Source organism: Microcoleus vaginatus PCC 9802 (genome assembly GCA_022701275.1).
In the GTDB taxonomy this organism is placed as follows: Bacteria; Cyanobacteriota; Cyanobacteriia; order Cyanobacteriales; family Microcoleaceae; genus Microcoleus; species Microcoleus vaginatus_A.
The window spans coordinates 1,057,742-1,173,084 of record CP031740.1; the positions used below are offsets into that span (position 1 = coordinate 1,057,742).

Consider the following 115,343-nt stretch of genomic DNA (forward strand, 5'->3'; position numbering starts at 1 on the left):
ACGTTCGGGAGAAATGATTGCCACCTCTACAGAGGAAAAGCCCTTTAAAAATTACCCAGAAAAGGTTGTCGAACTGCCAGAGCAACGAGTTGAACGACTCAAGGTGGTCAATAGTAGCAATGCCATCACCCAAAAAGCAAGTCAAGCTTTGCTAGAGCAGTTTCATGATTTTCAAAATATCCAAGCATCTCATCAACTGAAGTTTACCGTCGATGGTAAAAATTATTTCGTCCAAGTCGATCCTTTTCGAGATAGTAAAGGTATTGACTGGTTGGTGGTGGTGACTATTCCAGAAGCAGACTTTATGAATCAGATTAATGCCAATACTCAGACTACAATCCTGCTCTGTTTAGCCACTTTGATTATGGCAATTTTGTTGGGTATCCTGACCGCTCGCCGGATTATCCGTCCTGTGGAGCGGATCACCACTGCTTCGGAAGCGATCGCTGCGGGCAATCTCAACCAACAAGTGGAGGTTAGTTCCATCATTGAACTTGGCAAATTAGCCAACGTTTTTAACGGCATGACCAACCAACTGAAGGATTCTCTAGATGCCCTCCATTTGGCAAATGAAGAGTTGGAAGCTAGAGTGGAGCAAAGAACTGGAGAACTGCGCCAGGAAAAAGAAAAGTCTGAACAATTACTTTTGAATATCTTACCTGCAGAAATTGCCGATCGCCTCCTGCGGACTAATGAATCCCCTGCTGAACATTTTGAAGAAGCCACGATTTTGTTTGCGGATATCGTAGGTTTTACCAGTATCTCGGCACGGATAGAGCCGTTGCAATTGGTAGCAGGTTTGAACCAAATTTTCTCTGCCTTCGATCAACTCACTGAAAAGTATGGCTTAGAGAAAATTAAAACCATTGGGGATGCCTACATGGTAGTTGGTGGTTTACCCGCTTCTCGACCGGATCATTGCGAAGCGATCGCCAACATGGCGTTGGATATGCAAGCCTATATGGAAAACGTGAAGAATATTTTTGGGGAATCTCTACAAATTCGGATCGGGATTAATACGGGTCCTGTAATTGCGGGAGTAATTGGGATTAAGAAATTTATCTATGACCTCTGGGGTGATGCGGTGAATATCGCCTCAAGGATGGAATCGCACGGCAAACCGGGATACATTCAAGTCACCGATGCGACTTATCTCAAATTACAGAATAAATACTTACTAGAGCCAAGGGGTACGATCGAGGTCAAGGGAAGAGGAGAAATGATGACCTATTGGCTTTTGGGTCGGCGGGAAGGAATATTAGCCACTAGCACTGGAGAGGTGAATAACTGTTAAAATAACGTTAACTCAGGGTTATTTTAACTCAATATATCTCTCAATATTTTGGTCTAATTATCAACAATAAATATCTAAAAGTCTGGTTTTATCGTACATACGAGCTAATTTAGAATGATTACATTTACGACCTAGAGCTTAAGTACACAGAGGCTTTGATTGTTTTCGGAGATGTCTAGAGTTTTTCCCCATCGCACCTCATAAATAATTAGACTTTAAATAATTATGGCTTACAGCTAGATAGTTCTCCTAACCCACAGGCATTTTCCTGGATTCCATTCAAATTCCATAAAAAACTCTCCATGCCTTTTTCCGCTTCTGCTTCACAACCGCTAAATTCTCGCTTTTCTTTTACCTTTAACACTCAATTGCTTAGTAATTGATGTATAATAATGCAAAGCAAAAATTAGATTAATTCCAAAAAAAACCAAAGTTAAAACAAAGGTAAAAAAAGACGTAAGCGACAACCTTGAAGTCATCGTAAACATCGCCAAAATGATTGAGCAAAGCCCAAAACCGGAAGCAAAAGAACTTAAAAGCAGCAACCGCACCTTAGACATAGTTTAATTTAAAGATTATCAGTAAAATGCACTCTTGGCATCTACAGACGAGTGCCAAATGATACTTATTACTATATAGCGGAAGTGCTCAGTTCCGCCAAGGGCAAAACGACTGCTTTCCTAAAAAGGTTTGAATTATACAGAAAAATATAGCCCGCGCTCTTGTAAACTACCTGTTGGTAGACTTAATATCAATCAAAGGAATTCCCCAGCCTCCGCGAGCATTCCACCTTTAGCCGTACAGTCACCGCACCCGCAATCCCGCTGACAGCAAAGTATTCGCTTCCAAAACCGCGCTTTCCCTGGGATTCCAAACATTGCCAAAATCCACAAACGGCGTCACCTGCAAAACTCCTTTTTTGTCGTCGGTGCGCTTGCATCGGATACCGCAATTCAACTGAATCAAAAATCCCGCTATCAGCCAGCAAAGCATCCTGACGGTAGCCCCGCAATGTGTCTGAGCCTCCTATACCGAATTGTTCGATCGGCAAAAGCTCGGCCCGAGCCAATGCCACATCGGATCGCACCCGCAGCAGCGTCTCAGGAGCCAACAACCGCACGTACTGCAACCCCGCCACCTCAAAAATTAACGGTCAGCGTCGTTCCTGCTCACGGTAGCGCCAAATGCTGCCATTCCGAGACAGAAATGCGATCGCCCCACCAGGACATCTCTCTCTCCCCTCTGAGTAAAATCCTGAAACAGCCTCAGCGCCGCAACCCGAGTTCTACGCCGATTATCTGCTCCCGGCGACAGCGTGATCGCGATTTCTCTTCTCGGATTTTGCACGATCGGCTCGCGGTAAATCAACTGCCAACTACTTCCCCCATCGATCGACTTTTATCGTACCCGGAATCTTAGCAATTCTGCTGGCTGTGCCAATGGGAGAACAGCAGGCGGCAAAAGTTGTTTGCATGAAAGCAAGGGTGCTGGCGGCGCGGGTTATGGGAGGGGAGCCGGATTTGGCGGCCGCGGGTTGGGAAGGGGAAATTCTTGTCTGTTTTCTCCTCGGTTCGGCAATTGAGGGAGAGTTTCTGCTGCCTCACTTTGGGTCGATTGATCGAGCTCCGGGATGCTATTTTCTTGCTCTTTACTGCCTCTATCTAATTCTGAACCCGAGTATAAATCACGAAGCCGATCGCGATCGTCTGCTGTTTCTTGATTTAGTTTTAATTGAGAGGGTAAATTATCATGCAAAATTGGCGCTTGCACCCCTGAGTCGGTACCAACCATCGACTCGCTAACACTTAGAGCCGATAGCAGTGCGGGGCAAATAGCTGCAATTGAAAAACCAAGTGCTAATGCCTTGAAAAACTTGATTTTACAAAAGCCTCTAGAAAATTGCACGGGCATGACAGATTAGCGATATTTGATAGTTATTTACATTTACGCTCAGGCGTGGCCGGCGCAATTGCAAGGAATAAAATTACTTTATCACTTTTTAAAGGCTTAATTCCTTAAATCAATATAAAGATAGTTGACAGAATCTCTATTTTGTGTTTTTGAAAATTACTGAAAAAAACTCCGACCTCCCAAGCTAGCCCTGTAGGTCGGCGAAGCATTCTATGAAACCTGCGATCTGAGAAATAGGTAAATTTTGATAGAGATTACTACATTTTATTGAGCTGCGATCGCAATTCTTCCAACTCAGCGTCAATCACCGGACTCGACTCCGAGCTACTAGCTGCTGCCGTTTTACCCGCTGCCGGCAATTGACCTTGAGACACAGAGCCCCCGGTCAGTTGAGCTTTCATCTGAGCCAATTCGTCGTCAACATCACCGCCGCTTTCGAGCAAGCGGAACTGTTCCTCTAAATTGCTGCCCCCGGCGGCCAATTCTGCCGAAGCTCCCGCGCGAGCTTCAATCTGCAAAACTTTTTCTTCCATGCGATCGAAAGCTGCCATTGAACTGCCAGTATTCAATGTGCCAATGGTATTGTTGAGCTGTTCCTGAGCCTTAGCAGCGGATATCCTCGCTTTGAGCATATCCTTCTTGGTCTTAGCTTCGGAAATTTTGCTCTCCAAACCGATCAAGTTGCGCTTGAGACTTTCCACCTGAGCCGATTGCTGATCCAGACTTGCTTTCAGCGTAGCGGCCGTTTCAGCGTGAGACTTTTTGCGAACCAGCGCTTCCCGGGCCAAAGTCTCGTCTCCTTTTTGCAGGGCTAGCTGAGCGCGCTGCTGCCACTGGTTAGACTGAGATTCAGCTTGATTGTACTGAGTCTGGGTGCGCTTTTGAGTAGCGATCGCGCTGGCAACGGCCTGACGCAACTGCACCAAGTCTTCCTGCATATCCGTAACGGACTGTTCTAAAATCTTTTCCGGGTCTTCAGCTTTGTTGACCAGATCGTTAAGATTGGCTTTGACGACTCGGCTAATGCGGTCAAATAATCCCATAATGCTATTTTTCCTGGGTGAGGTGTACGAAGTAGGCGGAAAGCAGGCTTGATAGCCCTAGCCCGCAGTTGTGAAATTCACTCTTGTCAGATTTTTAGTGCGATTTAGTTTTTGGCAATTTTTGCAGACAGATAAATCCAGTTTAAAGCGATCGAGTAATGTGATGCAGGCAAGCTTATTCATGCACCTATCTATTGAGTTTAACTTCGATCCGGGAATTCCCCCACAGGCTTCGAGCCATCTCTAGCTAGGCTGTTGAGAAGTTTTTGCTCGTCCCGACTCTTGTTCTCTTGCCTGGGGTTCAGGATGCGGGCGGCTCGCTCGACGGCAATTTGGGTGTATTCTTGCCCGGAAGCATTTGTGCTTTCATCGCCGCCAACTCGGTATCCACATCGTCGGCACCTTCGAGAGAGAGAAACTTCTTTTCTAAATCATTAGTTCCGAGTTCTGCGATTGCTTCGGAGCGAGCTTCTAGCTGCATGACTTTCTCTTCCATCCGTTCAAACGCGCTCAAAGCGCTGCCCGTACTGAGATTGCCCATCATTTCTTGAAGCCTTTCCGACGATGCGGCCGATCGAGCTCGGGCAATGTACATATCTTTTTTAGATTTTGCCTCGGAAATTTTACTTTCGAGCGCCCGCATATTTTCTTTTAGTTTAGTCACAACAGCCGATTGCTGATCCAGACTGGCTTTCATCGCCGTTGCCGTTTCTTGATAAGATTTCTTGCGTGTCAGAGCTTCCCGCGCCAAATTTTCCTCGCCTTTTTGCAAAGCTAGCTGCGCCCGCTGATGCCATTCTGCTGCTGTAGACTCAGCTTGGGAGCACTGGCGTTCAGTGCGTTTTTGAGCTGCAATCGCCCCTGCCACAGCTTGTCTGAGCTGCACTAAATCTTCCTGCATATCCATTACAGCCTGTTCCAGAATTTTTTCTGGGTCTTCGGCAGCCCCGACCAAACTGTTAATATTGGCTCGAATCACTCGCCATAGGCGATCGAATAATCCCATTTTGCCAGTCTCCCGATTTTCAACTTTAGAATTAAGACAGAGAAATCAGAATTACAAACTAAAAATGAAAACTCCTCAATCGTCTTTTTAATTTTTAATTTTGAAATTTTAATTCACTCTAAGTTAGGTCGTCATGATTATTTTTAAGATGGGTAGGGCGCGAGCATTACCCATCAAAACTGAGCAAATGTTGGGTGAAGCGAAACGGAGGGTTCGTGCCTCCGCCCAACCTACTCCCCGATCATTAGTTTAATTGTCTTTGCCTAATTTATGGTTGATAGTATTGTGGCTTCACCCCTTTTTCTTGGAGTTCTTTGACCAAACGTTCTGCTGAGGCAGCATCGTTCAAAGCACCCATTTGGATCTTGACACCCTTTGAGAAGTTCCGCACGTAGGCATCCGGAACTGCTGTTCTGGCTCGCTGCAGCGATTTTTCGTCGGTGTAATCGGTGACAACGTAATAGAAACCGTCTGCCGCACGTGCAGGCCTTCCCAGGGGAGATGCTGCGGCTGGGGATGCTGCGGCTGGGGATGCTGTCGCCGGGGATGCTGCGGCTGGGGATGTTGTCGCCGGGGATGTGGCGGCAGGCTGGGCTGGGGATGGTGTTGGAGGCAGTGTTGGCAGTGCCGGCACAGGCTGGGCAGCGCTAGGGCTGGGAGTGGGAAGCAAAGCCGTACTCAGATTGTTGAGTCCTTGTTCCCTGCCTCTGGGGGGGTTGCCGTCTTCTGTAGGAATCGGCACAACCCCGCTGGGGCCCGGAGGCGCTGGTGGGGTTGGCGGGATTGATGCTTTTGGTGACGGGGAAGGAATCGGGCTGACTGTCGGCTTAACATTGCTGAGAGTGCTCAAATCTAGCTCCACAAATTCCTTGGATACCAGATTTGGAGCTTTCGGCAGTTCCTTGGTGCTGGTATCTGAGATGGAAGTAGAGGCGGGACTGTCGCTTGAAGAGGGTGAGGTGCGATCGAGGAAACGGCTCAGGCCTGCCATCTTAACCAGATTTGACGGGTACATGACTGCGTAGCCCAAAGCTGTGCATGACAGCAAAAACAGCAGCATCGAACTCAGTCCCAAGGGAGTTAACAAACTGGCGGCTAAACTGCGTTCTACCGTAGGCTCAGCTTTGGACTCGTCCAAACTTTCGATCAGTTTTTCGCTTGATTCGAGATACTTGTTGGGTGCCAAGGCACTGTTAGATAATTTTGTGCCACCCCTGGTAGTTGCTAGCGGGGCATCGCCCTGAGTGCCGGCAAGGGATAGGGGCAGCGATAGCGGCTGCTGGGTTTCCTCCGCAGTCTCCGGCGCCAAATTTTGGGCTAGCTGTTGCTCGGTTGTGGCTGTTTGCTTGCCGGTACGAACTGAGGGCGACACCCACTGTTCGGCGCGCCTCCTGTGCCTTCTGTATGTTGTCAATTCTGCTTCTAGGTTTACATCTAGACTCCCCAGGACTGCTTGCAAAGCAGGCTTGATTGGGGTTGAAGAGGATTGATGATTTGGGGATTCCACCGAAGAACGCTTACTCATTAGCAAAACTCCTACCGCCTCTGAATTAATTTTAATGTTTTGATTGTAGAGATAAACAAGAAGCTTGAAAACTTGCCTATTTTATGATTAGCTACTTTTGGCGTCTATGCAACAGGGGCCCGATCGCCTGCGGTTATCTTTTCATTTTCATTTTAAGACTTAATTGTTGGTATGTCCCGGGGGCAGCTTACCGAAACTCTCAGCAGCTTTTTGTATCCTGAGCTACCGCTTATTTATAACGTCTCATAGTCGTTGTACATTTGTACTTTTTCTTGATCCCTGACGGCTTTATAAAGTTTTAACCTTTGTTTTTACCTATACAATGAGCAACGACAGAGCTAATTGTTTCTATATATAACGAGATTATAAATAAATTATAAAATTTAATTATGCTCCGGGGATCGCTACAAGCCAGACAGAATAAAGGCTGGGGGGCTCTCAGGCAGGCTAGCTCTGCAAGGGAGAATTAGAGATGAAAATGATTTCCCTAAGAACTTTTATGCAAACCTCCTTAACTTCACCTTTAACTTCAGCTTGCCGTCACTGCAGGCACTATACACCTGAGGGGAGACGCGGGGGTGTTTGCGCTCTACTAGGCGGGCCGGTTCAAGGTCACTGGAAAGCTTGTGCTTTAGCGGTTTCGCCTTTTAGGTCATCTTGGGAAAACATAGAAGAAATTGGAATGTGGCAAGAATCGACTCTGATGCTGCAGGATGCCGCCGTCACTCTTTCCGAGCGTCCTGCCTGCCAGCTTACATGCACAACGTTAACCGAAAAATCCGCAGCAGCAGTCTCGGTTTAGTTAGTCGGCAGCAGGATAGATCATACCATTTTCGATTTTCGATTGGGAAATCACTGATCGTTATCATGGTTTGGATCTGACAAAGCAGTTTCATTCTTTTTGGGAACTGGTATCAATACTGACACTTTTGGACATCGGGTGCATTTGGCTTTACTAACTCATAAAAATCAGCAGCATCTACTTTAAGATGAGCGCATAAAAAAAAACTGATTTCTCCATCCAGCTATGGCAGCCAAGGATATTGACTAAAATCAGGTTGCCGTTTTTCCAAAAAGGCTTGTTTGCCTTCGGCGCCTTCCTGGGTCATATAGTACAGCAAAGTGGCATTTCCCGCCAGTTCTTGCAAACCGGCTTGACCGTCGCAGTCGGCATTAAAAGCAGATTTCAAACAGCGAATCGCGATCGGACTTTTTTCTAGAATTTCCGCCGCCCACTGAATCCCTTCTAGTTCTAGTTGTTCGACGGGCACGACGCAGTTGACTAAACCCATTTCTAGGGCTTGCTGCGCGCTGTACTGGCGACACAAAAACCAAATTTCTCTGGCTTTTTTCTGACCAACGACTCTGGCGAGATAGCTAGCTCCGAAACCACCGTCGAAACTGCCGACTTTGGGGCCGGTCTGTCCGAAAATAGCATTGTCAGCAGCGATCGTCAAGTCGCAAATTAAATGCAGAACGTGACCCCCTCCAATTGCGTAGCCTGCAACTAAAGCAATTACAACTTTGGGCATCGATCGAATCAACTTCTGCAAGTCGAGCACGTTCAACCGGGGTATGCCACCTTCGTCTACATATCCCGCCGCACCCCGCACGCTTTGGTCGCCGCCGGCGCAAAAGGCATATTTGCCGTCTGTATGAGGCCCCGCACCTGTGAAAAGGACAACGCCGATTTTTGTGTCTTCGCGGGCATCAGTAAAGGCATCGCACAGTTCCTGCACGGTTTTGGGACGGAAAGCGTTCCGTTTGTGAGGTCGATTAATGGTAATTTTGGCGGTGCCGCCGCTTTTGTGATAGAGAATGTCTTCGTAGGTTTTGGCGGTTTGCCATTCAATTTGCATAATCAATCAATTTGAGATTTGAGACCGAGCAGGGTGCATTAAGGCAGCGACAAGTCGCTTTTAGATTCTAGATTGATTCGGTTCAATGGGATACAAGGGTCGATCGACTCTTGCAAAAAAAATAATGCGGGACTGAGGCAGAAACCTGGTTTTTTACGAACATACGCCGTGCAAAGCTCTTGGTAGGGGTTAAACAACCCGGTTTTTGAGGGTAAGAGCGCCCAAGTCCCATCTCAAATGGACACAGCGTCAAATCCTCGAATTCCTCTCACTACTTTTACTGCCCCAAAATTTATATGCGCTGGATTATTTGCGGAGTAAAATACTCAGCAAGTGCTTTGCTGCTTTGCCAAATACCGGATCGCGCGACTCGAATTCGCTGGGATCGAGTAAAGCTTGAACTTCGGCAAAAGCTTGTGAGTCGAGGGTTCCTTCTTTAGTAAATAAAGTTTCTAGGACTGCAATGTGTCTGGAGTCGAGGCCGAGCCGATTTGCGATCGACTGTAAGTACATTTGCTCCCGCATATCGATGTGTCCGTCGGCCGCTGACATTTCGTAGCCGGAACCGATAAGCAACAGTTTTTCTGATTCTGAGAAGAAAGCTGTCAGGGTTAGCAATTCCGTGGGGTTGAAGTAAACCTGCTGTTTGGATACTCCTTTGACAAGGCGCTGAATTAGTTCTACCCGATCGCGGTCGCCGCTGGCAAAGGCTTTGAGAGTCTTTTGCAGCCGTTCTTCTTCTTCAACTGCGATCGTCCTGTCAATAATCATGACTCCGCGCAGGATGGAAATTAGAGCAGTCACAAACACTACCAAAGGAGTGATATCTTGTTCGCGCAGCTTTTGTCGGCTAATGCGGCACAACAGCTCAACAATTTCAGTGGTTATCCTGGTGGTGTCCATAATTAAAAATCACTTTCTATTAAGCTGTAATGTAACTTTACTTTCTCGATCTTAAGTTTTTCTGTTACGTAGGTATGACGTGAATTCTAAAACGGAGCCATTCTCTATTAGTGATACTACTTATTTTATTCACAAACGCTGGATGACTAGGGCTGTGGAATTGGCACAAGCAGCCGGTGATGCCGGTGAAGTACCCGTGGGCGCGGCAATTGTTGACGGTAGCGGCAAATTGATTGCCGAAGCGCAAAATCGGCGAGAGCGAGACTGCGATCCGACTGCTCACGCTGAAATCTTGGCTTTGCGGGCGGCCGGCCAAGTTTTGCAAGACTGGCATCTTAACCAATGCACGCTCTACGTAACGCTGGAGCCTTGTCCGATGTGCGCTGGTGCGATCGTCCAAGCTCGGATTGGCCGGCTGGTATACGGAGCAGATGACCCGAAAACTGGCACGATTCGGACTGCTGCTAATATTCCCGATAGCGCGCATTCGTGTCACCGCTTAGAGGTGCTCGGCGGTATTATGGAGTCTGTTTGCCGCGATCAGTTGATTTCCTGGTTTGAAACACGCCGGAAAAATTAACAGGTAAAATTTTTTACTCTCTTCTGGGCGATGTTTAATCGAACTTGACCCTTTAGCTGGAATAATAGATCCGTAATTGCCCGATCGAGCTTTCCAGGCGGCAGAGTGCTCTGCATGAGTGCTGTCCGGTTGGCTGAGGTTTTACCTGTTAGAGATTATCTCTTGCGGGCGCGATCGCTCGATCGGTACAAGGCCAATAGCAAAAGTGTCCCGACCCAAAAACTAAAGATTTGTCCCATCACTTACTTTAGACTTTAGATCTCGACAAAGCAGCTTAATTGCTATGCCCCACACCGCCACGATCGCCGTTGAGTCCAGTAAATCATCTCTAGTGAAGCCAATGCCTGCCAAGGTAGCATCTAATACCTCTCGCGTTTCTCCTTGGTTAACATCCTTGCTCTATCCGCTAGGTCACTATGTTGTCCTACCGTTTCATTTTGGCAAGATTGAGATAACCGGACAGGAGCACTTGCCGAAAGACGGGCCTGTCATCTTAGCCCCTACGCACCGATCCCGGTGGGATGCCCTGATGATGCCTTATTCAACTGGACAGAAGGTGACTGGACGCGATTTGCGGTTTATGGTAACTGCTGATGAAGTGAAAGGACTGCAAGGTTGGTTCATCAGAAATTTGGGAGGGTTTCCTGTGGATCTCAAGCATCCGGCAATTGGCACTCTCCGTTATGGGGTGGAACTACTCCTCGACAGGGAAATGTTGGTGATTTTTCCCGAAGGCGGCATTTTTCAGGATGGCGAAGTTCATCCGATTAAGCCGGGATTGGCGCGTTTGGCAATGCAAGCAGAGTTGAGCAAACCGGGTTTGGGGGTGAAAATTGTACCGATGAGTATCCGCTATCGCCCGCGCATTCCTCAATGGGGTTGTCAGGTAAAAATTGCGATCGGTTCTCCGATTTCCGTGGCGGATTATGCCAATGGTGGCGGTGGTAAAAAAGAAGCACGATTGTTGAGTGCCCAGCTCGAAATGGATCTTAAAAAGCTTGATGAAAGTTGAGGAGAAGAAGGAAGTTCGGCAACGAGCAATGTACGGGATGTAACGGATGTCAGGAAGAAGGAAGTTCGGCAACGAGCAATGTACGGGATGTAACGGATGTCAGGAAGAAGGAAGTCGGAAGAAGGAAGAAGGAAGAAGGAAGAAGGAAGAAGGAAGAAAGAAGGAATTATGATATAATGTTTTCGGGTGCTGTGGAGAGATGCAGCACTTATTTTGCTGCTTTGTTATGTCTGTATTAAGTGTGAGCATTAATGGATTGTGCTTTGAACTTTAAGCCGGGTCAAATTGTCAGTTTAGAATGTGGAGATGCGTGCCTGCATTCCGAGGTAATCCAAGTGGTTGAGGCACGTCAAGTTTGTTGGGTGCGCCCTTTAATGTTAGTTGTATTACTGTCGGGGAAGGATTTATCGGCGCAATGGTCGGAAGACTACACTTTATCCGATTTGCGCGATGGTGCTGATTTGCTGTGGCCGGGGAGTTTGTTTCGGGCGGCGCTGGATACCGAGGTAATTTCGCTGTTAACCGAGTTGCAGTCTCTGGACTCTGAGAAAAAGGATGGTGCGATCGCATCTCGGCAACTTAGAGATTTTGTCGATCGAGTTTGGGAAGCTTTTCCGAGTGCTTTTCATTAATCACATATCTGGCGTTTTGTCTATTAGTCCGCCAGGGGTTGAAAACCCCTGTCTAATAGCTAACAGTCCTCTGGCATAGGACTGATACCCTCTTAATTCTTCAGTCCGCGTAGGCGGACTTCGTTTGTCTAGAAGCGATTTCAATCGCCCAATTTTCTTTTCGCTTTTCGCGGACTCTTATACTAAAATACAGCGTGTGAAAGCTCTTCGGGGTTGAGATTATTGTGAATAACTTTACCGTCGCGGAACCAGACAACGCGGCGAGTTTGGCGCGCCACTTCCGGTTCGTGCGTTACCATAACAACAGTCATGCCATTTTCATTGAATTCTGTAAAAATATCCATTACTTCTTGAGTAGTTTTTGTATCCAATGCACCTGTAGGTTCATCAGCCAGCAACAACACGGGACGGTTGACAATAGCCCTGGCGATGGCTACCCGCTGCTGCTGTCCTCCTGATAGTTGATTCGGTCTGTTTTGCAGGCGACTTTCCAGGCCGACTTTCGTTAAAGCCTCTACTCCCCGTTCGCGTCTTTCTGCTGCGGGAATGCCGGCATAAACCATTGGTAGCATGACATTTTCTAATGCTGTCAATTGAGCCAAGAGGTGAAATTGTTGGAAGACAAAACCTAATTTTAAATTGCGAATTCCGGCTAATTCTCCTTCGGGCATTTGGGCGACATCTACGCCGTCTAAGTAGTAACTGCCGCTCGTAGGTCGATCGAGACAGCCGATAATATTCATAGCTGTAGATTTGCCGGAACCCGACGCGCCCATAATCGAGCAATATTCTCCTTGTCTTACGGTCAAGCTGACGCCGTTTAAGGCGCGAACTTCCAGGTCGCCAATCCCGTAAACTTTTGTTACCTCTTCCAGACCGACAACAACGGGCTTTGAGAGGACTTGCGGGTCGAGGTCTTGGTATGTATCGGTTTGTAGTTCAGGCATTTTTTTTATGTGCGATCGACACAACTAACTACTAACTTAACACTTCTTATCGGTTTTGGCGGCTGGAAGGGCGATCGTTTGGAGGCTAATTTCAGTATCAGGCGTCATTGCAAATGCAGCGGATTGGAGTCAACCAATCCCCAAGAATGGAGATTGCTTGGCGACTTTAAACAAGTCGGACAAGTTGTAATTATGGGACTTACACAAAGGTGGTGAGAAACCGGGTTTTTTCACTAAAATCATTCGCTACAGCGCGCATAAAGCATAAATAACCCGGTTTCTGTGGTCTTGATGCGTAAGCCCTAAATTAAACAATAGACCTCTTGCAAAAATGCTGAGACCCATCCCCAACCCTCCCCTTAGTAAGGGGAGGGAGCCTAATTTTTCTTGCTTCCCCCCTTAGCAAGGGGGGACTGAGGGGGGTGAGTTTTTGACTTTTGCAAGAGGTCTAATTTGTCGCTTAAATGCTCTCAGGATCGATGTTCAATTCGCGCAGTTTTGCTGCCAAACGTTCGGCCCTTTGAGCTTCTTGTTCGGCTCTTTGAGCTTCTTGTTCGGCACGCTGGCGGTTTAATTCCCCCTGTTCCTCCAATTCCGCATAGGAAAGAAACCTTTGTCCATCGGGTCGATATATTTCTAACCCATCTGTGCCCAACTCAAATCGCACTCCCAATCTCGGACTTACCCAGCCCTCCATCGGCTCAATTAATTCTAAGTTTCCTTCAATTCTTTGCCAACCGCTCAAATCGTTGTTTTCGGGATCGTAAAGGTAATATTCATCGACTCCATAGCGATTGTAAAATGAAAGTTTTTTGTACATCTTGGTTTGTCGGTCGTTGTGAGAGCGAATCTCAAACGCAACTTGGGGAGCAATATTATCTTCGTTAAATTGCAGGTAGGAACGTCGATCGCCCTTTGGTCTGCCAAATATTACCATGACATCGGGTGCTTGAGAAATGTCTGGTCTACCTTCAACTGGATACCACAGTAAATCGGCGGCTACAAACACGTTTGGGTCGTTTTTAAACAGCGATTCGCAACCTTCTTTGATTTTGACAATTAATTTGTATTGAATTGTGCTATCTGCCATTGGTTGACCGTCGCTGCATGGATAAATAATTTCTTCGGTCGTGACTTGCATAGTGGTTGTCTCCGAAAACTATTTGATATTAATTACAGCACTTTGCGTGACTAAGAGGTACAGTAACAGCAGTGAGCAAAATAATTTTCGATTTGCTTACTTGAACATAATTTCACACCCAATTCCAATAGTTTTTCCACAATCTGTACACTTCGAGGTACAAATCTCCTGAGCCATGCCTTTAATTCCCACCATAAATGTTCGATGGGGTTAAACTCAGGTGAGTACGGTGACAAATACACTACTCTTGCTCCCACTGCTTCGATCATTTTTTCCACACCTTCTACCTTGTGTGCCTTCAAATTATCCATAACTAATACCGCTCCTTTCCATAATTTGGGAACCAATTGTTCTTGCACAAATTTCTTGAACTCTTCTCCATTCATTGATTGTTTCATTGTTTTCATGGCGATGACCTTCTTGTTGGTTATTGCACCAATTACTGTCACCCTACTTCCTCTATAAAATGGCTTGATATCGTAGCTTCTTTCTCCCTTTTTACTTCTAGCTCTGGATCTCATTATCCCTAGCAATACGCCCATTTCGTCCAAAAATATCAGATCTTTTGGTGCGACATCTCGGATTTTTTTCCAATATTCTATTCGCTGATTTTGATTAATTTCTTTATGGGCTTGACTGCTGCGTAGTGTTTTTTTTTCAAAGTGAGTTGCTGCTTTTTTAGGAATCGGCACATCGCACTCTCGCTCAACCATACTCCTGTTTTTTCGTGCCAATACTCACAGTATTCCGCTAGTGTGTAATCTGGATACTGGGCTACCATCTCTTCAATCTGTTGTTCGTGACCAAACAGTAAACTCGGTTTACCGCCCTTTGCCTGACTAGGGAGTAATCTTCCTGTCTCTTTTTTTCGCTTTAGTAGGGCTTGTACGGTACTTTTACTGACTTGAAATCTTTCTGCTACTTGCCGAATAGAGGTGTTACCTGCCTCGTAAGTGTCAACAATCTTTTGACGCATATCTAGGGAGTAGGGTTTCATTTTTTTCTTTCTTACCACCTCTACTATTGTACCTAACTGTTAAGCAAAGTGCTGTATACTATTTTTTGAACTAGCATAATTTGTGGATACTTTTTTTGTTTTGATTATAGGTTCTCTAATTTTGCCAATTGTTCCCGGGCCAAATTGCGGACTTGTTCATCTGGATCGTTGGCAAATCTATGGCGAAGTATTTCTAAAGTTTTTGGGCGATCGGAGTATTGCTTGACCATGATTTCAAGTGCTGTTTGTCTGGGATTATCTTGGAACTTAGACTGACGTTCAAAAGGATGATTGATAGCTATATCGCACAACCATTCAAATATCTCTGGTTCCTCTTTCCACCCCCGTGCTAATTCTTGGACTGCTGTTTGTCGCACATCCCAATTATCGTCAGATTGAGCGCGTTGTTTGAGGAGAGGTAAGGTTTCCCGGTCATCTTTCCACCCCCGTGCTATTTGTTGGACTGCTGCACCTCGCACATACGAATCATCATCAGATTGAGCCCAGTGTTTGAGGAGAGGTAAGGTTTCCGGGTCATTTTTCCACCCCCGTGCTATTTCTTGGACTGCTGTATATCGCACAGCCGAATCATCGTCAGATTGAGCCCATTGTTTGAGGAGAGGTAAGATTTCCGGGTCATCTTTCCACCCCCGTGCTATTTCTTGGACTGCTGTTTGTCGCACATCCGAATTATCGTCAGATTGAGCGCGTTGTTTGAGGAGAGGTAAGGTTTCCGGGTCATCTTTCCACCCCCGTGCTATTTCTTGGACTGCTGTTTGTCGCACATCCGAATCATCGTCAGATTGAGCGCGTTGTTTGAGGAGAGGTAAGGCTTCCGGGTCATCTTTCCACCCCCGTGCTATTTCTTGGACTGCTGCATATTGCACAGCCGAATCATCGTCAGATTGAGCGCATTGTTTGAGGAGAGGTAAGGTTTCCGGGTCATCTTTCCACCCCCGTGCTATTTCTAGGACTGCTGTACCTCGCACAACCCAATTATCGTCAGATTGAGCGCATTGTTTGAGGAGAGGTAAGGTTTCCGGGTCATATTTCCACCCCCGTGCTATTTCTTGGACTGCTGCATATTTCAGATCCGAATTATCGTCAGATTGAGCGCGTTGTTTGAGCCAAAGTAAGGTTTCCGGGTCATATTTCCACCCCCGTGCTATTTCTTGGACTGCTGTACCTCGCACAACCCAATTATCGTCAGATTGAGCGCATTGTTTGAGGAGAGGTAAGGTTTCCGGGTCATCTTTCCACCCCCGTGCTATTTCTTGGACTGCTGCACTCCGCACAGCCGAATTATCGTCAGATTGAGCGCGTTGTTTGAGCCAAGGTAAGGTTGCGGCGCCATCTTTCCAAGTAAAGGCGATCGCACTTACTGCTTGAGTACGAATTTCCTTAACTAGATTAGCTTCTTCTCCAGAAGGCTGATAATAGTAATTGAGGTCGTACTTGGTTAACTCTTTTAAGCGTTCAAGCAATTGAGTCTCAACCGCAGCAATCACCTTTCTATCCCTCACCTCATTCAAACACTTCGCCGCCAAAAACAGATTGCGGAACTTTTGGGCTTCCCCATCCTGCAGCATCAGAAACTCAATCAATTCCCCCGTAAACCGTCCATCAATCAATCCCGCAATCAAGCATAAAACTTCCTGCCAAGATTCATCATCCCAGTGCGTGCCAAAAACCTCGGTTTTCAACTCATCTAAAGAAAGTTTTTGCGTCTTCTCAAATCTCTCCACCACCTCCGACGCACAGAAATATTCCAAAAAAGTTCGATGCACAAACCCATAAGTATCCGCACCCAAATAACATAAAATAAAGTTGCGAGTTCGCAGTTGGTTAATTATCAACTTTGCCCGCTCTTTCGGCCGATCGAAATCTTTATTCTTCAGATATGCTGTCAGGGTATTCTCCAAATCTTCCGCACTAATAATATTGCCAGCTAAGCCTTCAGGTGCTGCTTGCATCTTGTAAGCGACTCGCCGCAGCATTTCTTGCTTATCTTTAGCATCAATAGTTTTCGGATCGAGCCTGCTATCTTCTACTAAAGACCTTTCCACATCCCATTGATAAAGCAACACCCGCGAAGCTTGATTGTATAGTTCCGCCCTGTCTCTCGGCAATTCTTGCCCGCGATTTAAAATCGCCATAATCGTCAACAATAACGGATTCCCCGCTAAATCTCGAATCGTTGATGAATACGCTAATGCTCTTTCCATGCGATCGCGAATTCGCGCTTTTTCCCCAGCATCAGTAAAAGTTAATTCGTGCCAGCGGCGAACAAAATCCTGAATTTGTTCCGCATTCAAATCTTGGAGAATAAAGTGATGAAACCCTGCATCTTGCAACCGTTGAGGTTTGTAACCAATAATCCGAGACGTGACAATCACTCGCACGCGGGGATACTCATTAGTAAACCGATGAATCGCGGTAATTACATCTTCTCGTTTCCCGGGATCGAAAATTTCATCTAACCCGTCGAACATCACCACAGCCTCGCCTGCTTTAAGCTGTTCCTGCAATTGATGCTGATTCAAGTGACAAATTGAACCCGGACTTTGATGGAAAAATTCGAGGAAATTCTTGCAATGTCCTGATTCCCCGCTGCGAATGTAAGTCCGCAATTCTATTAGCAGCGGAATTGGCAGAGATGTCACGCTATTTAAGGGCGATCTCGCCCAGTTTAATGCTAAAGTTTGTAACAGACTAGACTTGCCAGAACCCGGATCGCCTAAAATAACAATGTAGGGATACTTTTGCTTGTCATTGATAACATCTAACACGGATACGATCGGCTGAGAAAAATAACCGCGCCGATATTTCTCTAAATTTTCTAGTTCGATCGCGTCTAATTGATTGCTGTCTTGCAGCCGCCGTTGATGTTCTTTAGGAATTTCGTAAGCTTGGGGCAGAAATGATTCGTAAATCGATCGCACATCTTGGAAAATAAAGATTTGCCAAACCTTCAGTTTTTCCCGATAATCGTAGGTATTGGGATCGACGCTGCTTAAATTGAGATTGCTGTAACGCTCGCACAGAGCTTCTTGATATTGCCTCAAGTCAAAATCTGGAATAATCCCCGCCGTTTCTTGAGTATTTTTCTGAATGCTATCCAGATTTTGAGCATTCAAGATATCGCGCAAGTCTTTTGAGTCAAAGAGAATTCCTTGAACTTCTTCGAGATACTGATTAGCGATTCTTTCCCACTTAAATCTTGCTGGTAAAGGAGTTAAATCTAGTTGACTCCAGGTTTGTTCCAGAAGTTCTGCATCGAGAGATTCGCGATCGCTCTCAAAAGCCTTGCCCAAAATTTCCTTAACAGACTTGTTATTGATAAATTGTTTAACATCTTGAATATACCCCTTACTTTCCTCGGGGGAAAGGCCGCCGTTTTTTAACTGCAGTTGCACCAACTCCAAAAACTTTTTGATTGCTTGGCCCGCTGCAACTTTTCGCGGGTCTTTTTCGCCTAATAAGACGTTTTTCAGGGAATCTTTAAAAAAATCTTTAGCAAAATCCTTCGCGCCGTCTTTGACTAAATCTTCTAAGATGGGTTTAACGAGAATGCCTACTGCTTCCGTTGCTCCCCAGACTACCAGCCACTCGATCATAAAGCTAGCCCGAGAATTAATTTATGTTTATAATATAGCAATTATCAAGGAGTGATGAAATTATCAAAAACTGTAGGGTAATAATCTCCCGTGATTGCCCCCATAGGTTAGGCTAGTATCAGTTTTCTGTCGCTGCGCTGCGATTAGCCCCGATCCCGCCTGATTGTTGCCCCCTACTACCCCTTAAAAATCGGGAAGAACATCAAAGTTGCGCTTTTTTACAGGGATTTACAGGAGTTCGACTCGGCTATAACGAGCGATCGACAATTAGGTCTTTCCTTCTGGTAGCGCTCTCAAAAGAGGAAAATTTTTCTATCTTTTTTGTCGTTCGCTTGTGTTATACTCTAATAATGGGAGTTTGAGCAATTTTATATTAACGCACAGATTTTTATTATTAAATAATACCAGGTCAAGCCCAAAAAGTAAAGTCGTTGACCCCAAAAAAAACCAAAAATTTTTGAGATATCATTAAGAAAAGTAAAGAACAAAAATCGTAAAATTGAGATAGGACATTCGCGACAATTATGACATACGACTACGACTTGTTTGTGATAGGTGCGGGTTCCGGCGGATTGGCGAGTTCCAAGCGAGCAGCATCCTACGGCGCAAAAGTGGCGATCGCCGAAAATGACTTAGTAGGCGGAACCTGCGTAATTCGCGGCTGTGTCCCCAAAAAACTCATGGTGTACGCCTCCACATTTTCGCACCTTTACGAAGATGCGGTGGGCTACGGTTGGAGTCCCGTAGAAAGCAGCTTCGATTGGGAAAAACTTGTCACCACGGTAGACGCAGAAGTGCGGCGACTGAGCAAACTGCACATCAGCTTTCTCGAAAAAGCCGGAGTCGAATTAATCTCAGGATACGCCAAATTTATTGATCCCCATACCGTCGAAGTTGGTGACAAAAAATTTACCGCAGCCAAAATCTTAATTGCAGTCGGCGGAGAAGCCAGAAGAGTCCCAATTCCCGGCATCGAACACGCGATTACCTCCCGCGAAATCTTCCTCCAAAAAGAGCAGCCAAAACGGTTTGCCATTTGGGGTGGCGGCTACATTGGCGTCGAATTTGCTTGCATTATGAATGGGTTGGGAAGCCAAGTAACTCAAATCATCCGCAGCGAGTTAATTTTGAACGAGTTCGACACAGAAATTCGCACCAACGTGCAAGAAGGAATGATTAAGCACGGAATAAACATTTTGACAGAAAGCTCGATCAACCACATTGAGAAAACTCCAGAAGGCTTAAAAATAACTCTGTCGGGAAAATCCGAAGGAACGCTCATAGTAGACGCGCTGTTGTGCGCTACCGGGCGCTTGCCGAACTTGGAAAAATTGGCTTTAGAAAATGCGGGAGTAGAAATCGATAATTGTGCGATCGCAGTTACCAAAGACAGCCGCACCAGTCAGCCGCACATTTTTGCGGTCGGAGATTGCACCAACCGCATCAATTTAACGCCAATTGCGATCGCCGAAGGACGCGCTTTTGCAGATACTGAATTTGGCAACAATCCGAGAGCAATCAGTTACGAAAATGTACCCTCAGCGGTATTTTCCCAGCCGGAAGCGGGTAGCGTCGGCTTAAACGAAGTGCAGGCTAGAGCAAAGTTTCCCGACTCAATTAAGTGTTACACAGCCAAGTTTCGGCCGATGTTTCACGCTTTGACAGGTGCAGACGAGAAAACTTTTGTCAAGTTAATCGTTGAGACTAATACTGACAGAGTTTTGGGCGTGCACATGGTGGGGAAAGACGCGGGCGAGATTATTCAAGGAATGGCGATCGCTGTTAATATGGGAGCTACGAAGAAAGACTTCGACGCGACTATTGGCATTCACCCATCGACTGCTGAAGAGTTTGTTACTTTGCGGTAAAGCGGGCGAAGCAGCCAGGGGTTTAAACCCCTGGCTAACAGCCTAAAGTCGGTTAAAATTTAGATATTGCATCATTTTCAAGAACAGGCAGGATGCCTGTTCCACAGAAAAATTTTATTGTGCGGTGGGCAGGATGCCCGCCCCTGAAGAAACTAATGAGTGATTCAACCAAACAAAACAAAATTTTAGCATTCTATCTCGGTCAGCAGCCTGATTCACAAGGTCGGGCGATCGAGGATATTTGGTCGTGGGATTACCACAAGCTGGAATCCGTGCACAATTACATTCAATGGCTGTTTCCGCTGAGAGAAAAGAGCCGCTTTAATTCCAGTGCTCCTACTTTAAATGATGAGGTAATTCAAGCTTTTAGAACAAGTGAAGAGTTGAGAACTCGCTTAGCCAAATCTCTAAAAGTCATGCTGGCGTTTTACGGGCTGGAATGCCGCGAAGGGGAAAACGCAGAAATAGTAATTGCCAAATCCGAGGAATATTTGTCAAGAAAAAGAGAGTGGATTGAACCATTTAATCACAACTACCTGCGGCTGACTAGGATTCTCACAAGTTTGACAAATTTGGGCTTGAAGAATTATGCTTTGGCTCTTTTCAGATGTTTGGATGAAATATATAATGAAAATAAAGAAAGTATTGGTTTAAAAACTTATACATATTGGAAAAATGCTGTAAATAGTTAAATCGGGACAAGCCAATCAGTGGGACAGTAACCGAACGCTACGAACCCAATAAATAATGGATAAAGCAATTACAGAAAATCACGCTCAGTCGGGCAGAGAAATTTATCAAAGGATTTCTAACAACATTCAAAAAGTGGTGAAAGGGCAATCAGCAGCAATCAGGAAATTGCTGTCAGCCTTTGTGAGTGGCGGGCACGTCCTCCTAGAAGATTATCCCGGTACAGGTAAAACTACCCTAGCTAAAGCCCTAGCCTTATCTGTCGATGTCAGCTTTAAACGCATTCAATTTACACCTGACCTTTTGCCATCCGATATCTTGGGCATATCCATGCTCGACCCCAATCAACGCACGTTCCATTTCCACGAAGGCCCAATTTTTGCTAATATTATCTTGGCTGACGAAATCAATCGGTCATCACCGCGAACCCAATCCGCCCTCCTAGAAGCAATGGCAGAATTTCAAGTCAGCATTGACGGAAATTTGCACAAACTTAAAGACCCATTTTTTGTCATTGCTACTCAAAATCCAGTAGAATCTCGTGGCACTTATCCACTTCCTGAAGCCCAAATGGATCGCTTTGCAGTTCAATTTAGTCTAGGATACATCTCGCCAGAAGACGAAGTTAACCTGCTCGGAGACCAAATCCATCAACATCCTATTGATACACTTCAAACCTGCGTTAATTTAGAGGATTTAATTAGCTTAAAACAGCAGGTAAAGCAAATTAGAATTAGTGAAGAATTGAAACGTTACCTCGTAGATATCGTGAATGCAACTCGCTCAGCCGAAGGCGTACAACTAGGGGCGAGTCCCAGAGCTTCCCTAGCTTTAATGAAAGTTGCTCAAGCATTAGCTTTGTTTGATGGCTATGAGTTTGTTACGCCAGAACATATTCAAGAACAGGCGGTATCAGTCATCGCTCATCGCCTAGTAATGGAACCTCAAGCGCGTTTTTCGGGTAGAATGGCCCCAGGTGTTGTTGAAGAAATTATCAAATCTATTCCTGTACCCGCCTAAAAAATGAAACGTGTTTTCTACGCTATCTTTCGCTTCGGTGCGCGTGTAAATCGAGCGCGAAAGAAGCGATTGACCAACAATGGGTTAGCAGTGCTTAGCTGCACGCTTTTAGCGGGGATTTTAGGATTAGATACTAATCAGACCCTGACCTATCAAATCTTTACTTTCCTGTTGTCAATTATAGGAATAGCCATAATTTTCAGTAGATTTTTTCGCTTCCGCTTCAACGCAGTACGGTTCTTGCCAAAGTTTGCAACTGTTGGAGTCACTTTAAAATACCGTATTCTCATTCATAACAAAACTACCCAGAGTCAAAACAACCTGAAATTGGGGGAAAATTTTGCCGACACCTGCCCAAGTTTTCAAGAATTTACAGAAACACCTGAACCAGGTGAAGAACAGCGCACTTCATTGGATAAATACTTCGGCTATCATCGTTGGCTGTGGCTGATTTCTCGAAAACAATGCGCCACAGCTAAAGCCATAGAATTGCCTCCTCTCCTACCCAATAGCAAAACCGAAGTGGTATGTGAAATTACGCCGTCCTACAGAGGTGTTATCCGCCTGACTGGTCTAACAGTTACTAGGTCAGATCCTTTTGGGATTTGGAATGCTTGTAAAACAATTTCCTTGCCCCAATCTATGTTAATTTTACCCAAACTATATCATTTACCACCAATTCAGCTTCCTGGCTCAAGAAGATATCAATCAGGTGGCGTAACATTAGCTTCATCCGTAGGAGATTCCGAGGAATTTAGGTCTCTGCGGGATTATCGACCGGGAGATTCGCTACGCCAAATTCACTGGAAAAGTTGGGCAAAAGCAGGTAAGCCAATTGTCAAAGAAGAACAGGATGAATTTTTTGTGAGGCACGCCTTAATTTTGGATACATTTCAAAGTGTAAAATATAGTGAAATTTTAGAAGAGGCAATTTCAATTGCTGCTTCATTATCCTATGAAGTTCAGACTCAAGAATCCTTATTGGATTTGATGTTCGTCGTTCAAGAAGCTTATTGTTTTACCTTTGGCAGAGGGCTGAACTCTACTGAAAAACTGCTAGAAATTCTCGCCTCTGTGGGTGCCTGTCAGGATAAAGCTTTTGACTCGCTCACCTCAGTTTTGATGGAAAAAATCTCTCTGCTAAGCGGTTGTATTTGTATATTTTTGTGTTGGGATGAACCTAGAAAAAGATTAGTAAATTATCTGAGAAGTCGCGGTATTCATACATTAGTTTTAATTTTGACAGAGGCAGAAGCTCAATTAGATAGCTTAAAATTAGAGCTGATTAAAGATGACTTAACAAGCTGCCATATTTTAAAGCTAGGTCAAATACAAGAGGAGTTAATGAAATTATGAAAATGCCAGTGTTTCTGTTGGGTGCTAGTGTAATTTTTTGGGGCTGGCAGACGGGACTATGGTTTTTTGCTTTGCCAATTGCTCTGATTTTAGAGGCAGCTAACTGGTTGCCTTATCGGTGGGATTTTTCAGCTAGTGATTTTAGGCGCATTGCTAATTTCTGCTTAATTTTTTTGTGCTGTTTGCTGGTTTATCTCCTGGTCGCCAACCGCTCTATTTACTTGATATATAATTTGTTGCAGTGGCTTCCTGGTGTATTTTTTCCACTGGTAGCTGCTCAGGTATATTCTGTTAAGGAAAGTTTGGATATACGCCAACTTTTTTTGTGGCTAAACAAGGTCACAAAAAAAGCACTACTTAACCCCTTGATGGTGAATCTAAATTATCCATATTTTATCTGTTGTCTGCTATCCGCTAGTGCGGCGAACAGTAGAGAGATCTCTTTTTATGCTGGGATATTTGCCTTAACCGCTATTGCTTTGTGGTCTGTGAGAACGAAAAATGTTTCATTTATTCTCTGGCTTAGTCTGATGTTAATTGCTGGCAGTATAGGATTTATAGGACAGATGGGCCTGCACCAACTTCACCTAGCAGTAGAACAGCAAGCAATCTCATGGCTTAGTCAGGGGAACTCTCAAGAAACAGATTTTTTGAAAAAACAAACGAACATCGGGTCAGTGGGATCATTAAAACAGTCAAATGAAATAATTTTTAGAGTTGCTCCTGAAGCTAAACAGACTCCTCCCCGACTGCTAAGAGAAGCCACTTATAATCGCTACAACTCTTCACTTTGGCTCGCCTTAAATCCTAACTTTGTTCCCGTACAACCAAAGATTAATGGCACAACTTGGGATGTAGGCGACCAACTACCCAATCCATCAACGATTACTATTTCGGCTACACTCCAAGGCAACCAAGGTTTATTAAAGCTGCCAGATGGAACTTTTAAAATTGACGCATTGCCTGTCAGTCAGATGGAAAAGAATAAATATGGCACAATAAAAGTGGTGGGAAAGGCTGATATGCTGGCTTATCGAAGCTACTTTAATAATAATTTTTCTGTAGATAGCCCGCCTACAGAAGACGACCTGGAAATACCAAAATCCGAAATAGCTGCACTGAATAAAATCCTCAGTCAAGTGGATACTCAAGGAAAGTCGCCACCAGAAATATTAGATAAAATAGAGTGGTTTTTCCTAAAAAATTTCGTTTATTCACTGAAGCTTAGGGGCAAAGATAATGATGCTACGCCTCTATCAACATTTTTACTTGACACTCGCTCTGGACATTGTGAATATTTTGCTACCGCTGCCACACTTCTCCTGAGAAAACTTGGTATTCCAGCCCGTTATGCTGTTGGATATTCTGTTCACGAATTTAGTTCTTTGGAGAACCAATTTATTGTAAGAAGTCGCCATGCTCATGCTTGGACTTTGGCTTATATCGCGGGAAAATGGCAAGCTTTTGATCCTACGCCTTCTGATTGGGAAAGCATGGAGGATGCTGCTGCTCCCCGATGGGCATTTATCTCGGATTTATGGTCGCTATTGAGTTACAAAATTGTGCTGGGGTTGCGATATTTATCAGGTAGCAATGGATTGAAGTATGGGGGAGTCATCCTGCTGGCATTACTATTTTTTAGGAGGGGTAATCCTAATTTTAAGAAAACAGTACGCCTGTTATCTAACAAACAAAAATGGCTAAAAGCTATTTCTAACAAAGATTCGTTGAGTCCGAAATCGGAATTTTATTTAATCGAACAGGCGTTAAATGAGTCTGGATTGATTCGCTCTCCTGCCGAGTCTTTTAAAAATTGGATCGAGAGGTTAAAAAAAGAAAAACCGGAATTATATTGTCTCGAAGAGTTAGCATTGTTGATTGAGATTCATTATTGCGATCGCTTCGATCCCAAAGGAATTCAAGACGCACAAAAAGCTGAATTTAAATTGGCAATTCACTCCTGGATAGAGCAATATCGCAGGCAGGCGATCGCCTCAAACTCTCAGGTTAATAAAAGCGGTAAGTCTACTATAGCTTTTCTCAGGTAGATGATGTACAGATTTAGATTTTAAATTGGGAGATTGAAGACTTTTTAATTAATTCGTAAATTCCCCAATTATTCAATTATTCAATCTAAACTTGTACCTCCCTTAACTGAGAACCGCTATATATACCTTTCCTAAATCACTTGTACAAGACCGTCGGTTATTAGACAAGTCACAATTGCTTTATGCCTACTTAAGAGAACAGCCTTATCAGGGTACTTATACAATTAATCTATCCTCCGACCAAGGCATTGGTCGAACAGCAAGAGTGGAAACTAGCTCATAATCCACTTGTGTGTACGCGGTAGCCTTAAAAAGGGGGACGGAAGAGAAGATTCTTGTCCCCCCGCAACGATTCGGGGAGCGCCGGGGCGATCGGGTCTTAATCGCGAGACAGAAGACTCGCACTACCTTTGAGGTTAAGTTGACACCAATGGGCATTGTCCTGTCCCTACCCGCTGAGCAAATTTTTACTGGTTTTACTTGTAACTAGGCGCTTAGCGAAAGTAACGCTTCTGGGGCGAGTCAGAGCGTCCATTTTCTCAACCAAGGCTCGGACTCTGGATTTGGGTTCCCAGGCTTTACACCTCGGAACCCGTTAATTACAGGAAAAATCAGGACACGCCAGTGCCGTTTCCCTACCTGCCGCCTCGTCGAAAAAAAATTTTAAATCCTTTGAACCTTTTTTAGAGCTGTCCTGTCTAAACACTTCAGATAACGAACTGGTGGGGGAGACTTCACAGGTGTTAGGTGTGCCAGCCAATGTTTTAACCGATGACTGTTCCGACTCGGACTTAGTTGCTCAATGTTTAAAGGGCGATCGCACTTGCTTTCGCTACCTTTACCAACGCTACCAACACAAAGTCAGGTCAACCCTTTACCAACTCTGCGGCCCCTCACTTCTTGACGATTTAGCACAAGAAGTATTCCTGCGAGTCTGGAAAGGATTGCCCAAACTCAAGCACCAGGAAAACTTTTCTACTTGGCTTTATCGAATCACTTGGAATGTGGCTTCCGACCAAAGACAAGCATTTGCTAAACAGCATTCTTTTGACTCCCAACTTAAAAATCAAGAAGTAATGGATGGGATTATTATTAAAGATAACACATCCGACTTGATGCAGTTGCACTATGAAGATTTAGTGCAGCGGGGACTGGATCAATTGAGCTTTGAACACCGCAGCGTTTTGGTGCTGCACGACCTAGAAGACATCCCGCAAAAAGAAGTAGCCCAAATTTTGGGACTGCCAGCAGGAACTGTCAAATCTCGCGTGTTTTATGCCCGAAATGCTGTGCGACAATTTTTGCAAAAAGAAGGTGTCAGCGAGCTATGAATAACCCAAGCAGCGACCAAGAGTTAGTAAAATTCTTGAATAAACATCGCCCAACTCTTCCTGAAGCTGCACCAGATTTAGAGCTAAAAATTTTAGCAGCAATAGAAAATAATCAGGCGAACCTTGTTAATCAGACCCACCGAGAAAAAACGCGAGTAACTGCGTCACCTAAGTCTAATGACAGGTTAAAAATATCATCGGTTTCTAAGTGGGCTGTGTCGTCTGCGATTGCTGCTGGTCTGCTAGTTCTTTGGTCTGCTGGCTACCGTCCGTTTGAGACGGCACAATTGCCAGATGAGGAAACAGCTAAGTTAGAAGCATTTTTAGTTACTAACTGGGAGGGTGTACTCCATGATTCTCCCCAAGAAAATATGACCAATCGCTCACAAACAGACTGGTTGACTTTCAGCCCAGGTGCTGACAGTGAACCGCCAACAAATAAGTAATATCAAAGAGGCAATTTTCATGTCAATTCGTCGTATATCTGCCCTAGCCGTTTTAATGCTGACTCTCGGTAGCACAGCCGCAGCAATAGCAGTTCCCAATCCCTTAGAACCGGAAACAATTGCACAAAACCAGCGTCCAAATCGACCCGCTGGCAGGGAGGGTGGGATGTTCGATAAACTTAATTTAAGCGCAGAACAAAAGCAGCAAATGCAGGCAGTGCGCGATCGCTACAAAGACCAAGTTTCCCAGCGGATGCAAGCAGTCCGCCAAGCCAGACAAGAATTGGAAACGATGATGTCCGGCACGGCAAATGCCAGTGAAATGCGCGAAAAACACCGTCAAATAATCGGATTGAGGCAGCAGTTGGAAGAGGTGCAATTTGAAAGTACACTCGCAATGCGAGAAGTGCTCACAGCCGAACAGCGCAGCCAATTAGCTCAAATGATGCAGCAGCGCCGACAAACTGCTAAAAACCGGATGCAAAACGGTCAAAAGCCGCAGTAATTGACCAGTAGTTTTGAGTGAATCGCAGGGTGCGCCTATCGCACTCTGCGATTCATTGTACGCAGGTAAATATTAATAAATTCAGGCATCGATAAAGGCAGGTTTTATGTAATCTATGCGATAGTTTGGTTTCTCCGGAAAAGCCATTTAAAAGCGCAGCAATTTCAAGCCTATGCGATGGCTTTATCTTTTTATAAACCGTCTTAAAACGGAACAATTTAAAGGGGTGGCAGTGCTTGATATCTTCCAAATATCAGTATATAGTTTCTTTGAGTTAGTGTATTATTTTTTGAAATAACTCATTTTAAGTTAAAATAATTAGTTGAAAAGTCTCATAAAAATTTCTGGATGAATCTACAGAAGGATTCGAGTTACATTTATTTACACGGATTTGCTTCAAGTCCCGATTCCCTTAAGGCAAAATATTTCCGCAATCGCTTTTCTTCCCTAGAAATTGATATAAAAATTCCCGATCTCAATCAAAACGATTTTTCGGGACTCACTCTCACCCGCCAATTAAACCAAATAGAAACAGAGTTTTTGGCAACCCCATCCTCGCAATCTCCCACAGAAAAGGTAAAAAATCTAGGGGGAGTCACCATAATAGGGTCGAGTTTTGGGGGGCTGACAGCGGCTTGGTTGGCCCAGCGACAATTGTCAGTAAAACAAATAGTTTTGTTAGCACCGGCTTTTCAATTTATCTCCCACTGGCTGCCACTGTTGGGACAGCAACAGTTAGAAAAGTGGCAGTCTGAGAAATATCTGCCCGTTTACCACTACGGCGCACAAGGTTATCTGCCGCTGAATTATCAGTTTTTGGCAGATATGGCTCAATACCCTGAAGAAAAATTAATGCGGTCAGTCCCTACGTTAATCCTTCACGGCCAGCATGATACAATAATACCGATTCAAGCGAGCAGAAATTTTGCCGCTAACCGTCCCTGGGTGCAATTAATCGAATTAGAAGATGATCATTCTTTGGGAAATGTCCTAGCGGAAATGTGGGAAGCGATTCAAAAGTTTTGCCAATTCAAAAATTAAAATTTGACCCACTTGCAAGTCTTAACAATCAAATGACTCAACAAGATCGATCGACTCGCACCTTAGCCGTTGACATTGGCGGAAGTGGCATCAAAGTTATGGTGTTGGACAATGAAGGCGAACCCCAAACGGAACGCAGCCGTTTAGAAACGCCTCAACCACCCAAACCGGAACCCGTACTAGAGGCGATCGCGTCTTTAGCCAGCGGACAAGGGGAATTTGACCGAGTATCCGTCGGTTTCCCAGGCGTCGTGCGTCTAGGCGTCATCAAAACCGCAGTGAATTTAGATCCCTCTTGGATAGATTTTGACCTAGAAACTACCCTCAAAGATCGCTTGGGAAAACCTGTGCGAGTGGCTAACGATGCCGATATTCAAGGATTGGGAGCAATTGCTGGGACGGGGGTAGAATTAGTAATTACCCTTGGCACCGGTTTCGGTTCTGGCTTATTTGTCGATGGTATCTTGGTGCCAAATCTAGAATTAGGACATCACCCGTTTCGGAAAGGGGAAACTTACGAACAGCAATTAGGGCGATCGGCATTAGATACAGTCGGTTCCAAAAGATGGAATCGCCGTCTGGAAAAAGCGCTCACGTCTCTGCAAAATCTCTTTAACTGCGATCGCATTTACATCGGCGGTGGCAATACTAAAAAGATTGTTTTTGAGTTACCGCCACAGGTTAAAATAGTACCGAATGTGAGCGGTTTATTGGGCGGGATTGCTTTGTGGCGCGATTGAATCGACTTTGTGACCCACATGCCCATAAATCAAATCAAAGAAACCGAGTTTTTTGCCTGGATTAAAGGCAATAATCCAGTTTTTTCCTAAAAAACCCGGTTTCTAAAGCGAGGACAGTTGATGTGGTTTTTGGCTGGTGCGAGATCCGTTTAAAAAATTATTCGCCCATCGGATCGCGGTAGCGTTTGGGTTCATCCTTGCGAAACAGATTCGCTAAACCGAGGATACCCAATAAACCCAAAGCACCCCAATGATTGTTGTCGTCCTTGCTTTCTTGAAAGGGAGTTCTGTCTACAACGACTCCATTAGAATCAGTATTGTTCTGTGCGGGAGCTGACTGCGTTTGAGCTGAGGCAGGCATAGCTGAAGGGAGAACAGCCAAACTCAAAGCTATGAGGGTAGCAGCGGTATTTTTAGATAGATCGGAAGGCTTGACTTTCATAACTCGGTCTCCAAATATCAGCAGTTACTTTATCAAAATAATCAATTTGCCGCAGCAGACGCATCAATCGAGCGACAGAAACTAAATCCCCTCTCTCCTCTTGCTTTCGATAGAGAAAAGGCTATATCCTAAGTTTAGACGCCTTTGATACAGCAGAAGTAAGTCGGCCTTATGCAAAAATTTCAGCAGCCAGGTAAAAAATAAAAATTTTTGCATTCGTAATTTTTCTTGACTTGTGCCTTCTGCCTTGCCTTGTAAGCTGACAATCTAAATCAAAAGTTTAAAATTATACCATGCTTCCCTTTATCCGAAAAGACTTAGCCGAACTTACCGCATACACTCCCCATCCGGGGGGCGCGTCAGGAGAATCAGCGCACTCGGAAAGTGTACTCGATCGCCTTGATACCAACGAATGCCCCTACGACTTGCCAGAGGAATTAAAAAAAAAGCTAGCTTGGACTTACCAGCAGTTAATTGAGACAAATCGCTATCCCGACGGAGGCCACGCAGCCCTCAAAGAGGATCTCGCCGAATACGTCAATGAATCCCTAAATGTCCCCGCCCTTAACAAGGCGGGACTAGGGGGGATTACACTGCCCAAAACCGCCATTACAGCCGACAATATTTCTGTGGGCAACGGTTCCGACGAACTAATTAGATCCATCTTAATAGCTACTTGTTTAGGCGGTACCGGCTCTATTTTGGTAGCAAATCCCACCTTTTCGATGTATGGAATAATCGCCCAAACCCTCGGCATTCCCGTTGTGAGTGTTCGGCGGAAAGAGGAGAATTTTGAAATCGATATCGAGGCGGCTAAAAGGGCGATCGACCAAAATCCAAATCCCCCCGTGCGCGCCGTCTTTGTTGTTCATCCCAATTCCCCTACAGCCAATGCTTTGACAACCGATGAAATAGAATGGTTGTCAACTTTACCCGAAGAGATATTAGTAGTAATTGACGAAGCCTATTTTGAATTCAGCCAAAATACTTTAGCCGACCAATTGCACAACCACCCGAATTGGATAATTTTACGCACATTTTCCAAAGCATTTCGACTGGCATCAATGAGAGTCGGATATGCGATCGCCCATCCCGAACTCACAGCCACCTTAGAAAAAATCCGTCTCCCCTACAACCTACCCAGTTTCTCGCAAACTGCAGCCGAGTTAGCCTTAGCGCAGCGACAGTTATTGCTAGCAACCATTCCCGAAACTCTATCAGAAAGATCCAAAGTAATTGCAGCGCTAACTCAGCATCAAAAATTGCAAGTTTGGCCGAGTGCGGCTAACTTCGTTTACCTGCGGGTGAAAGCTGGCGAGGGCGAATCTGCCGAACAGGAACACAGACAAATCATGCAGCAGCTAAAAGAGGGAGGTACTTTAATTAGGCATACTGGAGGAGGTTTGCGGATTACGGTGGGTAGCCCGGACGAAAATCAGCGAACAGTCGATCGAATCGCAGCGATTTTGAATTGACAAAACCCCTTAAAAATGGTATGAGTTCAAGCAAATTACCATGCCATTTTTAATTATCAATCTGTCGCGCCGCCCGAAGGGTTTGGGGAAATACGCCTACTAAAAGTGCCAAAGCTTCATCGGGAATTTGTGCGACCGTTGCCGAATCCAAATATTGTTCAAACTGAGTTAAAACCATTTGTGCGCGTTCCAAAGCTGCCGGCTTTGCCGTTAACTGTTCCATTAACCGCACCCACTGCCGTCGAATTCCAAAAGCTTTCTGTATTTCTTCGGGAGATTGAGGGCAAACCAAACAAAAATCGCCCACGGGAATCGCCTGCTGAGTTTCAACCTCAAAAGCGCCCCCAACGGCAGCCCCAGGCCCGGCAAACTCCGCGTGGAAACGTTTAATCAAAATTAGGCCGTTCCGGCGACGGCTATCTACCATCAACAGCTTACCGCTGTTGATTTCTGCGAGAATGTCAGAGGAGTGGGGGTGTTCTGTCAAATCTGTGCCAAGGTTTCGATGTCGCAAGTCCGGGTCAGCAGAAAGGCCGGCACGGGCAATATAATTAGAGGTAAGATTAGAGCTGGATGAAGTATCAATTTTTTTCTCATCCCGCTGCCGATCGAGATTATTCATTTAAAGTTATAAATTAATACTGTCACAAGGTGGTAGTTTGAGCGCGATCGAATATCAAATGCAGGTAGAACAAGCAGTAGACACCCTAAAAGCGGATCTCCCGACGCTGTTTGAGAAAGACATCTCCTACGACATCTACACAAAAGATGTTTATTTTCAAGACCCTGTTAACAAATTTAAAGGAAAAATCAACTATCGCATTATCTTTTGGACTCTGCGATTTCACGGGCAGCTATTCTTTAACGAGATTTACTTCGACCTGCACGACGTAGGTCAGACAGCCCATGATACTATTGTGGCAAATTGGACTGTTCGCGGGACACTGCGGGTTCCCTGGAAAGCTCGGATTTTTTTTAACGGCTACTCTACTTATAAACTGGATAAAGACGGCTTAATTTACAAACATATCGACACCTGGGACAGAGAGCCCGGAGAGATTTTAAAGCAGTTTTTCCGCAAGGGGGAGGAGGCGAGCCAAGTATAAGCTAAAAAGGTCGATCGCGCCGAGCCATCAGGGCCGGCAACCCAAATAACTTATAATGAGGAAAATAATCATCATCCCTCCGATTCATTTTCTGCTATTTGTAAATTGCTAAAATGATCGTCGCCCCAGATTTATTTTCTGCTATTTGCACTCCTGAAAAACATCATGCCAGATATTGTCGAGACTGCCACCAATGCCGGCTCTTTCAAAACCCTCGTGACTGTTATTGAAGCGGCTGGTTTGTTAGATTTATTGCAAAGTCCGGGCCCCTACACCGTCTTAGCACCAACTGACGAGGCATTTGCCAAAATTCCTACGAACACTATTACGTCGTGGCTCGAAGACATACCCAAGCTCAAGAAAATTCTGACTTATCACATTATGTTTGGCGAGGTTCTAACTGAGAATTTGCTTGAGTTAAGTTCGGCTGAAACAGTGGAAGGTTCTGTGGTGGGAATTGATACTTCTGACGGCATTAAAGTGAATGATGCTAAAGTTCTCACTTCAGATATTCTTGCCGACAATGGCGTCATTCATATCATTGATTCGGTGTTACTACCAGCAATGGTTGCAGGAGAATAAAACTTGTGTTTTCGCTGATAAATTTCGGGTGCGCCTAGCGCACCTGATGCCTATAATAAATTCTAATAAATTTAGAATACGCAGGGCAAATCACCGATAAATGTAGGCGCGCACCTTACTGCTATAAATGTCGGGCGCGCACCTTACTGCTATAAATGTAGGCGTACGGGGAGCAGATTACGCTACATTTTAAACTAATTATCCGAACCTAAAATCAAGCCAGAGCGTGCCGGCAGCATCAATTCTAACTGCCGAGTTTCCCCTTCACCTTTCCAAACAAACTCGCCTTTTCCATACAGCAATTTCTCGTGAGAAGATTTCAAATTAGCTGGCTCAAAGCTAATATTAGCTGCTTCGGTCGCGACATTGACAGCAACAACTATTTCCTCATCCCCCAAAATTCTGGCAAAAACGTACACCGGTCCCTCAGCAAAAAGAATTTGGTACGATCCAGTACGGAGGGCAGCGTATTTGTGCCGCAAAGCTATCAACTGCTTGTGATAATCTAAAACCTCAATTTCCCAGTCAGCTTCTAAGGGAAAACCGCGGCGGGAATCGGGGTCTAGAGCACCGGGCAAACCAACTTCATCGCCGTAGTAAATGCTGGGAGCTCCAGGAAAAGTTAACAGCAGCAAAGTAGCGAGTTCGACGCTAGCTTTATCGCCTCCAGCAATTGACAGCAACCTAGCTGTATCGTGACTGGCTAACAAGTTGAGTTGAGTTAGCTGTATTTCCCAAGGATATAATTCCAAAACGTGCTGAATTTTGTCGCCGTACTCTTTAGCCAAAAGTGCCGGATAGGGGTAATAAGAACGACCTTCCAGTTGAGCTAAATCTACCCTGTCGCCCGCTGCAAAAGCAATCGTCGGCGCAGCAAAAAGATAATTCATTACCCCGTCAAATTGAGTACCGTCGAGCCATTCTCTCGCATCTTCCCAAACTTCGCCGACAATGTAAGCTTCGGGATTAATTGCTTTCACTCGGTCTCGAAATTCCTGCCAAAAGCCCGGGGTTTTAATTTCAAAAGGAACATCGAGCCGCCAGCCGTCGATGCCGAATTTAATCCAATATTCGGCGATTTCCATGATGTATTCTCGGACTTCTGGATTGTCGTGATTGAATTCAGGAAGTGCTCGATTCCCGTCCCAACCGGCATAGTTAGCAGGAAAATTGCCGTCGTAGGCGGATAGCGGCCAGCCTTCAATTTTAAACCAATCCACCCAAGGAGAATGGGGGCCGTTTTCGAGGATGTCGTGAAAGAAGAAAAAGCCGCGGCTGGCGTGGTTGAATACGCCGTCGAGGACAACTTTGATATTGCGATCGTGGGCGGCGTCTAGAAGGTCTTTAAAAGCTGGATTGCCACCCAACATCGGATCGACTTGATAGTAGTCGTGGGTATGGTAGCGGTGATTGCTGGCCGACTGAAATATTGGGGTGAAGTAAATTGCGTTAATGCCTATGTCTTGCAAGTAATCTAGTTGTTCCATCACGCCCCACAAGTCGCCGCCTTTGTAGCCTTGCAGGGTGGGGATTGCGTGCCATTCTTCCCACTTGAAGTTTTGCAGCAGGCGTTTGCGAGGCTGTTTGCTTTTGGCGAAGCGATCGGGAAATATTTGGTAGAATACCGCGTGTTTAACCCAGTCCGGCGTTTGAATTTGCATACATTTTTTCTAGCTTTTAGGGGTTAGGCTACAGTAGCAGAGGTTTGTAGGGGATCTAGCTTTTGGTAGAGAATAGACATTTTATCCAATTTTGTCGATCGACAAATTGTAAAATATTACACAAATTTGCAGTCAATATAAGATTGAAAACTGAGTCTACCTAGAAATGTTATCGTCCCGACGGGCGACGCTTCCTGAGTGCTGTGGAGTCGGACAAACTCAGATAACAGGAACGCCGGCAAAAAAAACCGGATCAAATTCAAGCAGAACCAGAGCGCACTTTGGGGTCATACAGAGAGTCCGCGGGCGTGGCGGTGCGATCGCGACCTGCCTTGAACAACAACAACAGCGCCATGAGCCGGGAGCGATAAATTGCCAAAACGGGGAATTTACCCAAAAAACTTGTTATTAACAGCCAAAACCCAGAACCTTATTCTGTTGTTAAACTGCCCTTATTGATTGAGGGGTATTTTAACTCACAACTCCCAACTTTTATAAATATTCATTATTGATTGAGGGGTATTTTAACTCACAACTCAAAAGCCATAACTCCAGCCCCGGCAACACTCCAACTCTTCTAAACCGGGGTTTTTAACTCTTATTGAGGGTTTGAAGAAGTATTTGGATTAAACAACCCGGTTTCTGTGTAAGCGACTCAACTCAAAACTCAAAACTCAAAACTTCCTTGCTCCCCCCCCTTGTCAAGAAGCCCTCACCATCCGACACTGTACTTGGAGAGTTAATCGACCCTAGGGAGAAAGTTCCTTGAAAAAAGTTTTAGCCATCATCCTCGGTGGCGGTGTAGGCACCCGCCTTTACCCCCTAACCAAACTGCGAGCCAAACCCGCAGTTCCCCTCGCAGGCAAATATCGCCTCATCGATATTCCTGTCAGCAACTGCATCAACTCCGAAATAGTCAAAATCTACGTCCTCACCCAATTCAACTCGGCATCCCTCAACCGTCACATCTCTCGCACCTACCAGTTTTCCGGCTTCACCGAGGGATTTGTCGAGGTACTCGCCGCCCAGCAAACTCAGGAAAACCCCAACTGGTTTCAAGGGACAGCCGACGCAGTTCGCCAATATCTCTCGCTGCTAGAACAGTGGGACGTTGATGAATACTTGATTCTCTCTGGCGACCACCTCTACCGCATGGACTACCAGAAGTTTGTGCAGAGACACCGCGAAACCAACGCCGATATCACCCTCTCGGTTTTGCCAATGGACGAGAAGCGGGCCTCGGATTTTGGTTTGATGAAAATCGACGACAAGGGCCGCATTGTTTCTTTCAGTGAAAAGCCAAAAGGCGATGCGCTCAAACAAATGCAGGTGGATACTACTACACTGGGACTGACACCGCAGCAGGCTCAGGAAAGTCCTTACATTGCTTCAATGGGGATTTACGTCTTCAAAAAAGAAGTTCTGATTAAACTCCTGAAAGAATCTCCCAACCAAACTGATTTTGGTAAAGAGATTATTCCGGCTTCTGCAAAAGACCACAATGTTCAAGCTTATTTGTTTGACGATTACTGGGAAGATATCGGAACCATTGAGGCTTTTTACGATGCTAACATGGCTCTAACAAAGCAGCCTCAGCCGCCTTTCAGTTTCTACGATGAAAATGCGCCGATTTACACTCGCCCGCGTTTCTTGCCGCCGACTAAGCTTTTAGATACTCACGTGACTGAATCGATTATTGCGGAAGGCTGCATTCTCAAACAGTGCCGGATCGACCATTCTGTGCTGGGAGTTCGATCGCGCATTGAAGCTGGATGTACGATTCAAGACACTCTAGTCATGGGTGCGGACTTCTACGAACCCGACGCCGAAAGGCATTCGAGTTTGGGCACCGGCGGCGTCGCCCTCGGTATCGGTGCAGATACTACAATTCGCCGCGCGATTGTGGATAAAAATGCCCGCATCGGCCGCAACGTTCAAATAATTAATAAAGACCGAGTGGAAGAAGCCAACCGCGAAAACCAAGGTTTTTACATCCGCAGCGGCATTATCGTAGTTCTGAAAAATGCCACGATTCCTGATGGAACTATCATTTAGTTATTAGTCATTAGTCATTAGTCGTCAGTCATTAGTTTTTTAAGTTAAAATCTGTTACCTCTGAGCAAGTGACTGATGATAAATAAGTAAATTAGTGACAGATCACCAATGACCGATGACTGATGACTGATGACAAAATTAATTCTTTTTTTGTTGATTATTAATTCCCACCGCTGATGCGAGGTGGTCGAAATACTGGGCTTTATTCCAAGGCTCGCGCATTATTAATAAGCGACAGTCTCTGTTACTGTCTGCCGTGATACAGATATGTCCGCTCGCCTGCGTCTGGCGAATAGCTTCTGATTCTTGTATTTTCGATCGTAGCACGACTGACAAATGCGCTGCCCGTTTCTGAGTACAACACAACTCTCGGAACTATCTTTCCAATCGTCACAGCAGCCGCAAGGCCAACTTAGCAAATAATTCATAATGTTAGCACCCTGGTAGCGGTAAAAGCTTATTGTTCTACTATCCTATCTTAATGTTTTATAAAAGTGTGTGATGTAGCTAACAGACAGGGGAGAAATTATGTTATATTACTTTGACTTAAATCTCTTCCGAGGTTGTAAAAATAAAATTCTCTAGCACGGGTCTGGGGTGAATAAAAAATATCTAGAAATTTTGTAGAAGAATGGCGCAATTTAGGGTATTATATAGTCACAATTCAGAAACCAGATTTGACCGGACTTGCTGATAAAAACCTGCTAAGGTTGAGATTGGATGATAAAGCTCATATCGAGAAGTTCGATCGCACGGCGCCCCGGAAAAAAAGAGCAAAAAAAAATCGCTCGTCCGCGCCAGTCAACCCTCCTGGGCTCGCGCCCGCAACAGCAGCAGCTTTCCCCGCCTCACCTTAACCGGGCTGCCGCCTCCCGAACGCCCTTTGCCTCCTAAGTCCCCAAAAGTTTTCACCGCAGGAGTTTCACCGTCTCAACGCTCACAGGTATAGCAACTGCCTATAGGGTAAAGACGTTCTTAATTGATGAAAGCATTGTTTTTGCTGTCGAATGCCAAAAGCATTTCTAGAGGCGGCTGCTCCGGCGCCCTTCAGCACGAGAGAGGCGAATGCTATAAAATCTTAAACAGCAGCGGAGTGCGGAAATTGCGATCGTCCCGCAAGCAACAACCGAACTCGATCGAGTCCAAACCTTTGATAACCTATAATTTGAATGAGATGCTGCAGGCACTTCGGCTCCTGGCATTATACTAATGCGCCATCCTGCGGCTAATTTGGGATTTATTCTTTCTAACAACTAACAACTAACAAATAACAACTAATAAAGAGGGGATTGCTTAATGGCTGCAACAGATTTTAAAGACTATTACGCTATTTTGGGACTCAACAAAACTTCCAGTTCTGACGAAATTAAAAAAACTTTCCGCAAACTAGCCCGCAAATATCACCCGGACATGAACCCCGGCAACAAAGAAGCCGAAGCTCGTTTTAAAGAAGTAAACGAAGCTTACGAAGTCCTCTCAGACCCTGAAAAACGCAAAAAATACGACCAATACGGTCAATACTGGAAGCAAGCTGCCACAACTCCAGGCGGATGGCCCGGCGGGGGCAGTACGAATGTAGACTTTGGCGGGGTTGACTTCAGCGAGTACGGCAGTTTTGACGAATTTATCAATGCCTTGCTAGGCCGCGCAGGTAGTAGTCCGGGTAGTGGCCGCAACGCTAAGTGGAATTACAGTAACTACCGCACCAGCAGCGGCGGGCCCACAGGTTTTGGCGGATTTGAAGATTTCGCAGGGTACGAAAACCGCACCGCTGGAAGCTCTCTCGACACCGAGGTCGCCATTTCCCTGACTCTGGGGGAAGCATTTCGGGGAACTTCTAAGCGAGTCGCCACGGGCGAAGTTTCGATTCCAGCAGGAGTGAAAACCGGCAGCAAAATTAGGATAAAAGGCAAAGGTCAAGTTGACCCGTACACGAAGCAGCAGGGAGATTTGTACCTAAAATTAGAAGTTGTGCCTCATGCTTTCTTCCAGTTTGAGGGAGAAAATTTGGTCTGCGAAGTACCCATAACTCCAGACGAAGCGGTGTTGGGAGCTTCAATTGAAGTGCCGGTGCCTGAAGGTATGATCACTGTGAAAGTTCCAGCCGGGATTCGTTCGGGTCAGGCTTTGAGGTTGCGGGGCAAAGGATGGCCGAAACCCAAGAAAAACGAGCGGACGGATTTGTTGGTAAAAATTGCGATCGTGCCACCGAAAGAACTCACCTCTCTCGAACGCGAGTCCTACGAGAAAATCCAAGCCAATCGTACTTTTAATCCTCGCAGTAATCTCAATCAGATGCTGCTTTGAAAAAGCGTGCATTTCTCGGACGCAAATAAGATTCTTTCTTCACTATTTCCTCGGGACACAGCATTGTTGTGTCCCTACTGTATGCAAGCGCGATCTCATTTGAAAAAAACCCTGTTAATAAATCAACTTTTCTTCGCCCGTAATTGGCAGTTTCCAACCTTCTCAAGACTCTTCGCTAGCTCTTAGCTGAGTAGGTTGACTACCTTGTTTGAGGTTGATGGTAATTTTTTTAGCTCCTTTGTTCTCCAGATCTCGGATGTAGCCGGTCGATCTGTCAGAAGCTTCCTGTCTGCTGTCATAGGGCCCAAAGCAGTAGGTACGCTTTGGCGAATCTGTATCAACTTCTACCCACCATTCGTCGCGTCGAGTGCTGCTAGCAGGTTGAGCTAGCATCCAAAAAGCCGTGAAAAACATACCCAACATAGAGATTTCAAACATATTTACCTCTGGGGATACTTAAGTAGTTTTTAGTATTCTCAATTTATCAAGGCAACGGGAGCGCTCGGCTCGTCCTCAGTGCTGATTTAGCCCCGATTATTTTTGGTCGTTAATGCTGGCTAAAATCTGCATTTTGGTGGAGAAGATGCCGACTTTTAAGCCAGCACTACAAATACAAAGTCCGCCGAGTAAGGACTAAGACAAGATCGTGCTTAATATTATTGTTGAGGCTTGAGGTAATTGAAAACTCAAACAAAACTTAGGCACTCTTGACGCTCAGAAACCGGGTTATTTAACAGATACCCCTCGTGATAGACGGAGTATTTTAGTCAAAAAACCCGGTTTCTGGCGTCTGGACTATCAAAATTCTTAAGCCGCAATACCCTCTGAGAATTCACTATCGCAAATCGTGAGTTCCGAAGGCTGACACCGTTTGATGCGGATGCTAAGTCTTTTGGCTCCCTCGCTTTCGAGGTCTTCGACGTAGCCCGGAATATTGCTGGAGGCTTCTTTGTCGGTGTCGAAGGGGCCAAAATAGTAGGTACAGTGAGGCAAATCTGTGACAATTTCTACCCACCATTTCTCGGGCCTGCGGGTGCTTGGTCCAGCAAACACGGACAAGACTGCGATGTAGATACAAAATAAATAAAATCCGAACATTTTTCCTCTTTTGGGGTTATTTATTTTCTATAGGACTTACGCCCTCGCGACTCTCATCAACCGGGTTGTTCAAATCCTGGCGATCGCCCTTTACCAGAGAACTTAGTCCTTCAAACCCGGTTTCTGGGTTGAGGACAATCTAACTTTATCAAGATAATTTATGCGAGCGCATCAACCTGAGTGCTGATTTTGAGGCGAAAATAGAATCCCAGTGAATCAACTATTTTGATTTAAATTTAAGCTTGAGGGTGCGCTAGGAGTGGCCACCCCACAAGAGTTTAAGTACGCAGTAGTTGATTAATTAAATGCGCGACAACTTAGTTCTGTAAATACGCCGGAAATAGCATTTCTTGGCTAGATGAGGTATGAAATCAAACTTAAGAAGCTTGGCAACACCGATTTCGGTGTACCGAATTTTTGTCATAAAGGCTATAGCGCGACCTTACCCTAGCAGCGCGACAGCTTAACAACTGTCGCTAAAATAGCAAAACCCGCCTGGGCGGGTTTTGTTGTTAAGCTATAAAATTCCTCAAACAAGTTTCATTTGGCCACCTCAGCAGGCTGAGGTTTAGCGCTTGCCTTTGGGGAACTGTTCGATACCAGCCCAACCGTAGAAAACCAGCTCGTCGTTCTGAACTCGGCAGCGGTCTACTCGCAGTTGAGTGCCTTCTAAGGCAAATTTGTCTAAGTCTAGCAAGTTATTTACGTGGGCAATTATAGCTTGACCCAAGTCTATTGCTTGCCCGTCACCGCCGTAAGTAACGCTGACAAATTGGATTTTGCGTCGGTCTTCTACTTGCAATTGAGCTGTAATATCTATTTTGACGGGTTCGCTGGCATCGCCTACGGTAATTTCGGACTGAAGCCGAATGGATTTGTCGGCTCCGAAGCTGACTTCAGTGTTTTGAAAGTGCAGAGATTGCTCTTGGTACTTCAGCTTCTGGAGTTTTTCAACTACAAAAGGTGTATTGAATGAGGTGGTTAAATCCGATCGACTTAAGACTACTCGCATATTTGCCTGGGTAGGCTGTCGCAATTTGACTTGACCTGCAAAAATCGCCCCAAAATCAATGGAGAGTGCTTGCAGGTAGAGTTCCATCACTTCTATGCGGAGGCCGTTGTACATCAACATACCTTTGCCAACAAAGTCGAAACCGTCGATGCTTCCCTGCAAGAGTTTGGCTACTGGTTCGACTCGGATGTTGGCTTCGGCCTTTTCAGAACGCTTGAATAAGGCTGCGATCGCAGCTCCTGCTACTTTACTAACAAGGCGATCGCCACTTTGACCTTGAAAGGATGTACCGCTAAACAAAGCTGCTACCATTTATTCGTTTGCTCGTCTACAGTCGCCATTATAACCCCATATTAAGAAATGTAAAAATCGCTTGTGCTTATTCACCTCATAAGCAGATCTTGTTTTTTGTCTGTCTTCAAAACAACATTGTTGAAATTTAACGGCTCAGGGGGGTGCCTTGGAGACAGGCGCGATCGAGCAACGCTCCATCCCAAAGGGTTTGTTCGATCATGGCGCAAAGCAAATTAGCGCCCGTCAGGTTAGCGCCGCGCAGTACGGCTCCATTCAGGATCGCTTCTTCCAAGTCAGCTCCTGACAAATCAGCGCCGGACAAATTGGCATTGCTCAAATCGGCGGAGTGCAAAATTGCCCGAGCCAAAGCAGCGCCCCGCAAATCAGCGCCCCGCAAATCGACACCGCTCAAATCCAAATTGCCGATGGATGCCCCCGTCAAAAAAGCACCCCCAAAACTTGCGTCGCGGACTAAAGCGTTAGCGAAGGAAGCTCCCCGCAAATCGGCATTCCGAAAATCTGCGCCTCGCAAGTCAGCGCCGCTCAAGTCAGCGCCGCGGAGGTTGGCTCGCAATACGGCCCGCTGCAAGTTAGCGCCGGCGAGATTAGCTCCACTCAAGTTGGCTTGAGACAAGTTAGCACCGCCGAGATCGGCTCCCGCTAAGTCTTGGCCGGCTAAATCAGTACCGGCCAACATCAAAATTTTGCCTTTTCGTATGGCTTCGAGGTCATTAGTCATTAGTTTTTAGTCATCAGTCATTGGTCATTAGTCATTAGCCCACAGACAGGCTCCTGCTACAACTCCCAGTGGTAGGGTACGCTTAGCAAGCACAGGCTGATTTTTTGTAGTGTTGGAAAAGATTTTGTGCTGAGTTTTAAATGCCCAATACTTGGGCTAGGCACTTCAGCTACGCTCAGCACAAGCTCTGTACAAGTTCCCAATTACCAATTACCGATCGCCCATTACCAATCCAGTTATTTTATAATGCCGGAGCGGTCGCGGTCGTTCGATCGCCCAAATCCTCCAACCACACGTTAGGCAGTTGGCTCGGGCGAGTTGGTAACTGCATCAAACCCATTTCTGCCAGTCTGACGACGTTGCTGAGAGTTTCCACCAAAGCCGGATCGAAGCGAGTGCCAGACAGTTCGCGGCACTGTTCCAAAGCTTCGCTCAAACTCAAAGCCGGACGATCGCCACGCGGTTGAGTCAATTCTTGAAAATCAGCGACCAGCCCCAAAATCCGCGAAGCAACGGGTATGGTTTCGGCTCGCAAACCCTCTGGCCTGCCGCTGCCGTCCCAATATTCGAGTTGGTGCTTGACAATTTCCGCCACAGGTGATAGTTCCGGCATTGCTTGCAGCAGTTGCGAACCAATGAAACTGCGATCGCGCCAAAATGAGAAAGTTGCTTGGTCAAAAGCATCGGGAGTGCGATCGAACACCTCATTCGGGGCAGAAACTAAGCCGACTCGAAATAGCAATCCAGCCAGCCGCAGCCTCCGCAACTGCAAAGCCGGCAAATCCAGGAGTTGACCCAAAGTTTCCGACAAAGCCGCCACCTGCAAAGACGCTGTAGGATTTGAGGTATCGCGTTCGTCCACGCGCTGGGCCATACGCAGAAAAGCTTGAAGTTTGTTAGCGTTCAAATTGCGGCTGACGCGCAAAGCTTGACCTTCCAATTCCCACAACTCGCGGGTTTGGCGGTTAATTGCTACCATTTGCTGCTGAGAACTTTGCAGGTAAGTGACTATCCGCGATACCACGCCACTAATGTCGGCCAAGGGCGGGCCAATGGTAGCCAGGATTTCGTGGTACATTTCCAGCAAACTGTCGGCCAGGGGAGAGTTGTAATGTCGCGTCTGTTCTATAAAAATTTCTGCAGCAGCCGACACCAAAGACTGGTCAAACGACCACAAACCGTAGAACTTTCGTTCTGTATCTACTTCAGGCTTGCCCTCGGGCAAGTATTCCTGGGCTGAAAGTTCGCGGCAAAGCACCATTGCTTTGTATGTCGGGGCGACGATGATTAAATTCCATTCTTCGATTATGGGGTCGTTCTCATCGAGATTTATTAAAGATACATTTTCTAATTGCCCGGTTTTGTGAGTAGCGAAACCGCTGTCGGCTACTGCACCTATGACAACGTGCCGAGAGGCATTAGCAATATCTAGGTAGCGATCGGCTTCCTGTAAATACCATTTACCCTGCTGAAACGTTACCAAAACTAATGGTTGGAGTTCGCTCTTGTCCCCGCCACTGGTTTGCAAAATGTGGTCTTCTAGGGCGTGACATAGGGCTACAAGGGTGTTTTTGAAGTATACCCCGTAGCTAGAAGGCAGTTTTCCATCGGGAAGCGTAGCTTGTAGTCTAGCGAGAGTTGATTCTGGATTCATTGCAAAAAGCGGTGCCGGCTCTTACTTATTGTAGCGGGCGATTGAACTTCTAGAAAAGACTTTGGGCAAAAATGCGAGTTTTTGACTTTTCACCGCTTCGCAACCGAGTCAATGTAGAGTGCGCCGAAGAGCACCTGATTAATTTTAGTAATTTTCTGGAAACCCTCTGTCTTTGGCTGAGTTTTTTTCAGACGAGAAACCGGCCGAGAGGAAGACGGTAAATGACTTAGGTATTAACTACTATTTTTAAAACAATATTATTAGGAATTCTGAGCGTGCTTCAACAAAATAGAAGTTTAGGGGAACAGGCGATCGACAAAGTAGCCGAGATTGCTATTGCGAGCAAATTAGACGAATCCGAAACTTTGTCTGTCACAGTTAACACCGATCCCCTCCAGCTAGCCCAGGGAGAAGTACAGGCCGTTGCCGTTGAGGGCAAAGGATTGGTAATGCAACAAGATTTGCGCGTGGAAGAATTGCAAATTCACGTCAAGGATATTGCAGTCAATCCCCTCACCGCTATGTTTGGCAAAATTGAACTGAACGGGCCTGCCTTCGGTGGCGCCCGCGCAGTTTTAACAGAAAGCGATATCAACCGCGCTTTTAATTCCGAATACATCAGCAGGAAACTGAAAAACTTAAAAGTTACTGTTGACGGACAACAGCAGACAATAGACGTTAAAACTATTGAGTGCCAATTGCTAACCGGAAAAATCGCTTTAAATGCTGAGGTATTGGTGCGGGAAACTGCCTCCACGGAAAAAATTCAATTTACATCCAAACCTGAGATCGCAGCGGGCGGTTGGGCAATTTCTCTTCAGGATGTCGAGTATTCCGAAAACAAGGAATTTTCGCCGGAGTTAACTGAAGCTTTGGCAGACAAAGCTGGTGAAGTTTTAAACTTGCGAAATTTTGAACTTGAGGGAATGTCCCTGCGGGTCCAACAGCTAAATGTGGAAGCTGGTGTGCTGACTTTGGAAGCTGAAGCGAAAGTAGAAAAATTCCCAAATTAGCAGTAGCGTTCTGAGGCTAGTAGCTGGTAGGGTGCGTCAATGGATTTGAGATTTTAGATGTTAGATTTACTCCAAAGATGAATCTGGCTGCTTGAACAAGAGTCTAAAATTTTTATAACTCCACGGCAGGAGTCTTTCGCAAGTATCCGTTTTTGGGCGTGGTCAAAAACAGAAAAGCTTTTGACATCGAGCAATTATTGGAACTGACGCGCCCGAAGACTATGCTTTGAAACTACCTCCGCCCTTTTCTTGTCGGGTATGAGTGTCTCAACCAAACTTACTCTAGAAACCCGGCTTTCTTACCGGGTTTCTAAATACCCGGGTGTAAGTTCTACCAAAAATAATCAATCGAACGCGATCACACTTTTTAAATCCCTCTAAAGTTATAAAAAAATAGATAGCACTCCGTGGCAAAATATTACCGCCGTTAGAGGCAGGCGTGGGGAGTTTATTTTTACTCTTGACAAGTAGTAGTAAAAAATTGGAAAAATTTTGTGAACACAGTAACTGCTTTTTTTAAAAGACTGCGTATCGGTCAATTTTTGACTGTATTGATGGCAGGTGTGGTGCTGTTTACCAGCACCGCTTGCAATTCCGGCGATGTTCGAGGTGCTCGGCCTGAGAATCCTCCCGTTCAAATGGGAGGAATGAATAACCCCCACAAGGGCGGTGGAGATGGATACACGAATTATCAAATGTCTACCGACCCTAAAGTCAATCAATCGCCTGCTAAAGCAGAAAAGAATCGGGCTGATTTGTCGATCGTGGGCGATCGTCTCCTGGCCGCGACTACCGGGGAATCTAATTCCTCAAAGCTGCTTTATCCGGGTTCTGCACCGATGGAAACTGACAAGTTCGACCTCGAACTCGGCGGAGATAAAACTCTGTTAGACACGCCAGACGGACAGCCGGCTAAGGCTCAACCCGTATTCGACCGCAGCGATCCCGATGCCAAACTTTTAGAGAGAGTAGGCGCCGCCTTTCAGGATGCTTCTGCTTTCGTGAAAGATAGCGCTGAAGATGCTAAGGAAAGCTCAGTTACGAAACTCAATCCGCTGCAAAAATAAGCAAGCAGAACTTGCGCGGTATCGCCGATGTGTAGGGGCTTTTTCAGAAGTGTCCCTACACAATTCCATAAAAGACTTACGCAGAACTTGTATTCTATATCTTTCTTGGACGCAGAATTTGTAGGGTGCGCTCGGCGCACCCTACCCTATATTAATCGTGTAAAATTACTTATTTCGTCAGTCCTGTATATGTAGGGTGGTTATGGCGCACCTTACGCTATATGTATCGTGTAAAACTACTTACTTTTTTCGTAAGCCCTTTATGTGTAGGGTGGTTATGGCGCACCTTACGGATATTTTATATTTTAGGTTGGGATGGGAAATTTATAGGACTTGCGCCAAAAATGGAAAAGTGAACCATTGAAATTGCGGCGCTCCGGCTGGCAATGACAACTGGCAATGACCGAGTTTTCTCATTAATGCACAAGCCCTGCTTTTATGGCTCTAAAGAAACTTTGTTTTATTTACCTTTGGAGTCAGAAACCTCAGAAATCAAATCGTCTTTATCAACTTTCGGTACAAAATCAGGGCGTTCTTTGGCTTCCCAACCGGGGGGGCGCTTGGAGTTGTACCACGCGACGGAGCCGATCGTAGTTGCGGCAATAAAGCCAGCAACAAGAAGTGCTATTGGAGTGTTCAAGCTGACACTTGATTCCGGCACGGGCTGCTGCATCAGCAGATCAATCATTACTCGCTTGATGGGTGCAACAACAACTGCTATGGGAGTGGTCAAGCTGATATCTATCATTAGGCTAAATCCTTATCTACTCTACTTTTACATTATTTTAAGTGCTAAGGACGTTTGGTTGATATATCTGAAGGCTGAAAAAGTGGCAGTATTGCGGTCATAATGTTTAGAGCTTGAAAATAGGAGAGCTGATTTTATGCCGTTGGGGACAATAGCATTGCTGTTGGCTGCTAGTTTCAGCCTGGGTGCTTTACCGCTAACGGAATGGGCGGTGCGAGTGTTTAGCCGCCGAGATTTGAGGGCGCTGGGCACGGGGAATGTGGGGGTGTCTGCAGCTTTCATTCACGGGGGGAAATTAGCGGGAATTGCTGCGGTGTTGGTAGAAATTGCCAGAGGTATTGTGCCAGTTTTGGCGGGGCGATTTTGCTTCCCGGATGCACCTGCGATCGCGATCGCCCTGTTAATTCCTCTAGTTGCGGGCAGATATGCGATCGCCCGAGGTGGAGGCGTGACCAACGCGGTTTGGGGTCTTTTGGTATTTTCGCCGCCAGTGGCTGTATCATCCGGCATTTGGGGGCTGCTGGCGTGGGGTTTGGCACAGCGGTGGTGGGGTGAGGGCGATCGGGCGAGACTCTTTGCTTCCCGTTGCGGGTGTCTGTGTACCCCAATCTGGGTTTGGGTGTGGCGACAATCAATGCCTGAATTTTTAGCAGCAACAGGATTAGCTTTGTTGTTAGCAGCAATTAATTTCACTCAGGGTGATGATATGGCTTTATCTAAATCAGAACAATTGTTTTCTCTTGATGACTCGTTAGATGCTGCAATCTGCGGCGATAAAGCTGCTAAATTGTCTCAACTGAAACGCGCAGGTTTTAACGTACCTACGGGTTTTATATTGTCATCGAAGGAAGAAGGAAGAGGGAAGAAGGAAGAAGGAAGAGGGGAGAAGGAAGAAGGAAGAAGGAAGAAGGAAGAAGGAAGAGGGAAGAAGGAAGAGGGAAGAGGGGATGAGGAAAATGCCGATCGACTGTTAATCAGTAATTCTGTAATCCAAAATCTAAAATCCAAAATCCAAAATCGAATGATTGTGCGTTCTTCTGCTGCGGGAGAAGATGGCGATACGAGTTCGGCCGCGGGACAATATCAAACTATTGGCCCTGTTTTCACCGAAGCCGAATTGCTCGATGCAATTAATCGCTGCCGCCAGTCTTATTGGACTTCCGAAGCTGTGGCTTACCGCCGCCAACGACAACTTCCCAATACCCAAATGGCTGTATTGATTCAGCCTTACATTGACAGCCAAATTGCGGGAGTCATGTTCAGCCGCAATCCTTTAGATGGCGGTTCCCAGATTATTATTGAAGCTTTGCCTGGAGGTGCTGAATCAGTTGTCGGCGGACAAGTTACTCCGGTTCATTTAGAAATAGATTTTAGTATACCTGAATCATTAGAAGAAAGTTTAAGTGAATTTGAAAATAATTCAATTATTGATAAATCGATTATAGCAAAATTGGTGAAACAAGCGCAAGCAATCGAAGCTTTTTTTCACGGCATCCCGCAGGATATTGAGTGGAGTTGGGACGGGGAAAAAGTTTGGATTTTGCAAAGCCGACCGATTACAAATTTACAGCCGTTTTGGACGCGCACTATTGCAGCAGAAGTGATTCCCGGTGCAATTCGTCCGCTAACTTGGTCGATTAATCGGCCGTTGACTTGCGGGGTGTGGGGAGAGATTTTTCAGGTGGTTTTGGGCGATCGCGCGATCGGTTTAAATTTTAACGAAACGGCAACTTTGCTTGGTTCTCACGCCTATTTTAATGCGACTTTGTTGGGCGAAATTTTTCGGATGATGGGATTGCCAGAGCAGGGTTTGGAATTTTTGCTGAGAGGGCAAAAAATGGGCAAGCCGCCTTTGGGCAAGATTTTGCCTTCTTTGCCCGGTTTGTGGCGTTTGGTGCAACGGGAGAGGGCGCTGAATGCAGAATTTAAACGCGATCGCACTTCTATTTTCCTCCCCGCACTCCAAAAATTGGAGAAGGAAGAAGGAAGTTCGGCAACGGATTTAACGGAATTGTTGGAGAGAGCCGAACAAATTCAGGAGTTGCTAAAACCGATTACTTACTACAATATATTAGGGCCGATCGGGCTGGCTATTCGCAAGGCAATTTTTCGCGTTTCTGATGAATGGCTGGACAATGACAGCGCTCCTGAAATTGCTTCGGTGCGAGGGTTGCAGCAGTTGGCTAAGAAATTGCGGCAAGCTGCTGTTTCGCAGCCTGACGAAACTGTTTCATTCGCACATTTAGCACAGACATTTGCTGAAACTCCCCCTTTACAAGCAGAATTTGAAAAGTGGCTTGATATCTACGGATATTTGAGCGAAGTGGGAACTGATATTGCAGTTCCTACTTGGCGAGAACAGCCGGAAACTTACCAAAAACTGCTAATAACTATGGCTCAAAAAGCCGAAATTACTTTAGTCGAAAAGCGGAAATTAAGCTTGACGTTGGGGCAGAAGTGGCGATTAGATAAATGTCAGGAGCGAGCGAGCGTCAAAAACGAAATTAGCCAAATCTACGCGCGGTTGTTGGCTCATTTACGCTGGACTTTTTTGGAGATTGAAGCTTGCGGATTGGCAATGCAGGTGTTTCAGGAAAGCGGGGATATTTTTTATCTGGAATTTGGGGAAATTCAGCAGTGGATTCGCAGCGGGGCGAGTGTTTCGTTTAAGGATACAATTAGCCAAAGGCGCGATCGCCTCTTAGCCGATCGCGATCGCCCGATTCCCCCTGTAGTCTACGGCAATTTGCTGCCGAATTCTCAGAAAAGGTCGATCGAACTTGCCACATCCGCAACTAATATCATGCAGGGAATTCCAGCAAGTATTGGTCGTGTCGAAGGCTTTGTCAAGATTTGCCGCACCGCGAGCACAGATTTAGGAGAAAATGCGATCGCAGTAGTTCCTTACACCGATGCAGGTTGGGCACCGCTGCTATTAGGAGCAACAGCAATTATAGCCGAAGTTGGCGGCCAACTATCTCACGGAGCAATAATCGCTCGCGAGTACAAAATTCCCGCAGTCATGAATATTTCTGAAGCGACCACTCGCTTGCGAGACGGTCAAAAAGTACGAGTAGACGGGTATCTCGGCACTGTAGAACTGCTGGAATAATTAGCAACAGGCAAGATGCCTGTTCCACAAAGAGTTGATTTCTTGTAAAACAGGCATCTTGCGGAACGGGCAAGATGCCCATTCGACAATAAAATTGAGTTTTGTGGAACCGGCATCTTGCCCGTTCTTGAAAATGGTGAAAGATGTAAGCTCAAACCAATAATCTCGTAAACCCGCCCCGACTTTCCTAAGCCTTTAAGAAATTCTGGACAACATAGTTCCCCACATTTCTACCCGCACTCAAACCATCTACGTTAGCACTCATGAAATGAATGCCTCCGTAAATGCGACTCATGCCCGATTCATCGGCCGCTTCGCTGAAGTTTTCAAAGGTTCGCAAACTGTTGACAGTCCTGTCTCCCCGATCTCCAAAGCCGTAATCCGAACCAAATACAGAACTCATAATAGGATCTGCCGCACCGCTAAAGGTACTATGGCCCGACGTGTACTCAGGGAACGGCGGAGTAGTTAGCAGCGGCGTCCACTGGGCGTCGGCTGTCGTTTCGGGATTGTTGTCTGTGTCAGCTTGGCGGATAGCTGTCACCGGCCGCCATAAATTGTACTGGTACTTGGCATCCCAGCAGCTAATAGCTGCATCGGCCAGAGCAATATTCAGCAGGGCGAACAAGCGGGCGCTATCTTCTAAGGATTGACCCGTGAGAGTCGCTGTTTCTTCGGCGATTTGGTTCCAGTGGCCCGGAGGCGTAAACGTCCCAGCGCCGTTGGCCCAGAATTTGGCGATCGCAGTTTGGTCTGGGGTGCGCGTGAGGCTGTCACTTTTGCCCATTTCTTGGACGTAGTTAAGTTCCTCTGCGTACTGGGCGCTTTCAAGGGCGGGCGGGCCGTCCGGGCGGAACTGAGAACCGCTAGTCATCGCAAAGGGAGTAACTTCTGCCCACTGTGGCGCCAGCGCAGCGGCAAGGGCGGGGGGAGTCGGCACCCAACTGCCAAGGTCGGTTGAGGGGGTGTACTGCACTACTTTCGTGATGCCGTCTGTACTCCGCGAACTGATAATTTGGTCAGCAACTTGCTGTCCGAGGGCAATCCCGTCTTCTTTGGCTTTGCCGTCGGTAATTTTAGCTAAAGACGATGCGTATACTTCGTTGAATGTGGCTGCTTGCGCTGGGTAGACGCTGACTAAGACGCGGTGGGCGGCCGCGGCGGTGGCTGCTTCTGCTGATGTGCCTGCTGGTGGGTCTATTTCCACGAGGTAAGGGGTGTATTTTTTGCTGATGGAGTTAACAGAATCGTAAATGGCTGCGTGAACCATTGCCATGTTGCGGGAGGCGAGGGGAGGCGCGGTGCTGGCTGTCCGCACTGCATTCAGCATGACTCCGTTCCACTCGATGACAGGGTTTGCCGATAGCTGATTTGTGAATTGGTCGCGGTTGATTGTGTTGCTGTTGACTCCCTGCAAGACTGCTAAATATTCGCCCGTGAGTTTGTCTTGAATTACGGTGCTGTTGCTGTTGGCACCGGTGCCTTGCTGGATGTTTAAATCTTCAAATGTGAGGCCGTCTACCCAGCGAATTTGGTCATTGCCGTTGCCGAAGTCGGCGATGTAGTCGGCTGTGGCTACAGTTGGGCCGCCGCTGCCTTTAGCAATGGCAAATATATCATCGCCTGTGCCGCCGCTCATGGTATCGCTGCCTGCGCCCGCGTAGATGATGTCGTTCCCCGAATCGCCACCAATTAGGTCGGTGCCTTTGCCTCCCCAGAGGATGTCATTGTCCGCACCGCCAAGAATCGTATCGTTGCCTGGGTCGCCGCAGATTTTGTCTTTGCCTGCATCGCCTTCTAGATAGTCGTCTCCGCTGTTGGCATAAATGATGTCGTTGCCATCCAAGGCGTTAAATCTGTCTGCTTCGGTGGTTCCTTGGAAATAGTCAAAGTTAGGAGTTGGGGAGAGGGATGCCATGTTTATTTATTGGATATTTTGATTAAATCGCAAAGGTTTCGTAAACTCTATAGATGCTTAAGTGTGTTTACCCCTAGTTTAATATTATTAAACTTTCTGGCGGAGATGTAAACACCACAACCCCGCTTTATTGAATCTTTAATATTTAATGGGCTTTTTATAAAGTTTTGCGATCTAAATGTGCGTAAAAATACAGTCCTTAAAACTGCCTCCCATACTGCAACTTAGTTAAAGTTTTACAAAAAAACATTTTTTTTTAATGTAGAGCCATTTAATTTTTACCTTCATAAAAGGTGGGGATTGTGTAACTGAGTAAGTATATATTGATTAAGCACTTCTCAAGGCTGCGATCGGGTCTAGTTTGGCGGCTTGGCGGGCGGGGACAACGCCGAAGAAGAGGCCAACTGCACCGGATACACTGACAGCAAGGGCGATCGCTACGGGCGAAATACCAGCTTGCAAGGGCGTGAAATTACCTACAAGCAAGATACCGCCCACACCTACGCAAGTACCGACTATCCCTCCGGCAGCCGACAAAATTACAGCTTCTACAATAAATTGAAACAAGATATCTTGTTGGGATGCGCCGATCGCCTTTCTGAGCCCAATTTCCTGAGTGCGTTCGCTAACAGACACAAGCATAATGTTCATAATCCCAATGCCGCCGACTAATAGGGAAATGCTGGCAACAGCAGTTAACATGAGAGTCAAAGCGCCGGAAATTGCCCCCATTCTTGCCATTAAATCTTTCTGGTTTCTGACACTAAAATCATCTTCGGTAGTAATTTTGTGTCGCAATCTCAGCAGGTTTTCCACCTGAAATTGCGCCGCGTCCATTTGCGATTCATCTTTAATCGAAATAAATATCGACGTGACCGCCAAACCGTAGGGAGATTTGCGCCCGACTATGCGATTGGCCATTGTGGCGATCGGCACAGCGGCGGAATTGTCAAAATTCGTACCAAAAGAGGTGCCTTTGGGCGCCAATACTCCAATTACTTTGAGGCTGACATTTTGGATACGCACCTGTTCGCCCAAGGGATTTGTATTGCCAAAAAGTTTCTCCGCTAATTCTGAACCGAGAACCACAACTTGGTTACTTTGCTTAACATCAAGTTCGGTCAAAAACCGCCCTTTTGCCATTTCAAAGCTTCTGACTTCTAGAAATTCGGGGATCGTGCCAAAAATTAGAGCCGAAACATTTTTGTTGCTGTAGCGAACTATTTCGGAACTGTTAAGTTCCGCTGACACGCCTTGAACGGAGGGGACTTGAGTTGCGATCGCCTTTGCATCTGGCAATACGAGAGTTTGAGGCACGTTTGTCAGAGAACTTCGCCTAGCGTTGGGAACTCCAGGCCTCACGATTAATACGTTTGTACCCAGGGATTGAACTTGTCCTGCTACAAATTTTTGAGCTCCTTCTCCAATTCCAATCATGGCAATTACTGATGCGTTGCCGACAATCATGCCAATCATGGTTAAACTGCTGCGAGTTTTGTTTGCTAGCAGTGTTTGACCTGCCATTTTGACGCTTTCAATAAAATTCATATTTTTTTTAAATGAACAAGAAGAAACAAGAAAGACAGCCCTATGTCATGGTTTGCTGTGCGTCAAAATCCCAGGGCATTGGGATTGCGACGCACAGCGAAAATGACACACTTAATAATTAATTACTACAAGTCCACAGTCAACCTTCAACAGCCAACCGTCAACAAACTAATTAAGCACTTCTCAATGCCACAATCGGGTCTAATTTAGCAGCTTGTTTTGCGGGTACAATGCCGAAGAATAAGCCGATGCTGCCGGAAACACCGACTGCAAGTGCGATCGCCACTGGGGAAACGCTAGCTTGCAGGGGAGTAAAAGCAGCTACTAAAAGCACGCCGCCGATACCGAATCCAGTGCCGATCGCCCCGCCTGCCGCCGACAAAATCACAGCCTCTATCATAAACTGAATCAGAATATCCTGCGGAGATGCTCCGATCGCCTTTCTCAGCCCAATTTCCTTCGTGCGTTCGGTAACAGAAACCAGCATGATATTCATAATCCCGATGCCCCCCACAAACAGCGAAATTGCCGCCACAAAAGCCAACATCAACGTCAAAGCACCAGTAATACTGCCCAAAGTATTCATTAAATCTTTCTGGTTGCGAACAGTAAAATCATCCTCTTTAGTGATTTTATGACGCAATCTGAGCAGATTTTCTATTTGAAATTGGGCGGCTTGCATCATGGTTTCATCTTTAATTGCAACCGAAATAAATGTTACTTTTGTACCGTAGGGAGACGAGCGACCTACGATCCGATTGGCCATTGTTGTCAGCGGCAAATAAACGTTCATATCTTGATTGTCGCCAAAGCTGGAACCTTTTGCCTGCATGACTCCAATCACTTGAAACGTCGAGTTTTTGATGCGAATGTATTGACCAACTGGCTGCGTATTGCCAAATAATTGTTCGGCTGCTTCCGATCCTAAAGCAACCACATTTTCTTGTCTTTCTAAATCTAATTTGCTTAAAAAACGACCTTGACCAACATCAAAGCTTCTGACTGTCAGAAATTCTGGGGTAGTTCCGACAATAGAAGATGAGACATTTTTGTTGCGGTAGGTAACGAGTTGACTGTCATTGAGAGTTGGTGCGACTTCTTGGACAGAAGGAACTTGAGATGCGATCGCCTCTGCATCTTCCACTACTAAAGTCTGGGGCGGAATCACTGGGCGGCTTTGGGCTTCAGGACTTCCGGGAATAATAAATAGCAAGTTTGAACCCAGAGAGTTAACTTGTCCCTCGATAAATGTTTGAGCTCCTTCCCCGATACCGATCATCGAAATGACAGAAGCATTGCCTATGATAATTCCTAACATCGTCAAGGTGCTGCGAAGCTTGTTTGCCATCAAAGTTGTGACGGCCATTTTGACGCTTTCAACAATATCCATAATTTTTAGAAGGAAGAAGGAAGAAGGAAGAAGGAAGAAGGAAGAGGGAAGAGGGAAAAAGGAGCAACCATGAAATAACAAATAACAAACAACCAATTTGCAATTCACAATTGGTAATGCCTTCTGCCCTCTGCCCCATGCCCTATTTCTGATTCTTGATAATATCCTCCAGCTTTTTACCTTGAGGAAGTTCGGTAAAAACGCGATCGCCCGCTTTTGCACCCTCTAAAATCTGAATTTTGTTGCCAATAGTCGAGCCAACCGTAACAGGCTTAAACTTCGGCTGTTGTTTCTCATCAGGAACTAGCACACCCGTTTGACCTTTATTAGTCACAATTGCCACCGTCGGCACAACTAAAGCATTGCTCAGCTTTTGACCGACAAATCTCAAATCTACATTCATCCCCGATTGCAGCGACTCTTTGCCTGTATCAATGGCAACTCGAACTTGAAATAGCGTCACATCCCGTTCCTTAACAGCTTCCGGCGCAATTAATTTAACGCGACCTTTAAACACTTTATCTGGATAAGCATCAGCCACTATTTCAACTTCTTGGCCCGGTTTAATTTGACTGATATCAGCCTCCGGGACTTTCGCTAAAACTTCCACATCTCTTGCGAGAGCGACAATCGATGTGGAAGTTGCCGAAGTAGCTTCCGAGGCCGAAGTTGCCGGAGTTACAAAGGCTCCTTGGATTGCGTATCTTTGGGTAATTATTCCAGCAAAAGGAGCGCGAACTTTCGTATCTTCTAACTGCACTTCTTGAAAGCGGACTTGAGCTTGAGCTTCGGCTAATTCAGCTTGAGCTTGAGCTATTTCTTCCGGGCGAGAACCGTTTTCTTGTGCCGCCAATTGGCTTTTTGCTTCAGCAACTGCTGCTTCGGCTTTGGCGATTTCTTCTGGACGGTTGCCGTTTTCTACTTGCGCTAATTTGCTTTTTGCTTCGGCCACTTCTGCTTCGGCTTGAGCAATTTCTTCGGATCGCGTGCCGTTTTGCAATTGCTTCAATGCTTGCTGCTCGACTTGCACAGCAGCTTGCAGTTGCTGAATTTGCGACTCCCGACTTTCTTGCAGTTGTTGCAGGCGTCTTTGGGATTCTATTAATTTAGCTTGAGCAGTGCGATTTTCTTTGATCAGTTCATCCAGTTTATCTTTAGCCAGAGCGCCTTCTTCCACTAGCGGGCGATTGCGTTCTACCCGTTGAGCGGTTAGTTCGGCTTGGGCTTTACTCGAGTCAATTTGCGTTTGTGCTTGGGCAATTTCTTGTTTGACACTGCCGGTTTGAGCATCTGCTAAACGAGCTTGAGCTTGTGCTAAACGAGCTCGCGCTTGGCTGACTTCTTCAACCCGGCTGCCAGCTCGCAGTCGCTGCAATCCAGCCTGAGTTTGCTGCAAGCGGGCTCTGGCTCCTGCAACTTCTTCAACGCGGCTGCCGGCTTGGGCTTGCGCGAGACTGGCCTCGGCTTGATCTAAGCGCGCTCGGGCGCTGGCGATGTCTTCCGATCTATTTCCGGCTTCGATTTGGGCGAGTTTGGCTCGCACGCTGGCTTCGCGGGCTTTAGCTTGAGCCAGTTGAGCTTCTACATCGCGGCTTTCCATGCGGGCCACGATTTGTCCTGCTTCCACTTTATCGCCCTGTTCGACAAATAATTCTGCTATGCGGCCGGAGCCTTTGGGGCTGAGATTCACGCGCTGTACGGGCTGCACCGTGCCGCTCGATGTGATCCGCACCGTGAGGTTTTGCGCTTCCACCGGCACTGTCATAGTGGCGATCGCATCTACTTTCGGCTGCGATCGACTTTTTGCTATATATATGGTGGTCGGCACAGCTAGCAACCCGGCTGCAACCAACCCAATCGCCCACCGCTGCGGTTTGCGCGCGGGTTTCTTCGGAGACTGCTTTTGGGCGGTTTTGTTATCTGCAATTTTGGTCTCTGCGGCCTTGGTGTCTAAAGTCTGAGTATCTTCCACCTTGACCTGAGCAGTTTCCTTTTTAGGGCTAACGATCATACCGACTCACCTAATTTAATCTCAGGATTACCTTTAAAGGTAAAATTTTTGCTGATGCTTGGCATCGTCTATCAGACTCATCCGATCGGGTGATTTAAAAAAAGTTCCCCAACCAGCACCTGTAAGCAATTATAGCTAATCGTTGCAACTTATTAAATAATGTTAAGTTTTTTCAGCCTAAAGAGGTGGGCCCAAACAGAATCTCTCCCGGCTACTGGCCAATTAAAATATATTTTAGTAAATAATATCATTTTTGGGATCTCGGGGCGCGCTCCTCACCAGCAACAAAGGCGGATCTGACAGCGGGCGATCAACCGTCACTAGGTCATTGCGGACTCGTGTTCGCGAGCGCAGCGGGCTCTGCCAGTTCTAAGCTCCTAAGGGCAAAATATTAAGACGCATACTCTCATAAACCCGGCTTCTGCGAGAAATAACAGGTTTGTCCGCGAAGAATCCCCGCAGAAACTCCGTTCGACGGGTAGCGGTGCGTAAATCCTGAATACATTTCCGCCCTGTGCCCCCAACAGGTTAAAATATTTTTCAAATCCGTTAAAAATGGAAAATCAAAACAATGAATCGTCCTCAAAGCGTTACAGTTTTGGCAATCTTGCAGCTAATTAGCGGCATTTTCAGTCTGCTTGAAGGCTTGTTGATCTTACTTTTTCCAGGCATTTTTGGCGGTCTCGGTGCGGCTTTCGGCGGGGCAAAAATTGGGGCTGTAATTGGCGGCTTGATTGGAATTTTTGCTGCGATCAGTTTCATATTAGGTTTCCTATCCTTACTCTTAACTTGGGGTTTGTTTCAAGTCAAAAATTGGGCTTGGACGGGAACGTTAATTGTCCATATCATCGCCACCATCGTGCAAATTGTTAGAATGTTTGGCCGCGGCGGTACAGCAGTCAATTTTTTAACTCTGGGTTTTGCAGTGGCTAGCATTTACTACCTGCAGCAGCCGCATGTTAAACAAGCATTTCGTGTCTGATTTCCTTTTCATTAACGGTACTGAATTCTCGGATCGAAAAAAGCATAGGAAATATCAACCGCCAGATTAATTAGTACAAAAGTTACAGCTACAAAAATTACTCCTCCTTGGACAATTGGGTAATCCCGGGTCAGAATACCCGTATAAATCCAAGAACCAATTCCCGGCCAGGAGAAAATCGTTTCCGTCAGAATAGCGCCGCCTAAAAGAGTGCCGAACTGCAAACCTATAGTTGTGACGATCGGCAAAAACGCATTTTTCAAAGCGTGTTTCAAAATCACCCAATATTCCGGCAATCCCTTAGCCCTTGCAGTGCGGATGTAATCTTGAGAAAGCACTTCCAGCATTGCAGAACGAGTGATGCGAGCTATAATAGCCAGAGGAATAGTTCCTAAAGTCAAAGCGGGAAGGATTAAATGGGCGATCGCATCTCGCAAAGCAACCAAATCCCACCTCAGCAAAGAATCCAAAACATAAACACCCGTAATCGACTTAAAACCAAACCCCAAATCTACAGTAATCCGCCCGCTTGGAGGGAGCCATTTCAGATAAACAGCAAACAAATAAATCAACATCAATCCCAACCAATACACCGGCAAAGATACGCCAATTAACGAACCGCTCATCGCGAGATTGTCCAGCCAGCTATTTTTCCGGACAGCAGCCAAAATCCCCGCCGGAATTCCGATAAAAAGTGCCACCAACATCGCCACCACAGACAGTTCAAAAGTAGCAGGCCAGCGACTTCTAATTTCATCAATTATGGGAATACCGCTAATAATGCTATTTCCCAAATCAAAGCGCAGCAAACTCCCTAAAAACGCCAAATATTGCAAAGGCAAAGGCTGATTCAGACCCAACCTTGCTTTCAAAGCTTCCACTTGTTCGGGAGTTCCCCGTTCTCCCAAAAGCACTGTAGCTGGGTCTCCGGGTATCAAATGCAAAAATATAAATACTAGCAGAGTGATTCCGAAAAGGACTGGCAATAGTCCCAGCAAACGTTTAACAATATATTGAAACATGGCTTTATTTTAGCTTGTAGGGTGCGTCAGCTTGAAGACTTGTTAAATTTTCCGAAGTTTTAGTGTGCTGACGCACCCTACGATTGTGCTTAAAATCCGATAAAACTATTTGTCATTGCGAGAGTGTTAGCTTTCGCGCTCCGAAGGAAAGCAATTGCAAAGCTTTAAGCAAAATCAGATCGCAATGAGAAGAAGTATAATGTAGGGTGCTTAGCAACGCACATTCTCCCCGATTTTCAAGACTTACTAACATCCTCAAAAGACTCCGACCCCAAAGGACTTGGAATCCAACCTTGAATATTCTTGCGTTTCCCTAAAAGCGGCTGCGAATGTACGATCGGCAAACGCACAGCTTCCCCATGCAAAATCTCGCTAACTTCGGCATAAATTTTCGCCCTAGCTGCTTTATCGCCACTCGCCCTCCCCCGATCCAAAAGTTCCAGAACTTTCGGATTTTTCCAATTTCCCAAATCCCCCGTGGAACCAGGCCCGAAGTGAGGATAATAAAAATTGTCTGGATCGCCGTAATCTCCAATCCAACCCATCATAAAAGCTTGAAAGCCGGGAGGTTTTACCCGATCGGCTAAATAAGCAGACCAATCTTTAGTCAGCAATTTTACCCGAATCCCGATCGCGCTCAAATCCGCCGCAAAAGCCTCAGCAATCGGCTTCGGCGTGGGAAAATAGGGACGGCTGACGGGCATATACCACAAATCCAAATCAAAACCGTTCGGATAACCGGCTTTCGCGAGCATTGCTTTAGCTTGCTGCGGGTTAAATTCATAATCTTTAACTTTATCAGACGCCGCCCAATTCAGCGCAGGCGGGATAAATTGCGAATCATGTTTTCCCAGTTCTCCCCAGAAAGCTTTGACTATTGCTGGCTTGTTAATTGTTTGGGCGATCGCCCGCCTGACTTCCGGCTTTGACAAAGGTTCGTAACTCGGATTTAACCCTAAATAACCGACATTAAAAGAGGGTCGAACAACAGCTTCTAAATTAGAATCTCCCTGAACTTCTTGCAGTTGATCCGGCGTTAAATCCACAGTAAAATCAAGTTGTCCTGCTCGCAACTGAGCCAGTCTCGCCGCCGGATCGTCAACAAAACGAATTACCAATTGATTGACTTTTGGCGTGCCAGTTTTCCAATAACTCGGATTTTTCTCCAAAACAATGCGATCGCCCGATCGCCATTCCTGAAACACAAAAGGCCCCGTACCCACCGCCAGCGACCCCGGAGTGCCGTACTTAGCACCCGCTTTTTTCACCGCCGCCGGACTCGCCATCCCGAAATAAGCGGAACCTATCGCCGACGGAAAAGCAGCAAAAGGTCGATTCAAAACAAATTTAATTGTAGACTTATCAACAACCGCCACATCTTTTACTAAAGAATCTTTTTCTCCCTTAAACCCGCCAAAAAAATCTTTCCAAATCGGATAATTCTTGCCCCCTTCTCGAAAACCGTTAGGATTTTTGACATCCCACCAGCGCTCTACATTAAACTTAACAGCTTCCGCATCAAAATCCGTGCCGTCGTGAAACTTTACCCCGGAACGCAACTTAAAAATCCAAGTTTTACCATCTTTAGAACTTGACCATTCAGTAGCCAGACTCGGTTCAAGTTCCACAGTTCCCGGTTTGAAATCAGTCAAGCGATTGTAAATTTGGTCGATAACAACCACCGAATTGCCATCAGTAATATTTCCCGGTTCCAGATTGACCGGCGGCCCGCCCGCACCGTAAACTAAAGCTCCCGGTGGAGCCACAGCAGGAGTTGTCGAAGTTGAAGAATTATTGCTAACCGTGTTTGAGGGCGTGCCACAATTTGATAAAATTACAGCCATCCCAAAAACTAGACCTAATAAAACTAAACGCCAGGATTTTAACACTCTCATTTCCATAACTCCTATTTAATAAAAAATTGTACTCATATAAATTTATAATTGGCTCTTTCTCCCGCCTCGGTGCTCTCTGCAGTTCATTTAGTTAAGTTTATATTAAAAAAATTAAATCTAATTAATAAACAAAATTCAAGACGCCGATGATATCATGTTCAAGGGCTAAATCTCAACCCACACCTTTACTTTAGGCGACGCAAGCAGCATAAAAGCCAACGTTTGCGGTCTATCTAGAGGAATCATTATATTTGAGATTTTAGATTTACTCCACAGATGAATCTGAGAGCTTGAACATTCGTCTAAAATTTTTATCTCTCCACCACGTTGGGGGCTTCTATCCGTTTTCGAGCGAGCCAAAAATGACAAAGCGATCGATTAATTCCATTGTTTAAAATATGATCTACCTGTGGAGCATAAACATTCCTTTTCCCACCCAAAATATCTTTGAACCTCTGCATATAACAACCAGATTCGGCATTGGCAAATATCAATATTTCTCTCTTTTCTCTTTCTCTGCGCCAAGAGCGCCCTCTGCGGTTGGTTGAAAAAAATCTACTTTACATCAAGCAATACGATGGCTATATGCGATCGCACCCAACCCTACAAATCAAAACTCTCTTCACCAATACTTCCCAGTTCCCCGCTACCTAGAAACTCTTCCTCCTCTACTTCCTCAATGTCAGAGTCGAAACTTTCCACCACAAAGGGTAAACCAGCAGCCATCAAACCCCGTTGAATCAGTTCCGGCGTTTCGTCAAACAAAACAAATAGCGGATGAACAGCCTCAGCTTCATCGCTGTAAATATGTCTGTAGCGGTATGGCATCACCCATTCGTAACCTTTATCCAGCCAAACCTGAGACTGTCGCCAGCGGCCTAGCAACTCAGAAAACTCTTCGCCCGGACGATGAATGAAAATCAAAATTTCCACTCCAATTTTAACTTTCCATTCAGGATCGCACATCAAAATCGCCAAATCGCAGGGCAAACAAACTGCCTGCCCCGGCGATATGCTAGTGCCGCCCCTTCCCGCATAAGAAACTCCGTCCCGCAAGCGCGCAATTGGCAAAGGAATTGTGATTAAACTATCATGGGCGCGGCGGATACTCGGAATCATTTCCATGTAAACCCGATATTTTTTCAGCAGGGCGATCGCGGCGGAAGATTCGCTGTACTCTGCTAGTAAAGCCTCGTAATGTGATTGTTTAACAGACATTTTCAAACAAAATAATAAGTAATTACTAATTGCTGCTAATTGCTAATTAATCTATCGTTTATCGTTACCAGGAATACCCTGATAATGAACATTTGGAGCATAGCCTCCAAATTTTTTTGTCCTTTTAATGCTGTCCCTCCTGCAAAGGCATTCCCAGGCTGAGCCTGGGAACGAGTAAAATAGTCATTGGTCATGCGTTAATGGATACTAACTAATAACTAATAACTAATTACCCCTTTTTTACAGCTTTTGGAACACTGCGAACATCGGCAGATACATCGATAGCAAAATCGAACCTACGATACCACCGACGACCACAATCATCAGAGGTTCTAGCATACTGGTAAGTCCTTTTACTGCTTCTTCTACTTCCGTTTCGTAGAAAGCGCCAACTTTCATCAGCATCTTGTCAAGTTCCCCTGTCTCCTCGCCAATCGCCATCATTTGGATGGCCAAAGACGGAAAAACAGCTTGTTCTTGCAAAGCAATACTGATCATGCCGCCGCTTTGAATTTCCTGTCTCGCATATTCGATCGCATTAGATATCGCTTGATTTCCAGCCACATCTCGCACAATTTCCAAAGAATTGAGGATCGGCACGCCCGATCGGGTCAGCGACCCAAATATCACGCAAAACCGAGCCACAGCAGATTTTTCGATCAAATCTCCAAAAATCGGCAATTTCATCGCAATCCTATCAATTTGTAGGCGACCTATTGGAGTTTTGTAGTACATATCGAAGGCTATTTTGAGCGCTATAATCACCCCAATAACTGTTATCTGCTGGATCGGAGGCCAAGCCGTACAAAATGCACTAATTGCCAACATAAACAGTGTAAAAGCCGGCAAATCTGCACCAATATCCTTAAAGATTTTAGCGAAAGTTGGTAGCAAGAATATGGTCATTGCGAAAAAAATCACGATCGCAATAAAGAACACAGTCTTCGGATAAGACATCGCCGAATTAATTTCAGCCTCCGTCTTGTGATTTTTTTCCATCATCACGGCCAGACGGTCTAGGGTTTCATCTAGCACCCCCCCGACTTCTCCCGCCGCAACCATACTGATAAACAGTTGGTCAAAAACATCAGGAAACTTAGCCATCGCCTCGGCCAAGTTTATCCCTTCCTGCACGTCAGCATTCATGCTCCTGAGCGCTCGCTTCAGTTTAGCATTAGAACACTGCTCGTGCAGCACGGAAAGGCATCTCACGATCGCCACCCCTGCATTAAACATAGCCGCAAACTGACGAGCAAAAATAGCCATATCCTTAACAGTAAGACTGGTAAGGTTATACTCAATTTGCTCCTGAATCTTACTGAAATCAAAGCCACCTTTCGGTTTTTCGCGGATAACGTTGGTAGCCACAGCTCACCTCTGAAAATTTATTAAAAAAAAAGTTATGACTCATCAGTCATCAGTCATTAATTCAGTCGGCAGACTCCTGACTAATGACTGCTGACGGAATTAATGAGCTCCTACCTTGGCGCCACCAACAGGTGCTGGGCCGATCAAGCGTTCGAGTTCGTCAGCCTTAGAAGCCTTGCTCATTGCCGCTTCCCAAGTGACTTTACCGCTCTTGTAAAGTTCAGCGAGGGCCATTTCCATCGTCCTCATGCCCAATTTCGCCCCCATTTGGATTTGGGAGTAAATCATCGGAGTTTTGCCCTCCCGGATCAAGTTAGCCATAGCTGGAGTATTTACCATGATTTCCATAGCGCAGCAGCGGCCGCCCCCAACTTTCACAACCAAATTTTGACTGCAAATTCCCACCAAAGAGTTAGACACCTGGGCGCGAACCTGGGGTTGTTGAATTGGCGGGAACACGTCCAAAATCCGATCGATCGTTGCACCCGCCGAATTAGTGTGCAGCGTTCCCATCACCATGTGACCCGTTTCCGCAGCCGAAATTGCCAGACCGATCGTTTCCAAGTCCCGCATTTCCCCCACCAGAATCACATCTGGATCTTCGCGCAAAGCTGCTCTGAGCGCATTAGCAAAGCTCTTAGTATCTTCGCCCTTTTGACGCTGGTGAAACAAACTCTTGATATTAGGGAACACATATTCGATCGGGTCTTCCACTGTTAGAATATGTTCGGCCCGCGTGCGGTTGATCAGATCCAACAAAGCCGCCATCGTAGTAGTTTTCCCGGAACCCGTTTGTCCCGTCACCAACAGCATACCCCTGGGTCTTTCCGTCAGATCCCGCAAAATCTGCGGCACGCCTAAAGCATCTGCGTTAGGAATCTTAGAAGCCAGAGCCCGCATACAAGCCGCCCAAGCGCCCCGCTCCCGGTAGACATTAACGCGAAACCGAGCCAATCCCCGAACACCATAAGCGCAGTCGAGTTCCCACTCCATTTCCAACTGCTTGCGCTGCATATTGTTGAGCATTTGGAAAATTAGGATCTGCACTTCCTCAGCAGACAGAATGTCGCCGTATTGCGTCTGAGGAGTTAGTTTACCGCTGACTCGGAAGAATATAGGCGCGCCCGCTTGGATGTGTATGTCCGAACCCCCTTGCTCTACCAGGGACTCCAGTACGTCTTCAATCATCAGACCCATAGATACCTCTCCTCGATCAAATTGATAGTTATTGACCAATCTAGCTCAGTTAACAGTCAACAGTTAACTGCTGAATCAATCCACAAAGCGTGGCGTCAAGCAGTACGGACAATCCAGCATCTCCGGCTTCAATTCCGCCCGACAACTTTTGCAGGTAAGTCCCTGCTTGCGTTTGGCTTTCAGTTCAGCCTCCAATCCCGAATCAGTAAACGTCACCCGCTCGACTTCTTCAAAGGTAGTCGCGCCTTCCCGCACCAACTGCAAGCTGTAAGCCAACAACGTTTTCATCCCTTCTTCTACTGCTGCTTCCTTAATTTGCTCTGTAGGAGCTCCTTGAGTGATCAGAGTTTGAAGCCGCTCAGTATTTTTCAGGAACTCGTAAACCCCTACCCGTCCTTTGTAGCCTAGGCCGGCGCACTTGGTACAAAGTTGCTCGCGTTCTGCCAGTTCCTTCCTTTCCTCCACCGGTACAGTGTTGGCTTTGTAAACAGTTAGATCAATTTCTTGAGAAGCCGACAGACCGTACTTGCCGAGTTCTGTGGCAGTAGGCTGGTAAGGAATGCAGCATTTGTCGCAAACGCGCCGCATCAGACGCTGAGCCAACACGCCCAACAGAGCGGCCGAAACCATGAACGGTTCTACCCCCATTTCGGCCAAACGCGCGACCGCCCCGGCCGCGTCGTTCGTGTGCAGCGTCGTCAGCACCAAGTGTCCCGTCAAAGCAGCTTCCAGAGCCGTTTTTGCCGTTTCCTTGTCCCGCGTTTCTCCCACCAGCATCACGTCAGGGTCTTGCCGCAAAAATGCCCGCAGAATGTTGGAAAAAGTCAAGTCTTTTTCCCGAATTACTTGACATTGGGTAATTCCTGGCAAAGCATATTCGATCGGGTCTTCGGCCGTACTAATATTAACCCCCGGATCGTTCCGTTCCGCCAGAATTGAGTAGAGAGTAGTTGACTTGCCCGAACCCGTCGGCCCCGTCACCAAAATCAGTCCGAACGGACGGCTAGCACTCTCTCGGACTAAAGCCAGAGTTTCCTGGTCGGAGATTAACAAACCCAAGCCCAACTGAGTGCTGGAACTGTCCAAAATCCGCAGCACGATTTTTTCGCCGTACCGCGAAGGTAAGCTGTTCACCCGGAAATCGACCGTGCGTCCCTCAAATACCCGGCGGATGCGGCCGTCTTGAGCTTGTCGGCGTTCGGCAATATCCAGGTTGGCAATAATCTTGAAACGAGCGGTAATCGATGCGACTACCTGCTTGGGAAACCGGAAATACTCTTGCAGTACCCCGTCTTTCCGCATCCGAATCCGCATGAACTCTTCTTGAGGTTCTACGTGGATGTCAGACACCTTTTCCGACAGAGCTTTAGCCAAAATGATATTGACCGCCTTAATTACCGGAGCGGCCTCAGCATCGTCCAAGGTGTTAGCTAGGTCTTCTTGGTCGGCACTCTCCTCTTCTAGCGAGAGTTCGCCAAAATCTCCCTCCCCTAAATCCATCTTTCTCTGCTTTTCGGCTGCTGCCATTTTGGCTGCTACCTTAACTTGGTCCTCTTGATAGGCAGAAGTTATGTCCTGATAGTCGTCTGGCGTAATCACCCGTCGCTGCAAAGCCAAGCCGTGAGGCTGTAAAATCCGCCGCAAATCTTCTATAGCGTTGAGGTTGTCGGGATCTACCATTGCCACTAAAACCGCCGCCGGCTCAGTTTCAGTCTTCGCTACGGGTAAAAACCGACCTTGGTGACAAATGTCGATCGAAATCTTCAACGCGTCGAGCATAACTCCGAGTTGCTCGTTAGACATTTCGCTCATCTCCGGGTCAAATGCTTCAACCCCGTAGACTATCTTCCGTTCAAACATCTGCTGCTTCTTGTAAAGTCGCAGCAATTCTGGGGGTAACGGCTGCCCGGTAAGTGCTTCTAATACCTCCGTCAAACGCTTGCCCGACTTCTGGCTTTCAATTTGAGCTTGCTTCACTTGCTCGCCGTTGACGTAACCCGACAGAATCATCTTGGTGAGAGCCGGAGGAAATTGGCTCACAGAAACTATGGATGTGGAGCGAAGCGGGGATGTGCTAGTCATAAAAAACACTCAATAGGTGGGAAACTCAGTCACAAAGAGTGCTGAGAGGAAAACCAACGCGGGGTTTTAACCCCCGTATTCTTTGCTTATGGATCAGCTATCATGTTGTTGCTCAATCCCTATCTCTCAAGTGTAAACTCGCAGTCACCTCTAAGCTTCGTCCACAAATTGACGAGACGTTGGAGGGGTTTGCCGATTCTTGCCATCAAATCTTGTTCGTTGAGTGCTAAGTTGCTTACTTACCTGATTAACTCGCGGGATACTATCGTTATAGCGTCAGGGCACATCATTTGGGGATTCCCCGTACCGGGAGATAAAAGCGGGGCAGGGTGGGTGACCTTCCCACGCTGTTATATTTTCCCAAATTGTTTGGTCAAATTACAGCGCCCGTGGTGGCGCGGTTAGCTCTACTCAATTAAAAATGAACTATGTTCTGTGATGATAGCTTTTACGAAAGCTTCGATCGCCCTTTTGAAATATATTTTGATTAATTATCTGCGATCGGTCACTGCCCGGTCGTCGGCTGCATCAGTCCCCACGGCAAATTTTGAGCAACTCTAGTTTTCGATCAGTAAATATTACTTTGATTATACTTTGGTGTCTGAACCTTTGTCACGTAAGCTTAATGGTTCAGAAAGGTTTGAAAGAAGCAAATTAGATATCAATCTAATCTACAGATGAGCACCTCCGCGATACCCGCTAATTTCTATCATTGTAACGGGCAAAAAGTCGAGATTTCAAGCAACTTCGGCGTTATCGAATCAGCCAAACCACAGCCCCAATTCGCATCAAGATTAAAAACCTAGTGCTTGAGTTACACAAGCACACAGATCGCTACTTAGTCACTCTATACAAATTCCTCTTTGTCCCCACTTGGGAAACTCAGCAAATGGTAAAAAATGCCAGCGTCAGCTTGCGGCTAAAACAGCCTGACCGATGATAAAATTAAGCCCCTATCGTTTTAAGCAAACCTAGAAACATCCCGCCTCCTAAGTGGGAAATTTTGTAGTATTCTTAACAGAAAAATAGACTTATAAAAAGTGTTGTCAAGGCGATCGCGTTAATAAAAAATGAGGAACCCACAAACGTTGGGTTGCCCCCATTGCGGCCATATTATACGTAAATATCTAAGCGGACCTTTGAATATTTTATGGAAAGCTTTGAGCAATGTATCCAGAGCAGGCAAGATTTCCTATTTTCACATTGTGCCATACACAGTAAATTCGAGTCCTCTAGATTTACCGCGTTAACTGCATCTGCTAGAATTGATAGGGTTCTGTCGCGCAGCTTTTATGATTGACGAGGAAAAACAGCAAGATCAAGATCCTAGCTCAACTGGGGAAACCACCTCAGAGGGTTCGCCAATGGGAAGTGAAAATCCGGTGGCATCAGGAAACTCGAACGGATCGGCGGATTGGGAGCTCGAACTTGCTCGAGCTTATCAAAGTGCTCAGGGCGATCGCACCCCAGCAAACGCATCGGGGCCTACCGTCACCGGCAGTTCAACAAACAGTCCGACTGCAGACGCGGCGGAGCCTTGGAAGAAGGAACTGGCGCAGGTAACCGAGGAAAAAGAGGCTTTAAAAACTCAGTTGCAAGCCGCATCCGCTCAACTAGAAGAACTGAAAAATCAAAATCTCCGCTTAGCAGCAGATTTTGAAAACTTCCGCAGGCGTACCCAAAAGGAAAAAGAAGAGCTAGATTTACAGGCAAGGTGTCTCACGATCAAACCCCTGTTGCCGGTAATTGACAATTTCGAGCGCGCTCGATCGCACATCAAGCCGCAAACCGATGGCGAAATGAACATTCACAAAAGCTACCAAAGCGTTTACAAGCAAATGGTAGACGGCCTCAAGCAAATCGGGGTTTCTCCGATGCGCCCCGAAGGCGAACAGTTTGACCCCAACCTCCACGAAGCTCTGCTGAGTGAGCCAACTGACGAACACGAGGAAGGAACAATTATCCAAGAACTAGAACGCGGCTACATTCTGGGCGAGCGCGTCTTGCGGCACGCCAAAGTGAAAGTTGCAGCGGCTGGGCTATCTGTGGTAGCCTCAGATGAAAATCCCGATAGTTCAGAAGGTTAATCGGGATACAAGCTACTGCATTCCTCAAAGTCACTGACCCCCGAATAGAATTCGGGGGTTCCAAGGTGGCAGACTCACCAAATTAATTAAAGATGACTAAAAGCAGGTCAGCGCTTGATCCAAAAATTCTGAAAAATGTTTTTACCAGTCTTTGATATTGCTTTAGGACATCAAGTTTATTTCCTACAAATCTAGTCTGGGAATGCTTGTTTAAACAAGCTGAGTCGTTTTTCATCTCCCAACCTGTAGTTGGAGATTTCCAAACATCCCACAAAGTTTTATGAGGCGCTATGGGAAAAATTATTGGAATTGACTTAGGCACGACTAACAGTTGCGTAGCTGTGTTAGAGGGCGGTAAACCCGTCGTGATCGCCAATTCCGAGGGCGGGCGCACAACTCCGAGTATAGTAGGATTTGGCAAGGCGGGCGATCGCTTAGTAGGTCAACTAGCCAAGCGGCAAGCTGTAACTAATGCTGTAAATACTGTCTACAGTATCAAACGATTTATCGGACGGCGGTGGGACGACACGGAAGAAGAACGATCCCGGACTCCCTATACCTGCATAAAAGGCAAAGACGATACCGTTAACGTCCAAATTCGGAACAAGGTTCACACTCCCCAAGAAATCTCGGCAATGGTACTCCAAAAGCTCAAGCAAGATGCTGAAGCTTATTTGGGACAAACTGTTACCCAAGCCGTGATTACAGTGCCAGCCTACTTCACAGACGCCCAGCGGCAAGCTACCAAAGACGCCGGTACGATCGCGGGCCTAGAAGTCCTGCGGATCGTCAACGAACCGACGGCCGCAGCCCTTTCCTACGGGCTGGACAAGCAAAATATAGAACAGAAAATCTTGGTCTTTGACCTGGGTGGCGGTACTTTCGACGTTTCTATCCTGCAACTGGGAGACGGAATTTTTGAAGTCAACGCTACCTCCGGTAACAACCATCTCGGAGGAGATGACTTTGACGACTGCATAGTCCAGTGGCTGGTAGAAGCTTTCCGGACTCAAGAAGGCAGTGACCTGTCACAAGACAAAATGGCCTTGCAGCGCCTTCGAGAAGCGGCGGAAAAAGCGAAAATTGAACTCTCCAACCGGGAATCCACCTCAATCAATCTGCCCTTCATCTCTTCTGACGAGAAAGGGCCGAAGCATTTGGAAATGGAACTCTCCAAAGCTCAGTTTGAAAAACTGGTGGCTCATTTGGTGCAAGCGACGATCGATCCGGTGACTCAAGCCCTCAAAGACGCAAGTTTGACCCCCAAAGACATAGACAGGATTATTTTAGTGGGAGGCTCAACCCGGATTCCGGCAGTTCAAAAGGCAATTAGCAAGTATTTTGGGGGCGTTTCTCCCGATAAATCCGTCAATCCCGACGAAGCTGTAGCGGTAGGCGCGGCAATTCAAGCCGGGGTGTTGGGCGGTGAAGTCAAAGACTTGCTGCTGCTCGATGTGACCCCACTCTCACTGGGACTCGAAACCTTGGGCGGGGTGTTCACCAAAGTAATCGAGCGCAATACAACTATTCCCACCAGCCGATCGCAAATGTACAGCACGGCGGCAGACGGGCAAACCTCGGTAGAAATTCACGTGCTCCAAGGCGAGCGGGCATTGGTTAAAGACAATAAAAGTCTCGGCAAGTTCCTGCTCAAAGGCATTCCCCCAGCTCCCCGTGGCGTACCTCAAATCGAAGTTACCTTTGAAATCGATGCCAATGGCATTCTCAAAGTGGCTGCTGAAGACAAGGGAACCGGAAAAGAACAAAGCATCCAAATTTCCAATACAGGCGGATTGAGCGAAACCGAAGTCGAGCGGATGCGACAAGAAGCCGAACTTTACGCCGACGAAGACATCAAGCGCGCTCTACTCGTCGAACTCAAAAATCAAGCTGACTCCCTCGTCTATAATTGTGGTGTAACTTTAAAAACCAACGCGCAACTGCTGAGCGACGACCTCAAGGCAGAAGCGGAAACAGCCGCAGCAGCCTTGCGGGCAGCGATGACTAACCCCGACATCACAGTCGAGGAACTCACGCCCGCAATCGAATCTTTCAAGCAACTGCTATACTCGCTGGGGACAGCAGTCTACGACCAAGCCCGCAGCGGGGTAGCCCCGTCCGGATCTGTTGGTGAAAGCGAGATGATGTCAGAAGTAGAATCATCAGAACCAGAAGAGGTTAAAGCGGACGACGACAGTATTTTGCTGGAAGAAGAGCTGCTGGTGGCGCCCCAAGCTCCGCCGGAACCAAAGCCGGAACCAAAGCCGCAACCAAAGCCGCAACCAAAGCCGGAACCAAAGCCGGAATCAAAGTCGGAACCAAAGCCGGAACGACAGTCAAAACGACAGTCAAATCCACAGTCAAGTCCACCGTCAAATCCACAGTCAAAACAAAAACAGAAGGTTCCCGAACCAGAAGTTGATGATATGAATCCTTTCCTTTAAAACTGAAAAGCTAAAAGTTAAAAGTTAAAAATTAACAATGAGAATTTTTGATTTTTAATCTGTAATTTCAGGAAAGGTCGCCCGTTTCTTTTTCGTACACTTTTTGTTATTTACCTCCAGGCAAGCAGCTCTATGGCCGGTGATTACTATGAAATATTAGGCGTTTCTCGCAGCGCAGACAAAGAAGAAATTAAGCGTGCTTACCGCCGCCTAGCTCGCAAGTACCATCCAGATGTCAACAAAGAACCCGGTGCCGAGGAGCGGTTTAAAGAAATTAACCGCGCCTACGAGGTACTCTCAGAACCCGAAACCCGCGCCCGTTTCGACCGTTTCGGCGAAGCAGGCGTCAGCGGTGCAGGGGCTCCGGGCTTCCAAGACTTTGGTGACAGTTTTGCCGATATTTTTGAAAGTTTCTTTCAGGGCTTTCAGGGAGGCGTCGGTGGCCAACAACAGCAAGGTCGCAGGCGCAGCGGGCCGGTGCGCGGAGACGATTTGCGACTCGATTTGCGGCTGGACTTTCGCGAAGCAGTGTTTGGTGGGGAAAAAGAACTCCGCATCAAGCATCTAGAAACCTGCGAAACTTGCACCGGGACTGGCGCCAAACCAGGAACCCGACCCCAAACCTGCTCGACTTGTACCGGCAGTGGTCAGGTCCGACGCGCTACCCGCACTCCTTTTGGCAGCTTTACTCAAGTTTCAGTTTGCCCCACTTGCAACGGCACCGGGCAAGTGATTGAGGACAAGTGCGAAACTTGCGGCGGCCGGGGCCAGAAAGAAGTGATGAAAAAGCTGAAAATCACAATTCCGGCTGGGGTGGACAACGGTACTCGCTTGCGCGTTTCCAATGAAGGGGATGCGGGGAAGCTGGGCGGGCCGCCCGGGGATCTTTACGTGTTTTTGGCCGTAAATGAAGACCCGCTATTTAAGCGCGAGGGTACTAACGTTAGCTCGGAAGTTAAGATTAGTTATTTGCAAGCAATTTTGGGGTGCCGGTTGGAAGTGGAAACCGTAGACGGGCCGACGGAATTGTTGATTCCTAGCGGAACTCAGGCGAATACTGTTCTGACTCTTGAGAAAAAAGGGGTGCCTCGGTTGGGAAATCCAGTCAGTCGCGGCGATCATTTGATTACGGTGTCTATTGACATTCCGACTAAGGTGACGGCTGAGGAACGGGAATTGCTGATGCAGCTTGCTAAGCTGAAGGGCGATCGTACCGGTAAAGGGGGCTTGGAAGGGTTTCTGGGTAATTTGTTTCAGAAATAAGCAATTTTTGACACCAATTGGTGTCAAATTTTCCTGTTTCAGGATGCCCCGGCAATTGGTTTTAGTATCTGTCAAAAAATTGTGTGCAATTGCTCACAAAAATTTCAGGTGGGACGCTTCCTAGGGATTCGGTTTCAGCAGCGCTCAAAAAAGTGAGCGCAATTGCGCTCACTTTTTTCAGAAAGAATAATAGTCTGTGTCCAATTGGACACAAAATTTTAGATTCTCCAGTTTCCAGGCAACTTGTTTAAAAAACTAAGGCTTTCAGGATTGGAGATTGCAAAAAGCATTATGAATTCAACATCGAAAATTGAAAGTTCCAAATCCCCAGATGCCAAAATCGATCTGCGGGGTACCCCCTGTCCTCTGAATTTTGTTCGCACTAAACTGCGCTTGGAGCAAATGGCACCGGGTGCTGTTTTGGAAGTGTGGCTGGATGCTGGGGAGCCGATCGAACAAGTGCCCGATAGTCTCAAAATGGAAGGCTACCAGATTCTGGAAACGCAATTTGTCGCGGATGAGCCGGAGTCGGGCTTTTTTTCAATGAAAGTGCAGCGCCCAGAAGACAAGGAAGCAGGATGAGCCTTAATTCGTCCTCGATCATCGGTACTGTAATTGCTGTTCAGGCTAACTTCTACCAAGTGAGGCTAGATCCCGCTGTCTCCATTGACGGGAAAAATGCTCCCCTTGCGGATTCTCCAATTCTCCTGTGCACTCGCCGCACTCGACTGAAAAAAATTGGTCAACAGGTGATGGTGGGCGATCGCGTGGTGGTAGACGAACCGGACTGGACTGAGCGCCGAGGTGCAATTTCTGAAGTCTTCCCGCGCCAAACAGAACTCAACCGCCCGCCTGTAGCTAATGCCGATCGCATTCTCCTCGTTTTTGCCCTCGCCGAACCCGACTTAGATCCCGCATCATTAACTCGGTTTTTAGTCAAGGCAGAATCTACAGGTTTAGAGGTGAGTTTGTGCCTGAACAAATGCGATTTGGTCACGCCCCAAGAGTTGGAACAGTGGCGCGATCGGCTTTCAGGCTGGGGTTACGAACCAATGTTTATTAGCGTCCGCAGCGGTGCAGGAGTTCAGGAAGCCCCCGCTACTGGTCAAAATGAAGTTTCTGCCTCGGAACCGCCTTTCCATGACTTAGTGGAGAACAGAGAGCCATCTATGCTGAGTTCTGAGGATAACCCTCAACTTCCAAATTCGCTCAAGCCGTTACATCCGTTAAACCCCGTACATAGCCCGTTGCCGAACTTGCTTCTAGACCACCTGCAAGGGAAAATAACGGTAATTTGTGGCCCTTCTGGGGTTGGCAAGTCCAGCTTGATCAACCAACTGATCCCGGCCCTGAATCTCCGAGTGAACACTGTTTCCGGCAAACTCGGCCGCGGGCGCCATACGACTCGCCACGTCGAACTATTTGAACTCCCCGGCGGCGGACTTTTGGCCGATACTCCCGGCTTTAATCAGCCGGCTCTCGAATGCGATCCCTCAGAATTAGGGGAATATTTCCCAGAAGCGCGCCAGAGGCTGGCTTTGGGTAGCTGCCAGTTTAGCGACTGTTCGCACCGAGACGAGCCTAACTGTGTCGTGCGGGGCGCTTGGGAGCGCTATGAGTATTACTTGCAGTTTCTCGAAGAGGCGATCGTCCGCCAACAAGCTCTGCAAAACTCCAGCAGCGCCGAATCGAGTTTGAAGCAGCAAACCAAGTCTGATGGTACGCAGCATTACGAACCGAAGCTGCAAACTAAAAAATATCGCCGCTCTTCCCGCCGCCTTCAACACCAGTCACTCCAAGATATGTGTCAAGACTTAGAGGAATTGTGAGGAAGTCGCCGCCCATGGCCTGCAGGCGCTAGAAAACCGTACCCAGACTTACCCCGAAACTGGGTTCGAGCGAGGAAAATATAGAGGTTGCACTCCTCGGACCCCGTTCCCATGCAGCCGGTGTCTTTAGTGGCGAGGGCGTAAGTCCTGAGTACATTAATAGCTAAAATTAAATGGCCTTAGATTTGTTAAAAAAAGTAGAACAGAAGCAAAAGTTAGCGGGTACTGCAGGAGCAAAAATATTGTGAATATTCAAGAACTGTTTGAAAAAGGCGGCCCCGCCATGTGGCCCCTGTTGCTGTTATCGATTCTATCTTTGAGTACAATTATCGAGCGCTTGTGGTTTTGGGCGAGCCTCCTGAGCAAAGAAAAGCAGATAGTTAACCGTATTCTGGAAGCGGCTCGCAGCGATTGGGGGGCGGCTAACGAGATTGCCAGACAAGCTAACCGACAGCCGATCGGGCGATTTCTTTCTGCACCCCTGCGGCTCTACAATCCCGAACCAGATTTATTTCGACTCGCACTCGAAGCTGCAGCCGATGAAGAGTTGGCTTCAATGCGTCGCGGTGACAAACTCTTAGAAGCTACGATCGCTCTAGCCCCTTTGCTGGGCTTGCTGGGAACAGTTCTGGGCTTGATTAACTCGCTCAGTTCTATCCGTCTGGGCGACATCGGCACGGCGGCAACAACTGGCGTAACTTTGGGGATTAGCGAGGCGCTGATCACGACTGCTACTGGGATGGTAGTAGCAATTTTTACCTTGGCGTTTTATCGGATATTTCAAGCTTTTTTGTTCAACCAGACAAAAATATTTCGCAAAGCTGGAAATGAACTGGAATTGCTTTACAGGCAATACTGGCCGGCAGCTAATGCTAAGGGTCGATCGCCCGGTCCAGAATACAGCAATTCTTCTTTTGGTGCAGATGGTTTGAACAGGCGTTCTCTCAATTCTCAAGAGGAGCGAGAACGGAATCGGGAGCCGAAATTGAAAGGTTCCGATCCGGCTGAAGATTCACCTTCTAATAATTAAAACTCCAGAGAACTGATGAAGATTAATCTAGATACTCCTGCTGAAGAGGCTCGGATAGACCTGGTGCCTTTAATTGACGTGATCTTTTGCATTCTGACGTTTTTTCTGCTGGCCGCTTTGCAACTGACTCGCCAGCAAGCAATTAATGTCGATTTGCCTAAGGCGAAGACGGGACAAGTACAGATGCGAGAGATGCTGATTGTCAGCATTGACGATTTCGGGCAAACTTATATCGATCAATTGCCTGTTAATTACCAACAGCTCGATCGAGTTTTAAAGAGTTTCCAAAGTAAAAATCCTACGGGTTTGATGGTGCTGTACGCTCCTCAGAATGCGAGATATGCCAAAGTTGTGGAGGTTTTAGACAAATTGAGAGAGGTAGGGGGCGATCGAGTGGCTCTAGCAACTCTTCCTAGTTCAGCTCCCTCGCCCCTGCCGAATCCCTCGGTTCCCAATTCTGGCATTCCTGCGGCACCTGCGATCGGCAATTCCGGTCAACCCCTGCCGTCTCCTGTCCCTCCGGGGCAGCAACAGTTCAATCCCAATCAGTTTCAATCTCCTCTCCCCGCTCCCGGGCAGCAGCAGTTCAATCCCAATCAGTTTCAATCTCCTCTCCCCTCTCCCGGGCAGCAGCCTAGCAACTTTGGGGCAAATCAGGGCATTCCTCCTGTTTCGCCTGCACCCGCTACTCCCAATTTCAGACCAGGAGCGGCCGCTCCACCCCAGGATGGCGGGCCCTCGAATTAGTTAGAAGGAAGAAGGGAGAACAGAGAAATAGAAATTCTCCGACTCTCCCCATCTTCCACTCTCGACATCTTCCACTCTCCACATCTTCCGCTCTCCCCATCTTCCTCATTTTCCAATCTCCTGCTCTCCTCATCTTCCACTCTCCTCATCTTCCAATCTCCGCCTCTCCCCCTCTCCTCATTTCCCCCTCTCCCCTCGCGGAGAGAAGCTCCGCCCGATTTGGTATAAAGGGCTTCAATTCTTTTGGTTCGTACTGAGCCTTTTTCCTCTTGACAAGTAGATACAGTTGTATATGCCTGCAGAAGGAACTTTTGCAGACATCTCGCCATCTCTCTCCCTAAGTAAGTTCTTTCCTGGGACAGATGGTAACTTTGTCAAATGATTGTTACCTTTTGTAATATAGACTAAAGCCAGATGGGCCATCGGGCATCCCGAAACCAACGGTCGATCGCTGAAACAACTTACAAATCTGGTTAATCCAGGTGTTCACTTTTAAGTCACCTTTACTTACAGAGGAGTCAAAGTCATGAGCCAACCAGCAGAATTGTCTTTGGAACAGCAATTTAGCCTGTGTTCCTTCAAAACACAGGTAAGTGACATGAGCCGCGAACAAGCTCAAGAGTTTTTGGTCAAGCTTTACGAGCAAATGATGCTTCGGGAAACCATGTACCGCCATTTTTTGAAACACCACTGGGGTTTAGAACCTAACCCAGGCGTTGAGTAACAAAGAGTCGCAGTCGGCGACCTCCGTCTCTTACTCTCTTCCCTCAGGCGGAAAGGAGTTGGGGGTGATGGGGCGTCACTCGAAGGCAGAAGGTAGAAGACCTGTATAGAGACTTGAGGAAAATTGGACAGTTTCTTTGTGGATTTCACTCGAATTGCGGAGTAAAACTAAGAATTTTGTCGATCGACCACAGGAGAGCGCAAAAATAATTTATGGCGCCTAGACTCGAAAATTGAATAACTATTAATAATAAGTGTTAATTTTTTAACCAATTAAAATTTTTAACAAATTTAATATATTTGTCTTTAGTGGCAGCGGATGAGGTTTGACAACAATGGTGCTAGTCGGACATCTGAGCGCGACCTCCGACTAGCCAAACCTTCAATTTTCACATCAAACCCTAGAACTCGCAAATGTGAACTCTAGAAAGAGTTATTCCCCCTGACGTTCCAGAGTCGCCTCCATTGTATTCGTCAAGTAATGACCAGACATGATGCCGCTAGATTGGTAGTAGCGGTTGTCATCAACCCGGTGAAGGGTGTCAAAACCCGTCCGCCGCTGGCGTTCGTCTCCCAATACCCAATAACGCTGGACGATCGACTGGGGAGCAATCCAACCTTCGCCCTCGACGCGGCCGAGTTCGCTGTGTTGGAGTACAAACGTATACTGCCGTTCATCGCTGTTGAGGTGTCCTCGGTACTGCAAAATAATTTCTTCGCGATCGCCTCCAGGAAATACGAGCTTTGTCACCATACTGAACCAATCTGTTCGGTTCCAGCTCACTAAAGTTTTGCCTTTAACCGTAATTGGCACGCCATTGCGCTCAATCCAGCTTCCTTCGAGCGTCCATTGGCCAGATTCCATTAAAAACGTGTGAGCCACAGTGCTGTTCCTATGCTTTTCCTGCTGGCTACAATGCTGGTGCAACAACGCACAGCCGTTGTCCCTCAGACTCTATGCTATCACGCCCAACTGTGCCAACAAGAGTTAATTTCTCCTAAAAGTACCGATGTCCGGGCACCAGTAACTTGAGGCAGATTGCCGGGAATGCCCCGAACCCGCCATGCGGCTAAAACCGCGAAAGCGATCGCCTCTTTAAAATCTACATTCAAGCCTGCCTCAGAAGTAGTCAACACTTGCACTGGATGCAATTGAGATTGCAATCGGCGTTTCAAGTAGAGATTGTGGCTGCCGCCCCCGCATAGTAAAACTCGATCGGGCATAGCCGGTAAAAAAGTTTGGTAACTGTGAACGATCGAGGCAACAGTCAGTTCTGTCAGAGTAGCCAGCACATCAGCAGGACTGAGGTTGTAACCTTGGGCCTCGACCAAACACCTGTCAAAATAGTCTACACCAAATAGCTCTCGCCCCGTTGATTTCGGCGGTGCTTGGCGGAAGAACTCTGATGCGAACCAATCCTCGACTAAAGCTTGACAGGGAGTGCCCGATGCCGCCCAAGCTCCACCTTCGTCGATCGTCTTAGTGCCGCCTGAGAAGTGCTGTACTGCCAAATCTAACAGGGAATTCGCCGGGCCTGTATCCCAGCCCGATATCCCATTCCCAAGACTGAAAATCTCAGACTCGTCATTGTTTCCCCCTTTTCCTCTGGCAGGAAGATAGGTAACATTGCCAATTCCCCCCAGATTTTGGATGCAGAGGCTGATGTTGGGTTCCGCCAGCAGGCAGGCATCAACTATTGACACTAAGGGTGCTCCTTGACCCCCGGCAGCAATGTCTGCAGATCGAAAGTTACTCACAGTAGTAATTCCTGTCAATTCCGCAATTAGCGCGCCCCGCCCGAGTTGCAAGCTGTAGCCCATTAACGCACCGGCGCTGTCTTTCTGGGCTTTCCCAGCAGGTCGGTGGTAGACGGTTTGACCGTGAGAGCCGATTAATTCGGCATTATCATATTCTGCTTGAATTGTCAATGCCGCCGTGGCAAATTCTTGGGCGATGGCATCATCTAATTGGGCTAGTTCAGCCATTGACAAAGCTGAGCCACTGCAAACTGAGAGAATTTGCGATCGCAAATTAGCAGGATAAGGGAAAGTCTTGCCCGCCACCAATTGCACTTTCAAGTCTGTTTGGGAACCGACCACATCCACCAAAGCAGCATCAATGCCATCCACCGAGGTGCCGCTGATCAAACCGATAACGCGGGTCATTCAATTTTAGATTTTAGATTTTAGATTTTAGATTTTTCGATTTTAGATAGTTGGGTGCGATCGGGCGATCGAATATTATTTGAGGTCGATTGTCACGATCACCACAGTAATATTATCGCGTCCACCTTTATCCTTAGCTGCTTGAATTAAAGCATTTGCAGCGCCCTCGCAGGCGCGAATCGACTTCAGAGGCGAAGCAATCAAAGGATCGGAAAGTTCTTCAGTCAAGCCATCGCTGCAGAGCAGCAAGCGATCCCCAGGCTGCACCTCCACCGGCAAAATATCTATCTCCCGCAAATCATCGCGGCCCAAACACTGGGACAAAACGTGACGCCAAGGATGAGTGCGAGCCTGGTCGGGAGTTAGGGCCTTTCTTTTCACAGCCTGAGCCACCCAAGTCTGGTCTTCAGTAATCTGTTCCAAGCGAGAGCCGTGCAGTCGGTACAAGCGAGAGTCGCCGATATTAGCGCACCAGGGTCGGCCCTCATCCCTAAACATTAGAACCACAGCCGTAGTTCCCATATCAGCACGCTCGGGGTGGTCGAGCTGATCCGTCAAAATTGCTTGATTGGCAATTAAAAAAGCCTTTTCCAACAACAGCGGAGAATCCTCAGGCCCTTCCCAATGTTCGAGCAAATAAGATTGAATCGCCTGAGTCGCAATCCGGCTGGCTTCTTGACCTCCGGCGTGTCCTCCCATTCCATCGGCCACTATGAAAAATCGCCCATCAGAGTCTATATAGTACGAATCCTGATTTACGGAACGAACTAGCCCTGTGTCTGTCTTACCTGCGAAAGAGCGTTTCATAGATTGGGTGATTGGACTCATCGAACTTAAAAGCTTGATTTAATGGGGTGCGATGTTTTCTTCCAAAACTTAAATCCCGAACGGCAGTTGAAATTTCTGCAGCCCACGATCGCGAGTTTTGAAAAAATTGCACTTCCTTGACCTCATATTGTAGATCGTATGATGGTAATCCCATCTTAAAATTTTGCTAAATCCAGTAAATTCAGCAGCACCTGCAAAACAAAACTGGATTTCTACCCAAAATTAGAGGTTTGGCTGGCGAGAAATCTAGGCAGCAACCGGGTGTTTTAGCCTCAAAGCGCGTAAGTGTTGTAAATTCCAGCAATCTGTGGTCAGCCAGCCAAAACTTAACATTCGATGTCATATTTTGGCTGGCGAGAAATCTCAAACCTGAAATTTCAAATCGCAAATTGCACAATTATGACATCCTGTCTAAACGATCGATCCGCTTGAACAAACGCATAAGAGCAAACCCTGCACCCGCCGCCAGCACTGCCACAGCCACAGCCGGCCAGACTTGATTACTGACAAACAAAATTGTCGCCGACAAAGTAAAAGCACTCATCAGCAAAGCATAATTCGTGCCCATTTGAGCGCTGCTCATGCGGCGGAGCAAGCGCTCTGTTTCGGCAGAACGGACGCGAATCCGCAAATCTCCCTGTTCGAGTTTGTCAATAGTCTCCTCAATCCGGCGGGGCAAACCCAAAGCACTCGAACTCACCTGAGCCGCCTGACGGCCGATTTCGTTAAAAATGCTGCTACTTGTATCATGGCCATTTCCATTAGTCATAAGCTGCATGGCAAAAGGTTGTGCCACCTCCATAAAGTTGAACTCGGGATCTAAACCTCGGCCCACCCCTTCGATTGTGGAAAAAGCTCGCATTACAAAAGTAAAAGTAGCTGGGAAGCGAAAAGGTTGGTTGTAGGCAATATCGTAAAGGTCGTCGGTAATCGCGCTCACAGACTGATTTTCAAAAGGCTTGTCCATGAAATTGTCCAGCATATACTGGATCGATCGGCGCACCGGACTCATATCACCCGTAGGCACCAAAGCTCCCAAATTGATCAGAGAATCCATAATCCGCTGTCCATCCTTGGAAGCAATCCCGTAGAGCGTCTCCATCAGTCCTTCGCGGACGTTCGACTGGATTTGCCCCATCATGCCAAAATCGTAGAAAATCAGACAACCGTCAGCACTAACAGCGATGTTGCCGGGGTGTGGGTCAGCGTGGAAAAAGCCGTCGTTGAGTAACTGGCGCAAATAAGCTTTTGCCCCCAACTGAGCGATTAATTTACGATCGATACCGGCCGCTTCCAAAGCTTCGTAGTGGCTGATTTTAATCCCGGGCAGGTATTCCAAAGTCAGCACTCGCGGAGCCGCGTACCGCCAATAAACCCTCGGCACCCGCACCCAGTCACAGTTGCTAAAATTGCGGCGAAAAGTATCAGCATTGCGGCCTTCATGGAGATAGTCAATTTCCAGCCACAGAATGCGACAGCATTCCTCATAAATCCCCATCCAATCTCGACCGCGGCCCCACTTAGGATGGTTTTGAAAGTAGCGGGCAATTCCCTTAAGAATTTGCAAATCGATCTCGAACAGTTTCCGCAGTCCCGGTCGCTGTACCTTGACCACCACTTCCGGGCCCGAATGGAGTTGAGCTTTGTGTACCTGACCCAGACTTGCAGCAGCCAGGGGTACTGGGTCAAAGCTGCGGTAGAGTTCTTGAACTGTCTTGCCCAAATCTTGCTCAACAATTACCTCTAACTGCTCGTAGCTGAAAGCAGGGACTTTATCTTGCAGCTTAGAAAGTTCCTCCACAAACTCTGCTGGGAACAAGTCGGCGCGGGTGGAAAATAACTGCCCAACTTTAATGAAAGTTGGCCCCAAATCCAAGAGTGTTTCTCGAACCCAGATAGCTTGAAAGCGGCGTCTGGCCACTTTCTTTTCTTCAGTCACGCCTCCCCAGTAGCTCCAATTTTTGCTATCGAGCCAGAGGGAAGCCAGCCAGAGCAAGACAAAGGCCCAAATGTCGAAGAAGCGCCGCTTCCGGGAATATTTTTCGCGGTTCCAGCGATAAGCTTTACTTTTGTAGGATTTACTAGCAGTTTTTGGCTCATCGGCTTCGCCAGTGTGCTTGGGGGAGCGCTGGCGATTAACAGAGTCATCAAGGAGAGCAGACACTTGGGTTCCCAAATTGCTTATTTTATGTTGTTGCTTTGATTGAAAGTAGGAGCGCAGGAGCGCAAAGCAATGCGCTCACGTAGTAAATAATAGTTGTGGTCGAATCGATCGCTAGGGCAAACTGCTGCGGTAACGCTGCAATTCCGATCGCACCAGAGCCACTTCGGCGCGCAGCTCGTCAATAGTCGCTTGCAAATCTGCAGGATGGATGTCTTGAATGGTTGTGGTGCTTGCAGTGCCAGTTCTGGTCTGCATCGCCTCATCCGAAGCTCGATTTGCCCGTTCCACAACTCGATCTGTGAATTGCCGCAGGCGTTCTCTTTGTTCTGCGTCAAATTTGCCGAGTTCTGAGAAAGCGTTGATTGCTGCGCTTTCTAATTGCTCGTACAGTGCTTCGGCAAGTGCTCGGCCTACAAAAAAAGCATGAACTGGGGGTTTACTCATAAAAAATCTCTGTGCGCTTCCGCAACAAATTATAACTTGCTTGTCCCCGATGATGCTTGCTCCCAAAGGAAGGAAGTTTGGGGGAATTGACGCTCCCACCCCTTTGTCGGGGATGGGATTCTTGAGAGTTAGAACAGTCTAACGCGCAACGGCTTAGCCCAAAAGCCTCGCTTACACTGGCTCAAATTCGAGGTTGGGGTTGCTTTGTACCAAAATGTTTGCAGCTTGGCAGTATTAATACGCGATATCACAACACCTCCGAGCCGCGCACATATTCTAACATAATTTAAATCAAAATAGAAAACAGTCCTGCATGTTTTTGCGGGCATTTGGATTGCAGAGGGAATAGGAAATATTCGATAAACTCAGACGGCGACTGTTGGAATTTTCAGATTCGACGGAAGTTTTTGGAAGATAGTGGTTGGCTAGGTAGGGCCTTATTATCTCAACTACTGAGCGGATATTTGCTGACTCATAAAACCAAGTATTTGTCCGCACTTTGAACCAACAAAAACCATACTAATTTGTCGCAGGTTCGGGAAAAGGCATCGTGGGATCGGCCACAGGAGGTGGTGAATCAGTTGCGATCGAACTATCTGAATTGTTGTCACTGCGGCTCGGTATCGCAGGCTCAGGCGATCGCTCGATGGGCGAGGCTATTACTGGCGACGCGGATTCCGACGGCGGCAAGGTTTCAGCGCTAGCACTCCCAGGGGCAGGCGGGGCGGGTGCGGCGGGCGGTTCGGGCGGCAGGGGCGCAACTTCCGGTACTGGTGCGGCTTCTGGTTGGGGTGCAGACTCGATTTCGGTTTGAGGCTCTGGAATGGGGGACTCCGAAGCCTCCTCTGCGGGTTCGGGCGTCGGCGATGGTTCAAGTTCCGCTTCGGGTTCTGGGGCGGGAGTTTCCTGGCTTGGAGACTCAGAAGGTTCTGCGCTAGTTTCTGAGGGTTCTATCTGTTCGGGAATGTTGGTGCTGTCTAAGGGGGGTTTGGGGCGCTTGTTGAGTTCGATCGGGTAGAGAGGGCTGCTTTCGACAGAGGGCTGCCCGAACATCGGCCCTGACAAATCGCGGGATTTGAGCAAATCTTCGAGAGATGGGAAGGATTCAATTTTGGGACGATTGCTGAGACTGGTGCTGTTGTAGTGCCATGCTAGGTCAAAACCCATCCAGCCTGCAATTGCAGCCGTTACGACAAACGCCAGAAAAGTCAACTGCGGCGGGGGAGGTGCCGGCAATCTTAGACTTTGCTTGCCTTTTCTTTTTACTAATACTCGCTCTGTTTCTTGCAGCATGGTGAGCCAATTTTCGACTGTCTGAGGGCGGTTGTGGGGGTCGATTTCGAGTCCCTGAAGGATGGCTCGCTCGATTCCTGGGCTGAGGTTGGGCTGAAATTGCCGTAACTCAGTCACAGGAATGCGATCGCGCAGGGGTGCTGCTACGGGCGCCACGCCGGAGAGTAAGTAGTAGAGGGTGGCTGCGATCGCGTAGATGTCAGTGGCCGGTGTACATTTACCGTCATAGAGGTATTGTTCAATCGGCGCGTACCCGGGGGACAGCAAGTTAGTGTAGGTTTGTTTGGTGCCGGCGGTAAAGCCGCGGGCAATTCCGAAATCTATTAACATTACTACGTGAGAATCGGCTCGCCGGATAATATTTTCTGGATTGATATCTCCGTGCAGCAATCCGCTGTGGTGCACTGTACTTACGGCTGAGGCTATCTGCCGAATATAGTGCAGGGCTTGGGCTTCTGGCAGTGGCTGATCGGTTTCGACTATTTGGGCGAGAGTTTGCCCCGGAATGTAGTCCATTGCCACAAAAGACTGTCCGGCCTCTTCAAAAAAGTCGATTACTCGGACTATGTTGGAATGCTGACACCGCGACAGGCGTTGGGCTTCGGCAATAAACTGCTGCTGAAATTGGGCAGACTCTGGGTGTTGGCGCAGACTTTCGTTGAGGGTTTTGAGTACGACGGTTTGGTTTAAATGGGTGTGAATAGCTCGGTAAGTGATGCCGAACCCTCCTATCCCTAAAGTCGCGTTAATTTTGTATTTGCCCTGTTGCAGGACTGTTGCTGGCGCTAAGTTCATCTTGAGTTGATGCCGTTTCCCAAACTATGCTACCGCCTTTGGGTTATTTCGCAGAGTTAGGGGTGAGGTTCGATCGGCGCCCTAGTTTGAACTTTAGCTCTGCTATAGCAATCCTATATGATTTGTGAGAATTTACCATAACTATGAAGCTTGACGAAATAAAATATCTGATAATGAGTAACTAACTTAAATATATATTTGACGACAGGAAATTTATGATACAGATGATAGCACTCCCTAATCAATTATTTAGCTTGTAACCAAATATCTTCAATTGGATGCTAAGTCGGAGCGTAGGAGTGCGAATCTCAAACAAGTGATTTTCCAATCAGATTCATCTTGCATCATTATTTACCCATGACAAAAAGTTTTTAACCTAGAGAAGAAGAATGATATTTAGCGGCATCCCAAATTAATGCTATCCCCTTGTCGTTACATTGGCTCATCAGATACTTTAAATATTGACGGGGTGACAACCCCGTCAACTATCAGGTGCTTTTCACTTAATTGAACCTCTTAACATCGGAAAGTGCTGTAAATCTTTTTTGCGAATGTTTTCTCCCAAGACCCCAGAGATGATTGACAGGATCATAGCAGTTGCCCTTAATTTGATGAATCCGAACCATTTAAGAAATTGGTTCACTCATTGCTGCTAATGTAGCTCATAGCATCGCAAAGTGCTGTAAATTGTGCAGAAGTACCGCTCCACTAAAAACACAATTCCCAATTCCCCAATTTCATCTCATTTCCGCAACTCTCACAGTCTCTGTAGGCGGCATAATGGCTTCTTTAGCATTCAACTTTTGATTCAACTCACGAATCCGGCGCGACAGCAAGCGAATAATATTCACAGCAATTCCCGGGGTTTCATCAATCGCATCGTATAGCTGCATTTGAGTCAGCATCAAACACTCGGATTGTTCGAGAGTAGAAATAGAAGCCGAGCGAGGTTCTGCGTCAAAAAGCGACATTTCCCCGAAACAAGCCCCCGCTTTCAACTGTGCTAAATCTCGATCGCCTATATGGACCCGCACCGTTCCCGATACCAAAATATAGAGAGACCGACCTTCTTGTCCTTCCGTAAAAATCCTGTGCTTGGAAGGAAACGAAAGTTCATCCATTACCGATGCTAGACGCACGAGAAAATCATCCCGCAGTTCCTTAAAAATCGGAACCTCCCTCACAAACAATAGGCGTTCGACGCTGGTTAACATAATGAGATGCAATGATTAATTTAAACTTAAAAAAAGGAAGAAGAAGGAAAATAAAAAGTGTTGACGGTTGACGGTTAACTGTTGACTGACAATAACAACTGCCAACTGACAAGTGACTAATGTTACCTTTTTCCCCCAGCACCGAACTCTGCCATCATCTCTTCAACTTGAGCGGATACCAAATTATCGGGGTCATTTTGCAGCCTGGGCAACAATTCGACCAAAGCCCGCGGCGAGGCTATTTTCAAATAGGCTAACACTGCTTCGCGGACAAAACCCGTCGGGTGCTGGAGACAGACGAGAGTTTGTTGAGCCGTAAGACTCCAGCGCGCTTCCCTCGCCAAGTGAAAGCAGCACGACAAGGCCCAATCCGAAAGGAAGTGGCGCAATTCTAGCAAGCGGCGCAAACGATCGCTAGGGGCTAGAGGTTTGTAAACCATCAATTCCGAGAGGTTGCTCAATTTTTCTCTTTGCGAGTTTTGGTCTAACAAATTGATGAGCGATCGCTTCCTAGCTATATCCACAGTATTATCGAGAATTTCCAATCCCCTAGCAACCAAAGAAGGTTGGCCCGAAGCGATGTTGAAAGCAGCGGCTTGTACGGTGTCCAGCGGATAAAGAAACTTCATCAGCAAAAAACACCTATCCCTAGCATCAGCTTCCAACCCCGCCAGAGCCCGCTGCAACAATTGAGCCGTATCGTTCCCAGGTGCCCCGGTGCTGTTGGCATCCCGCTCGGAGAAATTGCCGTAGGTTGTTACCCCAGACAAATCTACCAGACCTGCATAAATTTGACCGATAAACATTAACTCCTGTTCGATGAGAGTTTCCAAGCCGCTGCGGCCGATGCGGTCTAGAACCCCTTCTATCCCCGCTTCCGAAGGCATTTTCAACAGGATGCGGAGGATGTTGCGCCTGGTAGTTCCCCAGGTCGTCATCAAATTGCTGACCAAAATGTCGATCGCCTCCGGAGTCCCTATTTGACCCAGAGCCGTCCAAGCTTGCAACCTGACCAAATCCGGCTTGTGGATGTCCTCAGCCAAATACACGAGCAAAGGAATGGCGTCGTTGTGAAGTTTGACTATAGCCTGCAAAGCCGCTTCCCTAGTTGATTTGTAACCAAGTCCGCGCAGCAGCGAAGGATAATATTCTTCCGAATGAGTAGACGAAATCACGTCTAACAGAGCGCAGCGCACTCGCAGAGATTCATCTTGCAACAGATTGGGGATATGCAGCCGCAGTCCTTGCAAATAATCCGCTTCTCCCAGAGCCCGCGTCCCCATAACACGTTCTCGCTCTTGCTTGTGTGTCAGCATTTGCCGCAGCGTATTAGTAGCCTCTGCCTTTTGCTGGCGATCGCCCCTTCTCATAATTAAAGCAGCCGCCGTACCCCGCACCACCGGATCGACCGTCGGCTGCAAGTAAGGCCGCAAGCTCTCAATATTCGGTTCAGCTTCCGTCAGCCAGATGTAGCGCAAAGCCAAGGCCAGAACCTCCGGTGGCAAGGATTGCTGCGAGAGTACGCGGACAGATTCTAAATATGCGGGGTTCGGGTGTTGCAGCATCGTTTCCAAGCTCTGGCGCTGCAAACCAGGGGACAGCGAATCGAGGAGGGGAGCCAGAACTTCTCCGACATTTTTGGGGTCAATTTGCGTCAGGAGTTCTATGCAAGAGCGCTTTTCATCTTCGCCCCCCGGCTTTTGTAGAGTTTCCACCACTGCGCGCTTGAGAGCTTTGAGGTCAACGTCTGTGACGCCCAAGCGCCCCCGCTCCGCACTTTTGACCAACAAACCCACGTATTGAGAGCGGATCAGCCATACGACAAACACCCACAACAGTGCCAATATTACGATCGCGCCAATAAATATCAAGCTTTGCTGGTCGTGAAATACATTTTCGTCTTGCTGGGGGAGTATCTTGCCTGTCACCCACAGCATAATCAGGATGCCTACTCCTGTAGCTCCGCAGGACAAAGGTTCGCCCACACCGTTGACCAAAGTTTGAATTCCCGATCGAATATTGTCGGGAATCGGTTGAAATAAAACCGGGCTAACAGTTTCCAACAGCGTGTAGTGCAGCAGTTCGTCTAAAAATCTCAGCAATATCAGCCCGATGAACACAGATACTAGCTGGCCCAGGGATGCTCCTATGGTCAGCACCCCGAGTATCGCGATACCCGCCGGCAAAATCATCGCCGTCACGAATACACCGATTCTTTCCACCAACCGGCTCGAAGCGAACCACTGAGTCGCCACTTGAAACAGGCCTTGTATGCCTTCATAAATGCCCAGGAAGCTAGCTATCCAGCTAGCTCCGTCCCCAGGGTTTTGGTATTCTAGCTGGCTGTAGAATTGGAAATCTACCAGCACGTAGACGACTTCTGCGAGGATGAAGAAACTGACTAGAGGTACGGCGTATTTTTGGAGGGGGCCTGTAACTTTGCGTGCGGTAAATTCTTCTTGGTCGTCGTCTTCGTCGTCATCCGTCCAGCGAGCCGTTTCCGGAAATGCTTGGCTGTATTTTTCTGTGAGGTAGTAGAGCAACACCGAGCCTGTCGCCACCATCAACCCCGATATGAGGGTAACGTTTTTGAGTCCGACTACGTACAGCAAAACAGGCAGAGAAAATCCGCTCACTACTCCAGCTACTAGATAGCCGCTACTGACTAGCGGGTAGGTGCGCTTGATTTCTCTAATATTAAACAGTTGGTTGGAAGTGATAGAAGTATTAAGGTCGTTGAGGACATAGCAAGCTTCTACCCACAGCCACATCAAAAAAATAGTAATAAAAGCGATGCTGACGCCAGCTATCTTAGTATTTTCGTAGCCGATGCCGAATCGAAACAAAAATAGTGGTATCGACATCATTGCCAGAACAACCACGACGGTGCGCCTTAGCGGCAGGATTTTTTGCAGCCAGGAGTAGACAAATCCCAAGCCAGAACCGATAAACGCGCTGGCTATGTAAATCCAGGGCATTTTGTCTGCACCAAATTCATCTAGAAAAAGACCTACTGTGCTGAGTTCCAGCCAGATCAGACCGACGGAGGTTAGAGTGTAGACGAGGAACATCAGTACCGTTCGCTCTACTTCTTCCGATCGCAGGTTGAGCGATCGCAGCACTCCTTGTCTTACTCCCGCCGAACCGCTGATTTGAAAATTTTCCATGCAGCGTTGATTTCCCTGTGTGGTAGCTTATTCCTGACTAACTTCGGAAGTCATCAGCTATCAGTCACCAGTTTATGACTGATGACTGCTTACTAATGACTATCTATTTATACTTTCTTCGGCGACAGCAGCATCATCATACTGCGTCCTTCTTTTTTGGGGGCTTGCTGCACTTCTGCGATTTCCTGCAAATCTGTGGCCATGCGCTTAAGCAAGTCCTCTGCTAGGTTGCTGTGTTGGATTTCCCGACCTCTGAACATGATCGTGGCTTTTACTTTGTCCCCAGATTTGATAAAGCGGTCTGCTAGTTTGAGGCGCACTTGGTAGTCGTGTTCTTCAATTTTGTAGCGCATCTTCACTTCTTTAACATCGGCAGTGTGCTGCTTCCGCTTTGCTTCTCGCGCTTTCTTTTCCTGCTCGAATTTGTACTTCCCATAGTCCATTACCCGGCATACGGGCGGGTCAGCTTTGTCGCTGACAAGTACGAGATCGAGTTCTTTTTCTTCTGCCAGGCGCAGCGCTTCTGCAGGCGTCAATATCCCTAGTTGCGCGCCGTCGGTATCGATTACCCGGATTTTGGGGTATCGAATATTTTCGTTGATCTGGGGTAGGTTGCGATTTTGTCTTCTTTCAATCACAGGCATGAATGGTTTTACAAGCAGTAGTTTAATAGCGAAGCTTCTTGATAGTTACAGGTTTGATCGGTCAATATTTCACTTGGACGATCGAACTGTTTTATAAGGTGTTACCCTTACCGGACGTACTACCGCGCCCTGTCTCCCCTCCGCTAAAGCCTTGGGGAATATTTGGACGATCGTAAATGAATTCTTACAATACTTGCTATTCTACTCAGTCTGGCTGAGTTTCTGCCTAGTTTTATTTTAACTTCACACACGATCGCCTGCCCCCTTGCCCGATTGATGACAAAACCGTCACAAATTCAGGCTAAAAGGTTAAAGATGAGGTAAAACGGCTTTTCCAACCTCATCTCGCCCGGTCTGGCAAGTCCCCCAAGTCGCCGGATTTGCCTTGTAGAATAGGTATAAGCAAGTGTAAATTTATGTTGCGAGCTGAGGCAAAATTGACAAATTCTCTGATGTGGCACCAACGGGTGGGAACTCAACGAGACTGGATGTGGCGGGGTTGGCAAACTCGCTACACTTATTTGCGGCCGACTTTGGGGCGAAATCAAGGCGCGCTCAAATCTCAAGATTCTGCGGCCCAGGCAATTGCCGCGCACGCATCGGGAACGCCAATTATTTTACTGCACGGGTTTGGAGCTTCGATCGGTCACTGGCGACAAAATCTCGCCCAACTCGCCGAAAACCAAACGGTTTACGCCTTGGATTTGTTAGGGTTTGGCGCTTCCCAAAAAGCTCCGGTCAACTACTCTGTGTCTTTGTGGGTTGATCAAGTTTATGATTTTTGGCTAACTTTTATCAGAGAGCCAGTAATATTGGCAGGAAACTCGATCGGGTCGCTAATTTGTCTGGCCGTCGCCGCAGCTCACCCGGATATGGTGGCCGGCACGGTGATGATTAGCCTCCCAGACCCCTCTGTGCGAGCGGAGGCAGTGCCCGGATGGCTGCTCCCGGCGATCGAAGCTGTGGAAAGTTTGTTTGTTTCCCCCATCATACTCAGGCCTCTGTTTTATTTGGCCCGCAAGCCTTCCTTTGTCCGCCGCTGGGTTGGCTTTGCCTACGCCAGCCCCGAAGCTGTTACCGACGAATTAGTGGAAATTCTAGCAGGGCCTGCAGGCGATCGGGGAGCAGCCCGCGCCTTCTGCGCTTTATTTAAAGCTGTAGGCAGTTCAAAATTTTGCCCCAGTGTCAAGATTGTGATGCGAAATTTAACAATTCCCATGCTGTTAATTTGGGGCAAACAAGACCGGATGATTCCCCCTCGGTTTGCCCGACCCCACCAATTTGTCGAATGTAATCCCAATTATGTAGAGCTAGTTGAATTAGACAATGCGGGCCACTGTCCCCAGGATGAATGCCCGGAACAAGTAAATCAAGCCATTTTGAACTGGATGAGCCGGAATTTTGCACCTATGGGCGAGAGCGAATTGCAGCACTGTTGATTAGACATGGGGCCGTGGATTACTAAGGGAAAAAAATCACTTACGGGTATCGATCCCGCTCAAAAATAAATTTGCTAGAACTCGAGCGCACCCGGTGGTATGGTATAGCAGATGTTGAAGGCTATAGCGACGAAGCTGACTGGGTAAAAAGAAGTCCGAGGGAAAGCCCAATCGACCGCTTAGGTTTCAGATATTAAGAACATCCTAACCGTCAGGGCTGTTGCTATATTACAAAACTTCCCTATCTTGAGAGTCAGTGGATTTGAGGTTCGAGACTGACTCCCCAGGGGCTATTTAGAGGCTTGAACTAACCTAAACCACTTGTTTGCTGTGGGCGACTCCTGCAGGAAAGTAAGTCTCCGTCTTTGTGTGATGTCATGTATCTACAGTTATTGATTGCCCTTTTTTTAGAAGGTCAGAGATTGACACAATCACCAAGATAGTGTATCTTCTCTAACTGGTAGTACACATCCAAGTTATGCAGTTAGTCGAAAGGCAAGTCATTAAACCAAATCACAGGTTTTACCCAGAAGCCGATCGATTGTCTTTGCTGTCCAAAAAACTTTACAACTGCGATAACTATATCATCTACGGTCAAAACTTTTTCTCAGGTCAACAAACCAATGCTCTGGCTGTCGATCGTGCACTCAACAAAAAGAGTCTAAAGGACAAAGCATTGCCCGCCCAAGTAACACACAAAACTCTCCCGTTACTGCTGAAAACACGGACTAGCTATCATAGTGTCAAATTGGCGGGCGCGATCACGATCGCCCCACTAAGTTTCAAGCAGCACCGAAAATCCCTGACTAAAAAAATCAGAAAAAAAGAGAGCAGGGGCGATAGGGAGTTGTATTTAACTGTGCATCTGTTAGCAAAAAATTAGCAAAAAATATTTTTCCAAAGAATATGTCAGTTTGTCTGGGACTAACATTTGGCGGCCTTGAAAAGTTACCTAAATCTTGGAAATCCGGATTGTTCCCGAGGTAAGTTGTTAAGTTATTGAGGTAGTTTAGGAAAAGTTAGAACAAAACGCAAGTGGAAAGCGGATTATAACCCTTGCCGTAACGAGCTTCGCCAACATTAAAGAGCTATGAAACCCCTCCCTGGAAGAACGGTAAAATTCTACCTTCTAACTTGTACCTTCTAACTTCAAGAAACACCTTGTTTCTTGCTCCTAAAAATAAATACCTTCCCTTGTGCCCACAATCTTTCAGTCTGCTTATAACCGATCGCCCCCAAGTATACGGGAAAATTCAAAAATGCCGGGATCTGGCATTTTGGAGCCTGTTAACACATAAAAAAGTCAATTTAGCCAACAACTGACGGCCCCCGTGCCCCCGGTCTGCTGGCGGCTAACTGCTGAAAGCCGATCGGGCAAGCAGCGCCCTTCCAGCTTTTGGCAGTAACGCAAACGAGGAAAAAACTGTCGTGAAATTCCACTGGCTACTACCGAGTTTCTTAAGTGTATTTTTGCTCGCCGGAGCCGCCGAAGCAGCTAGACTGCAATCTTGGCGGTTTGATGCTTCAGAGAACCGGCTTTACATTACAACAGACGGGGGAATACAACCCAAGGCTCAACTGATTTTCAACCCGATGCGGTTGGTAATCGACTTGCCGGGGACGAGTCTGGGTCGTCCCTCGGTCAGCAAACCGCTCTCAGGGGCGATCGAATCGGTGCGGGTAGGGCAGTTTGACAACGATACGACCAGAATTGTGGTTGAGATCAGAGACGGGTTTACTATAGACCCTGAGCAAGTAAAATTCCGGGGGATTTCTCCGAGCGAGTGGACAGTGGATTTGCCAACGCCGGTGCCGGGAGAAACTCAAAATCCGATTTCAGAGCCAGGGGGAGAAAGGTTATCGGTTGAACCTTCAGCATCCCAAGCCCAGTCGGCCGAGGCGACTGTAGTTCAGAACGTTCAGGCGACGGCGGACGGTTTTTTAGTCCGCACTGCGGGCGGTCGCCCCCAAATTAATTTTCAACAAAGTCGGGCTGGGGACATCGCCACCCTCGATATTGAAGGAGCTAGTGTAGCTCCTGGCCTAAGCAGCCAACAGCCTCAAACGAACGGTCAGCACGGGGTTGACAAGATTGAAGTCCGGCAACTGCCAACAGACCCGCCCGTTACCCGCGTGACTTTGCGGATGAAGAATTCTAATACTCAGTGGCGGGCATCTGTGAGCAATTTGGGCGGGGTTGTGCTATTGCCTGGAGGTGTAGTACGACAGCCCTCGGTTTCCCGCCGCCTGACTGTAGATCCTCCGGCTAGACAAGCTCAAGGAAATTTAGCGAGAGTTCAGTCAATTGATTTAGCCAGTAACGGCACGCAACTGGTGGTGAGAACTGACCGCCAAGTCTCCTATACCAGCGGGTGGGATCAGGGGTCGAGAGCTTACTGGATTAGGATCGCCTCTAGTTCACTGGCGGGGGAAATTCCTCAGCTCGATGCCAACAGTCCTGTATCGTTTACTGCCAGCCAAGAAGATGCGGAGACAGTGGTGATTTGGGTGCAGCCGCGATCGGGGGTAGAGGTAGGCAGGGTGACGAGACCGAACCCGCAGTTGCTGTCTTTGCAGTTGCGATCGAATGCTAGCGCGCAGCAGCCTTTGACTCGCACTCCGAATTTGCAGCCTTTGCCGAGAAGGACTTTCGGAAGCGACGATTTGCCCCAAGCTTCTAACCGCCGCGCCGTAGTAGCGATCGATCCTGGTCACGGTGGTCGCGATCCGGGGGCAGTCGGGATTCAGGGCATTCAGGAGAAGGAGATTGTTTTGGATATCTCGTTTCAGGTGGCGAGGCTGCTGGAACAGCAGGGCGTGCAGGTGGTGATGACTCGGACTGACGACAGCGAAATCGACCTGGAACCGAGAGTTTCTTTGGCGGAACGGGTGAATGCTACTTTGTTTGTCAGCATTCACGCTAATGCGATTAATATGAGTCGGCCGGATATTAGCGGGATTGAGACTTATTATTTCAATAACGGCCAAGATTTGGCCAGGGTGATTCACGCCAGTATTTTGGAGGGTACGGGGGCGACTGACCGCCGAGTGCGGCAGGCGAGATTTTACGTTTTGAGGAAGACTTCTATGCCTTCTGTTTTGCTGGAGGTAGGTTTTGTGACGGGTGCTGAAGATGCTGCTAGGCTTTCTGACCCAGCTTACCGCAGTCAAATGGCGGCTTCGATTGCTCGCGGCATTTTAGTTTATCTTCAACAAAGATAATATATTGCCGGAGGGATTGGTAATTGGTAATTGGTAATTCGGCATTGGTAATTGGTAATTGGTAATTGGGCATTGGTAATTTTTCCTGATGACTGATGACTGATGGCTGATGGCTGGTGCCTGCTGACTATTGACAACTGACTATTGACAATTAACAAATGACAACAGACTCTGGACAACAAAGAATCGGTATTTTTGACAGCGGCGTGGGCGGTTTGACTGTTTTGACCCAGTTGTACCGACAATTGCCCAACGAATCGATACTTTATTTTGGAGATACGGCGAGGCTGCCTTACGGCACTCGCACGCCGTCAGAAATTGTGGAGTTTGTCCGCGAAATTATGGCCTGGTTGGTGGAACAGGATGTGAAAATGGTGATTATGGCCTGCAACACCAGTTCTGCTTTGGCGATGGAGATGGTGCAGGCTGAATTTGATATCCCGGTGCTGGGAGTAATTCTGCCGGGGGCGCAGGCTGCGGTGCAGCAAGGCAAGCGGATCGGGGTCATCGCAACTCCTGCTACGGCTGCTAGCAATGCTTATCGAAATGCGATTTTGGAGATGGACGATTCTTGCTTGGTGTGGCAGGTTAGCTGTCCGGCTTTTGTGCCGCTGGTGGAGCAAAACCGGATTCACGACCCTTATACTTGTGAGGTGGCTCGGGAATATTTGGCTCCTTTGATTCAGCAGCGCATCGATACGCTGATTTACGGCTGCACTCATTATCCGCTGTTGGCTCCTGTGCTGCGCTCGCTTTTGCCTGCTGGGGTGACATTGATCGATCCTGCGGTACGGGTGGTGGCTGCTGCAGCCCGAGAATTGGAGCTTTTGGGGCTGCGGAATCCTGGTACTGCGCTACCGACTCGTTTTTGCGTGAGCGGCCCCCCGCAGCAGTTTGCGGAGTTGTCGGTGCAGTGGCTCGGTTGTACTCCTGCTGTTGAGAAAATATCCCTGCCGACAGTTGTACGATCGCCCGTATCGCTGGAATCTGCCGAATAAGCTGGAAAATTTATCGGTTAATCTAACCCCCCAAAACTCAGGTAAAGCTGGCTCTGGGGGGTTTAATTATTGCGATGTAACCTAGCAATTACACATCAATAGGTAATATTATTGAACAAAAGCTTTGATGAACAATGCAAATAATGTCCTATACGTGCTGGAGCTCTTCAGCCTTGAACCATGTCACCCTATGTATCACAAGCAGTTTTACTTGTAGACGGCTATAACATAATTGGACTTTGGCCTCGACTTCGAGAGAAGCGCGATCGCGATGAACTCGAAACAGCTCGCCGCGAGTTAATAGAGGTTTTAGTTAACTACAGCGCCGTTCAAGATTTTGAGGCCAGGCTGGTGTTTGACGCGCACTATCGAGATACTCCCGGCGTTAAAGAAATTATTACTAAAAATTTATCAGTGCACTACACTGACTTCGGTCAGACAGCAGATACCTATATTGAAAAATCTTGTGCTAGTTTGCGCTACGAGTTGCGATCGGTCAAAGGCAAAGGCCGCATGATTGTCGCCACCTCAGACCGAGCGCAGCAATTGACCGTAGTCGGCTACGGCGCCGAATGGATGTCCGCCGAACAACTAGCGGCTGACGTAGAATCCACCGCCCGCCGCAGCGAGCGCCGGCACAAATCCCGCAAACAAAATTCCAGTCGCTTTCTCGCCAGTTCCCTCGATCCAGAATCCCAGCAGCGCCTCGCCAAGTTGAGGATGGGGCTGCATTAGCTGCTGAAACCCGCTCGCTGTCTGACAAAAAAAAAGTTTATCAAAGGCCTTGCCAAATCGAGTAAGTTCAGCTATTGTTAGTAATTGTGGGTAACAAAAACCCCCAATCCTCGGTAGCTCAGTGGCAGAGCGGTCGGCTGTAATGAATGCAAGCCTTTGGCATCACCCAAAAGCCCTAGTGACATAGCAGCTCTATCCGGTAACGGATACTGAAAAATCGGGTGAATTCAAGGAAACCGCAGCACTTCGGGTGGCGGCAATCTTGAGCCAAGTCTGGCGAAAGGCAGCGGTTACGATCGCAAGTAGCCGGGAAGGTGCAGAGACTAGAGATGAGGAGCCTAACCAATAAATCTCATAGCGCCCGACATCCGACGACAGATCACAAACATGATTTGTAGGGATGATGAAATAGTCCGCCCCCTTCGGAAACGTTGGGATAAGTGTAACCGATTGGTCGTAGGTTCAAATCCTACCCGGGGAGTTAGTAAAAGTCTGAAGTTGGAATTTTCCAGCTTCAGACTTTTTGTTTTTACTTTTTGACTTAGGTGAAGTATTTGGCTGAGGCACTATACCGAATATTAAACATGGCGTTTTGTCCGCACCAGTTTATTCAATATGGTCCCGAAACGAGATTTTAGAGTTGCGTCAAGTATCTGAATGACTCACTCTACAAATACTAAACATCGCGTTCTGTCCGCACCCATTTAGTTTGCCGCTTGAGGAGAAAACCCAGATACAAAGGGATTTTCCACAGGATGTAAAAAGGTACAGATAACAAAGTGGAACCCGAAATATCGGCCCTCCCGAATTTTGCCCAAGCGCCGACAATGGAAACTAAAATCAGCAATCCTTGTAGTCCTAACAAGACGGCTGGAATTGGGGATGTTCCTAAGGTTGCTGCTAGTAAGGAGGTGGCAAAAGCCGCTAGCCAGATAGCTACTAACAGCGATAGGGGTGGGACGGATAAGTCGAGGGCGATCGCCAATAAGTCAAAACGTTTTTGCTCGACTGAAGCTGCTGTCAGGCGGGGAGTTTGAGTTAACAATGTCTGTATGTGACCGTGTTCCCATCGGGTTCTTTGACTTTTGGCTGCTTGCTGCTGCTGTGGCAAACACCCAGTGACGTTGGCTTCGGGGCAGAATACTGTTGGATGTCCGGCAATCGCCAAATCCAAACTCATCTGCATATCTTCAACAATATTGCTGCTAGCTAGGGAAACCGATCGAATTATCGACCAGGGAAAAGCCATGCCAGTACCTGTTAGTAATGATGGGAATCCTAACTTTTTTAAGCCGCTGGGACGGACTAAGTTTTTAACTAGAAATGCTAAAGCAGAAATAGAATCTTTCGGAGTAGGATTTGGTGGCTGTTCCATGAGATAAGTTGCTTGCACCGGTCTTTGTTGGGCAACTGCAACCCGGGCTAATTTTTCTATAGAGTCTGGCTGACAGATGCAGTCTGCGTCAACCATGATGACTACTTCGGGGGGGTCTGATTCGATCGACTCCAAGCCAAAATCCAGTGCGTATCCTTTGCCCTTGCGTTGTGTGTCTTGGCGCTCGATCGCACTTGCACCGCAGTTACGGGCGATTTCTGCCGTGGCGTCCGTGCAGTTGTCAGCAATCACTAACAGGCGGTCTTGAGGTGTTAGCTGCGGCAATATGGTGGAGATTGTCGCGGCAATTCCTGCTGCTTCGTTGTAAGCGGGAATTAAAACTGCTACTTTGGGGCGGGGCGCTTTAGTTTCGGCTGTCTCGCCCTGGCCGGACAAGAAAGCTGCACTGCATTCTAGAAATAGAACTGCAACGGGAATTAGAAGGATCAGGGCGATCGCCCATAGCCCAACATCAATCAATAGGAACAGTAGCTGATTAATTTCCACAATTCTAGTACCTTAATTTAATTTTATTTGTTGCGTTCATTGAGTTTATTTAATCTAATTGCACCTTTGTTAACTCACTGCGCCACGCTATCTCAAGTATCATTATATCATGTCCCTAAAAAATCACCATTCTCACATTTGTTGTGAGGACTTAAGTCCTCATAAAACTACTAGGACTAGCGTCCTCACTACAAATTAATTTGATTGCGGTTGTGCGGTCGCAAATAATATCATATCATGTCAATTCTGAAAATGTTAAGTCACTCAATTTAATTACACCTCAAACAAGCCCAGACTGAAGAAACCCGGGTTCTAAAAGAAACCAGGTTTCTGGGTGTTCTATTTTTAATCAACTAAACACTTAGTCGATGTTTAACATCAAATCCGGTTGCCTCGGAATAATAAAATCGAGTCAACAGTTAACAATCAATCATTCAGTTTTTCGCTCCCGAGTCAACAGTCAACAGTCAACAATCATTTCGCTCGTGCAACCGGAATTGATATAACTCATTTACCCCCTGTGGGTGGGCACTCAGGAAGCAATCTCCAAACTCAAAACTATGTTCAAGCTAGGCTGCATCCGGGATAGCAATAGGTTCAGATTTTTTGGTGGTGAACTGTGCGGGGGGTGCAAATTCTCTGAGATATCTCGACAGCGATCGCAAATATCCCACTTCTGCTTGAATCACATCCAGGGTAGAAAGACTCTCAACTAAGTCATCAAACTCATCTGCCGTAACTCCAGCACTGTGCAATACTTCTTGGCTAAGCCGCCCGCAGATTCCTTGCAGGAGGAGTTGGATAATCTCGCTATAGTCAGCGATTTCCGTTCCGTAACCTTGCAATTTCTTGGGATTGATTCCCCATTGCAAAATCTTCAACAACTCTTCAGGGGCACTCCACGCAAAAGAGGAAGCAATCACTTCTTTTTCCGCTGCGACAAGAGCGTGCTTGATTTGCACCTCGGGGAAATCTGGATCGATGATTAAGCTTTCTAGCTTCGACACTTGTTTATCTAAGACGGGCAAAGAAAAAGGAGCTAATTCAACACTCACCATGTCGCCCGTATCGTTAACACTTCTAAAAGGATCTTCCAAAACATTAATTAAGAGGTGAATGTCTGTAGGCTTTTTCCAGTCAAATTGTCCAAGAAAAAACGGTTCTTCATATCCCGGCAAAAGTCCTTGAAAATAAATCGGCAGATCTTTGCCACATTCAAGAATTTTATAAAGAGCTACTTCCAAAGTTTCTGTCGGCCACCCGAGATTACTCACGGCCACAAATTTCAGTTTTCCGGGAACGGACACTACCAGCGAATTCAGCAATAAATGTACGGCTTCGATAAGATTTTGAGCGGTTACGTAGCGGTGGGGAGCATGAACGTTCACAGTTTTACCTTGCTCTACTTTTTTGGACATTTGCTCGCAGAACAAGCTATTTTCCAACATATGAGTAAAGCGAACCATCCCGTAAGTGACATCTCCTTCTTGAGCTGCTTTGGCAAATTGCCATTCGGCCAACTTCTTCGAGGCGGCGTAAACTTCGGTTGTAAAATATCGAGATGTTTTGCCTGTGGAAGAGAAGATGCAGTGTTCTACGCCGTATTCTTCGCACAGTTGGATGACGTGTTTACATCCTAACAGGCTGGTTGTAACTGTTTCTCGGATTTTGATTTCAGCTAGTCCGGGTTGGCGTTGCGCTGCTAGGTGAAAAACAATTGCTGGTTTTTCTACTTCAAATATGTGTTTTAACGCCTCGCAGTTGCGAATGTCGGCGGCATAGAAAGTTACAGCACCTTCTCTGTTAAAAACCGGGAGATTTTCTTCGGGGTTTTGACATCGGGCGTTGTCTGCGGAAATGATTTTAGTTGCGCCTAATTCGAGGAGTTTTTTGATTAAGAAACTGCCGACACATCCTTCTCCACCGGTGATGAGGATGGTTTTTCCTTTGATTTGGCTGCTGACTGCGGATGCGTATAGGTGAATAGTGCGATCGCGCACGTCGCTAAAAGGTTCGCTTTCTAATTGTCCGTCCGCTTGATAGGCTGTGATTAGCTGTGCGGTGAGAGTTTTTAAGGCCGCGAGGATTTCAGGATCTTGCGGTTCCGGGGAACCCGGGGGAACTAGCTGCTGGATGCGCTCAATTATTTCCGCTTTGCTGGCACCTTCAAAAACTTCTCTTTGGTTAAATGCACTCTTCACTTTTTTTGCTCCTTTAAATTCTAGAAATACCGTTGCTGATAAGCCACTTGTTAAACAAATTTTCCAGGGACAGAATCTTTAAAAGCTGCTTGGTTTTAGAATTTTTTAGACTGAAAGCTACTTAATCCGAAAGACACGCGATGCTCTGCTTGTAGTTTTATTAAGCGCTTTTTTAACCTGCTTACTTCTGCCATCGGCAAATATCGGCAAAGTCCGAATGTTCTCTGTCCAAAATTTGTCACTACAACTATATACTTAAATTGCTGATTGTTGGCAATACTCCGAACATATCTTTACTATTTCTTTGCAATCACCTGCGAGTTTTCACGCAATTTTAAAGTTTATGTAAAGTAGGGTCTACGTTTAAAAAACTTAACACTACACTCGATATTGATTATAGCATTTTACTCTTTAATTTAAATGTATTTTTTGTTACCAAGTACATTGGAGATTTAAGTAAAAATACGCACAAAAGCCCTCATCAAATATTTCCGTCTGCTGAAAATCTAGTTACTTGATGGGTGGGGTAGTCCTGCGGTGCCTACCCCTGTATGTGTGCTGCTACTAGGCGCGAACAATGCGTTCTTTTTTGCTGCCTTCAAAGCCACGAGCGTCCCCAACATCGTAGCCTCCTGTTCGCAAGCGACGGTCTAAATCGCTGGCTTCGGGAGAAGTTTTGGCTGCTTCTTCGATCGTCACTCTGCCTTCAAGGACCAGTTTGTAAAGACCCTGGTTGATAATCTGCATTCCTTCGTAAGTATCATGTTCCATTAATCGGAAAGCTTCATCATCAGCACCTTTCATCAAGTAATCGTGCATGGCAGGTGTATTCACCAAAATATCGTGAACTGCTACCCGACGGTTGTCCACTGTTGGCAGCAAAAGTTGGGCAATTACCGCTACTAAAGAATCGCAAATTTGAATCCGCATCGCCTGTTGTTCCTCGGGCGGGTAGAGGTTCAACAACCGATTAATAGCGTTAATGGCGCTGCGAGTGTGGAGAGTTCCCAATACTAAGTGACCAGTTTGAGCTGCTTGCAACGCTGTATTGATGGTAACGCGATCGCGCATTTCCCCGATCAGAATTACATCTGGATCTTCCCGCAAAACAGCCCGCAAAGCCTGCTGAAACTCGTGGGTATGCAAGCCGACTTCCCGCTGGCTGACCAAGCATTTTTTAGAGGGGTGAATGAATTCGATCGGGTCTTCAATTGTAACTACGTGCTTTTGCTCCATCTGATTCAGGTGGTCGATCATCGCAGCTACGGTTGTCGATTTCCCCGAACCGGTAGGTCCCGTAACTAATATTAATCCCTGCGATCGCAAAATGATACTTTTGAAAACTTCTGGCAACCTCAAGGAATCGATAGTAGGTATTTCCAAACTAATCAACCGCAATACCATCGCACCGCCGCTGAGGGAATCAAAACAGTTTAGCCGACACCGCACGAAGCCAGGGTAAAAAATTGCTGAATCTAATTCCTTGGTAGTTGCAAACTGTTTTCGCTGTTCGGGGGTGAGAATTTCGGCTAGGTACTGTTCAAAAATTTCTGGCGTTACTTTGGGGTGGGTAGTTGCTACTTGCATCACGCCCCGAATCCGAAATCGAGGTACTTGGCCTACTCGAATGTGAATGTCGGAAGCCGAGGCGCTATGGGCATCTCTGACCATTTGTTCGATCGTACTGACGGGTGTCTCAACAGAAGACCGCTGCTGGGCCGGGGGGGGCGCACTCGGCGCGGGTGCAGGAGGCGGCGCGGGAGTTGCAGCCAAGGGCGGGGGCGGGGGAGGTGTTCGGCGGGCTTGAGCCTCTGGTCGAAGGGGTGTAGGATTGTTTAATGGGTTCATTTTTTTGTCTCCAGTCAATGTAGATTTATTGCGAAAAAATGCCCGATTTCTAATCTTATCGCTCGCAGCTAATTCGGTGTTAAATGCTGAGAATATTTTACAATTAGGCTTGAAGGGGCGATCAAGTAATTAACAATTTAAACTCCTATGAACATCGGTCATAAAATCGCCGACTGGCTCGAAAATCGCGCTGTTACCCCCGCCTACGCGGGTTGGCTGCTGTCGGGGATGACGGTTTTCTTTTTTGGGTCGGCGACTAATACAATGTCTGGGTGGCTGTACGTACTCAGCGGTGGGGGTTTGGCGCTGTTGGGGGTAGCGGCGGTTTTGCCTGGGAAATCGCTCCGTTCCTTGGAAGTCCGTCGCCGCCCGATCGAACCGGTGAGTGCGGGCGATCAAATCACCGTTGAACTAGAAATCGAAAATAGAGCCCGCCAACCTAAGACTCTGTTGCAAGTGGTAGACCTCTTGCCATTTGTATTGGGAGAACCCGTCGTCCGCCCGATCGAAGTCATAGAGCCTAACAGTATATACACGGATACATACTATTTAGAAGTGCGGCAGCGCGGGGTCTATCGGTGGCAAGAGGTAAACTTGAGGACGGCAGCACCTTTAGGGTTGTTTTGGTGCCGACGCAGCCGCCCAGCCAAAGCGGTGGCGGTTGTGTATCCACAAGTTTTGCCGTTGAGCACTTGTCCTTTGATTGATCGCATCGGTCAAGAAGACAGCCCGCAATTTTACAATCGCAGTCGATCGCAAACTGCTACCGAAGGCCTCACCCGCAACCTCAGACCTTACCGCCACGGAGACCCCACCCGCCTAATTCACTGGCGCACCAGCGCCCGCTACGGAGAACTGCGGGTGAGAGAGTTAGAAGTTGCAGCCGGCGGTCAAGAAATTATTATTGCTCTCGACAGCGCTGCGGCGTGGCAGCCAGAAGAATTTGAACGAGCCGTGACTGTAGCTGCGTCTCTTTACTTCTATGCTAGCAAGCGCCTGTTAAACGTCAAACTTTGGACTGCCGGGACTGGACTCGTTTCGGGCAACCGGGTAGTTTTGGAAACTTTAGCGGCGGTTAATGCTGGGGAAGAGGCGGTTGAGAATTTGCCGAAACTGCCGATAATTTGGTTGACTCAAAACTCTGCAAGTTTAAGCACTCTTTCCCTAGGCAGCCGCTGGGTGCTCTGGCGGTTGGCAACTGCTGAAACAGGCGAAAAAATGTTAGTCAAACATGAGTTACCTGGTTTAGAAATTCGCTCCGACCGACCCTTAGAACTTCAGTTACAAGATCCTCTGGAAAGAGCGATTAGTTATTAAAACAGTCCCCGCCAGCTTTTCTGGAAAGAGCGATTAGTTATAAAGATTAACTTCATGAGTTTTTAGGTATCAGAAACTTTTTCTCTTTTAAATCACATATTTTGGGCGGCCTAAGAGTGCCCACCACAATATTTTAATTCTAGAGAGATAGTTTAATTTAAATGGCGATCGAGCCGATCGAACTCTTTGCCTGACAATAAAATCTCAATCCCTATCACTCGCTAGTGTCGGGGAGAATTTCGACTACATACTCCGGTACATATTCGGGTCGATTCTCGGGCCGATTCGCGGGCAAATTCTGGGGCAAATTTTCCGGTGGATGTTCGAGCCTGACTCGCCGGATCGGGAGATTTGCAATCAGTGCTGTGGCCCGCTGGTCGCTCTCCAGCGAGAACTCAGACCCGGTGGTATCGATTTCCACGTAGCGAGATACCACCTCTAGAATTTCTCGGCGCATCGACTCAACCATTTCTGGGCTGAGTTCTGAGCGATCGTGGGCTAGAACCAGTTTTAGGCGCCGTTTCACCTCGTCGCGGCTGTTGTCAGGGGTGCGCGGGAAAAGTCGTTCGAGAAGTGTGTGTAGCATGGGTCTGGCGGGTTTGTCAAGGGTTAGACATAGAAAAGGTCATACCATTTTCGATTTTCGATTTTCGATTTTCGATTGGGGAATCACTAATTCCCTAAGGGTTTGGAGTTGACATACAGTTTCATTTTTTTGGGGAACTGGTATCACTCGGGGAAAATCTTGACCAGTTTTTGTGATGCACTTGCTGCGGTTGAAAACCGATCGCCAATGAGCACATCACATAATTTTAGTATTTAAGAACTTGCGGAGGCGAGTAAAGAAGTTTTCCCGACGGGGATTGAGATCTAGAAAATCAACTTTTTCGCCTTCTAAGCGGCGGGCAATATTGTCGAAGGCAGTTCCAGCTAAAGAGGCCGTTTCCGACAATACTAATGGTTCGCCTCGGTTGGTGGAAACAATGACGCGCTCGTCGTCGGGAACGACGCCTAACAGCGGAATGGCGAGGATTTCCCGCACGTCTTGTACCGACATCATATCATTTGCCAGCACCATTGCGGGTCGGATCCGGTTGACGATCAGGTTGATTTTCTTGACGTTGTTGGCTTCCAGCAGGCCGATGACTCGATCGGCATCGCGGACAGCAGCGATTTCGGGAGTGGTGACAATTATCCCTTCTTGAGCCGGCGCGATCGCATTTTGAAAACCTTGTTCAATTCCAGCAGGAGAGTCGATCAAAATATAGTCGTATTTTGCTCCCAACATCCCCACAAGCTGCTTCATTTGCTCAGCGCTGATGGCATCTTTCATCCGAGTTTGGGCAGCAGGCAACAGCACCAAGCGCGGCTGCCGCTTATCTTTCACCAAAGCTTGCTCTAATCGGCACTCTCCAGCGAGAACTTCTAATGCCGTGTAAACAATCCGATTTTCTAAGCCCAGCAGCAAGTCTAAATTTCTGAGACCGAAATCGGCATCAATTACGGCAACGTTCCGCCCCCGCTTAGCTAAAGCCATGCCGAGATTGGCTGTGGAGGTGGTTTTTCCTACCCCGCCTTTCCCTGATGTAACAACAATAATGCGAGCCATAAGCGATTTTAGATTTATTGGGAATTGGTGATTGGGAATTAGTAATTGGTAATTGGGAATGGTAATGGGTAATTGGTAATGGGTAATTGATCTTATTCTTGGTTGATAATTAGCAATTATTCTTTGGTAATTTGGCAGCAATCTGTAATTCACTGAATAACACCAGATTCCACGTTTATGAAGGACACCTGCTTATCGCTCCCCCGCCGTAGGGGCGCGGCGAAAGCCTTTGTCCCTACTTCATAAACTCACAACTCTCCTTGTTTTACTAATTCTCTAGGAATTTGCACTTGAATTTTAAATCGTCTTTTAGTGACTGATTTAGCCTAGGCAAAAATTATCAAGTGCAGGCTTAAAGAGAAATAGTATTACCAATTACTCATTACTAATTCCTAATTACCCATAACCAATTACCCATTATCAATTACTCATTACCCCCGACTAACTGCGATTTGTCAAAATCAGAGGCTCTACCGATCCGAATCCCTTGAGGCGTCACATAGGCGACTTCCGGGAAAAACTGAGCGGGTGAGGTTTCTGGGCCTCTGGCAACATACTTAGCAATCCTAATCACCATCGGTTCCATCTGCAAGGTCATAATCACGCTTTTGGTATTGCCACCGGCACCGGCGTGCACGACTCCCCGCAAACGGCCCCAAACTAGGATATCGCCTCCGGCGATGACTGAGCCGCCGGGATTTACGTCTCCCAAAAGTACGACGGTGCCCGGATGGCGAATTTCTACGCCCGATCGCACTGTCATCTGCAAATATAAAGGTTCCGCCAGCGATTGAGGTTTTTCAGCGGCGGCTTTATTCAGGGAAGAAACCGGAGGCTGCTGTTCTACACAATAGCCTGCCGTAGCAGCAGCAACGGCGGTTTGGCGGCGACTGGTGTGGACTCGTTTGAGTTGCAGTTCCACTTCGGAGAGAGCATCGGCGATTTCTTGCAGTTGGCGGATATCTAAAAGTCGATCGCTCCCCATCAATTGTACTTCTGCGTTTGGCTGCCAAAAGCGTTCTCCCGCATTCAGCCTGACTTTTAGCTGCTGCCAAAGTTCAGTCCAAGTCGAGGCGGAGGCTGTTGCGGGTTCGCTATTGGTTTCTGGGGGGAGTAGCAACAGTAGCTGTCCATCTTCTGTCTTGAGTCGGACTTGCAACTCTAAGCTGACTTCGGGTGTTGATTGAGGGGGGGCAGCAGCGGCTGCGGCGGAGGCATCGGGTGTCATGGGACTGTTTGATATCGGGTAGGGACAGGTTAACATCAATATTAGCCTGAGTCGTCTTTTGCCTCAGCATTTGGGGTGAAAAGTCTTGTTTTTTTATTTTTAACGGCAGTTATGGCAATTCTATTTCGTTTGTGAACAAGATTTTGTTTTAATGAACCACAGAGGGATCAGAGGACACAGAGAAAGAGAATTAAGAGTTCAGAAGAGAGAATGTGAGAAGTTCACAAACTTGGTATCGATTGTGAACGAGATTTTGTTTTAATGAACCGCAGAGGGCGCTCTTGACACAGAGAAAGAAAATTAACAGAAGAGATAAAGAGAGAACTTGACAAGTTGGGCATCGATTGTTATACACGCAGATAAGATACAGATAGAAATAATTTTGAAGTCTCTAGCGCTTACTAATTATTAATTTTCAATTACGGTTACGTTATGCAGCAAATAGAACGTTATCGCGGCAGTCTTCTTGGTTTAGCAGTTGGCGATGCTCTCGGAACAACTTTAGAGTTTTGTCGCCCTGGAACGTTTGCCCCTATTAACGATATGGTTGGCGGCGGCCCGTTTCGACTGCAACCGGGCGAGTGGACGGATGATACTTCGATGGCGCTTTGTTTGGCTGAAAGTTTGATTGAGAAACAAGGTTTCGATCCAGTCCATCAGTTAGAAACATATTTGCGGTGGAAGCGAGATGGACATTTGAGCAGCACTGGCGAATGTTTTGATATTGGCAATACGGTTCAACAAGCACTTGGGAAGTTTGAAGATACAAGAAAACCTTACTGCGGTTTTACCGATGCTCAGACTGCTGGCAATGGTTCGATTATGCGCTTGGCTCCCGTGCCTTTGTTTTATGCTACAAATCCTTTGGAAGTCATAGAAAAATCTGGACAAAGTTCGAGAACTACTCACGCTGCTGCTACTTGTGTGGATGCTTGCCGTTATTTTGGTGCTTTAATTGCGGGGGCTGTGAATGGAGTTGCTAAAGATGTGTTGCTTTCGGAAAGATATTGTCCGATTTCGGGATATTGGGCAGAAAATCCCCTGGTAGCAGAGATTGATGAGATTGCGGCGGGTTCTTTTAAACGGCGACAACCGCCTGAAATCAAAGGTACTGGTTATGTTGTCAAGTCTTTGGAGGCGGCACTTTGGGCGTTTTACAACAGTTCTTCTTTTGCTGAAGGCTGTTTGTTGGCTGTGAATTTGGGCGACGATGCGGATACAACTGGTGCGGTTTACGGACAGTTGGCGGGGGCTTTTTACGGAGAATCTGGTATACCGGAAAAATGGCGATCGCAATTAGTCGATCGCACTTTAATTGCATCTTTTGGCGATCGGCTTTTGACTTTATCTAGATCGCTCTGAATACTTCTATCAGTTTTCAACCTTCTTTGTTTTTACAATAACTCGCAACTTGAGTTAATATAGATAAATTTACACAAACATTTCTGGTTGAGGGTTAATACAATGGTACTCGAAGCCCCGTCTATCAAAGCCAAACCAACCGTCACTTGGGAACCCCTACCAGCTAACTTCGTATTACCCGACGATCCGGTGGAAAATATTCAACAACCTTCTCTCGCCGCTGCTCTCACCGATGCACTGGGAGCTGCAGGATGTATCCAGCCAGAAATGCTGATTGCCTCTAATTTGGGGTTAGTCGCCACAGTCAAGAAAAAGATTGTTGTCAAAGCTCCAGACTGGTTTTATGTGCCGCAAGTGCATCCTCTAGCAGAGGGGGTAATTCGCCGTAGTTATACTCCTCATACTGATGGTGCTAATGTGGCGATCGTGATGGAGTTTCTCTCAGAAGCCGAGGGAGGAGAACTATCGGTCAGAGCAACTCCGCCCTATGGAAAACTTCACTTTTACGAACAGATTGTTCAAGTACCTACTTATGTCACTTACGATCCCTACGAAGGTATTTTAGAAGTGCGCTATTTGCAAGATGGGCGGTATGTTTTACATTCAGCCAATGAGCAGGGGCGGGTGTGGATTCCCCAACTGGAACTATATCTCGGGATTTGGTCGGGGGAAAGGTTGGGACACACCATGAACTGGCTACGTTGGTGGGATGATCGAGGTAATTTGTTGCTGTGGAGTTCAGAACAAGCTGAGCAAGAAAGGCAAAGGGCTGAGCAAGAAAGTCAAAGGGCTGACCAGGAAAGGCAAAGGGCTGAACGATTGGCGGCTAAGTTGCGCGAATTGGGAGTTAATCCAGATTGAACGCTGATTGAAAGCTAATTTACGATCGCCCTTAATAGACAGGGCTTACGCAACCATCTACCAGAATACGCTCAATCCCAGCCAGATGGCACCTACAAAACGCTATATTTTGTTGTGCGTAAGTCCTGAATCGAAAATCAAAAATCGAAAATCAATTGACGTATGTAGCAATTCGTGATATCTTTCTCCGCATTTGTCTGGATATAAAAAATATTTATGAATAAATCTTAAGTTTTAATAAAATTTAGTATTATAATTTTGGTAACTTCCAACTAAGTATTTATTCTCACTATGGTAGCGGATCAATTTCCCTGGCTGACCGCAATTGTCATCCTACCCCTCCTCGCTTCCCTCGCCATCCCTTTTCTGCCGGATACCGACGGCAAAACCATTCGCTGGTATGCCCTAGGCGTAGGCATTGCAGATTTTGTATTAATGTGCTGGGTGTTTTGGACTCATTACGATCCAAGCATCTCTAGTTTCCAAATCGTAGAACAATATCCCTGGATACCTTCTTTAGGCCTCAACTGGTCTGTTTCCGTTGACGGACTGTCAGTTCCGTTGGTATTGTTGGCGGGATTGGTGACGACACTATCAATCTTTGCAGCCTGGGAAGTTGATCGCAAGCCACGGCTCTTCTACTTCCTAATGCTGGTGATGTACTCCGCACAAATAGGAGTTTTCGTCGCCCAAGACATCATGCTGCTGTTCATTGTGTGGGAACTAGAATTAATTCCGGTGTACCTGCTAATCTCGATTTGGGGCGGACAAAACCGCCGGTACGCAGCTACCAAATTCTTGATTTACACCGCAGGCGCTTCCATCTTTATTTTGATAGCTGCCTTAGCAATGGCATTCTACGGCGGAGGCACCCCCACCTTCGACATGGTAGAACTAGGCTTGAAGGACTACCCACTGGGTTTAGAATTACTGCTTTATGCGGGACTGTTAATTGCCTTCGGTGTGAAACTGGCGATTTTCCCCTTCCACACTTGGCTACCTGATGCCCACGGTGAAGCATCTTCTCCCGTGTCGATGATTCTGGCCGGCGTATTGCTGAAAATGGGCGGATACGGACTGATTCGCCTGAATTTGGAACTTCTTCCCCAAGCACACGTTTATTTTGCACCAATTATGGCGGTGCTCGGCGTGGTCAATATTATCTACGGCGCGCTGAATTCCTTCGGCCAGTCGAACATGAAGCGCCGCTTAGCGAATTCGTCGATTTCTCACATGGGATTCGTGTTGTTGGGTATTGCTTCCTTCACGGATTTGGGAATCAACGGGGCGCTGTTGCAAATGATTTCCCACGGTTTAATCGCCTCAGTATTGTTTTTCCTGGCTGGCGTTACTTACGATCGCACCCATACAATGATCATGGACGAGATGGGCGAGATTGGGAAAGTCATGCCGAAAGTGTTTGCCTTGTTTACCGCAGGCGCGATGGCATCTTTGGCACTCCCGGGAATGAGCGGTTTTGCTAGCGAATTGTCAGTGTTTGTGGGCGTCGCAACTAGCGATATGTACAGCGGTTCTTTCCGCGCGGTGACAGTGTTCCTGGCTGCTGTGGGACTGATTTTGACGCCGATTTATTTGCTCTCGATGCTGCGACAGTTATTTTACAACTGTGGAACACTAGCGGCTTGCGACCTAGAGGATCTAAATTTGCAGAATCAGAGAAACAATCTGGATGAAGCGGTTTGTTTTGGTAATAGTTGCGTTTTGCCTGGTGATGCACCGTTTATTGATGCTAAACCTCGGGAAGTGGCGATCGCATTTTGCTTTTTGATACCGATTGTCGGCATTGGTTTTTATCCCAACATGGCGATGCAAGTCTACGACGCGAAGACTGTGGCGGTGAACGCAGAAGTCCGACAATCTTACATCCAAATCGCTCAAGACAATCCTGAGATTTATGGGAAGGGCTTTTTGGTTCCCAAAATTGCCCAAGCTCAAAAAGTGCCGACTTTGGGCAAAATTACCGGGTCTGAATCTGCATCGGTTTTTGGCATCGTCAAATAATTTTATCGAATTCTGTTTGTGTTGAAAATTGGGCGATCGCTCTTGTCAAAGGGCGATCGCTTTTTTCTTATCGCTGAATTTCTGAAATAATTTGCGCCAGATTCTCCCTAGCATATCCCACCTCAAGAATCGATTTATCCTCCTGATCAGAGGCAACTTTCTTCAAGATATTTAGCGGTTCTTCAGAGCCTGTCGTCTTCACAAACAACACTTGCAACCGATTTTTTAATAATGCTAAAGTAGAGCTACTTGGTTCGCCTTTATCCCCTTTTGGTTTAGCAAGGTTGATTCTCAATTTGTGAGTTTTCAACAGCCGCATTCTTTCTATTCCTTGGGTCTTAACCGTCTCCAAAACCTCCGCTCGAATCTGATCGACTAATCTGTCGGTTACATATTGCCCGATCAAAGGCTGAAGCATAAAAACAGTTTCCCCGCCCTCACTAATTTTTTCAATCAGCGAACGACGACCCAGAGAATCGAGATTTTTTAGCAAATCTGAAAGCGATGAATTGGCCAACATCTGCTCTCGTAAAGTTGCCAGAGAAATCTGGCTTTGAGCAATAGCAATCCAGTAGGCAATATCTTGTTCGGAACTCGACATTCGATCGAACTGCTGCGCCAGCAAATTGCTGATATGTTCTTCAATAAATAACGCCGTTGCTTCCAAAAGCTTTAAAACATTTCCCTCGAAAAACTCATTAATTGTTGTCGCTACAATCTTTAATGCTAACAGATTGCCTCCGTACCGGGATAACAAGATTTCCAACTCTTTATCTTGAGCCGACAAACCTTTTTCTTGGAAAATTTCCCGCGCTATTTCCTCGGAAATAGCAGGTTTTAAAGACCGCACTTTTTCTCCCGCCAGCAAAGCCAGTTCCGTAGGTTCTTCCGAACTCACTAGCAGTAAACAGCTATTGTGATTGACCTCACACAGCCGTACAATTAAATCTCGATATCCTTCGTAGCCTTCCCGGTAGTGTCCCGCTAATTCTTCGGGTCTGAGAACTGCTTCAAAATCGTCTAAAATTACCAGACAGCGGTGTTTCCGCAGATACTCGACCAAGCGCGAAATTTTGCTGTTGAGGTCGATGGGTACATCGGGTTTTTGTTGGTTAGAAAAAAGTTGAATTAAGCTCCCTAGGAAGTCGGATGGTGCGGGTGTCGATCGCAGCGATCGCCAAATCACAAAATCAAACTCATTTTGTACCTGTTTTGCCAACTGCACCGACAGAGTTGTTTTGCCGCTACCAGCCAAACCCAGCAGCGCTACCAGGCGACAATTATCTGATACAATCCACTGCTTTAAAGTAGTTAATTCTTCAGTCCGTCCGTAAAAAACCGAAACATCCGGTGCTTGGCCCCAATCTTCCTGTCGGTGTCCGTTAGCGAAGCCCTCGGAGAGGATCGCCATCTTCAATAGAGAGCCTTTACCTCGACTAAAATCGCTCGTTCCCTGATCGGTGTGGTATGAAAACAGCAACTGATGCCTCAATTCCGAAAGCTTTCCAGGGCCGTTCCCCCCGATCTGAAACTTTTTGTAAACTTCGCCGAGTCTTTTGCGAACGGCGATGTCGCTAATGCCAAGCTTTGTGGCGATCGTCGCCGTAGATTGACCGTCGAGAGCCATAAACACAGTTTCTAACTCGGCATCTGTGACGCCGCGCTGTTTGGCGATCGTTTGCACAAAGTTTTGAGGAATCGGAGTAGTCAAGGTAGGAATCTCGCCTATACTAAAAAAATCTATCTTCTATTATATTGTGTGAGTTCTCGCGGGCGAGCAATTGAATCGAATCTACCAAAGTTCAGCTTGCTTTTTGTTGTTTGGGCAGTTTTAGATATTTATACCCAATTATAGATTGTGATACCAGTTAAAAAAAATGCAACTGTAGGCAAGCTCCAAATTAATACACAATCAGTCATTCCCAATTCTTCAATTCTTCAATTCTTCAATTCTTTAATTCTTTAATCTAAGATGGTATGACGAACGGGGAGTTGAGCGGCATTAATTGTTGCTATTTCCCTACCCGTAAAACCTATTGTAGAGTGGAGGCGCGGCGCTTAATTTATAGCACCAAACCATAAATCTCCAACCGCACCACAACCCACCGCCAACCAAAAACCGGGTAAATTTACAATTTTTGAAATCCGCGCTGTATCAGCCAAAAATTGTCGCACTAGCGCGGTATTCTTGGGCAGAAAGCAGCCGCCAACTCCCATCGCCCACAAGTTCCAAAACCTGCTGGTGATATTTCACTAAACTCACTCGGTGGCCGACACTCACAAACGTAGTTTTAGTGGCTTGCAACTGCTCGTATAAATGTTGCTCGTTCTTCAAATCCAAAGCACTTGTCGCCTCATCCAAAATAGCGTATCTCGGTTCCGTCAATAACAATCTAGCAAAAGCTAAACGTTGCTGTTCTCCCAGCGATAAAATCTCACTCCAATCTAAATCCGCATCAAAACCGCCCAATCTGTCTGGCAAATCTGCTAAATTTACTGATGCCAAAACGCGGCGCAATTTTTCCTCATCAACCTCGCTGCTGGTATTGGGATACAAAAGTTGCGATCGCAAACTACCCAAAATCATATAAGGACGCTGCGGCAAAAACAGCATTTCCCCCAATTCCGGCCGCGCCAAACGGCCCGTTCCCGACTCCCACAAACCCGCAATTGCCCGCAGCAAAGAACTCTTCCCAGCACCGCTTTGCCCGACAATTAACAGTCCTTCACCGGGCTGCACTGCTACCGACAAATCCCTAATCAAAGTCTTTTGATGTTTCGGAGTATCTAAAGTAACGTGTTCCAGTGTCAACTGAGAATCTACTACTACATCTATAGCAGTTCCTCCGGCACGAGATACCGCTTTTTCCGCTTCCAGAGTATCTGTAAATACAGTCAAACGATTGATACTAGCGGCAAAAGAACTCAGCGGCTCAATCTGAGTTACGATCACAGAAAAAGCACGCAAAACCTGACTGAAAGCAAAACCAGCTTGACTGATATCTCCAAACTCGATGGTACCACTTTGATCAGCAAAATAAGTTGGAGCCAGAAACAAAGCCGGAATAATCACAACAGCATATCCGTATCCAGTTGTGAAATAATCCAAGTTCCGCTGCCAACCAATTAGCAAATTAAAATTGCGGAATACTTCCACAAATCGCTGCTTTATTTGAAATGATTCTTGCTCCTCCCCTCCATAAAAAGCAATAGATTCGGCGTTGTCGCGAATGTGAACCAGTCCGTAGCGAAAATTTGCTTCTTTTTTAAGTTGCTCGAAATTCAGAGGTACTAATCTTTGACCAAAAACTAGAGTAGCGGTTGTGCCCACAATAGCATAGATAATCAGAAAAATCGAAAGTTCTTTTGAGATAGACCACAGGATACCAGTAAAAGATATAATATCAACTATTGAACCCAAGATGATCAGCATAAATGACAAACTTGTCCGGGTAAAAGAGCGCACATCTTCGGAAATTCGCTGGTCTGGATTGTCGATTTCCTTGTGGGAATTTATTTCGTAATAAGCCCTATTCTGAAAATACTTATCGAGGAACTTATTAGTCATCCACTCCCGCCAGTAGAGACCCAATTTATCTTGGGTATAGCGGTAAATTACCACAATGGGAGTGCCTACGACAAAAACGCTCGCATAGACAAAAAGATACTTCCAATAATTGAGCTGGTCTTTCTTTGCCAGTGCTGTATCAAAAAAGTTACTGACGTAGCTAATTATGACATTCAGACCGCTGACGGATAGGGACAATAACAGCAATAAAGCCAATAATGCCCATGATTGCCACTGCGGGATTAATCTGCCTTTGAAAAAGACAAAAGCGCTGAAAGGAAGAATTAACATTAAAGCCACGATCGCAATTGCGGGCGAATTAATAATTCCTTTCAATAAAGTAACTAAGCCTGCAGCAATACTATTGACAAATTCTGGAAATAAGACTTGAGTACCCAAACATACAGCGCTGACGAGCACAAACATCGCAGCGAAGAGAAATATCAACAACAGCGCAACTAATCCTAAAAAGATTCTGCCACCCCCAGGCTCTAAAGGATAAAAGTAAGGTTGAGCGATCGCAATAAATCTCTGCCACAACTGACGGTCAAATCGATTCATATTTGCTGTTTACAAAACTACTTTGACTGTTCTAACATATCAAGTCTTGTGACAAACTGCAGCAGTAATTTATTTCGGAGTTTAGCGAAAAAATTTGTCTCACCCACAGACGGAAACTTGTTTTCCCAGTTAACTGGTGGAGAGAAAAAAATTGGGAGCTTAGTTCAAGCTCTTTGATTCATCTGTGGAGTCAATCCTTTAATCTCAAATCTAAAATCTCAAATCGATGGGCTCAGAAGCAGTGGCGCTTTCGCCGGACAAATCTGACTGCATTTTGCTGCTGTAAAACCGCTGGCTAATTCCTAAAATTACTTGTTTCATTACCCAATACAAAACAGCAATTACTACAAAGGTTACAGCCATTACTAAAACCGGACGCTTGCCAATTAAATCGTTCATTACTGTGTTAACCAGGGCATCGGGGTTAGTAAGAATGTCCCAAGTGTTGAAGCGGATAAATCGCCCTAAATAAATTCCGATCGCCGAAAGTGCGTGTATAGTTATCTCCGTTGCCAGGATAAATTTACTCCAACCCTGTTGCTTCAAATAGTAACCCAAATTCATCACCGACAGCACGTAAGCCCCAAACCCGGCTAGCATAAACGTCAGATACTGCGGGATCAAAGCTAGAGTCACAATCCACACCGAGTGCCCCTCTTTAATCTGGCGAATCAGGTGAATGATATCAGTTAAAACGTAGGGCGCATTGGGTAAAAATGCTATAAACCAGAAAAAGCCGACCCACCACCGGAGAGAGCGAACTCCGCGCTGCCGCAGTACCCAGATGTCTAAAGCCATCAGTGCCAGCGTAATCGCGATCGCCCCCAAAACGTAAGTTTTGCCCACATCTTGCACTATGTGCTTCAGATAGGCAAAAACAGGGCGCGTACTGGACAAAAAAGTAGCGCCCAGGAGAAAGCCAGTACCCCACAGCAGCCAGCGCGATCGAGGTTTGCGGAACAGCCAAAAACTCAGACCCAGCGGTACTAAAGCCAAAAACAAATTCCAAGACATCCAGCGGACATTGTGTCCCATTGCTTGCAGGGCTTCCAGGATTAATCCCATCATGTCAATTTTTATACAATTAAAGGTTTGATGCAGCACCGCTTCATTCGCAGCTTCCGTCTATTTTAGTGTTTAAGTT

At 46.9% G+C, this 115,343-nt stretch carries 95 protein-coding genes (1 of these 95 cut by a window edge); 44 read left to right on the forward strand and 51 right to left on the reverse strand.

The window, feature by feature from the left end; translation table 11 throughout:
- Window positions 1-1,294, forward strand: the 3' portion of a protein-coding gene (locus D0A34_04505; protein ID UNU22168.1) for a HAMP domain-containing protein. It extends 731 nt beyond the left edge of the window; 1,294 of the gene's 2,025 nt are visible here — the last part of the coding sequence; its start codon lies beyond the left edge, outside the window; it ends in the stop codon at window positions 1,292-1,294.
- A gap of 332 nt (window positions 1,295-1,626) precedes the next feature.
- Here D0A34_04505 and D0A34_04510 read toward each other — a convergent pair whose 3' ends face one another.
- From D0A34_04510 to D0A34_04535, 6 genes are all read right to left on the reverse strand, one after another.
- Window positions 1,627-1,854: a hypothetical protein gene (locus tag D0A34_04510; protein UNU18223.1), complete on the reverse strand. Its 228-nt coding sequence runs from the start codon at window positions 1,852-1,854 to the stop codon at window positions 1,627-1,629.
- Between the two features lie 191 nt (window positions 1,855-2,045).
- Window positions 2,046-2,432 carry a hypothetical protein gene (locus tag D0A34_04515; protein ID UNU18224.1) on the reverse strand — a complete coding sequence of 129 codons (387 nt, stop codon included), beginning with the start codon at window positions 2,430-2,432 and terminating at the stop codon, window positions 2,046-2,048.
- Between the two features lie 362 nt (window positions 2,433-2,794).
- On the reverse strand, window positions 2,795-3,205 hold the full coding sequence (locus D0A34_04520; protein ID UNU18225.1) for a hypothetical protein: 411 nt from the start codon (window positions 3,203-3,205) through the stop codon (window positions 2,795-2,797).
- A 257-nt stretch (window positions 3,206-3,462) separates the two neighbouring features.
- Complete coding sequence (locus D0A34_04525; GenBank protein UNU18226.1) at window positions 3,463-4,248, reverse strand: PspA/IM30 family protein; 786 nt, start codon at window positions 4,246-4,248, stop codon at window positions 3,463-3,465.
- 301 nt (window positions 4,249-4,549) lie between these two features.
- A complete protein-coding gene (locus D0A34_04530; GenBank protein ID UNU18227.1) occupies window positions 4,550-5,254 on the reverse strand; it encodes a PspA/IM30 family protein in 705 nt (234 codons plus the stop codon).
- 268 nt (window positions 5,255-5,522) lie between these two features.
- On the reverse strand, window positions 5,523-6,779 hold the full coding sequence (locus tag D0A34_04535) for a hypothetical protein (GenBank protein UNU18228.1): 1,257 nt from the start codon (window positions 6,777-6,779) through the stop codon (window positions 5,523-5,525).
- A gap of 472 nt (window positions 6,780-7,251) precedes the next feature.
- Here D0A34_04535 and D0A34_04540 point away from each other — a divergent pair, with 472 nt between their 5' ends.
- Window positions 7,252-7,581 (forward strand): hypothetical protein, encoded by a 330-nt coding sequence (locus D0A34_04540; GenBank protein ID UNU18229.1) that lies wholly within the window; start codon window positions 7,252-7,254, stop codon window positions 7,579-7,581.
- 223 nt (window positions 7,582-7,804) lie between these two features.
- Here D0A34_04540 and D0A34_04545 read toward each other — a convergent pair whose 3' ends face one another.
- Window positions 7,805-8,638, reverse strand: coding sequence for a 1,4-dihydroxy-2-naphthoyl-CoA synthase (locus D0A34_04545; GenBank protein ID UNU18230.1), 834 nt, complete (start codon window positions 8,636-8,638; stop codon window positions 7,805-7,807).
- 306 nt (window positions 8,639-8,944) lie between these two features.
- Entirely contained in the window at window positions 8,945-9,541 is a 597-nt protein-coding gene (locus D0A34_04550) for a TerB family tellurite resistance protein (GenBank protein ID UNU18231.1), read from the reverse strand.
- Between the two features lie 79 nt (window positions 9,542-9,620).
- Between D0A34_04550 and D0A34_04555 the strand changes: the two genes are divergently transcribed.
- The 4 genes from D0A34_04555 (at window position 9,621) to D0A34_04570 (ending at window position 11,765) form a co-directional block, all read left to right on the forward strand.
- Window positions 9,621-10,121: a nucleoside deaminase gene (locus D0A34_04555; GenBank protein ID UNU18232.1), complete on the forward strand. Its 501-nt coding sequence runs from the start codon at window positions 9,621-9,623 to the stop codon at window positions 10,119-10,121.
- A 283-nt stretch (window positions 10,122-10,404) separates the two neighbouring features.
- Window positions 10,405-11,133 carry a 1-acyl-sn-glycerol-3-phosphate acyltransferase gene (locus tag D0A34_04560; GenBank protein UNU18233.1) on the forward strand — a complete coding sequence of 243 codons (729 nt, stop codon included), beginning with the start codon at window positions 10,405-10,407 and terminating at the stop codon, window positions 11,131-11,133.
- Window positions 11,130-11,372: a hypothetical protein gene (locus D0A34_04565; GenBank protein UNU18234.1), complete on the forward strand. Its 243-nt coding sequence runs from the start codon at window positions 11,130-11,132 to the stop codon at window positions 11,370-11,372. Before D0A34_04560 ends, D0A34_04565 begins: the two co-directional genes overlap by 4 nt.
- 12 nt (window positions 11,373-11,384) lie before the next feature.
- The gene (locus D0A34_04570) at window positions 11,385-11,765 is read left to right on the forward strand and encodes a hypothetical protein (GenBank protein ID UNU18235.1); all 381 of its coding nucleotides are present in this window, start codon (window positions 11,385-11,387) and stop codon (window positions 11,763-11,765) included.
- Between the two features lie 182 nt (window positions 11,766-11,947).
- Here D0A34_04570 and D0A34_04575 read toward each other — a convergent pair whose 3' ends face one another.
- The 5 genes from D0A34_04575 to D0A34_04595 all read right to left on the reverse strand — a co-directional run bounded on the left by D0A34_04575 (window position 11,948) and on the right by D0A34_04595 (window position 18,467).
- Entirely contained in the window at window positions 11,948-12,712 is a 765-nt protein-coding gene (locus tag D0A34_04575) for an ABC transporter ATP-binding protein (protein ID UNU18236.1), read from the reverse strand.
- A gap of 460 nt (window positions 12,713-13,172) precedes the next feature.
- The gene (locus D0A34_04580; protein UNU18237.1) at window positions 13,173-13,853 is read right to left on the reverse strand and encodes a Uma2 family endonuclease; all 681 of its coding nucleotides are present in this window, start codon (window positions 13,851-13,853) and stop codon (window positions 13,173-13,175) included.
- A 50-nt stretch (window positions 13,854-13,903) separates the two neighbouring features.
- Window positions 13,904-14,566, reverse strand: coding sequence for an IS630 family transposase (locus D0A34_04585; GenBank protein ID UNU18238.1), 663 nt, complete (start codon window positions 14,564-14,566; stop codon window positions 13,904-13,906).
- Window positions 14,452-14,868: a transposase gene (locus D0A34_04590; GenBank protein ID UNU18239.1), complete on the reverse strand. Its 417-nt coding sequence runs from the start codon at window positions 14,866-14,868 to the stop codon at window positions 14,452-14,454. The genes D0A34_04585 and D0A34_04590 overlap by 115 nt, the downstream gene beginning before the upstream one ends.
- 86 nt (window positions 14,869-14,954) lie before the next feature.
- Entirely contained in the window at window positions 14,955-18,467 is a 3,513-nt protein-coding gene (locus D0A34_04595) for an NACHT domain-containing protein (protein ID UNU18240.1), read from the reverse strand.
- A 524-nt stretch (window positions 18,468-18,991) separates the two neighbouring features.
- Between D0A34_04595 and gor the strand changes: the two genes are divergently transcribed.
- The 11 genes from gor (at window position 18,992) to D0A34_04650 (ending at window position 29,512) form a co-directional block, all read left to right on the forward strand.
- A complete protein-coding gene (gene gor, locus D0A34_04600; protein ID UNU18241.1) occupies window positions 18,992-20,335 on the forward strand; it encodes a glutathione-disulfide reductase in 1,344 nt (447 codons plus the stop codon).
- Window positions 20,336-20,490: 155 nt separating this feature from the next.
- Complete coding sequence (locus D0A34_04605) at window positions 20,491-21,027, forward strand: hypothetical protein (GenBank protein ID UNU22169.1); 537 nt, start codon at window positions 20,491-20,493, stop codon at window positions 21,025-21,027.
- 55 nt (window positions 21,028-21,082) lie between these two features.
- Window positions 21,083-22,045, forward strand: coding sequence for a MoxR family ATPase (locus D0A34_04610; protein ID UNU18242.1), 963 nt, complete (start codon window positions 21,083-21,085; stop codon window positions 22,043-22,045).
- Between the two features lie 3 nt (window positions 22,046-22,048).
- On the forward strand, window positions 22,049-23,401 hold the full coding sequence (locus D0A34_04615; protein ID UNU18243.1) for a DUF58 domain-containing protein: 1,353 nt from the start codon (window positions 22,049-22,051) through the stop codon (window positions 23,399-23,401).
- Entirely contained in the window at window positions 23,398-25,449 is a 2,052-nt protein-coding gene (locus D0A34_04620; protein ID UNU18244.1) for a transglutaminase domain-containing protein, read from the forward strand. The genes D0A34_04615 and D0A34_04620 overlap by 4 nt, the downstream gene beginning before the upstream one ends.
- A 292-nt stretch (window positions 25,450-25,741) precedes the next feature.
- Window positions 25,742-25,939: a hypothetical protein gene (locus D0A34_04625; protein UNU18245.1), complete on the forward strand. Its 198-nt coding sequence runs from the start codon at window positions 25,742-25,744 to the stop codon at window positions 25,937-25,939.
- Window positions 25,940-26,198: 259 nt separating this feature from the next.
- Entirely contained in the window at window positions 26,199-26,780 is a 582-nt protein-coding gene (locus tag D0A34_04630; GenBank protein UNU22170.1) for a sigma-70 family RNA polymerase sigma factor, read from the forward strand.
- Window positions 26,777-27,226 carry a hypothetical protein gene (locus D0A34_04635; protein UNU18246.1) on the forward strand — a complete coding sequence of 150 codons (450 nt, stop codon included), beginning with the start codon at window positions 26,777-26,779 and terminating at the stop codon, window positions 27,224-27,226. Before D0A34_04630 ends, D0A34_04635 begins: the two co-directional genes overlap by 4 nt.
- Before the next feature lie 19 nt (window positions 27,227-27,245).
- Entirely contained in the window at window positions 27,246-27,731 is a 486-nt protein-coding gene (locus tag D0A34_04640; GenBank protein UNU18247.1) for a periplasmic heavy metal sensor, read from the forward strand.
- Window positions 27,732-28,079: 348 nt separating this feature from the next.
- Complete coding sequence (locus D0A34_04645; GenBank protein UNU18248.1) at window positions 28,080-28,772, forward strand: esterase; 693 nt, start codon at window positions 28,080-28,082, stop codon at window positions 28,770-28,772.
- A gap of 32 nt (window positions 28,773-28,804) precedes the next feature.
- On the forward strand, window positions 28,805-29,512 hold the full coding sequence (locus tag D0A34_04650) for an ROK family protein (GenBank protein UNU18249.1): 708 nt from the start codon (window positions 28,805-28,807) through the stop codon (window positions 29,510-29,512).
- Window positions 29,513-29,669: 157 nt separating this feature from the next.
- Here the strand turns inward: D0A34_04650 and D0A34_04655 are convergent, their stop codons facing one another.
- Window positions 29,670-29,954, reverse strand: coding sequence for a hypothetical protein (locus D0A34_04655; protein UNU18250.1), 285 nt, complete (start codon window positions 29,952-29,954; stop codon window positions 29,670-29,672).
- Between the two features lie 293 nt (window positions 29,955-30,247).
- Here D0A34_04655 and D0A34_04660 point away from each other — a divergent pair, with 293 nt between their 5' ends.
- Window positions 30,248-31,429 carry a histidinol-phosphate transaminase gene (locus tag D0A34_04660; protein ID UNU18251.1) on the forward strand — a complete coding sequence of 394 codons (1,182 nt, stop codon included), beginning with the start codon at window positions 30,248-30,250 and terminating at the stop codon, window positions 31,427-31,429.
- Window positions 31,430-31,478: 49 nt separating this feature from the next.
- On the opposite strand, the gene D0A34_04665 is transcribed toward D0A34_04660, so the two are convergent.
- Window positions 31,479-31,943, reverse strand: a complete 465-nt coding sequence (locus D0A34_04665; protein ID UNU22171.1) for a hypothetical protein — start codon at window positions 31,941-31,943, stop codon at window positions 31,479-31,481.
- Window positions 31,944-32,097: 154 nt separating this feature from the next.
- Between D0A34_04665 and D0A34_04670 the strand changes: the two genes are divergently transcribed.
- Both D0A34_04670 and D0A34_04675 read left to right on the forward strand, forming a co-directional pair.
- A complete protein-coding gene (locus tag D0A34_04670; GenBank protein ID UNU22172.1) occupies window positions 32,098-32,535 on the forward strand; it encodes a DUF2358 domain-containing protein in 438 nt (145 codons plus the stop codon).
- Between the two features lie 165 nt (window positions 32,536-32,700).
- Window positions 32,701-33,117, forward strand: coding sequence for a fasciclin domain-containing protein (locus D0A34_04675; protein UNU18252.1), 417 nt, complete (start codon window positions 32,701-32,703; stop codon window positions 33,115-33,117).
- Between the two features lie 194 nt (window positions 33,118-33,311).
- Here the strand turns inward: D0A34_04675 and D0A34_04680 are convergent, their stop codons facing one another.
- Entirely contained in the window at window positions 33,312-34,778 is a 1,467-nt protein-coding gene (locus tag D0A34_04680; protein UNU18253.1) for an alpha-amylase, read from the reverse strand.
- Between the two features lie 765 nt (window positions 34,779-35,543).
- On the opposite strand from D0A34_04680, the gene D0A34_04685 reads away from it, so the two are divergent.
- From D0A34_04685 to D0A34_04695, 3 genes are all read left to right on the forward strand, one after another.
- Window positions 35,544-36,833 (forward strand): glucose-1-phosphate adenylyltransferase, encoded by a 1,290-nt coding sequence (locus D0A34_04685; protein UNU18254.1) that lies wholly within the window; start codon window positions 35,544-35,546, stop codon window positions 36,831-36,833.
- Window positions 36,834-37,815: 982 nt separating this feature from the next.
- Window positions 37,816-38,043 (forward strand): hypothetical protein, encoded by a 228-nt coding sequence (locus D0A34_04690; protein ID UNU18255.1) that lies wholly within the window; start codon window positions 37,816-37,818, stop codon window positions 38,041-38,043.
- Window positions 38,044-38,129: 86 nt separating this feature from the next.
- Window positions 38,130-39,140: a J domain-containing protein gene (locus D0A34_04695; GenBank protein UNU18256.1), complete on the forward strand. Its 1,011-nt coding sequence runs from the start codon at window positions 38,130-38,132 to the stop codon at window positions 39,138-39,140.
- Window positions 39,141-39,302: 162 nt separating this feature from the next.
- Here D0A34_04695 and D0A34_04700 read toward each other — a convergent pair whose 3' ends face one another.
- The 5 genes from D0A34_04700 to D0A34_04720 all read right to left on the reverse strand — a co-directional run bounded on the left by D0A34_04700 (window position 39,303) and on the right by D0A34_04720 (window position 43,937).
- Complete coding sequence (locus D0A34_04700; GenBank protein UNU18257.1) at window positions 39,303-39,578, reverse strand: DUF1816 domain-containing protein; 276 nt, start codon at window positions 39,576-39,578, stop codon at window positions 39,303-39,305.
- A gap of 369 nt (window positions 39,579-39,947) precedes the next feature.
- Window positions 39,948-40,238 carry a DUF1816 domain-containing protein gene (locus D0A34_04705; protein ID UNU18258.1) on the reverse strand — a complete coding sequence of 97 codons (291 nt, stop codon included), beginning with the start codon at window positions 40,236-40,238 and terminating at the stop codon, window positions 39,948-39,950.
- Window positions 40,239-40,806: 568 nt separating this feature from the next.
- The gene (locus D0A34_04710) at window positions 40,807-41,562 is read right to left on the reverse strand and encodes a DUF2993 domain-containing protein (protein ID UNU18259.1); all 756 of its coding nucleotides are present in this window, start codon (window positions 41,560-41,562) and stop codon (window positions 40,807-40,809) included.
- 127 nt (window positions 41,563-41,689) lie between these two features.
- Window positions 41,690-42,283: a pentapeptide repeat-containing protein gene (locus tag D0A34_04715; GenBank protein UNU18260.1), complete on the reverse strand. Its 594-nt coding sequence runs from the start codon at window positions 42,281-42,283 to the stop codon at window positions 41,690-41,692.
- A 241-nt stretch (window positions 42,284-42,524) separates the two neighbouring features.
- Window positions 42,525-43,937: a histidine kinase gene (locus D0A34_04720; protein ID UNU18261.1), complete on the reverse strand. Its 1,413-nt coding sequence runs from the start codon at window positions 43,935-43,937 to the stop codon at window positions 42,525-42,527.
- A 275-nt stretch (window positions 43,938-44,212) separates the two neighbouring features.
- Between D0A34_04720 and D0A34_04725 the strand changes: the two genes are divergently transcribed.
- Window positions 44,213-44,950: a DUF2993 domain-containing protein gene (locus D0A34_04725; GenBank protein UNU18262.1), complete on the forward strand. Its 738-nt coding sequence runs from the start codon at window positions 44,213-44,215 to the stop codon at window positions 44,948-44,950.
- Window positions 44,951-45,444: 494 nt separating this feature from the next.
- Complete coding sequence (locus D0A34_04730; protein UNU18263.1) at window positions 45,445-46,017, forward strand: hypothetical protein; 573 nt, start codon at window positions 45,445-45,447, stop codon at window positions 46,015-46,017.
- 460 nt (window positions 46,018-46,477) lie between these two features.
- Here the strand turns inward: D0A34_04730 and D0A34_04735 are convergent, their stop codons facing one another.
- A complete protein-coding gene (locus tag D0A34_04735) occupies window positions 46,478-46,690 on the reverse strand; it encodes a hypothetical protein (GenBank protein UNU22173.1) in 213 nt (70 codons plus the stop codon).
- Between the two features lie 211 nt (window positions 46,691-46,901).
- Between D0A34_04735 and D0A34_04740 the strand changes: the two genes are divergently transcribed.
- Window positions 46,902-49,877 carry a PEP-utilizing protein gene (locus tag D0A34_04740; protein UNU18264.1) on the forward strand — a complete coding sequence of 992 codons (2,976 nt, stop codon included), beginning with the start codon at window positions 46,902-46,904 and terminating at the stop codon, window positions 49,875-49,877.
- A 187-nt stretch (window positions 49,878-50,064) separates the two neighbouring features.
- Here D0A34_04740 and D0A34_04745 read toward each other — a convergent pair whose 3' ends face one another.
- The 4 genes from D0A34_04745 to D0A34_04760 all read right to left on the reverse strand — a co-directional run bounded on the left by D0A34_04745 (window position 50,065) and on the right by D0A34_04760 (window position 56,744).
- Entirely contained in the window at window positions 50,065-51,795 is a 1,731-nt protein-coding gene (locus tag D0A34_04745; protein ID UNU18265.1) for a phosphatase PAP2 family protein, read from the reverse strand.
- Between the two features lie 327 nt (window positions 51,796-52,122).
- Window positions 52,123-53,343, reverse strand: coding sequence for an ABC transporter permease (locus D0A34_04750; protein ID UNU18266.1), 1,221 nt, complete (start codon window positions 53,341-53,343; stop codon window positions 52,123-52,125).
- Between the two features lie 172 nt (window positions 53,344-53,515).
- Complete coding sequence (locus D0A34_04755) at window positions 53,516-54,733, reverse strand: ABC transporter permease (protein UNU18267.1); 1,218 nt, start codon at window positions 54,731-54,733, stop codon at window positions 53,516-53,518.
- 142 nt (window positions 54,734-54,875) lie between these two features.
- The gene (locus D0A34_04760; protein ID UNU18268.1) at window positions 54,876-56,744 is read right to left on the reverse strand and encodes an efflux RND transporter periplasmic adaptor subunit; all 1,869 of its coding nucleotides are present in this window, start codon (window positions 56,742-56,744) and stop codon (window positions 54,876-54,878) included.
- A gap of 571 nt (window positions 56,745-57,315) precedes the next feature.
- Between D0A34_04760 and D0A34_04765 the strand changes: the two genes are divergently transcribed.
- Window positions 57,316-57,726, forward strand: a complete 411-nt coding sequence (locus D0A34_04765; GenBank protein ID UNU18269.1) for a hypothetical protein — start codon at window positions 57,316-57,318, stop codon at window positions 57,724-57,726.
- An 11-nt stretch (window positions 57,727-57,737) separates the two neighbouring features.
- Here D0A34_04765 and D0A34_04770 read toward each other — a convergent pair whose 3' ends face one another.
- From D0A34_04770 to D0A34_04795, 6 genes are all read right to left on the reverse strand, one after another.
- Window positions 57,738-58,748 (reverse strand): ABC transporter permease, encoded by a 1,011-nt coding sequence (locus tag D0A34_04770; protein ID UNU18270.1) that lies wholly within the window; start codon window positions 58,746-58,748, stop codon window positions 57,738-57,740.
- A 236-nt stretch (window positions 58,749-58,984) separates the two neighbouring features.
- A complete protein-coding gene (locus tag D0A34_04775; protein UNU22174.1) occupies window positions 58,985-60,643 on the reverse strand; it encodes an ABC transporter substrate-binding protein in 1,659 nt (552 codons plus the stop codon).
- Between the two features lie 603 nt (window positions 60,644-61,246).
- Entirely contained in the window at window positions 61,247-61,861 is a 615-nt protein-coding gene (locus D0A34_04780) for a hypothetical protein (GenBank protein ID UNU18271.1), read from the reverse strand.
- Between the two features lie 240 nt (window positions 61,862-62,101).
- Window positions 62,102-63,229: a type II secretion system F family protein gene (locus D0A34_04785; protein ID UNU18272.1), complete on the reverse strand. Its 1,128-nt coding sequence runs from the start codon at window positions 63,227-63,229 to the stop codon at window positions 62,102-62,104.
- 99 nt (window positions 63,230-63,328) lie between these two features.
- Window positions 63,329-64,426 (reverse strand): type IV pilus twitching motility protein PilT, encoded by a 1,098-nt coding sequence (locus tag D0A34_04790; protein ID UNU18273.1) that lies wholly within the window; start codon window positions 64,424-64,426, stop codon window positions 63,329-63,331.
- A 75-nt stretch (window positions 64,427-64,501) separates the two neighbouring features.
- Window positions 64,502-66,508 carry a type II/IV secretion system protein gene (locus D0A34_04795; protein UNU18274.1) on the reverse strand — a complete coding sequence of 669 codons (2,007 nt, stop codon included), beginning with the start codon at window positions 66,506-66,508 and terminating at the stop codon, window positions 64,502-64,504.
- 1,292 nt (window positions 66,509-67,800) lie between these two features.
- Between D0A34_04795 and grpE the strand changes: the two genes are divergently transcribed.
- From grpE to D0A34_04830, 7 genes are all read left to right on the forward strand, one after another.
- A complete protein-coding gene (gene grpE, locus D0A34_04800; protein UNU18275.1) occupies window positions 67,801-68,595 on the forward strand; it encodes a nucleotide exchange factor GrpE in 795 nt (264 codons plus the stop codon).
- Window positions 68,596-68,885: 290 nt separating this feature from the next.
- Window positions 68,886-71,039: a molecular chaperone DnaK gene (gene dnaK / locus D0A34_04805; protein UNU18276.1), complete on the forward strand. Its 2,154-nt coding sequence runs from the start codon at window positions 68,886-68,888 to the stop codon at window positions 71,037-71,039.
- Between the two features lie 132 nt (window positions 71,040-71,171).
- The gene (gene dnaJ, locus D0A34_04810; GenBank protein ID UNU18277.1) at window positions 71,172-72,302 is read left to right on the forward strand and encodes a molecular chaperone DnaJ; all 1,131 of its coding nucleotides are present in this window, start codon (window positions 71,172-71,174) and stop codon (window positions 72,300-72,302) included.
- A 291-nt stretch (window positions 72,303-72,593) separates the two neighbouring features.
- Entirely contained in the window at window positions 72,594-72,884 is a 291-nt protein-coding gene (locus tag D0A34_04815) for a sulfurtransferase TusA family protein (GenBank protein UNU18278.1), read from the forward strand.
- Window positions 72,881-74,131 carry a ribosome small subunit-dependent GTPase A gene (gene rsgA / locus D0A34_04820; GenBank protein UNU18279.1) on the forward strand — a complete coding sequence of 417 codons (1,251 nt, stop codon included), beginning with the start codon at window positions 72,881-72,883 and terminating at the stop codon, window positions 74,129-74,131. The genes D0A34_04815 and rsgA overlap by 4 nt, the downstream gene beginning before the upstream one ends.
- Before the next feature lie 244 nt (window positions 74,132-74,375).
- A complete protein-coding gene (locus tag D0A34_04825; GenBank protein UNU18280.1) occupies window positions 74,376-75,161 on the forward strand; it encodes a MotA/TolQ/ExbB proton channel family protein in 786 nt (261 codons plus the stop codon).
- 15 nt (window positions 75,162-75,176) lie between these two features.
- On the forward strand, window positions 75,177-75,908 hold the full coding sequence (locus D0A34_04830) for a biopolymer transporter ExbD (GenBank protein UNU18281.1): 732 nt from the start codon (window positions 75,177-75,179) through the stop codon (window positions 75,906-75,908).
- Here the strand turns inward: D0A34_04830 and D0A34_04835 are convergent.
- Window positions 75,905-76,237, reverse strand: coding sequence for a hypothetical protein (locus D0A34_04835; GenBank protein UNU18282.1), 333 nt, complete (start codon window positions 76,235-76,237; stop codon window positions 75,905-75,907). The genes D0A34_04830 and D0A34_04835 overlap by 4 nt on opposite strands.
- A gap of 197 nt (window positions 76,238-76,434) precedes the next feature.
- Between D0A34_04835 and D0A34_04840 the strand changes: the two genes are divergently transcribed.
- Window positions 76,435-76,632: an NblA-related protein gene (locus D0A34_04840; protein ID UNU18283.1), complete on the forward strand. Its 198-nt coding sequence runs from the start codon at window positions 76,435-76,437 to the stop codon at window positions 76,630-76,632.
- A 432-nt stretch (window positions 76,633-77,064) separates the two neighbouring features.
- Here the strand turns inward: D0A34_04840 and D0A34_04845 are convergent, their stop codons facing one another.
- The 9 genes from D0A34_04845 to D0A34_04885 form a co-directional block, all read right to left on the reverse strand.
- On the reverse strand, window positions 77,065-77,496 hold the full coding sequence (locus D0A34_04845; GenBank protein ID UNU18284.1) for a hypothetical protein: 432 nt from the start codon (window positions 77,494-77,496) through the stop codon (window positions 77,065-77,067).
- 98 nt (window positions 77,497-77,594) lie between these two features.
- On the reverse strand, window positions 77,595-78,797 hold the full coding sequence (locus D0A34_04850) for an anhydro-N-acetylmuramic acid kinase (GenBank protein UNU18285.1): 1,203 nt from the start codon (window positions 78,795-78,797) through the stop codon (window positions 77,595-77,597).
- 75 nt (window positions 78,798-78,872) lie between these two features.
- Window positions 78,873-79,625, reverse strand: coding sequence for a serine/threonine-protein phosphatase (locus D0A34_04855; protein ID UNU18286.1), 753 nt, complete (start codon window positions 79,623-79,625; stop codon window positions 78,873-78,875).
- A 397-nt stretch (window positions 79,626-80,022) separates the two neighbouring features.
- Window positions 80,023-81,789, reverse strand: a complete 1,767-nt coding sequence (locus D0A34_04860) for an AarF/ABC1/UbiB kinase family protein (GenBank protein ID UNU18287.1) — start codon at window positions 81,787-81,789, stop codon at window positions 80,023-80,025.
- A gap of 111 nt (window positions 81,790-81,900) precedes the next feature.
- A complete protein-coding gene (locus tag D0A34_04865) occupies window positions 81,901-82,233 on the reverse strand; it encodes a hypothetical protein (GenBank protein ID UNU18288.1) in 333 nt (110 codons plus the stop codon).
- Between the two features lie 519 nt (window positions 82,234-82,752).
- Window positions 82,753-84,321 (reverse strand): serine/threonine protein kinase, encoded by a 1,569-nt coding sequence (locus D0A34_04870; protein UNU18289.1) that lies wholly within the window; start codon window positions 84,319-84,321, stop codon window positions 82,753-82,755.
- 737 nt (window positions 84,322-85,058) lie between these two features.
- A complete protein-coding gene (locus tag D0A34_04875; protein ID UNU18290.1) occupies window positions 85,059-85,535 on the reverse strand; it encodes a Crp/Fnr family transcriptional regulator in 477 nt (158 codons plus the stop codon).
- A gap of 122 nt (window positions 85,536-85,657) precedes the next feature.
- On the reverse strand, window positions 85,658-88,702 hold the full coding sequence (locus D0A34_04880) for an MFS transporter (protein UNU18291.1): 3,045 nt from the start codon (window positions 88,700-88,702) through the stop codon (window positions 85,658-85,660).
- Between the two features lie 107 nt (window positions 88,703-88,809).
- On the reverse strand, window positions 88,810-89,346 hold the full coding sequence (locus D0A34_04885; GenBank protein ID UNU18292.1) for a translation initiation factor IF-3: 537 nt from the start codon (window positions 89,344-89,346) through the stop codon (window positions 88,810-88,812).
- A 437-nt stretch (window positions 89,347-89,783) separates the two neighbouring features.
- Between D0A34_04885 and D0A34_04890 the strand changes: the two genes are divergently transcribed.
- From D0A34_04890 to D0A34_04910, 5 genes are all read left to right on the forward strand, one after another.
- A complete protein-coding gene (locus D0A34_04890; GenBank protein UNU22175.1) occupies window positions 89,784-90,785 on the forward strand; it encodes an alpha/beta fold hydrolase in 1,002 nt (333 codons plus the stop codon).
- Between the two features lie 478 nt (window positions 90,786-91,263).
- Window positions 91,264-91,668, forward strand: coding sequence for a hypothetical protein (locus D0A34_04895; protein UNU18293.1), 405 nt, complete (start codon window positions 91,264-91,266; stop codon window positions 91,666-91,668).
- A gap of 545 nt (window positions 91,669-92,213) precedes the next feature.
- Window positions 92,214-94,007 (forward strand): N-acetylmuramoyl-L-alanine amidase, encoded by a 1,794-nt coding sequence (locus D0A34_04900; GenBank protein ID UNU18294.1) that lies wholly within the window; start codon window positions 92,214-92,216, stop codon window positions 94,005-94,007.
- A 158-nt stretch (window positions 94,008-94,165) separates the two neighbouring features.
- Window positions 94,166-95,005: a glutamate racemase gene (locus D0A34_04905; protein UNU18295.1), complete on the forward strand. Its 840-nt coding sequence runs from the start codon at window positions 94,166-94,168 to the stop codon at window positions 95,003-95,005.
- A gap of 180 nt (window positions 95,006-95,185) precedes the next feature.
- Window positions 95,186-95,740 carry an NYN domain-containing protein gene (locus D0A34_04910; GenBank protein UNU18296.1) on the forward strand — a complete coding sequence of 185 codons (555 nt, stop codon included), beginning with the start codon at window positions 95,186-95,188 and terminating at the stop codon, window positions 95,738-95,740.
- A gap of 676 nt (window positions 95,741-96,416) precedes the next feature.
- Here the strand turns inward: D0A34_04910 and D0A34_04915 are convergent.
- From D0A34_04915 to D0A34_04925, 3 genes are all read right to left on the reverse strand, one after another.
- Window positions 96,417-97,622 carry a glycosyltransferase gene (locus D0A34_04915; protein ID UNU18297.1) on the reverse strand — a complete coding sequence of 402 codons (1,206 nt, stop codon included), beginning with the start codon at window positions 97,620-97,622 and terminating at the stop codon, window positions 96,417-96,419.
- 569 nt (window positions 97,623-98,191) lie between these two features.
- A complete protein-coding gene (locus tag D0A34_04920) occupies window positions 98,192-99,823 on the reverse strand; it encodes an NAD-dependent epimerase/dehydratase family protein (GenBank protein UNU18298.1) in 1,632 nt (543 codons plus the stop codon).
- A 564-nt stretch (window positions 99,824-100,387) separates the two neighbouring features.
- Complete coding sequence (locus D0A34_04925) at window positions 100,388-101,671, reverse strand: PilT/PilU family type 4a pilus ATPase (GenBank protein ID UNU18299.1); 1,284 nt, start codon at window positions 101,669-101,671, stop codon at window positions 100,388-100,390.
- 147 nt (window positions 101,672-101,818) lie between these two features.
- Between D0A34_04925 and D0A34_04930 the strand changes: the two genes are divergently transcribed.
- Window positions 101,819-102,988 carry a DUF58 domain-containing protein gene (locus D0A34_04930; GenBank protein ID UNU18300.1) on the forward strand — a complete coding sequence of 390 codons (1,170 nt, stop codon included), beginning with the start codon at window positions 101,819-101,821 and terminating at the stop codon, window positions 102,986-102,988.
- Window positions 102,989-103,202: 214 nt separating this feature from the next.
- On the opposite strand, the gene minE is transcribed toward D0A34_04930, so the two are convergent.
- From minE to minC, 3 genes are all read right to left on the reverse strand, one after another.
- Entirely contained in the window at window positions 103,203-103,574 is a 372-nt protein-coding gene (gene minE / locus D0A34_04935; protein ID UNU18301.1) for a cell division topological specificity factor MinE, read from the reverse strand.
- Between the two features lie 216 nt (window positions 103,575-103,790).
- Complete coding sequence (gene minD, locus D0A34_04940) at window positions 103,791-104,597, reverse strand: septum site-determining protein MinD (GenBank protein ID UNU18302.1); 807 nt, start codon at window positions 104,595-104,597, stop codon at window positions 103,791-103,793.
- Window positions 104,598-105,021: 424 nt separating this feature from the next.
- On the reverse strand, window positions 105,022-105,825 hold the full coding sequence (gene minC, locus D0A34_04945) for a septum site-determining protein MinC (protein UNU18303.1): 804 nt from the start codon (window positions 105,823-105,825) through the stop codon (window positions 105,022-105,024).
- Window positions 105,826-106,257: 432 nt separating this feature from the next.
- Here minC and D0A34_04950 point away from each other — a divergent pair, with 432 nt between their 5' ends.
- The 3 genes from D0A34_04950 (at window position 106,258) to D0A34_04960 (ending at window position 110,070) form a co-directional block, all read left to right on the forward strand.
- Complete coding sequence (locus D0A34_04950) at window positions 106,258-107,187, forward strand: ADP-ribosylglycohydrolase family protein (GenBank protein UNU18304.1); 930 nt, start codon at window positions 106,258-106,260, stop codon at window positions 107,185-107,187.
- 102 nt (window positions 107,188-107,289) lie between these two features.
- Window positions 107,290-108,048, forward strand: a complete 759-nt coding sequence (locus D0A34_04955) for a hypothetical protein (protein UNU18305.1) — start codon at window positions 107,290-107,292, stop codon at window positions 108,046-108,048.
- A 291-nt stretch (window positions 108,049-108,339) separates the two neighbouring features.
- Window positions 108,340-110,070: an NADH-quinone oxidoreductase subunit M gene (locus D0A34_04960; GenBank protein ID UNU18306.1), complete on the forward strand. Its 1,731-nt coding sequence runs from the start codon at window positions 108,340-108,342 to the stop codon at window positions 110,068-110,070.
- A 67-nt stretch (window positions 110,071-110,137) separates the two neighbouring features.
- Here D0A34_04960 and D0A34_04965 read toward each other — a convergent pair whose 3' ends face one another.
- The 3 genes from D0A34_04965 to D0A34_04975 all read right to left on the reverse strand — a co-directional run bounded on the left by D0A34_04965 (window position 110,138) and on the right by D0A34_04975 (window position 115,267).
- Complete coding sequence (locus D0A34_04965; GenBank protein UNU18307.1) at window positions 110,138-111,781, reverse strand: NACHT domain-containing protein; 1,644 nt, start codon at window positions 111,779-111,781, stop codon at window positions 110,138-110,140.
- 444 nt (window positions 111,782-112,225) lie between these two features.
- Entirely contained in the window at window positions 112,226-114,199 is a 1,974-nt protein-coding gene (locus D0A34_04970; GenBank protein UNU18308.1) for an ABC transporter ATP-binding protein/permease, read from the reverse strand.
- Window positions 114,200-114,409: 210 nt separating this feature from the next.
- Entirely contained in the window at window positions 114,410-115,267 is an 858-nt protein-coding gene (locus D0A34_04975) for a DUF1361 domain-containing protein (GenBank protein UNU18309.1), read from the reverse strand.
- Between the last annotated feature and the right edge of the window lie 76 nt (window positions 115,268-115,343).

Excerpts from the sequence above, each read along its gene's own strand:
- D0A34_04790 (UNU18273.1), bottom strand. The coding sequence starts at position 64,426 with ATGGGTCTGATGATTGAAGACGTACTGGAGTCCCTGGTAGAGCAAGGG.
- D0A34_04770 (UNU18270.1), bottom strand. The coding sequence starts at position 58,748 with ATGTTTCAATATATTGTTAAACGTTTGCTGGGACTATTGCCAGTCCTT.
- D0A34_04780 (UNU18271.1), bottom strand. The coding sequence starts at position 61,861 with ATGTCTGTTAAACAATCACATTACGAGGCTTTACTAGCAGAGTACAGC.
- D0A34_04570 (UNU18235.1), top strand. The coding sequence starts at position 11,385 with ATGGATTGTGCTTTGAACTTTAAGCCGGGTCAAATTGTCAGTTTAGAA.
- D0A34_04650 (UNU18249.1), top strand. The coding sequence starts at position 28,805 with ATGACTCAACAAGATCGATCGACTCGCACCTTAGCCGTTGACATTGGC.
- D0A34_04975 (UNU18309.1), bottom strand. The coding sequence starts at position 115,267 with ATGATGGGATTAATCCTGGAAGCCCTGCAAGCAATGGGACACAATGTC.
- D0A34_04715 (UNU18260.1), bottom strand. The coding sequence starts at position 42,283 with ATGACTAATGACCTCGAAGCCATACGAAAAGGCAAAATTTTGATGTTG.
- D0A34_04930 (UNU18300.1), top strand. The coding sequence starts at position 101,819 with ATGAACATCGGTCATAAAATCGCCGACTGGCTCGAAAATCGCGCTGTT.
- D0A34_04830 (UNU18281.1), top strand. The coding sequence starts at position 75,177 with ATGAAGATTAATCTAGATACTCCTGCTGAAGAGGCTCGGATAGACCTG.
- D0A34_04645 (UNU18248.1), top strand. The coding sequence starts at position 28,080 with ATGAATCTACAGAAGGATTCGAGTTACATTTATTTACACGGATTTGCT.
- D0A34_04595 (UNU18240.1), bottom strand. The coding sequence starts at position 18,467 with ATGATCGAGTGGCTGGTAGTCTGGGGAGCAACGGAAGCAGTAGGCATT.
- D0A34_04955 (UNU18305.1), top strand. The coding sequence starts at position 107,290 with ATGGTACTCGAAGCCCCGTCTATCAAAGCCAAACCAACCGTCACTTGG.
- D0A34_04750 (UNU18266.1), bottom strand. The coding sequence starts at position 53,343 with ATGAATTTTATTGAAAGCGTCAAAATGGCAGGTCAAACACTGCTAGCA.
- D0A34_04925 (UNU18299.1), bottom strand. The coding sequence starts at position 101,671 with ATGAACCCATTAAACAATCCTACACCCCTTCGACCAGAGGCTCAAGCC.
- D0A34_04905 (UNU18295.1), top strand. The coding sequence starts at position 94,166 with ATGACAACAGACTCTGGACAACAAAGAATCGGTATTTTTGACAGCGGC.
- D0A34_04520 (UNU18225.1), bottom strand. The coding sequence starts at position 3,205 with ATGCCCGTGCAATTTTCTAGAGGCTTTTGTAAAATCAAGTTTTTCAAG.
- D0A34_04895 (UNU18293.1), top strand. The coding sequence starts at position 91,264 with ATGCAGTTAGTCGAAAGGCAAGTCATTAAACCAAATCACAGGTTTTAC.
- minC (UNU18303.1), bottom strand. The coding sequence starts at position 105,825 with ATGACACCCGATGCCTCCGCCGCAGCCGCTGCTGCCCCCCCTCAATCA.
- D0A34_04550 (UNU18231.1), bottom strand. The coding sequence starts at position 9,541 with ATGGACACCACCAGGATAACCACTGAAATTGTTGAGCTGTTGTGCCGC.
- D0A34_04765 (UNU18269.1), top strand. The coding sequence starts at position 57,316 with ATGAATCGTCCTCAAAGCGTTACAGTTTTGGCAATCTTGCAGCTAATT.
- D0A34_04880 (UNU18291.1), bottom strand. The coding sequence starts at position 88,702 with ATGGAAAATTTTCAAATCAGCGGTTCGGCGGGAGTAAGACAAGGAGTG.
- rsgA (UNU18279.1), top strand. The coding sequence starts at position 72,881 with ATGAGCCTTAATTCGTCCTCGATCATCGGTACTGTAATTGCTGTTCAG.
- D0A34_04885 (UNU18292.1), bottom strand. The coding sequence starts at position 89,346 with ATGCCTGTGATTGAAAGAAGACAAAATCGCAACCTACCCCAGATCAAC.
- D0A34_04740 (UNU18264.1), top strand. The coding sequence starts at position 46,902 with ATGCCGTTGGGGACAATAGCATTGCTGTTGGCTGCTAGTTTCAGCCTG.
- dnaK (UNU18276.1), top strand. The coding sequence starts at position 68,886 with ATGGGAAAAATTATTGGAATTGACTTAGGCACGACTAACAGTTGCGTA.
- D0A34_04675 (UNU18252.1), top strand. The coding sequence starts at position 32,701 with ATGCCAGATATTGTCGAGACTGCCACCAATGCCGGCTCTTTCAAAACC.
- D0A34_04875 (UNU18290.1), bottom strand. The coding sequence starts at position 85,535 with ATGTTAACCAGCGTCGAACGCCTATTGTTTGTGAGGGAGGTTCCGATT.
- D0A34_04560 (UNU18233.1), top strand. The coding sequence starts at position 10,405 with ATGCCCCACACCGCCACGATCGCCGTTGAGTCCAGTAAATCATCTCTA.
- D0A34_04870 (UNU18289.1), bottom strand. The coding sequence starts at position 84,321 with ATGAACTTAGCGCCAGCAACAGTCCTGCAACAGGGCAAATACAAAATT.
- D0A34_04970 (UNU18308.1), bottom strand. The coding sequence starts at position 114,199 with ATGAATCGATTTGACCGTCAGTTGTGGCAGAGATTTATTGCGATCGCT.
- D0A34_04610 (UNU18242.1), top strand. The coding sequence starts at position 21,083 with ATGGATAAAGCAATTACAGAAAATCACGCTCAGTCGGGCAGAGAAATT.
- D0A34_04815 (UNU18278.1), top strand. The coding sequence starts at position 72,594 with ATGAATTCAACATCGAAAATTGAAAGTTCCAAATCCCCAGATGCCAAA.
- D0A34_04745 (UNU18265.1), bottom strand. The coding sequence starts at position 51,795 with ATGGCATCCCTCTCCCCAACTCCTAACTTTGACTATTTCCAAGGAACC.
- minE (UNU18301.1), bottom strand. The coding sequence starts at position 103,574 with ATGCTACACACACTTCTCGAACGACTTTTCCCGCGCACCCCTGACAAC.
- D0A34_04690 (UNU18255.1), top strand. The coding sequence starts at position 37,816 with ATGAAAGCATTGTTTTTGCTGTCGAATGCCAAAAGCATTTCTAGAGGC.
- D0A34_04720 (UNU18261.1), bottom strand. The coding sequence starts at position 43,937 with ATGAATCCAGAATCAACTCTCGCTAGACTACAAGCTACGCTTCCCGAT.
- D0A34_04795 (UNU18274.1), bottom strand. The coding sequence starts at position 66,508 with ATGACTAGCACATCCCCGCTTCGCTCCACATCCATAGTTTCTGTGAGC.
- D0A34_04735 (UNU22173.1), bottom strand. The coding sequence starts at position 46,690 with ATGCAGCAGCCCGTGCCGGAATCAAGTGTCAGCTTGAACACTCCAATA.
- D0A34_04755 (UNU18267.1), bottom strand. The coding sequence starts at position 54,733 with ATGGATATTGTTGAAAGCGTCAAAATGGCCGTCACAACTTTGATGGCA.
- gor (UNU18241.1), top strand. The coding sequence starts at position 18,992 with ATGACATACGACTACGACTTGTTTGTGATAGGTGCGGGTTCCGGCGGA.
- D0A34_04840 (UNU18283.1), top strand. The coding sequence starts at position 76,435 with ATGAGCCAACCAGCAGAATTGTCTTTGGAACAGCAATTTAGCCTGTGT.
- D0A34_04580 (UNU18237.1), bottom strand. The coding sequence starts at position 13,853 with ATGCAAGTCACGACCGAAGAAATTATTTATCCATGCAGCGACGGTCAA.
- D0A34_04605 (UNU22169.1), top strand. The coding sequence starts at position 20,491 with ATGAGTGATTCAACCAAACAAAACAAAATTTTAGCATTCTATCTCGGT.
- D0A34_04585 (UNU18238.1), bottom strand. The coding sequence starts at position 14,566 with ATGGTTGAGCGAGAGTGCGATGTGCCGATTCCTAAAAAAGCAGCAACT.
- minD (UNU18302.1), bottom strand. The coding sequence starts at position 104,597 with ATGGCTCGCATTATTGTTGTTACATCAGGGAAAGGCGGGGTAGGAAAA.
- D0A34_04640 (UNU18247.1), top strand. The coding sequence starts at position 27,246 with ATGTCAATTCGTCGTATATCTGCCCTAGCCGTTTTAATGCTGACTCTC.
- D0A34_04960 (UNU18306.1), top strand. The coding sequence starts at position 108,340 with ATGGTAGCGGATCAATTTCCCTGGCTGACCGCAATTGTCATCCTACCC.
- D0A34_04545 (UNU18230.1), bottom strand. The coding sequence starts at position 8,638 with ATGCAAATTGAATGGCAAACCGCCAAAACCTACGAAGACATTCTCTAT.
- D0A34_04775 (UNU22174.1), bottom strand. The coding sequence starts at position 60,643 with ATGAGAGTGTTAAAATCCTGGCGTTTAGTTTTATTAGGTCTAGTTTTT.
- D0A34_04680 (UNU18253.1), bottom strand. The coding sequence starts at position 34,778 with ATGCAAATTCAAACGCCGGACTGGGTTAAACACGCGGTATTCTACCAA.
- D0A34_04655 (UNU18250.1), bottom strand. The coding sequence starts at position 29,954 with ATGAAAGTCAAGCCTTCCGATCTATCTAAAAATACCGCTGCTACCCTC.
- D0A34_04850 (UNU18285.1), bottom strand. The coding sequence starts at position 78,797 with ATGACCCGCGTTATCGGTTTGATCAGCGGCACCTCGGTGGATGGCATT.
- D0A34_04760 (UNU18268.1), bottom strand. The coding sequence starts at position 56,744 with ATGATCGTTAGCCCTAAAAAGGAAACTGCTCAGGTCAAGGTGGAAGAT.
- D0A34_04620 (UNU18244.1), top strand. The coding sequence starts at position 23,398 with ATGAAAATGCCAGTGTTTCTGTTGGGTGCTAGTGTAATTTTTTGGGGC.
- D0A34_04845 (UNU18284.1), bottom strand. The coding sequence starts at position 77,496 with ATGGAATCTGGCCAATGGACGCTCGAAGGAAGCTGGATTGAGCGCAAT.
- D0A34_04530 (UNU18227.1), bottom strand. The coding sequence starts at position 5,254 with ATGGGATTATTCGATCGCCTATGGCGAGTGATTCGAGCCAATATTAAC.
- D0A34_04855 (UNU18286.1), bottom strand. The coding sequence starts at position 79,625 with ATGAGTCCAATCACCCAATCTATGAAACGCTCTTTCGCAGGTAAGACA.
- D0A34_04635 (UNU18246.1), top strand. The coding sequence starts at position 26,777 with ATGAATAACCCAAGCAGCGACCAAGAGTTAGTAAAATTCTTGAATAAA.
- D0A34_04540 (UNU18229.1), top strand. The coding sequence starts at position 7,252 with ATGAAAATGATTTCCCTAAGAACTTTTATGCAAACCTCCTTAACTTCA.
- D0A34_04950 (UNU18304.1), top strand. The coding sequence starts at position 106,258 with ATGCAGCAAATAGAACGTTATCGCGGCAGTCTTCTTGGTTTAGCAGTT.
- D0A34_04835 (UNU18282.1), bottom strand. The coding sequence starts at position 76,237 with ATGGCGAGATGTCTGCAAAAGTTCCTTCTGCAGGCATATACAACTGTA.
- D0A34_04510 (UNU18223.1), bottom strand. The coding sequence starts at position 1,854 with ATGTCTAAGGTGCGGTTGCTGCTTTTAAGTTCTTTTGCTTCCGGTTTT.
- D0A34_04525 (UNU18226.1), bottom strand. The coding sequence starts at position 4,248 with ATGGGATTATTTGACCGCATTAGCCGAGTCGTCAAAGCCAATCTTAAC.
- D0A34_04535 (UNU18228.1), bottom strand. The coding sequence starts at position 6,779 with ATGAGTAAGCGTTCTTCGGTGGAATCCCCAAATCATCAATCCTCTTCA.
- D0A34_04615 (UNU18243.1), top strand. The coding sequence starts at position 22,049 with ATGAAACGTGTTTTCTACGCTATCTTTCGCTTCGGTGCGCGTGTAAAT.
- D0A34_04660 (UNU18251.1), top strand. The coding sequence starts at position 30,248 with ATGCTTCCCTTTATCCGAAAAGACTTAGCCGAACTTACCGCATACACT.
- D0A34_04865 (UNU18288.1), bottom strand. The coding sequence starts at position 82,233 with ATGAGTAAACCCCCAGTTCATGCTTTTTTTGTAGGCCGAGCACTTGCC.
- D0A34_04695 (UNU18256.1), top strand. The coding sequence starts at position 38,130 with ATGGCTGCAACAGATTTTAAAGACTATTACGCTATTTTGGGACTCAAC.
- D0A34_04910 (UNU18296.1), top strand. The coding sequence starts at position 95,186 with ATGTCACCCTATGTATCACAAGCAGTTTTACTTGTAGACGGCTATAAC.
- D0A34_04705 (UNU18258.1), bottom strand. The coding sequence starts at position 40,238 with ATGTTCGGATTTTATTTATTTTGTATCTACATCGCAGTCTTGTCCGTG.
- D0A34_04700 (UNU18257.1), bottom strand. The coding sequence starts at position 39,578 with ATGTTTGAAATCTCTATGTTGGGTATGTTTTTCACGGCTTTTTGGATG.
- D0A34_04710 (UNU18259.1), bottom strand. The coding sequence starts at position 41,562 with ATGGTAGCAGCTTTGTTTAGCGGTACATCCTTTCAAGGTCAAAGTGGC.
- dnaJ (UNU18277.1), top strand. The coding sequence starts at position 71,172 with ATGGCCGGTGATTACTATGAAATATTAGGCGTTTCTCGCAGCGCAGAC.
- D0A34_04575 (UNU18236.1), bottom strand. The coding sequence starts at position 12,712 with ATGCCTGAACTACAAACCGATACATACCAAGACCTCGACCCGCAAGTC.
- grpE (UNU18275.1), top strand. The coding sequence starts at position 67,801 with ATGATTGACGAGGAAAAACAGCAAGATCAAGATCCTAGCTCAACTGGG.